This is a genomic window from Roseomonas aerilata DSM 19363, from assembly GCF_000711725.1.
GTDB lineage: Bacteria > Pseudomonadota > Alphaproteobacteria > Acetobacterales > Acetobacteraceae > Roseomonas > Roseomonas aerilata.
The window spans coordinates 113,817-224,605 of sequence record NZ_JONP01000007.1; the positions used below are offsets into that span (position 1 = coordinate 113,817).

Genomic DNA, 110,789 nt, shown 5'->3' on the forward strand with positions numbered 1-110,789 from the left:
TGCGGGCCTGGGGACCTGATTGGCTGACGGAGGCGGCGATTGCCGCAGGGGTAGCGGGCGCGACCTGGCCCGCACGGTTGCAGCGGCTTCATGGGCGGTTGGCGGCGGCGCTGCCGGCGGGCTGGGAGCTCTGGCTGGACGGCGGGCACAATCCCGGGGCGGGCCAGGCCCTGGCGGGGCAGCTCGCGGCCTGGGGAGACCGGCCGCTGCACCTGGTGGTGGGGATGAAGCGGTCGAAGGCGGTCGCGGATTTCCTGGCACCGTTGCTGCCCCGCGCGGCTTCGGTCTGGGCGGTGGCGGAGCCGGGGCAGCACCTGGCGGTAGCGCCGGAGGAGATCGTGGCGGCCTCGGGCGGGGTGGCGCGGGTGGGGCCGCGCGTGGCGGATGCCTTGGCGGCGATGCGGGGAGGGCCGGGGCGGGTGCTGGTCTGCGGCAGCCTCTATCTCGCGGGAGAGGTGCTGAAGGAGGACGGAACGCTGCCGGACTAGGAGCCGGCCGAGGCCCTGACACGTTCACTGCGTGCCGGGTCCTGCCACGGTGTATCGCGGGTGTGAGCAGGAGCAGCGCAGTGTCGCGCTTGATGGCCCCGGAGAGGGCGCTGCCCTCTCCGGACCTCACCCGCCAAGGGCCTGAGGCCCTTGGATCCCCATTGGGCTATCGCGGAACCCTCCTGAACGTGCCGTCGCCTCGGGTCAGTGACCCGAGGCGCACCGACCGCCGAGCATTCCCAACCTGAAAAAGAAGATGATGGTGAGGGGTCCGGGGAGAGGAAGAATTCCTTCTTCCTCTCCCCGGAGTCGTCAGCGCCAGCCCTAGTCCGGCTTCGCCCCGGCTGGCTCGGCCGGTGGTGGCGGGGTGGTTTCGCGTGCCGGCGGCTGGGCGGGCGGGGCGGGGAGTGGTGGGGTTGCCTCGCGCGATGGCGGTGGCTCGGCTGGCGGGGCCGGAGGCGGCGGGGTGACCTCGCGCGGTGGTGGCTCAGGCGGTGGCGCCGGGGGTGGCGGCGTAGTTTCGCGCGTTGGGGGTGGGGTGGCCGGGCGCGGCAGGGGTTCGGGGCGGACGGCGACCGCCGGCATCACGACGATGGAGACGCTGCGGGCAACGGTGTTGGCGGTGGTGCGGCTGAAGCCGGCCACGCGCGCCTCGGAACGGAGGCGGGCTTCGGGCAGGCCGGCGGCGCGGAGGGCGTCCTTCACCGCGCGGGCGCGGGTGGCGGCGAGCTGGACGCTCGTTTGCTGGCCGCCCTCGCGGTGAGCGTGGCCGAGGATACAGGCGTTGCGGTCCGGCTCGGCCTTGAGAAGGGCGATGGCGGCGTTGAGGTTGGTGCGGGCGGCCTCGGTCAGGCGGTCGCGGCCGGCGGGGAAGGGGATGTCAAAGACGTCGTCCTCCAGGGCCTCGGCGCCGACGCAGGCGAAGCCGGGCTGGTGGGCGGGCTGGGCCTGGGCGGCGCCGGGAAAGATGGGCTTGGCGAAGGTGAGGAGGAGGGCGACGGCGAGGAGGGGACTCATGCGGCGGCGAGTGCTCCGGCGTCGGTCAGGCGGGTGAGGAGGGCTTCGGCGTCCACGGCGGGGTGGGCGGCGCGGAGGCTGGCCGCGTCCACCTCGCGCCGGGCGAGGAGCCAATTGGCGGCCTCGGCTTCCGGCGGGGTGAGGGGGAGGGTGGCGGCGGGGGTTTTCAGCACCCAGTCGGCGCCACGGCGGACGGGCTTCGCGCCGGGGGCGAGGACGCGGAAGCCGGGGGTGCCGTCGGCGGGGGCGGCTTCCTCGGCAGGTGCGGGTTCGAGGCCGCGGGCGGCGAGGAGGTTGACGCCGCCGCGGTGGTAGCGGGCCTCGGCCACGTGGCGGGCGAGGACCTGGAGGACCTGCGGGTCGCGCGCGAGTTCGGCCAGGCGCTGGCCGAGCTGGGCGGCGCGGGTGGTGAGGGCGAATTGCGCGGCGGGCGTGCCGTCCTGGCGGGGCAGGGGCTGGCGGAAGGGCGGGTCCTGGATCGCGCGCTCGACGAGGAGGTTGGCGAGGTCGAGGCCGATGGGGGCGTGGACGCCGTAGGCCACGTGGACGGAGGCGGGGCCTTCGGCGAGCGCGTCGTGGTACCAGCCGCGGGGGAGGTAGAGGAGGTCCCCGGCCTTGAGCAGCACCTTCTCCCGCAGGATGCCCTTGGCGCGGTCGTGGTGGGCCTGGCCGAGGCTGCGGAAGGCGGGGTGGGGGATCGGGTGCTCGGCGCGGCCGGACCAAATGTTCCAGGTCTTCTCGCCCTCGACCTGCACGGCCCAGACGTCGTGGGTGTCGAAATGGGTGGGGAAGGCCTTATGCGCCTGGAAGGAGACGTAGACGTTCGCCTGGGCGCGGCCGAGGCCGGCATCCTCGAGCGCTTCCGAGACGGAGGCCAGGCCAGGGGTGAGGCTGTCCACGTCGTTCAGCACGAAGGAGGCGCCCTTGGCGGCCCATTCGCGGAGCTTGCGGGCGTCGGGCTGCATGGCCGGCACGTTGTCGCGGCTGGTGGCGCGGAGGCAGTAGGCCTCGGGCGGGACGGGCTGGCCGTCCATTTGCAGCTTGAGGGACTGGCTGGTCCAGATATGCGTCTGGTTCAGCAGCCGGTCGATAACGGACCAGGAGAGGACGTTTGCGAACTTCGCCGCCCCGCCGCGGATGTGGAGCGGCTGGCGGTCGTGGAACTCCGCGAAGAACCGGGCGGGTTCGATGGGCGCGAGGAGGTCTGCAAGCGTCAGGGCCATGGCGCGCGCAGGGTAGGCGGAACGCGGCGGGGCGGCCAGGGGCGAGGGGGCGGGCCGCGGAACGAAGCGGCCTTCCGTGGCGCGGGCGCACTGCTCCCAGCGGGCGCGCTTGCACCTCGCGAGCGGGCGCGCTTGCACCTCGCGGCCGGCTCGCTTGTGCCTTGCAACGGTGGCTTGCGCCGCGCGGCCGGGCGGCCGACCTTCTGGCCGCCAGGAGGAGAGAGCGCATGCCCGACGACCTGAGACCGGCAAGCCAGCCCGGACCGTCCGGCGGGAGCCCGGGCCCAGAGCGGGAGGAGGGAATGCGCGCGGCCCTTCTGGCGGAGGCGGTGGCGGCGCTCGGGCGGATGGCGCCGGGACTGCCGCCGGCGGCCGCCGAGCTGCTACGCGGCCTTGGCGCGGCGATTCCGCTGGAGGAACTGGCGGGCCTCGCGCCCGAGGATCTGGCGGCCGAGGCGGCCTCGCTGTTCGCCGTGATCGACGGGCGGCGACCGGGGGCGGCGGCGCTGCGGCTGACGCCCCCGCGGGCCGACGGGCGGGGCGGCGCCGTCGCGGAGATCGCGAGCGAGGACATGCCCTTCCTGGTGGAGAGCGCGCTGGCCGCGCTCACGCGCGGGGGGCGGGGGGTGCGGCGGCTGCTGCATCCGGTTCTCTCGGTGCGGCGGGACCCGGCGGGGCGGGTGCGGGCGATCGGGCCGGCCGAGCCGGGCGGGCCAAACGAGAGCGTCATGCGGATCGAGATCGCGCCCGCCGGCCCCGGCCGGGCGGCGCCGGCGGACTGGCCGGCGGTGGAGGCGCTGCTGCGCCAGGCGCTGGACGAGGTGCGGCTGGCGGTCGGCGATTTCGCGCCGGTACTCGAGCGGCTGGTGACGGCGGAGCTGGAGGTCTCGGCCGCGCCCGACGGCGCCGAGGCGGCCGCCTTCCTGCGCTGGCTGGCCGAGGACAACTTTGTCTTCCTCGGGCACCGGGTGCTGCGGATGCCGCCCGGCGGGCCGGTGACGGTGGAGGACGGGCTCGGACTGCTCCGGGACGAATCGGTGCCGCTGTTCGACGCGCTGCGCGACCTTTCCGCCGTGACCGGGCCCGTGCGGGCGGCGCTCACGCAGCCCGTGGCCCTGGCGGTGGCCAAGGCGAACCTGCGGCTGCTGGTGCACCGGCCGAGCCACGCGGACGTGGTGGCCACGCGCATCTTCGGCGCGGACGGCGCGGTGGTGGGGCTGCGGCTGTTCATGGGGCTCTTCGCGGCGACGGCCTATAATCGCAACCCGCGCTCCATCCCCTGGCTGGCGCCGAAGGTGCGGCGGGTGCTGGCGGCCTCGGGCGCGGCGCCGGACAGCCACGACGCGCGGGCCTTCCAGTCCATCCTCGACACCTGGCCGCGGGACGAGCTGTTCCAGGCGGAGGAGGGGGAGATCCTGGAGGGCGCGCGGCGGGCGCTGGACCTTGCGATCCGGCCGCGCCCGGCGCTGGTGCTGCGGCGCGACCCTTTCGAGCGCTTCGTCTCGGCCATCGTGTGGTTCCCGCGGGAGGTCTTCGACACGCGCACGCGAGAGCGGGTGGGGCGGCTTCTGGCCGCGGCCTTCGGCGGGCGGCTCTCGGCCTTCTATATCGCGATCGGCGACACGCCGCTGGCGCGGGTTCACTACGTGATCGGCACCGATCCCGGCACGGTCCTTTCGCCCGATCCGGCGGTGCTGGAGCGGGCGGTGGCGCAGGCCGCGCGGCGCTTCCCGGAGGCGCTGGGCGAGGCGCTGGCGGAGGCGGCCGGGGAGGCCGAGGGGGCACGTCTGGCGGCGCGCTGGGCGGAGGCCTTCCCGCCCTCCTACGCGGAGGAGATGACGGCGGCGCAGGCGGTGGCGGACCTGCGGCTGGCCGAGGCGGCGCTGGTGGCCGGGCGGCCGGTGGCGAGTGTTTCGCGCATTCCCGGCGAGGGGCCGCGGCGGCTGGCGCTGCGGCTGGCCGCGCCGGGCGGGCCGCTGCCACTGGCCGACGCGCTGCCGCTGTTCGAGAGCCTCGACCTGCGGGCGATCGAGGAGCAGCCCTGGCGGCTATGCCCGGCGGGCGCGGGGCCGGTGGTGCTGCACCTCTTCGCGCTGGAGGCGGGGACGGAGGCGGCCGAGGATCGCTTCGACGAGCTGCTGGACGCGCTCTCCGCGCTGCTGGAGGGGCGGGCCGAGGTCGATGGCTTCAACCGCCTGGCTCTGCGGGCGGGGATCACCTGGCGGGAGGCCTGGCTGCTGCGGGCGGTGTTCCGCTGGTGCAAGCAGGTGGGCTTCGCCTTCCCGCAGCCGGCGGTGGAGGGGGCGCTGGCGGCGGTGCCGGAGGCGGCGCGGATCCTCGTCGCGCTGTTCAGGGCGCGCTTCGATCCGGACGCGGCGGACCGCGCGGCGGACGAGGCGAAGGCCGCCGCGGAATGGACGGCGCTGATGGAGGGGATCGCGGACCCGGACACGGACCGCATTCTCTCGCGGCTGCGGACCGCGCTCGATGCGGTGGTGCGGACGAACTACTTCCAGGAGAAGTCCTATCTCTCGCTGAAGATCGAGAGCGCGCGTGCCGGCGAGATGCCGGACCCGCGGCCCTGGCGGGAGATCTTCGTCTCGGCGACGCATATGGAGGGCTGCCATTTGCGCGCCGGGCCCGTCGCGCGCGGCGGCATCCGCTGGTCCGACCGGCGCGAGGATTTCCGGACGGAGATCCTCGGGCTGATGAAGGCGCAGCGGCTGAAGAACGTCATCATCGTGCCGACGGGCGCGAAGGGCGGCTTCATCCTCAAGGGGAACGTGCCGCCGGCCTCGGACCGCGAGGCTTTCATGGCGGCGGGGATCGCGGCCTACAGGACGCTGATCCGCGCGATGCTGGACGTGACGGACAACTACGGGGCCGACGGAAGCGTGGTGCCGCCCGATCGCGTGGTGCGGCGGGACGGGGACGATCCCTACATCGTCGCGGCCGCGGACAAGGGGACGGCGACCTTCTCCGACATCGCGAACGGGTTGTCGGCGGAATACGGCTTCTGGCTGGGGGATGCCTTCGCCTCCGGCGGGTCGGCGGGATACGACCACAAGGAAATGGGGATCACCGCCAAGGGTGCCTGGGTGATGATCGCGCGGCATTTCGCGGAGATGGGGCGCGACATTCAGGCCGAGCCCTTCACCTGCGCGGGCGTGGGCGACATGTCCGGCGACGTCTTCGGCAACGGGCTGCTGATCTCGCGCCAGACGCGGCTGGTCGCGGCCTTCGACCACCGGCACATCTTCATCGACCCCGATCCGGATCCCGAGAGCTCCTTCGAGGAGCGGGCGCGGCTCTTCGCGCTGCCGCGTTCCTCCTGGGCGGATTACGACGTGCGGCTGGTGAGCGAGGGCGGGGGCGTGTTCCCGCGCAATGCGCGCTTCATCCCGCTTTCGCCGCAGGCGCGGGCGCTGCTGGGCATCGAGGAGGAGCGGCCGGAGCCCGCCGCCGTGATGCGCGCGATCCTGAGGGCGGAGGTGGATCTTCTCTACTTCGGGGGGATCGGGACCTATGTGAAGGCGGCGACGGAAAGCCAGGCGGAAGCCGGGGACCGCGCGAACGATGCGCTGCGCATCGATGGCGGGGAGATCCGCGCGCGCGTGGTGGGCGAGGGCGCGAACCTTGCCGTGACGCAGGCAGGAAGGATCGAGGCCGCGCGCAACGGCGTCGCGATCGACACGGACGCGCTGGACAACTCCGCGGGCGTCAGCACCTCCGACCACGAGGTGAACATCAAGATCCTGCTCGCGGAAGCCGAGCGCGGCGGGGCGCTGACGCGGCGGCAGCGGGACGACCTGCTGGAATCGATGACCGACGAGGTGGCCGCGCTGGTGCTGGCGGACAATGCCGCGCAGTTCGGCGCGCTTTCCCTGGAGCAGGCGGCGGGGGCGGAGGCGCTGCCGGCCCAGGCGGCGCTGATGGTGCGGCTGGAAGGGGCGGGGCTGCTGGATCGCGCCGTTCTCGGCCTGCCCTCGGCCGCGCGGATGGCGGAGCGGATCGGGGCGGGGGACGCGCTGACGCGGCCGGAGATCGCGGCGCTGCTGCCCGTCGCGAAGCTGTGGCTGACGGATGCGGTGGAGGAGGGCGCGCTGGCGGACGACCCGGCCTTCCTGCCATTGCTGCGCGGCTACTTCCCGCATCCCCTACAGGAGCGCTTTCCGGCGCCGATCGAGGGGCACCGGCTGCGGCGGAACCTTGTCGCGACGATGCTGGCGAATGCGGCGGCCAACCGGCTGGGGCCGGCAGGGGTGTCGCGGCTGGCGGCGGAGGCGGACGGGGCCGCGGTGGCGCGGGCGGCCTGGTTGGCGGACCGGCTCTTCGGGATCGGGGCGGCGGAGGACTCGCTCGATGCCGCGCCGGTGCCGCCCGAGACGCGGCGCGCGGCGCTGCTCGTGCTTCGCCGGCTGCACGAGGATGCGGCGCGGGCGCTTCTGGGCGACACGGCGCCGCTGGCCGAGGTGGAGGCGCTGCTGCGGCCGGGGGTGGAGGCGCTGATCGCCGCCGTGCCGGTGCCGCGCGATTCGCCCCTTCCGGAGGGAGCGGCGCGGCTGGTGGCGGGGGCGGGTCCGCTCTCGGCCGCGATCGGAATCGTGCGGCTGGCGGCGGGGGCCGGGGTGGACCCCGGGCGGGCGGCGGCGACCTGGGATGCGGCGGGGCGCGACTTCGGGTTGGAGGCGCTGCGCTCCGCGGCGCTGGCCGCCCCGGCGCCGGGGGCCTTCGGTCCGCGCGCGCGGGCGGCGCTGCTGGAGGACCTGGGCGCGTTCCAGGCACGGCTGGCGCGCGCGGCGCTGGCCGGACAGCCGGTGGCGCCGCCGGCGGAGGCGGTGCGGCTGGCGCGGGAGGCGGCGGGGCTGGGCGAGCTGTCGGCTGTCTCGGTCGCGCTGCGCGCGCTGGAACGGGCGTGAGCCCGCCGCGAGGGCTGCGCCGCCGCGGCAGGGAGGATGATGCGGGAGCCGGCTGGGGTGCCGCCTTCCCGGTCTCCTGCCGATGACGCGCCGGGAACTCGCCTGGTCGCTCTACGACTGGGCGAACAGCGCCTTTCCCACGGTGGTCACCACCTTCGTGATCGCGACCTGGTTCGCCCAGGCGGTCGCGCCCGATCCGGTTTCCGGGCAGGCGATGTGGGGGTGGATGCAGACGGTGGCGGGGCTGGGCATCGCCTTCCTCTCGCCGGTGCTGGGCGCGGTGGCAGACGCCGGGGGGCGGCGGCGGCTGATGCTGGCGCTCTGCACCGCCGCGACCGCCGTTTTCACCGGGGCGATCTGGTTCGCGCGGCCGGAGGCGGAATGGGCCTTCTACGCGCTGGCCTGCGTGGGGCTGGCGACGGTGGCCTTCGAGGTGGGCACGGTTTTCTACAACGCGATGCTGCCGGACGTGACGGTGCCCGCGCGCATCGGGCGGGTTTCCGGCCTGGCCTGGGGGCTGGGCTATGCGGGGGGGCTGTGCTGCCTCGTGCTGTGCCTGTTCGGGCTGATCCGGCCCGATCCGGCGCCCTTCGGGCTGGACAAGGCCTCGGGCGAGACGATCCGGGCGACGGCTGTCTTCGTGGCGGGCTGGCTGCTGCTGTTCGGCTGGCCGGTCATCGCCGCGACGCGGGACCCGCCTGGCACCCGGCCCGGCTGGGCCGCCGCCGCGCGGGCAGGGCTGCGGGAGCTGCGCGAGGTGCTGCGCGGACTGCCGGCGCGGCCGGACATGCTGCGCTTCCTCATCGCCCGCCTGTTCTACACGGACGGGCTGAACACCCTTTTTGCCTTCGGGGCGATCTTCGCCGCCGGCGTGCACGGAATGGCGTTCCAAGAGGTGCTCGTCTTCGGGATCGCGATGAATGTCTCGGCCGGGATCGGCGCGGCGCTGGGCGGGCTGGTGGAGGACCGCGTGGGGTCGAAGCGGATGGTGCTGCTCTCGCTCGCGGCCCTCGTGGTGATCGGCCTCGCGCTCGTGCTCGTGGAGAGCGCCTCGGCCTTCTGGGGGTTGGCGCTGGTGCTGGGGCTGTTCTTCGGGCCGGCCCAGGCGGCGTCGCGCACGCTGATGGCGCGTCTGGCGCCGGCGGAGGAGATGGCGGCGCATTTTGGGCTCTTCGCGCTGTCCGGGCGGATCACGGGGTTCCTGGGGCCGGCGGTGCTGGCGGCGGTGACGCAGGCGAGCGGGAGCCAGCGGCTGGGCATGGCAACGACGGCCGGGTTCATGGCGGTGGGGGCTGTGCTGCTGCTGGGGGTGCGGGAGCGGCGGTAGGGCGCAGGCTAGCTCGGTGCTGGTGACTCTGGAGAGGGCGCTGCCCTCTCCAGGCCTCACCCGCCAAGGGCCTGAGGCCCTTGGATCCCCGTCTGGCTGACGCGGACGCGGTGATCGGGGGCCGGCGCTTCTTGCGATGCCCTTCCTGAGCGTGTCATCGCCTCGGGTCTACGACCCGAGGCGCACCGGCCGCTGAGTGACTCCAGCCTGAAGAAAAAGATGATGGTGAGGGGTCCGGGGAGAGGAAGAATTCCTTCTTCCTCTCCCCGGGGTCATCAGCGTCGGCAGGTCAGGACAAAGGCTCCGCCCTATCAGCGGAACCCAGCCATTCCAGTGCCTCAGCGTGGGTGTCGCCGAGGGCGAGGACGCGTTCCTTCCCGCCGGGCCAGAGGGTGAGGCGCAGGCTGCCGCGCTCGCCGAAAGCGGGGTCGGCCTCGAAGCGCAGCCATGCGAAGGGCGAGCGTTCCGTCGCGCCCGCGCCGACGCGTGCTGCATGAGCCGCGAGGCGGGCCACGGTTTCCGCGGGCGCGTATTGGAGGGCGACGGCGTGCACGAGGACGCGCGCCACTCCTTCCTCGCCCCCTTGCGGGTCGAGCGTTTCCTCGGCCCATGCCGCGGCGTCGGCGCGCTCGATCCTCGGTGCTTCGGCGGCGGCGAGGTCGATCGCGGCCTCGACGCGGGCGAGCCGGTCGGCCTGGTCGGGCCAGACATAGGCTAGGAGGCGCTCGCGGTCCGCTTCCGCCGTGACGTCCAGCGGGTCCAGGTCGCAGCCCTGCCGGCGGAGGATGCGGGGCGCGGGGATGGCAGGGGGCGGGCCGCCTTGCCAAGCCGGGCGGATGGTGACGGGGGAGCCCGGGCGGCCGGCAGTGACGCCGCCGAGGTGGTGCTCGTAGCGGTCCAGCACGAGGACGAGGCCGGCGCTGGCTCCGGCTTCGTGCAGGGCGAGGGGCAGGCCGCCCGTCTCGGCGGCGATGACGAGGAGGCCGGCCATCAGCGGGGCCGAGCGCATCGGCTCGTTCGTCTGCGGCGGGTGGTCGAGCCAGGGGAGCAGGTCGCTCTCGGCATCGCTCAGGGCCTCGGAGAGGGCTCTTTCGAGCGGAGCGGCCCCGGGGAGCGGGTGGGGCGGGTAGAGCGCGGCGAGGTGCGGGAGGCGGCCGCGACGGACGAGGGCGTGCAGCCCGGCGGCGAGGCGGAGCGGCACCGAATCGCCGCGCGCATCGGGCCGCCCGGACCAGCCGAGGACCCGGCGCCCGACCTCGGTGGAGCTGTCGAGCAGGCGGCCGAGGGTCTCGCAGAGGGTGGCGGTGAAGGGGGATCCGCGTTCGGTGCAGGCGCGGGCCTGGGCGGCGAAGGCCTCGCGAACGGCGGCTTCGGTGCTGGTCATGGGCCTGCTCCGGCCCCGCCTGCGGGAGGGAGGCGCTTCAGGAGGGGGATCCCTCGTCCACGCGCAGAATCTCGACAATAGGAGGCGAGAGCAGGATGTCGCTGAAGGCCCGCATCCAGTCCTCGCCCTCCGCGCGGGAGGTCTGGGCGCCCCGGTGGCGCAGCCCTTCCAACTGGTCGAGGCTGGTCAACTCCGCCTCGAACTGGAGACCGGGGCCGCCCTGGCCGCGGGTGAGGGGCACCAGCAGGCGCGCCTTGAGGCCGGCGGCACGGGTGGCCTCCACCTCGCGGCGGATGAAGTCCATCGCCTGCTGCCGGTTGGCGGGCAGCACGTCGTAGGAAAACCGGGCGATGAACATCGCGTGCCTCCTGGGCTGGGTCGCTTCGGGCCGGGGCGGCCGAGGGGTTAGATGCGGCGGGAAGGGTCAGCGGCCGCCTGGCCCGACGCCCGGCCCGCCTGGACGGGCGCCGTTCTGGCGGCGGGCGGCCATCTGGCGGCGGATGCTCTCGGCGAGGGCGCGCATTCGCTCAAGCACCTTTCGGCCGCTTCCATCGGCAGGCGGGCGGCCCTTGCCGGCGCTGTCGGGCTTTGCCACGGCATCCCTCCGCGTGTTCCGATCGAGAGAACGCTGCGGCGGCGATAGGGGATGCCTTGCCGGTGGCCTTTATGAGGGGTGGGCATGGGGAGGCGGGCCCCTGGGGAGGAGGAATCGCCCTCGCTGCCGCGAGCCGTGGTGGGGCGGTCGGGCCTTTCGCCCGCCTGAAGCCGCGGTCTATGCTTTGCCCAGAGAGAAACGATCCAGGAGAATGGCGATGGGAAACATCCCGCGTCGGGGCTTGTTCGCGGCGGGCATGGTGCTGGCGGCGCCGCGTCTGGCGGTTGCGCAGGCGGGCCAGCAGCTGGCAATCGCCACGGGCACCACGGGGGGCGTCTACTACCCGCTGGGTGGCGCGCTCGCGAACCTCATCTCCCGCCAGATGCCAGGCATGTCCGCCACGGTGGAGGTGACGGGCGGGTCCGTCGGCAACCTGCAGCTCCTCGGCGCAAACCGGGTGGGGCTGATCTTCACGCAGGTGGACGCCGCGGTGGACGCGATCCGCGGGAATGACCGCTTCCGCGGGCGGCCGGTGCCGGCGCGGGCGATCGCGGTGATCTACACCAACCGCATGCAGGCGGTGACGGTGGCGAGCACCGGCATCAAGTCGATCCCCGACATGAAGGGCAAGCGCGTCTCGACGGGCGCGCCGGGCTCGGCGACCGAGGTGATGGCGCTGCGGCTGATCGAGGCGGCGGGGCTCGACCCCGCGAAGGACTTCCGCGCGCGCGAGCGGCTCTCGCCGGCGGAATCGACGAATGCCGTAAAGGACGGGAAGCTCGACGCCTACTTCTTCGTGTCCGGCATTCCGACGAGCGCGATCACCGATCTCGGCGCGAGCCCGGGCGTGCAGATCCAGATGATCGACCACGACAACTACACCGCGAAGATCGTCGAGAAGTACGGGCCGGTCTATTTCAACGAGGTGATCCCCGCGAACACCTATCCGGGGCAGACGACCGATAACAAGCAAATGTCGGTGGCCAATGTGCTGGCGGTGCGCGAGGACATGCCGGCCGATATGGTGACGAGCCTGCTGAAGCTGACCTGGGAAGGGCGCGAGGACCTGGCGCGCACCCATGCGGAGGCGCGTAACTTCAAGCTGGAAGGACAGAAGACGGCGGCGGCGGGCATCCCGTGGCACCCGGCGGCGGAAGCCTATTGGCGCTCGGTCGGCGCGACGCTCGCCTGATGCGCCGCGAGGAGGTGGCGGTACCCTCCGACGGGCCGGCAGGGGCGGCACCGGGGCTTGGCGCCGGGCTGCCCTTCGAGGTGGCGCCGGGATCGCTGGATGCCGCCACGACCGCCCGCGTCGAGGCGCTGATCGAGGAGGAGGAGGGCGCGCAGCACCGCTTCCGCGGCGTGCTCGCCTGGATCGGCACGGCGATGGCGCTGGCGATGAGCCTGTTCCATCTCTGGGCCGCCTGGGACATCGTGCCGACGACCACGCTGCGCTTCGTGCATGTGGGCTTCGCGCTGGCGATCGGCTTCTTCCTGTTCCCGGTCTCGAAGCGCTTCCGGCACCGCTTCATGATCTGGGACGCGGCGCTGATCGCGGCCTCGCTCTACGTCATCTGGTATCTCGTCACGGGCGGGGACGACCTGCAGGACCGGGTGATCTTCCCGGAGCCGATGGACCTCGTCGTCGGCTGGCTGCTGGTTGGCCTCGTGCTGGAGGTGACGCGGCGCACGACGGGGCCGGTGATGCCCGTCGTCGCGATCGCCTTCATGGCCTATGCCTTCTTCGGCAACCACCTGCCCGCGCCCTGGACGCATCGGGGTTATGACTCCGAGCGGCTGATCCCGCATCTGGCGGTGGGGCTCGATGGGATCTTCGGCACGGCCGTGGATGTCTCGGCGACGCTGATCATCCTTTTCACCATCTACGGCGCCATTCTTCAGTTGAGCGGCGCGGGAAAGTTCTTCGTGGACTTCTCCTTCTCCGTCATGGGCGGGAAGGCGAGTTCGGCGGGGCGGACGGTGGTGCTGTCCTCCTTCCTGCTTGGCGGGCCCTCGGGATCGGGCGTGGCGACCACCGTGACGCTCGGCACCGTGGCGTGGCCGATGATGAAGAAGGTGGGATACCGGGCGGCGGACGCGGGCGGGCTGCTGGCGGCCGGCGGGCTTGGCGCCATCATCTCGCCGCCCGTGCTGGGGGCGGCGGCCTTCCTCATCTCCGAGTACCTCAAGATCGGCTATCTCGACGTGCTGCGCATGGCGGTGGTGCCGACCTGCCTCTACTACGCCTCGCTGCTCTTCATGGTGGAGCTGGACCAGCGGCGGCTGGGGGCGGCAGGCAAGGCGGTGGAGGTGCCCGCCGCCACGCCGGCCTGGGCGCTGGTGAAGAAGTACGGGTTCCACTTCTCCTCCCTCATCGCGATCATCGTCTTCATGGTGCTGGGCTACAGCTCCACGCTTGCGGTGCTCTACGCGATGGTCGTGGCCGTGGTGCTCTCCTTCCTGCGGCGCGACACGGCGCTGGTGCCGAAGAAGCTGATCGAGGCGCTGGCGATCGGCGCGGTGCAGTCCGTCGGCATCGCGGCCACCTGCGCCTGCGCGGGCATCATCGTCGGCGTGATCACGCTGACGGGGCTGGGCCTCAAGTTCTCGGACATCGCAATCCAGGCGGCGAACGGGTCGATCCTCGGCACGGCGCTGTTCACGGCGCTGATCGTCTGGATCATCGGCCTCGCGGTGCCGGTGACGGCGAGCTACATCATCTGCGCCGTCGTCGCGGCGCCCGCGCTGATGAAGCTCGGCGTGCCCGACTACGCCGCGCACATGTTCGTCTTCTATTACGCGGTGCTGAGCGAGGTTTCTCCGCCGACCGCGCTCTCGCCCTTCGCCGCCGCCGCGATCACGGGAGCGGGGCCCTATTCGACGACGCTGCAGGCGTGGAAGTACACGCTGCCCGCCTTCGTGCTGCCGTTCGTGTTCGTGACGGACCCGGAGGGCGTGGGGCTGCTGCTGTCGCTGACGCCGAGCATGACTTGGCTGGACGTGGCGTGGCAGGTCCTGCTCGCGACCCTTGGCCTCGCGGCGCTGGCGGCGGCTTGCCAGGGCTTCTTCCTGCGGGCGCTGAACCCGCTGGAGCGGGCGGGCTTCACGCTGGCGGGGCTGCTGCTGGTCTTCCCCGCGCTGCTGGAAGGGCTGGCGCCCTGGCTGCCGGCGCCGCACTGGATCGGCATGGCGCTAGCGGCGGGGCTGCTGGTGCTGCAGGGATGGGGGCGGCGGGCCCTGTCGTGAGCGCGTCGGGCGCGCTCCGCCGGGCCGGGCTGGCCAGGGCGGGCGCGTCCGCCGGCACCGGGCGCCGCTTCCGCCGCCTTGCCCGGGACCCGGCCTCCGCTGCGTATCGCCCTCCGAAGCGGCGTCTTGTCTTTCGCCGCCATCTCGGCAATGCCGACGCCCCGATGGCCGAGGGGCAGGAAGATGAAGGTCGTCCGCGATCTGGCGGAGTTGCAGGGGATACGGACGCTTCGGCGCGCGTCAGGGCGGCGCCTCGGCTTCGTTCCCACCATGGGGGCGCTGCATCGCGGTCACCTGGAACTGGTGGCGGAGGCGCGCCGGCGGACGGACGAGGTGGCCGTCTCGATCTTCGTCAACCCGCTGCAGTTCGGCCCCGGCGAGGATCTGTCGCGCTACCCTCGCGACGAGGCCGGTGACCTCGCGAAGCTGCGCGGCGCGGGATGCGACCTTGTCTGGATGCCGCCGGTCGAGGCCATGTACCCGCCGGGCGCCGCGACGGTGATCGAGGTGGCCGGGCCCGCCGAGGGCTTCGAGGGCGCGGCGCGGCCCGGGCACTTCCGTGGCGTGGCGACCGTCTGCACGAAGCTTTTCCAGCAGACCGGCGCCGATGTGGCGGTGTTCGGGGAGAAGGACTGGCAGCAGCTTCAGGTCGTCCGCCGTGTGGTGGCGGACCTGGACATGGCCGTGGAGATCGTCGGCCATCCGACCGTGCGGGAGGCGGACGGGCTCGCCTGCTCCTCGCGCAATGTCCGGCTCTCGCCGGCGGAACGCGCCCTCGCGCCGCAGCTCGCGCAGGAGATGCGGGCGGCTGTCGAGCGCATGGCGGGTGGCGCGGCGCCCGGACCGGTTCTCGCGGCGGCCGGGGCACGGCTCGGCGCGGCCGGCTTCGCGCCCGAGTACATGGTGCTGGTGGAGCCGGAGACGCTGCGGCCCTGGCCGGTGGGCAGGGCCGGGGAGGCGAGGCTGCTTGCCGTCGCCCGGCTGGGGGACGTGCGCCTGCTCGACAACATGGCGGTCCGTTTGCCGGGCTGAGCGCCCGGCCTTGTGCATTGTCCCCCGCCCGCCGGGTGGTGCGGCGTGCCGGGGGTTTGCTCTATCGGCCCGCGGCGCCGAGGAAGTCGCCCTTGCCGATCCCCACGCCCTTGTGGCGCAGGATGTCGTAGGCGGTCGTGACGTGGAAGAAGAAGTTCGGCAGCGCGAAGCCGAGCACGTAGTCCGTGCCGCTGGCGAAGCGCCGCGCGTTGCTGCCGGAGCCGAGCACGATCTCGCGCCCCTCGGCGCCCTCGAACTGGGTGGCGGTGACGCTATCCAGGAAGTCGGTTGTCTTGCGGATGCGCAGCTGGAGTTCGTCGAAGGTGGTCTCCTCGTCGGGGAAGGCCGGCGGCGAGATGCCGGTGAGCCGGGCGGCCGTGAGCTTGGAGGTGTCGCTGGCCCGCTGCACCTGGCCGGCCAGCGTCAGCATGTCCGGCGCCAGCCGGGCCGCGACGAGGAGGGAGGGATCCTCGCCCGTGCTCCGTGCATGCGCTTCGCCCTTCGCGAGCAGGGCCGACAGCACATCCAGATGGTAGCGGAAGACGGGGACGGAGATCCCGTAAAGGGAGAGGGACATGGAGGGCCTTGTCTCTGCGGGGCGACGCGCGCCGGGTTCGGAAGTGTCAAACGGCCCCAAGCGCGAGCGCAATGCCCTGCTCCTCCGCCAAGCGGCTGCCGGCCACGATCATCGCCGCGGGCAGCGACGGAACGTTGGGAAAGCCGCGACAGCCCGACAGCGATCGAAGGCCCTGCCTCGGCTGTTTGGAGCGGGTGGCGCCCTCCCCGGGGAGCCAGCCCTAATCGACGGAGACACCGACTTCCTTGATCAGGCCGCGGTAGAGCTGGCGTTCCCCCGCGAGGAAGCGCGCGAAGTCGGCGGGCGGGCTGGCGACGACCTCGGCGCCGAAGTCGCGCAGCAGGCGTTGGCGGATGTCGGGGATTTCCAGCACGGCGCGCAGGTCGCCGGCGATGCGGTTCACCGTCTCCGCCGGCATGGCCTTCGGGCCGACCATGCCGAACCAGCCCATGGAGGAGAAACCGGGCACGGTTTCGGCGGCGGTCGGGATGTCTTCCAGCATGGGGAAGCGGTTGGGGGAGGTGACGCAGAGGGCCTTGAGGGCGCCGGCGCGCACCTGGGGCGTGATGACGGGGGTGCCGTCGATCACGAGGTCCACGCGGCCCATGATGGTGTCCTGCAGCGCGCCGGCGGTGGTGGAGTAGGGGACGTTGCCCATCTCCATGCCGAGCGCGGTCTTCAGCATCTCGATGCAGAAGCGGGGCAGGTTGGCAGGGCTGCTGGTGGCGAAGGTCATGCGGCCGCCGCGTTCCTTCGCGAGGGCGCGGAGCTCGGTGAGGTTGCTCGCGGGCAGGTCGGGGCGCGCGGCGAGGAGGAAGGGCGTGTTCATCAGCATCGAGACCGGCGCGAAGTCGCGGTCCGTGTTGAAGGGCACGTCGCGCATCAACCCCTCGTTCAGGACGAGGATGGAGGCCTGGGCGAGGAGGAGGGTGTTCCCGTCGGGCTCGGCGCGGGCGACGGTCTGGGCGGCGATGTTGCCGTTGGCGGCGGGCCGGTTCTCCACCACCACGGATTGCCGCCAGCGGACCGAGAGGGCCTCGCCCATCAGCCGGGCCGCGACGTCGGGGGCGCCGCCCGGCGGGGAGCCGACGACGAGGCGGATGGGGCGCGAGGCGAAGCCACCCCCGCCCTGGCCTTGAGCCCTGGCGATGCCCGGCAGGGCGAGGGCGGCGCTGCCCACGAGGAGGCTGCGGCGGTTCAGGCGGGGGCTCATGTGCGTTCCTCCAGGAATTCGTTGGCGCGGCTTTCTTGGACGCCCGTTTCTTGAATATTGGTCGCGAGGCCGCAGACGGTGCGGAGGAGGGCCTCCGGATCCGGGATGCGGCTGCCGCGCCAGGCGACGTACTGGTCGGGTCGGACGAGGGCGAGCGGGGCTTCGTAGAGAGCGGGCAGGCGCGCATCGCCGGGCGAGGCGACCGTCAGCGGGATGCCGAGGCGGGTGGCGGCGCGCCGCAGCGGATCGGCCGCGGCTTCGGCGGCGGGGTCGGTGACGAGGAGGGTGAAGCCGGGGCCGAACAGGTCGTAGAGGGAGCGGCCGTCGGCGAGCCAGAGATGCGGGGCGAGGCAGCCGGGGTGGGCGCTGGGCAGGTAGTCGCTCACCTGCGCCGCCGGCGGCGCGCTGCCGTCCGGCACGACCACGGGGGAGCCGGAGTAGTGGCTGCCGAGGACGACGCCGAGGGTGCGGAACTCGCGCGGCTTGTGCTCGAGGATGAGGGCCGCGGCTTCCGCGCGGGCCTCGGTGCCGCGCGCGCCCTCCTCCTCCAGCCCGTCACGCAGCAGGTCGGGCGCGAGAACGGCGTAGTTCGCGACGGCCTCCTCGATGACGCGGGCGTGGACGGGGCGGCGCTCGGCCTCGTAGCTGTCGAGCAGCGCCTCGCCGCCCCAGCCGCGGAGGCGCGCCGCGATCTTCCAGCCGAGGTCCACGCCGTCGGCGATGCCGAGATTCATGCCGTAGCCGCCGAAGGGCGGGTGCAGGTGGCAGGCGTCGCCCGCGAGGAAGACGCGGCCCGCGCGGTAGCGGTCGGCGAGCAGGCTGTGCGCGGCCCAGGTGTCGATCGTCAGGATCTCGGGCGAGACGTCGCGGCCGAAGGCGGCGGCCATCAGCGCCTGGAGTTCCGGCTCCGTCGGGGCGGGCGCGTCCTTCGGGATGGGAAAGCCGAAATACCAGGTGTCGCCCGTGTCCATCGGGCCGGCGATGGCGGCGCTCTCGGGGTTCACCAGCCAGTACATGATGGAGCGGCCCTCGGCGAAGACCTCGCGGAGGGCGGGCGCACGGATGACGAGGTTGATGTTCTGCGCGAAGGCGTGGCTGCCCTGCATGCGGATGCCGAGCGCGCCGCGCACGGTGCTGCGCGAGCCGTCGGCGCCGACGGCGTAGTCGGCGTGCACGCGCAGGCGCTCGCCGGTCTCGGTATCCGCGAGCTCGGCGGTGACGCCTTCTGTGGATTGGTCGAGGGATTCGAGCACGAGGCCGAAGCGCAGGGTGACGTCCGGCAGGGTTGCCGCGTGGTCCCGCAGCACCCCCTCCACCGTGTATTGCGGGATCCACTGCGCGTGCTCGGAGTAGAGGTCGTTCGCGCCGGGCGCGCCGTAGAAGGCGTTGCGGATCGTCGTGATCTCGCGGCCGAAGAGGCGCGTCTTGAAGATGATGTCGGTGGGGTAGTCGGGCGGCAGGGGGGAGGCGGCGCGAATGCGGCCGGCGAGGCCCCATCGGCGCATGTGCTCCATGGAACGCACGTTCGTCGTCTTGGCGCGCGGCTGCCGGGCGTGGCGCAGGTTGCGCTCGACGAGCAGCGTGCGGATGCCGCGCGTGCCGAGTTCCGTTGCCAGGGCGAGGCCGACGGGGCCGCCGCCGATCACCAGGACCTCGGTGCGGAGTGTTCTCTCCATCTCGGGCATCCCTGTTCTCCCCTTTGCTTTCTTGGTCACTCGCGCAGTGTGCTCGGACGGGCATGCCGCACCGCGCGCGTGAGGGACGCGCGGCGCGGCGCCGGGGTCACGGCGTGTCGGCCTCGTAGTTGTGCACGAAGTCCGGCGGGGGCGTCGGGCCCCACAGATAGAAGCCGTCCTCCGGCGGGTGGTCGCGGCCCTCCCAGTCCATGCTGCCGGGCACGAAGTCCATGTCGGCCGAGTACTCGCAGTAGCTGCCCCAGGGATCGCGCACGTAGTGGAAGTAGTTCGAGCCAAGCACGTGCCGCCCGAAGCCCCAGCCGCGGTCGTAGCCGCGGTCCGCCATGGCCATGGCGCCGAGGCCGATGTCGTTCAGCGTCGGCACGTCCCAGCTGAGGTGGTGCAGGCCGGGCGCGTTGGACTTGGCGAAGGCCATGACGTGGTGGTCGCTGCCGTGGATGGCGTGCATGAAGGCGACGATCCCCGCCGAGCTGTCCGACAGGCGCAGGCCGAGGATGCGGTTGTACCAGGCGACGGCCGCGTTCACGTCGGGGGTGAAGTGCAGGATGTGGCTCAGCCGGCGCGGCACGGCGCGATTGGCGTTGCGGCGATAGGGCGCGTTGCGGGTGGCGGTCTCGGTGACGGGGAGGACCATCGAGGTTTTCTCGTCCGGCTGCGTCTTCACGCCGACGCGGATCTCGATGAGCGTGCCGTCCAGGTCGCGGAACCAGAGGCCGTTGCTGTCGAAGCCCGGCGGCGGGTCGAGCAGGCGGATGGCGTTGGCCTCGAGGTGCTTGCGGAAGCGGGGCAGATCCTCCTCCCAGCAGTGGAAGGAGTGGTGGTGCACGGCCTTGCGCGCGCCCTCCACCACGCGGCCCCAGCGGTAGCCGTCCTCGGCGGTGTGGAGGGAGAGCTGGTTGCCCTCGGGCCGGACGTCGAGGCCGAAGGCGTCGTAGAAGTCCTGCGCGCGCTCGACCGCCGGCACGGTGAGCACGAACTCGCCCACCGAGTGGATGCCGAGCGCGCCGTCGCGGCGCGTGGCCGGGATGTAGCCGCCCTGTGCGGTCATGCTGCTCTCCTCAGGCGCCGCTCATGCGGCTGCCGCTTTGCTGTGGTTGTGCCGCGGGGGTCAGCCGCAGCAGGCGCTCGGCATTGCCCCGCATGACCGCCTCCTTGCGCGCGTCGTCGAGGCCGAGCGAGGCGATCGCCGCCAGCGTCTCCGCGATCGGGCCGAAGGGCGCGTCGGTGGAGAAGACGAGGTGCTCGTGGCCGAAGAAGGCGAGGGAGGCGGGCAGTCCCGTGCCGGAGCCGAACATGGCGGTGTCGGCGTAGAAGTCGCGGAAGTAGTCGAGATGGGGTCGCCTGAGGGCGGGGAGGATGCCCGAGAGGTCCTCGTCGGTGGTGCGGCTGCCGAGCACGGCCATGCCGGGGCCGACGCGGCCGTCGAAGGTCGGGATCATGCCGCCGCCGTGATGGGTGATGATCTTGAGGGCGGGGTGGCGGTCGAAGAGGCCCGACAGGACGAGGCGGGCCATGGCGACCGAGGTCTCGTAGGGCCAGCCGAAGCACCACCACATCTCGAAGCGCGACTTCGGCTCGCTCGCGTAGTCCGCCATGTCGGCGGTGCGGGCGGGGTGGAGCCAGATCGGCAGGTCGTGCCCGGCCATGGCGGCGAAGAGCGGCTGGTACTCGGGCAGGTCCAGCGGCTTGCCCGCGACGTTGGTGAAGATCTGCACGCCGCGGGCGCCGAGGGTGGTGATGGCGCGGTCCGCCTCGCGCAGCGCGTCCTCGGGGTCGAGGAGGGAGAGGGTGGCGACGAAGGCGGGGAAGCGCTCGGGGTGGCGGGCGCAGAGCTCGGCCATGGCGTCGTTGGCGATGCGCGCGAGGTCGGCGGCCTGGGGTGCCGAGACGATATCCTCGAGCGGCGGGTTGGGCAGCGAGATCACCTGGCTGTAGCCGGGCACCTCGTCCATGGCGCGGAAGCGGGCGTCGAGGTCGTGCAGCGCGCGCACGCCCTGCAGCCGGGCCGTGATGTTGCCGAGCTTGGGCGAGACCTTCCCCAACGCCTCCGAGAAGGCACGCGGCAGGATGTGCGTGTAGATGTCGATCATGCCGGTCGCTCCGCGGTTCTCATTCGGGCACGATCCCCGCGGTGCGGACGACCTCGGCCCAGCGGGCCGTGTCGGCAACGACGAGGGCGCGCAGGCGGTCCGGCGCGCCGCCGACCGGGGTGATGCCCTGGCCGGAGAGGGCGGCGGCGACCTCCGGCGAGGCGAGGACCTCGTTCGCCGCGGCGTTCAGCCGCGCGACGGTCTCGGGCGGCGTGCCGGCGGGGGCGAAGAGGCCGTACCAGCCGCTCATGTCAGTGGCCGGAAGGCCCAGCTCGGCGAGGGTGGGCACCTCGGGGAAGGTGGGCAGGCGCGTGGGGCTGGCGACGGCGACGAGGCGCACGCCGTTCTCCCCCGCGAGGCCCTGCGCGGCGCCGGCGGAGACGAACATCGCGGCCACGCGCCCGGCAAGCAGGTCCGTCACGGCGCCGGCGAGGTTGCGGTAGGGCACGTGCGCCAGCTCGATCCCCGCCTGCTGGCGGAACAGCTCCATCGCCAGGTGATGCGGCGTGCCGATGCCGGGGGAGCCGTAATCGAGGCCACCGGGGCTGGCCTTTGCCCGCGCCACGAGGTCCCCGGCGGTGCGGCCGACGGAGGCGTGGACGAGGAGGCCGAAGCCGGCCGTCGCCAGCTCCACCACAGGGGCGAAGCTGGTGACGGGGTCGTAGGGCAGGCTGCGGAAGAGGCCCGCGTTCATCGCCAGGGTGTTCGTCTGCACGAGGAGCGTCGTGCCGTCGGGCGCGGCGCGGGCGACGGCGGCCGTGCCGATGTTGCCGCTGGCGCCCGTGCGGTTGTCCACGACATGCGGCTGGCCGGTGCGGCGGGCGAGGCCATCGGCGATGAGGCGGGCCACGATATCGGGCGGGCTGCCGGCGCTGTAGGGGACGATGACCGTCACCGGGCGTGACGCGACGCCCTGGGCGAGGGCGGGCGCGGGGAGCGCGGCGCCGCCCAGCGCGACGCCCATGACGGTGCCGAGCGCGGCGCGGAGCGCGGTGCGGCGCGGTAGCCCTTGCGGCATGAACCCCTCCTCCCTTTCCGGCCGCCCCTTGCCGGGGCGTGCCGGGTTGCCGGCGCTCAGGCGGCGGCGCGCTGGCCCACCGCGGCCTCGTCCTTGATGGGGTTGCTCAGGATGCCCAGGCCCTCGACCTCGACCTCGCAGACATCGCCCGGCTTCATCCAGAGCGGCGGCTTGCGGGCGAGGCCGACGCCGGCCGGGGTGCCCGTGACGATGATGTCGCCAGCCGAGAGGGTGAAGGCCTCGCTCAGCGTCGAGATCAGCGTTGCCACGTCGAAGATGAGGCTGTCGGTGGAGGCGCTCTGCACGACCTGGCCGTTCAGCCGCGTCTCGATGCGAAGGCCGCGGGCGCCGGGCGGCACCTCGTCGGCGGTGACGAGGGTGGGGCCGAAGGCGCCGGTGCTGTCGAAGTTCTTGCCGACCGTCCACTGCGGCGCCTTCAGCTGGAAGTCGCGCACCGAGGCGTCGTTGAAGACGGAGTAGCCGATGACGTGGTCGAGCGCCGCGTCCTTGGCGATGTGGCGGCCGCCGCGGCCGATGACGGCGACGAACTCGCCCTCGAAGTCGAGTTGCTCAGAGACGACGGGGCGCAGGATGGGCGCGCCGTGGCCGATGAGGCTGGAGGTGAAGCGGGCGAAGATCGTGGGGTAGCTCGGCACCGCGAATCCGCTCTCGGCCGAGTGGTCGGCGTAGTTGAGGCCGACGCAGATGATCTTACCGGGGTTGGTCAGCGGCGGCAGCAGTTCCACGCTCTCGAGGCTGACGGCAGGGGCAGAGAGGAGGGCCTGGCCGGCGGCCTTCAGGGCTTCCGGGCCGGCCGCGACGAGGCTGTCGAGCGTGCCGGGAAAGTTCGCGTCGGTGGCCAGGAGCCCGTGGAAGCCGCCCCCGGGCGCTGCGGCGGCGAGGCCCGTGCTGTCGCCCCTGCGGAACGTCGCGAAACGCATCCTCATTTCCTCCTCTTGTCGTTGCCGGACGATGGCACCGGACGAATGGATCTTGCAAGAGAAAATAGATTATCTTCGTGAGGATGAATTTATGCTACGCCGAGGCTGGAGGTGCCGATGCCGCGCGACACACCGGGCCTGAGCCTGACCCAATCCGTCTACGAGCAGCTGCGGGCGGACCTCCTGGCCTGCCGGCTCTGGCCGGGCGACCGGCTGAAGATCAGCGATCTCTGCCAGTCCATGGGCGTGAATCTCGGCGCGGTGCGGGAGGCGCTGTCCCGCCTCTCCTCCGAGGGGCTGGTGGTGGCCGAGCCGCAGCGGGGCTTCCGGGTGGCGCCGATCTCGGCCACCGAGCTGCGCGACCTGACGGAGGTGCGGATCGACGTAGAGGCGCGCTGCCTGCGCCGCTCGATCGAGGTGGCGGACGTGAGATGGGAAACGGCGATCGTGGCCGCGCATCATGGCCTGACCCGCCTGCCCGAACGCGACCCCGACGACCCCTCCCGCGCGAACGACGCCTGGTCGGCCCAGCACGCGGCCTTCCACCGGGCACTGGTGGCGGGCTGCGGCAGCCCCTGGCTGCTGCGGCTGCGCGACAGCCTTTACGACCAGAGCGAACGCTACCGTCGCCTCTCGGTGCCGCTGGGACGGACCGAGCGCGACGTGGGACGCGAACACCGGGAGATCATGGAGGCGGCCGTTTCCCGCCAAGCCGATCGCGCCTGCGCCCTGCTGGCGGAACACTTCCGGGCGACGACCCTCATCCTGCTGGAAGTGGATGCGCTGGGGGAGGACGCGTGAGGGGCTGGTGCGGATGACTCCGGGGGAGAGAAGGAATTCTCTCCCCCGGACCCCCACTCATCTTTTTCTACCTGCTTGGGCTGGTTTTGCGGCCGGTGCGCCTCGGGTCTACGACCCGAGGCGACGGCACGCGCAGGAAGGTTCCGCGACAGCCCGATGGGGGTCCAGGAGCCTCAGGCTCCTGGCGGGTGAGGTCCGGAGAGGGCGGAGCCCTCTCTGGGGGCCGCCAGCTCTAACCCCGAGCCCGAAGACGCAGCAGGCTGACGGCCGCCCCGAGGATGGCCAGCCCGCAGCCGATGGCCAGCGCCGTCTTCGGCCCCCCGATGGGCATGCCGGGCATCCAGCCGAGGACGAGGCCGACCATGGCCGCGCCCGAGGTCTGGCCGACGAGGCGCGCGGTGGCGAGCATGCCGCTGGCCCCGCCCGCGCGTTCCGGCGGGGCGGCGCCGACGAGGGTTCGGTTGTTGGGCGTCTGGAACAGGCCGAAGCCGAAGCCGCAGAGGGCCATGCGCCAGATGATGTCGGCGGGGTGGGGGGCGTCGGGCAGCACGGCCATGGCGCCGAGGCCGCCCGAGAGCATGGCGAGGCCGATTCCGCCGAGGAGGCCGGCGGGCACGCGCTCCATCAGGCGGCTGGAGAAGGGGGCGGCGATGGCGGTGGAGATGAACCAGGGCGTGGTGAGCAGGCCCGCGAGGAAGACGCTGAAGCCGAAACCCGTTTGCAGCAGGAAGGGCAGGGAGGCGAAGGCGAGCATCTGCGCCATGAAGGAGAGGAGGGAGGTGCCGATCGAGAGCGAGAAGATCGGGATGCGCAGGAGGTCGAGCGGCAGGAGGGGGCGCGGGTTCCCGCTCTGGCGGCGGACGAGCCAGGCGCCGGCGAGGAGGCCCACCGCGACCTGCGGCAGGGCGGACCAGGCGGAGCCGCCATGGGCGAGGGCGTCCAGGCCGAGGATGAGAAGGCCGAAGGTGGTGGCGGAGAGAACGGCCGAGAGGGCGTCGAAGCGGTGCTTGCCGCGCGGGCTCTCGGGCAGGGAGCGCCAGGCGATGGCGAGGGTGAGCAGGCCGAAGGGAAGGTTGATCGCGAAGATCCAGGGCCAGGTGGCGACGCTGAGGATGAGGCCCGCCGCGGTGGGCCCGGCCGCGGCCGCGGTGGAGACGACCATCGCGTTGAAGCCGAGGCCGCGGCCGAGCAGCGCGCGGGGCTGGATGAAGCGGACGAGGGCGGAGTTGACGCTCATCAGCCCCGCCGCGCCGAAGCCCTGGATGGCGCGGGAGGCGACGAGCGCCTCGAAGCTGCCGGAGAGGGCGCAGGCGAGGGAGGCGATGGTGAAGACGACGAGGCCACTGAGATAGATGCGGCGGTAGCCCACGATTTCGCCGAGCGCCGCGAGGGGCAGAAGGGAGATGGTGACGGCGAGCTGGTAGGCGTTGGTGGCCCAGATCGCGTCGGCGGCCGAGACGCCGAAGCTGCGGGCGATGGTGGGCAGGGCGGCGCTGGCGATGGTGCCGTCGATGACCGACAGGGTGATGGCCATGGCAACCGCGGTGGAGGCGGCGCGGCGGCGGGCCGGGGGCAGGCCGTCGGGGATGTCCCCGTTCGGGAGATCCTGCTTCCGGGAGGCGGGGAGGGGCTGGTCCGGCACGTTCCCCTCTCTGCGCCCAGCGGTGGGGCTTGGCTACTCCCATCCTGGCGGGCGGGGCGGCCCTGCAGGCAGCGCATCTTTCCCCGGGCGGGCCTGCGTGACCATATCCGGGGCGTGCAGGACGCTTCCCTTATCGCCTCGGCCCCGCCGGTTCATCCGGTGGAGGAGCCGCTCGCGCTCTACATCCACTGGCCCTTCTGCGCGGCCAAGTGCCCCTATTGCGACTTCAACTCCCATGTGCGGCCCGCGGTGGACGCGGCGCGGCACGGGCGGGCGCTGCTGGCGGAGCTGGAGCACGAGGCAGAGCGGGCGGGGCGGAGGCGGCTGGGGTCGATCTTCTTCGGGGGCGGCACGCCCTCCCTCATGCCGCCCGAGGCCGTCTCGGCGCTGATCGGGCGGGCGCGGGCGCTGTTCGAGGCCGAGCCGGACCTCGAGGTGACGCTGGAGGCGAACCCGACGAGCGTGGAGGCCGGGCGGCTGCGGGAATTCCGCGCGGCGGGGGTGAACCGGCTCTCGCTGGGCGTGCAGGCGCTGGACGCGGCCTCGCTCGGCTTCCTCGGGCGCAACCACTCGGCGGGGGAGGCGGTGGCGGCGCTGGAGCACGCGCGGGCGACCTTCCCGCGGCTCTCCTTCGATCTCATCTACGCGCGCCCGGGGCAGGGGGAGGCCGCGTGGCGGGCGGAGCTGTGCCGGGCGCTGGCCCTGGCCGCGGACCACCTCTCGCTCTACCAGCTAACGGTGGAGCCGGGGACGCGCTTCGCAACGGAGCACGCGCGCGGGGCCTTCCACCTTCCGGAGGGCGACGAGGCCGCCGCCCTCTATGCCGCGACGGCGGAGGAGGCGGGGCGCTTCGGGCTCATGCCCTACGAGGTCAGCAACTACGCGAAGCGGGGGGCGGAGAGCCGGCACAACCTCGCCTACTGGCGCTACGGCGACTATCTCGGCATCGGCGCGGGCGCGCACCAGCGGCTCTCGCGCGGGGGCGAGATCCTGGCCGCTCGCCGGCACCGGGGCCCGGAGGCCTGGCTGGAGCGCGTGGAGCGCGACGGGCACGGGCGCGTGGAGGAGGAGGCACTCTCGGCCGTCGATCGAGGCCGGGAGGCGATGCTGATGGGTCTGCGCCTTTCGGAGGGCGTGGATCCCGCTCGGATCGCGGCGCGGAGCGGGCTGCCCTTCGAAAGGGTGGTGGATCCGTCGATGCTCGAGGCGCTGCGGGAGGAAGGGTACCTCGCCTGGCTGCCGGACGGGCGGCTGGCCGCGACGATGGAGGGGCGGCTGAGGCTGGACGCGCTGCTGCCGGTGCTGCTGCGGTAGAGGCGTCGCTGGTGGCCCCCCGGGGAGAGGGAGAAGGAATTCTCCCTCTCCCCGGACCCCTCACCCTCATCTTTGTTTTCAAGGCTTTGCGGAAGGTGGACTCGATAGCACGCCGCGGGTCGTGGGCCCGCGGCGAGGCGCTGGCCTGTCCGTACTCTGAGAGGCGCTTTTTGCCGCGTCACGGCGGCTGCCAGGCCATCCGAAAGCCTTGAAGAAAAAGATGAGTGGGGGTCTGGGGGAGAGAATTCATTCTCTCCCCCGGCGTCACCCGCGCCTACTTGTTCGTGCGGCCCCGGTTATCCGGGTCCACCCCGCCTTCCGGCGTGGTGTCGTTGGCGATGTCGCCCTCGTCGGTGTTGTCGGCCTGGAGGACCGCCGGGTCGGTGCCGCGGCCGAAGGTGCCCTTGGAGGAGCCGATGCCCGGGTTCCGCTCGTCGTCCGAAGGCGGGCGGGGGATGCCGTCGCCCAGCCCTTCCTCGTTCGGGCCGCCATGGGGGTGCTTCGATGACGTCATGCGTGCCTCCGTTCCTTTGGTTGGAACGGAGGTAACGGATGGCGGGTCACCGGGCTTCCCCGCGGCGGCTCAGTACATGTGCTGGCCGCCGTTGATCGAGAGGGTGGAGCCGGTGATGAAGTCGGCGTCGTCGGCCGTGAGGAAGGCGACGCCGCGGGCAATGTCGTCGGCCGTGCCGAGGCGGCCGCGGGGGATGCGGGCGATGATCTTCTCGAGCACGTCGGCCGGCACGGCGCGGACCATCTCGGTGTCCACATAGCCGGGGGCGACGGCGTTCACCGTGATGCCGACGCGCGCGCCTTCCTGGGCGAGGGCCTTGGTGAAGCCGTGGATGCCCGACTTGGCGGCGGCGTAGTTCACCTGGCCGTACTGGCCGGCCTGGCCGTTGATCGAGCCGATGTTGACGATGCGGCCGAACTTGCGCGCCGTCATGCCGTCCCAGACGAGCTTGCAGAGGTTGAAGCAGGAGCCGAGATTCGTGTCGATCACGTCGTCCCACATCTTGCGGTCCATGCGCTTCATCGTGTTGTCGCGCGTGATGCCGGCGTTGTTCACGAGCACCTCGACCGGGCCGACCTCCGACTCGATGCGCTTGAGGGCGTCGGCGCACTGGTCCCAGTCGGAGACGTCGAACTTGTAGGTCGGGATGCCCGTGCGCTCGGTGAAGGCACGGGCGGCCTCCTCGTTGCCGGCATAGGACGCGACGACCTTGCGGCCGACCTTCTGCAGATGCTCGCTGATCGCGGCGCCAATGCCGCGCTGTCCCCCGGTGACGAGTGCGATTCGTGCCATGTATGGACCTTTCTGGACGTGTGGCTCCCACCTCCAAGGCTGGGGCCTGGGACCGGGGGGGTTCAAGGGCAGGGCCGGAAAGATCGCACTGCACAAACCCGATTTCTTCCGCCGCGGCCCGATTGGGTGCCCCACGCGTGATGACGCTGGCGTTGCAACCCCGGGACAGTGTAGGACGCCGGCCGTTCGTGCGATGGCGCCGCAGCCTCCGCCGCGCCGCAGGCTCTCAAGGACCGCTCCTCCATGGATACCCCGATCGCCGCCGTGCTCTGGCCGGAAGAGGCTGGCCGCGACATGGCCGCGCTGACCCGTTTGATGCAGCACCTCGAGCGGTGCTGCCTTGAACTGGGCGCCGAAGAGGCGGCCGGACACCTGGCGGAAGCGGCCGCCTGCCTCGCCCAGGACCGCGCCCAGCGCCGCATGGCGGCCTGAGGGCGCGTTCCAGACCAACCGCGAATCGAAAGAGCCGGGGAAGGTGTTCCCCGGCCCTTTTGCCTTCCTGGAAAGGGCTCTGCCCTCTCGAGACATCCGAGGCAGTGCCTCGGATCCGCCAAGGGCCTGAGGCCCCTGGACCCCCATCTGGCTTCCGCGGATGCAGTGATTGGGGGCGGTTCTTTTTCGGTGCCCTTCCTGGGCGTGCAGTCGCCTCGGGTCCAAGACCCGAGGCGCACCGGCCGGAAGGCATTTCACACAGATAGAAAAAGATGAGTGGGGGTCCGGGGGAGAGAATTCTTTCTCTCCCCTGGAGTCACCAGAGCCGGCCGTATCAGGCCGCCAGCTTGCGCCGCGCGAGTCCGAGGCGGTCCCAGACCGCAACCAGGGCCCCCGCGAGGTGGGCGATGGCGGCGTCGTCGTGCAGCGGCGTCGGGGTGATGCGCAGGCGCTCGGTGCCGCGGGGCACGGTGGGGTGGTTGATAGGTTGGATATAGATCCCGTGCTCGGCCAGCAGCATGTCGCTGGCGGCGCGGCAGAGGGCGGCGTCGCCGACCATGACGGGCACGATGTGGCTCGGGTTCTCCATCACCGGCAGGCCCCGGGCGAGGAGGGCGGTGCGGGTGGCGCGGGCGCGTTCCTGGTGGGCCGCGCGCTCGGTGTCGGAGGCGCGGAGGTGGCGGACGCTGGCCAGCGCGCCGGCCGCGATGGCGGGGGCGAGGGTGGTGGAGAAGATGAAGCCCGGCGCGAAGGAACGGATGGCGTCCACCAGCGTCGCGCTGCCGGCGATGTAGCCGCCGCCGACGCCGTAGGCCTTGCCGAGGGTGCCCTCGACCACGTCGATCTCGACGCCGTCCCGTGCCGCGACGCCGGCGCCGCCCGGGCCATAAAGGCCGACAGCGTGGACCTCGTCGATGTAGGTGAGCGCGTTGTGGGCGCGGGCGAGCTCGGCGATGGCGCGGATGGGCGCGATGTCGCCATCCATGGAGTAGACGGATTCGAAGGCGACGATCTTGGGCGCCTCGGGCGGCAGCTCGGCCAGAAGCTCGGCCAGGTGGGCGAGGTCGTTGTGGCGGAAGATGCGCTTGGGTCCGCCGCCGTGGCGGATGCCCGCGATCATCGAGGCGTGGTTGTCGGCGTCCGACAGGATGGTGCAGCCCGGCAGCAGGCGGGCGAGGGTGGAGAGCGCGGCCTCGTTCGCGGCGTAGCCGGAGGTGAAGACGAGGGCGGCTTCCTTGCCGTGCAGGGCCGCGAGCTCCGCCTCCAGCGCCACGTGGTGGCGGCCGGTGCCGGAGATGTTGCGGGTGCCGCCGGCGCCGGCGCCGTCCTCGCGGATGGCGGCGATCATCGCCTCGCGCACGGCGGGGTGCTGGCCCATGCCGAGATAGTCGTTGCTGCACCAGACGGTGACCTGGCTGCCATCCGCGCGGAGGGCGGCGGGGAAGGCGCCGGGCTGGCGGTGCAGCGTCAGGAAGTGGCGGTAACGGCCCTCGGCGCGGAGAGCGTCGAGATGGGCGCCGAGGAGAGCGTCATAGTTCGGCATGGTGGCGGGCATATGGGGGTGTGGCCGTGCCTGATCAGGGTGTTGGACGGGATCACGGGAACGTATCCACCCCTCCCGCCCCCGATTTCCAGCGGTTTTTCCGCCTTTCACGCGGAACGCGCGCCAGGGGCGCGAAAAGCGGGGTCCTGGGGGAGGGCGCGCCTCCCCCAGGGGGCTCCGTCAGGCCGCCTCGACGCACATGGCGACACCCATGCCGCCGCCGATGCAGAGGGTGGCGAGGCCCTTCTTGGCGCCCTGCCGCCCCATCTGGAACAGCAGGGTGGTGAGCACACGCGCGCCCGAGGCGCCGATGGGGTGGCCGAGTGCGATAGCGCCGCCATTGACGTTCACCTTGGCCGGATCCCAGCCGAGGTCCTTGTTCACCGCGCAGGCCTGGGCGGCGAAGGCCTCGTTCGCCTCGATGAGGTCGAGGTCGGCGATCGACCAGCCGGCCTTCTCGAGGGCGCGGCGCGACGCCGGGATGGGGCCGGTGCCCATGATGGAGGGATCGACGCCCGCGGTGGCCCAGGAGACGATGCGGGCCATCGGCGTCACGCCCCGGCGGGAGGCCTCGGCGCCGCTCATGACGAGGATGGCGGCCGCGCCGTCGTTGATGCCGCTCGCGTTGCCGGCGGTGACGGAGCCCTCCTTCGAGAAGGCGGGGCGGAGCTTCTGGAGAACCTCCAGCGTCGTCTCGGGCTTCGGGTACTCGTCGTTCTCGTAGACAGTGTCGCCCTTGCGGCCCTTCACGGTGACGGGCGCGATCTCGTCGCGGAAGCGGCCGGCCTTCATCGCCTCGCCGGCCTTGCGCTGGGAGGCGGCGGCGAACTCGTCCTGCTGCTCGCGCGTGATCTGGAACTTCTGGGCGACGTTCTCGGCGGTGTTGCCCATGTGGTAGCCGTGGAAGGCGTCCCAGAGGCCGTCCTTGATCATGGTGTCGACCATGGCGAGGTCGCCCATCTTCTGCCCGGCGCGGAGCTGGGCGGCGTGCGGCGCCTGGGTCATGCTCTCCATCCCGCCGGCCATGACGACCTTGGCGTCGCCGGTCGCGATCTGCTGGGCGGCGAGCGCGACCGTGCGCAGGCCCGAGCCGCAGAGCTGGTTGATGCCGAAGGCGGTGCGCTCGACCGGGATGCCCGCGAGGATCGCGGCCTGGCGGGCCGGGTTCTGGCCGGCGGCGGCGCCGAGGACCTGGCCGAGGATCACCTCGTCCACCTCCTCGGCGGAGACCTTCGCGCGCTCCATCGCGGCCTTGATGGCGATGGCGCCGAGCTGGTGGGCGGGCAGGCTGGCGAAGGCGCCGTTGAAGCTGCCCACGGGCGTGCGGGCGGCGGAGGCGATGACGATGTCGTCCATGTGGCGGTCCTCTTCGGTCCCTGGCGGGTGTTCTGGTTGGCCGCGATGCTGCGCGCGGTCGGGCGGGGGCGCAATCCCGGGGCGGTCCGGCGCCGGCCCGGCGGGCTTTCAGGTGGGGCGCGGAAGGGCCGTGATCCAGTCGCGCAGCGGGCGCCAGAGGGCGGTTTCGGCGCGCAGGCCCGCGGCCATGCCGATATGGCCGGCGGGAATGTCGAGCACGGTGGGATCGGGCAGGCGGGCGGCGAGGGCGCGCGCGCTCTCCGGGGGCACGATGCGGTCGCCGCGGGGGATGGCGAGAAAGGCGGGCCCGGCCCAGGCCGCGGGGTCCACGGGGCGGCCCGCCACGTGCCAGGCGCCGGCCATGGGGGTGTTCTGGCCGTACCAGCCGGCCAGGCACTCGCGGGCGACGGGGGCGGGAAGGGGCACGCCGTCGTTCAGCCAGTCCTCCAGCGCGACGAAATGCGCGGCGCGGGGTGAGGCGGGGTCGAGCCGGCCGAAGGCGCGGAACTTCCGGGCGATGGCGAAGGGATCGAGCCCGGCGAAAAGGAGTTGCAGGGCGTCCACCGGCAGGCCGCCGGTCGCAGCCATCGCCGGCTCCAGGAGCGGCAGGAGGTTGGCCGTGGCGCGGGCGCGGTCGGCCGCGCCGCCCGCATGGAAGTCCCACGGGGTGGCGAGGAGGACGAGGGCGCGGACGAGCTCGGGGCGGCGGAGGGCCGCGGCGAGGGTCAGCAGCCCGCCCATGCAGTAGCCCGCGAGGACGACCGGGCCGCCCGCGGCGCGCGCGGCGGCGAGGGCGCGTTCCAGCCGGCCGGCGATCCAGTCCGTCAGGGTGAAGCCGTGCTCGGCCGGGCCGGGCTCGCCCCAGTCCAGCAGGAGGGGGCGCAGGCCCGCCGCCGCCAGCCAGCGGAGCATGGAGTGGCCGGGCATGAGGTCGAGCACGGCCGCGCGGTTGACGAGGGAGGGGACGAAGAGGGTCACCGGTCCCTCCCCGCCGTAATCGAGCAGGCGGGCGGGGCCTTCGGACCAGAAGGTCGGCGGCGCGGGCAGGTCGCGGCGCCAGGGGTGGTCGCGATAGGCGAGGATGCCGCGGAGCAGGGCGGCGTCCTCCGCCTGAAGGTGCCGGAGGACGGCGGCGCGGAAGCCCTCCGCCTCAGCGGCGCCGAGAGCGGAGAGGATCCGGCGGTGCTCCGCCTGCCCCTCCGGCGAGCGCGGCGCGAAGCCCGGCCAGCTCGCGTTCCAGGGCCTCGATCCGGGACTCGATGGCGGGGGCGCCGGGAAGGGCTGCGGGATCGAGGCCGTGGCCAGCCAGGCCCGGGCCAGGGCCAGCGTCAGGTGGGCCGGCAGGGGGCGCGGTCCGCGGCGTGGCGTCATGCGACGGCTCCGGCGGGGAGGGTGGGGATGGCGGCCAGGGCCAGGCAGGGGTCGGCGGCCGGGCCTCGGCCGGCCAGGGCGCCGGGGGCCATGTGGGCGGGGGGCCCGCAGGGGGCCAGGACGGGACGGGCCAGGACGGGATGGGCCAGGATGGGGCCGGCCACGAAGGGGTAGGCCAGGCCGCTCCCCAGGGACTCGGCGGGAAGGGCGGGGCGGCGAGGGCGCGCGCCCAGGCCGCCGCCGCGGACACGCAGGCCGCGAGGAGGGCCGGATCGGTGGCCATGGCCGCCATCTCGCCCTGCCAGAGGCCCACCCAATCCGCGGCGAGGCGCGCGAGGTCCGGTGCGCCGGCCGCCTCCGCGCCCTGCGCTTCCGGACCGTGCCGGGCCCGCTCTTCCGATCCTTCCATCACTCCCCCGCTCGGCCATTCCCCAACCTGCATCCCACGGCCGGCATCCTGCCCCTCCCGGTGCGGCCCTTGGCCTTTTCATCAGCGCGCCGCGATGCCCTGGGCGCGATCCGGGAAAGGCGGCTTTTGCAATGCGGCGTGGCCGGTCTAGCATCGCGATTCCCGGCCCGGGGGCAAGGCGGCACGCCGAGCCCGAGCGCAGGAGCGACCCGGCGCCACCCGGGTGAGGAAGACCGGACCCATGGCCCAGCCCGCCGCTCCGCAGGATGCGGCATCCGAGACGCCGCCGCGCCCGCCCGTGGTGGTGAAGAAATACGCCAACCGGCGCCTCTACAACACCGAGACCTCCTCCTACGTCACGCTGGAGGACCTCGCGGGGATGGTGCGGCAGAAGCGGGACTTCACGGTGAGTGACGCGAAGACGGGGGAGGACATCACCCGCTCCGTCCTCACGCAGATCATCGTGGAGGAGGAGAGCAAGGGGCAAAACCTGCTGCCGATCCCCTTCCTGCGCCAGCTCATCGGCCTCTACGGCGACAGCCTGCAATCGGTCGTGCCGCGCTACCTCGAGGCGACTATGGGCACCTTCGCGCGCCAGCAGGAAGGCATGCGCCGGGCCGCGCAGGACGCCGTGGGCTCCGCCATGGGCGGGTTCAATGCCTTCTCCCCCTTCGAGGAGATGGGAAAGCAGAACCTGGCGATGCTGGAGCGCGCGATGAGCCTCTTCACGCCCTTCCCGCGGGCCAATGGCACCACCGGCCCGGCCCAGCCGGGGGACGAGGTGCAGGCGCTGCGCGAGGAAGTGGCGCGGCTGCGGCAGGAACTGGCAGCGCTCAAGGGTGGCGGGGACTGATCGCTCCCGTGGCTGCTGGAGAGGGCTCCGCCCTCTCCAGACCTCGCCCGCTAAGGGCCTGAGGCCCTTGGATCCCCGTCTGGCTGTCGCGGATGCGGTGATCGGCGGCCGGCTCTGTTTCCTGACGCCCTTCCTGTCCGTGCAGTCGCCTCGGGGCCACGACCCGAGGCGCACCGTCCGCAGAAATTCTTCGAACCGTTAGAAAAAGGTGATGGTGAGGAGTCTGGGGAGAGGGAGAATTCTTTCTTCCTCTCCCCAGCGGCCGCGAGCGCCGTCAGCGGCGGTAGAGCACCAACCCGAGAATGAAGGCTGAGGAGGCCGCGCCCGCGGTGCGGCCTGCGCCGGTCGTGTCCCCCGAGGCCGCGAGGACGAAGGTGGCGACGACGCCGAGGGCGCCCGCGGCCATCAGGACAATGCCGAGGGAGTGCACGGGCTAGCGCGTGAGCCCCGGCCGCTCCAGCGGCAGCTCGCCGGTGCTGGCGGGCGCGCTGGCGGGCGGGGCCTCGGGGGCCACCGCGCGGGCGGGTGGGATGTAGGGGTAGGCACGGGGGTAGATGATCTCGCTCTGCGGCCCCTTGGCGCGCACGGGGCCGACGCGGCCGCAGGCGGGCAGGGCGAGGAGGGTCGCGAGGGCGACCAGGGCGCGGGCCGCGATCGTGGCGGTCATGCGAGGCGCTCCAGCCATTCCTTCGCCATGGCCGCCACGTTGCCCGGCGCCGTGCCGCCATGGGAGGTGCGGGAGCGGACGGAGGCCGCGACGGAGAGGACGCCGAAGACGCCCTCCATGATGCGGGGCTCGACGGCCTGCATCTCGGTGATGGTGAGGCCGGCGAGGTCCACGCCCATGCTCTCGGCCTTGGCGACGAGGCGGCCGGTGACGTGGTGGGCGTCGCGGAAGGGCAGCTTCAGCTCGCGCACCAGCCAGTCCGCGAGGTCGGTGGCGGTGGAGAAGCCGGCGCCGGCGGCATCGTGCAGGCGGCCGACGACGGGCTGCATGTCGCGCACCATGCCGGCGGTGGCGGCCAGCGCGAGGGCAAGGTTCTCGGCGGCGTCGAAGATGCCCTCCTTGTCCTCCTGCATGTCCTTTCCGTAGGTCAGGGGCAGGCCCTTCATGACCGTCAGCAGGCCGATCAGGGCGCCGTTGATGCGGCCGGGCTTGGCGCGGACGAGCTCGGCGGCGTCCGGGTTGCGCTTCTGCGGCATGATGGAGGAGCCGGTGGTGAAGGCATCGCTCAGCTTGACGAAGTTGAAGTAGGGGTTGGTCCAGATGACCACCTCCTCCGCGAAGCGGGAGAGGTGGGTCGCACAGATGGCGGCGGCCGCCAGGAACTCGAGGGCGAAGTCGCGGGAGGCGACGGAGTCCAGGCTGTTGCGGGTGGGGCGGTCGAAGCCCAGCGCCTGCGCCGTCATGTGGCGGTCGATCGGGAAGCCGGTGCCGCAGAGGGCGGCGGCGCCGAGCGGGCTCTCGTTCAGGCGGGCGCGGCAATCGGCCAGGCGGCCGCGGTCGCGGGAGAGCATTTCCACATAGGCGAGCAGGTGGTGGCCGAAGGTGGTGGGCTGGGCGGGCTGGAGATGGGTGAAGCCGGGCATCACCGTGCCCGCGTGCTCGGCGGCGCGCTCGGCGAGCGCCCGCATCACGTCGGCGATCTGGGCGTCGAGGCCGTCGATGGCGTCGCGGGTCCAGAGGCGGACGTCGAGCGCCACCTGGTCGTTGCGGGAACGCGCGGTGTGCAGCCGCTTGCCGGCCTCGCCGATGCGCTCGGTCAGCCGGGCCTCGATGTTCATGTGGATGTCCTCCAGCGCCTCGCTGAAGGGGAAGCTGCCCGCCTCGATCTCGGTGCCGATGGCGGCGAGGCCGTCGCGGATCGCGGCCTCGTCCTCGGCGGAGATAATGCCCACATGCGCGAGCATGGCGGCGTGGGCGAGGCTTCCGCGGATGTCCTGGCGCCACATCTTGCGGTCGAAGCCGATGGAGGCGTTGATCGCCTGCATGATGGCCGAAGGGCCGGCGGCGTAGCGGCCACCCCAGGCGGCGTTGGCGGTGTTCGGGTTGTGATCGGGCTGGGCGCGGTCGTCGGGCACGGGTGAGGAGGTCTCTCGGGTGAAGACGTATGGGCGTCGGGGCCAAATGGCCCTCGTGGCGGGAATCCTGGCGGGCGGGACACTAGGCGCGGGGCTCCTGCCCCGTCCAGCGCGGGGTCAGCCGGCGGGCACGCTGCGCGAGGACGGACCGAAGCCGCTGCCGGCCTTCGTGCTGACCGACCCCGAGGGGGCGCGGCGGGAGGTGCCATCCTTCGCGGGCAAGGGGCTGGTGCTGAACCTCTGGGCCACCTGGTGCCCGCCCTGCGTGGAGGAGATGCCGGCGCTGGACCGGCTGGCGGCCGCGCTGGCCGCAGAGGATATCCTGGTGATCCCCGCCTCCTCCGATCGCGGCGGGCGGCCGGTGGTGGAAGGGTTCTACGCGAAGGCCGGGGTGCGGAACCTCGGCGTCTGGCTCGACCCCAACTCGGCCGCGACGCGGGCGCTGGGCGCGCGGGGGCTGCCGACGACCGTGCTGATCGACCGGCTGGGCCGCGAGCGCGCCCGGCTGGAGGGCGCGGCCGCCTGGGACGGCGCGGCGCTGCTGGCGGATGTGCGGCGGCTCTGCGGGGATGGACGGGCGGCGACGGAGCCGAGCTGAAGGGGTGGCGCTGGTGGCCGCGGGGGAGAGAAAGAATTCTCTCCCCCGGACCCCCTCTCATCTTTCTTTGTCTGTTGGAGATACTGGGCGGCCGGTGCGCCTCGGGTCGATGACCCGAGGCGACTGCACGTTGGGGAAGGTTCCGCGATAGCCCGATGGGGATCCAAGGGCCTCAGGCCCTTGGCGGTGCGGGATGAACGCTGCGCGTTCACCCGGGAGGTCTGGAGAGGGCAGGGCCCTCTCCAGGGGGGCGTAGAGCGCTTCAGCGCAGGGTGAAGCGGATGGGCACGGTCAGTTCCATCGTGGCTTCCGGCCAATCGGCGGGCAGCGGGGGGAAGCTGCTCACACGGGTGGGCATGGCCTCGGCCTCGGCGTCCAGGTCGGGATCGCCGGAGGTGCGGGCAAGACGGGCCGCCGTCACCGAGCCGTCGCGGCGTATCGTGAAGCGCACCGTGACCACGCCCTCGGACCGGCGCGACCGGGCGCTGGCCGGGTAGCGTTGCACGCGCGCCAGGGCCTGCTGGATGAGGCCGGCATAGTTCGGCGAGATGGCGGCACGGGCCGGCGCCGGGGCAGCGGGGGCTGCCTGGGGCGGGGCGGCGGGGGCCTGCGGCGCGGCCTCGGCACGGGGCGGCTGCGGGGCCGCGGCCTGGACCGGGCGCGGAGGCGCGGCCGGGCGCGGGCGCGGCGGTGGGGGCGGCTGCGCGGGGGGCGGCACGGGCGGCGGTGCGGGCAGGGGCGGCGGCAGGTCCGCAGCTTCCGTGGTGGCTTCCACCGGCGCTTCAGCGGGCGGCGGCTCGACCGGAGGCGGGGCTTCCTGGACGGGCGGCGGCGGGACCATCGCCGGCTCCGGTGGGGGCGGCTCCGGCGGAGGGGGTTCGGGCGGAGGAGGCTCAGGCGGGGGCGCGGGTTCGGGCGGCGCCGGCTCCGGCGGCGGAGGTTCGGGCGGCGGTGGCTCGGGCGCCACCGGCTCGGCGGCCGGTGCGGGCGGCGTCGGTTCGGCGGCGGCGGGTTCGGGGGTCGGCTCGGGTGGCGGGGCCTCGGGGGCCGGTTCGGCCGGGGTCTCGGGCGCCATCTCCACCTCGATCAGCGTGGCGGGCGGCGGGGGCTCGTAAGAGAGGACGAGGACCAGGGCGCCGAGATGCAGCAGCGCCGAGACGCCCCAGGCGAGGGGCCGCAGCACGCGGCGCGCGCCGGGGGCGGGCGAGGCGGCCTCGGGGCCGGCAGGCAGGGGCGGCGGGAGCTCGGCCGGCGGGGCCGCGCGGGGGCGCTCGGCGAGGAGGCTGTCCATGCGCGGCGGCGCTCAGCGGCCAGGGGCGGCGGAGGCGGGTTCGGCCTCGGCGATGAGGGACACGCGGGCGATGCCGGCGCGCGAGACCCGGCCCATGACGCGGAGCACGTCGCCATAGGGCACGCTGCGGTCGCCGCGGACATGGACAGGCGCCTCGGGGTCGGCCTCGCGCCGGGCCTGGAGGCGGGTGGTCAGCTCCTCCTCGGTGACGGGTTCCTCGCCGAGGAAGAGGCGGTTGCCGGGGGCGACCGTGAGCACCAGCGGCGGCGTGGAGGAGGCGGCGCGGGCGGCGGCGCTGCGGGGCAGGTTCACGGGCACGCCGACGGTCATGAGCGGCGCCGCGACCATGAAGACGATGAGCAGGACGAGCATGACGTCCACCAGCGGCGTGACGTTCATGTCCGCCATGGGGAGGGCGTCCTCGTCGTCGTCGTCGCGGCCGCCACCGAGGGACATGGCCATCGGGCGCTACTCCGCGGCCTGGGCGGCGCCGGGACGGGAAGCGGCGGCCCGCAGCGGCGTCGGCTCGCGCGGGACCTCCCGCGGCATTTCCCGGGGGGCGGGCGCGGCCGGGCGGCGCGCCATGGCGGAGGCGAGGGTGGCGCTGGCCGCGTTGCCCGCCTGGCGGATGCGGGCGAGGGACACGGTGAAGCGGTTGTAGGCCATGACGGCCGGGATGGCGGCGACGAGGCCGATGGCGGTGGCGAAGAGGGCCTCCGCGATGCCGGGCGCCACCACGGCGAGGCTCGTGTCGCCGCTGGCCGCGATGCCGGAGAAGGAGTTCATGATGCCCCAGACCGTGCCGAAGAGGCCGACGAAGGGGCCGACGGCGCCGATGGTGGCGAGCAGCGGCAGGCCCGGCTCGGCGGCGCGGAGGGCGGCGGCGAAGGGGGCGCGCAGGGCGGCCTCGATCCGCTGGCGGTACTCGCCACGGCTCTCGGCGGGGTCGCGGCCCTCCTCCCACTCGCGGGTGCCGGCGCGGATCGCCTCGGCGGCAAGGCCGGAGTCGGGCGCGGCGCCGCCGGATGCGGCCGCGGCCAGGCGGCGGGCCTCGGCGCGCAGGCGGCGGGTGGCGGCCATCTTCTCGATGATGATCCCCCAGCAGGCGATGGAGGCCAGCAGGAGGAGGAGCATCACCCCCTTCACCACCGGGTCGGCTTGCAGGAACAGGGCGAGCGGCGAGAGGTCGTGGCCGGCGCTGGCGGGGTTCATGGGCGGTGGTCCCTCGTTTCTCGCCCCGCGCCCGGGCCGTCGCCCGGGGAGGGGGCTGCGGCCCGCGGGCCGGCGCGTCGCCGGGCAGGATAGGCCCGGGCCGGGCGGGCGTTAACCCGCGGCCGGCGGCGCCTCTTAGCCCAGCCGCCGCGTCGCCGCAATGCAGTTGAGAACAATTTGCATCTTCTTGGCGTCCCAACTCCCCGTGATGCGCGCCACCCGCCCGCATCCCCCCGCGCCCCGGTGCGTAGAAAGGCTGGGACCTGGAATGACGGTCTCGCGACGCCGCGCGAAGGGAGCCCGCCATGGCCGATATGCCGAAGATTGAGATTGATGGAGGCAGCGAGCCCGCCGTGGCCCTCGCCCTGCTGCAGATCATCATGGACGCGACGAAGGACAAGGAGAGCCACGATCGCGACTGGATCCTCTCGACCTATGCCGATTGCCTGGCGGTCGTGGGCGGCGCGGAGATCGACTACGGCGACGATGAGGAGGACGAGGGAGGGACGGAGTCGCCGCCCGAGGGCTGAGCACCGGCCGAGGCTTGCCGCGCCCCCGCGCCGGGGGCAGCTTCCCCCCGGATAAGGGCTGGATAACGGGAGGGGCGCCGGATGGTGGATGGCGGGACGGGTGCGGGCACGGCGCGGGATCTTCCCCCCGGCTTTTCCTCCCTTGCCCCGATGATGGCGCCGCGGAGCGTGGCGGTCATCGGTGCCTCGGACGAGCCGACACGGATCGGCGGGCGGCCGCTCTCCTACATGATCGCGCGCGGCTTCGCGGGGCCTGTCTGGCCGGTGAACCCGAAGCGGGAGCGCGTGCAGGGGCTGCCGGCCTTCCCGGACGTGGACGCCCTGCCGGGGGTGCCGGACGCGGCGATCGTGGCCGTGCCGGGCGCGCTGGCCGAGGCGGCGGTGGATGCGCTGGGGCGCCGGGGCTGCCCCGCGGCCATCGTGTTCACGGCCGGCTACGCGGAGGTGGACGAGGCCGGGCGGGAGGCACAGGCGCGGCTGGTTTCGATCGCGCGCGGGCACGGGATGCGGCTGCTGGGGCCGAACTGTCTTGGGCTGTTCAACGCGCCGCTCGGCTACTTCCCGATCTTCACCTCCTCCTTCGAGAATGGCTGGCCGGCGGAGGCGCTGGCCGGGCGCGGGCGGGTCGGCATCGCCAGCCAGTCCGGCGCCTATGGCACGCACCTGTTCGGGGCGGCCCGCAACCGGGGCATCGCGACGCCCGTGCTGGTGACCACCGGCAACGAGGCCGAGGTGACGCTGGGCGACGTGATCGGCTGGATGGCCGAGGACGACGGCATCGAGGTGATCGCCGCCTATTCCGAGGGCGTGCGGGAGGGGCCGCGCTTCCTGGCGGCGCTGGAGGCGGCGCGGCGGGCGCGGAAGCCCGTGGTGATGATGAAGGTCGGGCGCTCGGCGCTGGGCGCCCATGCCGCGCGTTCCCACACGGCGAGCATCGCGGGGGACGACGCGGTGACGGGGGTGGTGCTGGAGGAGTTCGGCGTCCACCGCGCCCGCAACACCGAGGAGCTGCTGGACGTCGCCTATGCCGCGACGCCGCGCATCTACCCCGTGGCGAACACGCTCGGCGTGGTGTCCATCTCGGGCGGGGCAGGGGTGATGATCTCCGACGTGGCGGAGGAGCAGGGCCTGGCCATGCCCTCCATGCCGGAGGCGGCGCAGGACCGGCTGCGGGCGCTGATCCCCTTTTGCAACCCCGCCAACCCCGTGGACTGCACGGCGCAGGTCTTCAACGACATGTCCCTCATCGGCGCCTTCGCGCGGGGGATGGTGGAGGATGGCGGTTACACGAGCCTGATCGCCTTCTTCACGCAGGTAGGGGCCTCGCCCTCTCTCGCGACGAAGCTTCGGGCGGAGCTGAACGCGGTGCGGGCGGACCATCCGGACCGGCTCTGGGTGCTGAGCGTGCTGGCGCCGCCGGAGCGGGTGCGGGAATACGAGGCGGACGGGTATCTCGTTTTCGAGGATCCCTCCCGCGCCGTGGTGGCGCTGGCGGCGCAGGGGCGGTTCGGGGCGGCCTTCGCCCGCCCGCCGCGCGCCCCGGTGCCGCTGCCCGCCGTTTTCCTGCCGGACGGTGCGCCCGACGAGGCCGGGGCGAAGCGGCTGCTGGAGGCGGCGGGTGTCCCCGCCGTGCCGGAGGTGGCGGTCGAGAGCGTGGAGGCGGCTGTGGAGGCCGCGCGTCGCATCGGCTTCCCGGTGGTGATGAAGATCCTTTCGCCGGACATCCTCCACAAGTCCGAGATCGGCGGCGTGCTGCTCGGCGTGGCGGACGAGGCGGCGGTCAGGGCCGGCTACGCCACGCTGATGGCCAATGCCGCCGAACGCGCGCCGGGGGCGCGGGTGACGGGCATCCTCGTCGCGCGGCAGGTGGGCGGGGCGGTGGAGGTGGCGCTGGGCATCGCGCGCGACCCGGTTTTCGGCCCCGTTGCGATGGTGGGGCTGGGGGGCGTGTTCATCGAGGTGCTGCGCGACGTGGCGCTGCGGCGCTGCCCGGTGGACCTGGCGGAGGCGGAGGCGATGATCCGCTCGCTGCGCGGCTTCCCGCTGCTGGACGGCGCGCGGGGGCGGCCGCGCGCGGATGTGCCGGCGCTGGCAAGGGCGCTCTCGGCGCTGTCGGCCTTTGCGGCGGCGGTGGGGGATCGGCTCGTCTCGGTGGACGTGAATCCGGTGCTGGTGCTGCCGGAGGGTGAGGGAGCCTTTGCGGCGGATGCGGTGATCGAGCTGGGGTGAAGAGGGGCGGTGCTGGTGGCCCCGGGTGAGGCTCCGCCTCCCCCAGACCCCCTCCGCCGGGGAGCCAAGTCCGGGGTGGCCGGGCCGCCCCGGCGGAGGAGGTCCAGGAGGAGGCGGCGCCTCCTCCTGTGGTCGCTACGAGCGAGACCGGGAAACCTTGCCCTCCCCCCTCCCCGGGAGCACCTTCGCCCCATGCAGGAGCCCCCTCGCCGCGTGATGCCCGGCCGCCCCGTCATCGTCTTCGACACCGAGACCACCGGCTGCACGCGGGAGGACCGGGTGGTCTCGCTCGGCGCCGTGCGGCTGGATGCGGGGCTGGAGCCGGAGGCGACGCTGCACCTGGTGTTCGCGCCGGGGATACGCTGCCATTTCGGGGCCTACCGGGTGCACGGGCTGTCCGACGCCTATCTCGCGCGCCAGGCGTCCTTTGCGGCACATGCGGAGGAGGTGGCGGATTTCTTCGGCGGCGCGGTGGGCTGCGCGCACAACCTCTCCTTCGACCGGCGGATGCTCGGCGGCGAGTTCGACCGGCTGGAGATGGCGCGGCCCTGGAGCGGGGAGTTCTGCACGATGCTGGCCTGGCGCCGGGACCGGCCGGGGCAGCGCTCGGGGCTGGCGCATGCCTCGGCGTCCTGCGGGCTGTCGCGCGAGACGGCGCTGCACGGGGCGCTGGAGGACGCCTGGCTGGCCGCGAACCTGCTGCGGGCGCTGCACGGGATGGAGCCCGCGCCGATGCGGCTGCACGGCTTCACGAACGACCGCACGGGGGAGATGGCGGCGTGATCGGGGAGCGCGCCGAGCGGTTCCGGGCGCTGCACGCGGCGGGCTGCTTCGCGCTGCCGAATGCCTGGGACGCGGGAAGCGCGCGGATCATGGCGGGGCTGGGCTTTCAGGCGGTGGCGACGACCTCCGCGGGGCTCGCCTTCATGCTCGGGCGGCGGGACGGCGAGGCGGCGGTTTCGCGCGCGGATGCGCTGGAGAACGCGCGGGTGCTGGTGGGGGCGGTGGACCTGCCGGTCTCGGCGGATCTGGAGGACGGGTTCGGACCCTCGCCGGAGGATGTGGCGGCGACGGTGACGGCCGCGGTGGAGGCCGGGCTCTGCGGCTGCACGATCGAGGACACGACGGCGGACCCAGCCGCACCCATCCACGGCTTCGAGGCAGCGGTGACGCGCGTGGCGGCGGGCGTGCGGGCGGCGCGCGCGGCGCCGCATCCCTTCGTGCTGACGGCGCGGGCGGAGAATTTCCTGCACGGACGGCCGGACCTGGACGACACGATCCGGCGGCTGGTGGCCTTCGCGGAGGCGGGGGCGGATTGCCTCTACGCGCCGGGGCTGCCGGACGAGGAGGCGATCCGCGCCGTGGTGCGGGCGGTGGCGCCGCGGCCGGTGAACGTGCTCATCGGGCCGCGCGGCGGGGCCGTGCCGCTCGCGCGGCTGGCGGCGCTCGGCGTGCGGCGGGTGAGCGTCGGCGGGGCCATCGCGCGCGCGGCTTACGGCGCGGCGCTCGAGGCCGGGCGGGCGCTGGCGCGCGGCGAGATGGGGGTTATTGCGGCGCTGACGCCTTACGCGCAGATCGCCCCCTACATGCGTTCGGGCCAGATGAGTACGGGAGAGGGACAGACGTGATCGACAAGATCGTCCGCGACATGGCGGCCGCGATGGAGGGCGTGCGCGACGGCAGCACGGTGCTGATCGGGGGTTTCGGCGCCGCGGGGCAGCCCGACGACCTGATCGACGGGCTGATCGAGCAGGGCGCGAAGGACCTGACTGTCGTCGCCAACAACGCGGGCTCGGGGCGCACGGGGCTCGCGCGGCTGATGGAGCTCGGGCGGGTGCGGAAGATCATCTGCTCCTTCCCACGTAGCGCGGGGTCGGTCGTGTTCGAGGATCTGTACAAGGCCGGGAAGCTGGAGCTGGAGATCGTGCCGCAGGGCACGCTGGCCGAGCGGATGCGGGCGGCCGGCGCGGGCGTTCCCGCCTTCTTCACGCCGACGGCCGCCGGCACGAAGCTGGCGCAGGGCAAGGAGACGCGCGAGTTCAACGGCCGCCCGCACGTGATGGAGTTGGCGCTGCCCGGCGACGTCGCGCTGGTCGAGGCCTGGGAGGCGGATCGCTGGGGCAACCTCACCTATCGCCGCAGCGGGCGGAACTTCAACCCGGTGATGGCAATGGCGGCGACGCTGACGATCGTGCAGGCGCAGAACATCGTCGAGCTCGGCGAGATCGAGGGCGAGCGCGTGGTCACGCCGGGCATCTTCGTCAACCGTGTCGTCAACGTGCGCCGCGGCGCGCCCTGGGCCTGAAGAGGAGCACCCCCATGCAACCCTGGTCCCGTACCCAGATGGCCGGCCGCGTGGCGGTCGATATCCCCGAGGGCTGGTACTGCAACCTCGGGATCGGCATGCCGACCCTGATCGCCGACTACATCCCGCAAGGCCGCGAGGTGGTGCTGCACTCCGAGAACGGCATCCTCGGCATGGGGCCGGCGCCGGAGAAGGGGAGTGAGGACGCCTGGCTGATCAACGCGGGCAAGCAGCCCGTGACGCTGCATCCGGGCGGATCGTATTTCCACCACGCCGACAGCTTCGCGATGATCCGCGGCGGGCATATCGACCTCTGCGTGCTCGGCGCCTTCGAGGTGGCCTCGAACGGCGACATCGCGAACTGGGCGACGAGCGAGAACGACAGCGCGCCGGCGGTCGGTGGCGCGATGGACCTGGCGGCGGGCGCCAAGCGCGTCTGGGTGATGATGGAGCACACGACGAAGGACGGGCGGCCGAAGCTCGTCGAGCGGTGTTCCTACCCGCTCACGGCGATGCGGGCGGTGACGCGGGTCTATACCAACCTTGCCGTGCTGGACGTGACCGAGGCGGGCTTCGCGGTGCGGGACCTCGCGCCTGAGGTGACGATGGAGCACCTGCGTTCCGTGACGGCCGCGCCGCTGGCGGACGCGCGCGAGGCGGTGGCGTGAGCATGGCCGCCCTGCCCGAGGGCATGGCGCTGCACGAGGCGCGGGAGGGCGGGGTGCTCGTCCTCACCCTCGACTACCCCGCGCGGCGCAACGCGCTGGCAACGCCGCTGCGCGACCGCATGGCGGATGTGCTGGAGGTGGCGGAGGGCGATGCCTCCGTCCGCTCCATCGTCGTGACGGGGGCGGCCGGCGTCTTCTGCTCGGGCGGCGACCTCTCCTCCATGGATGTGGCGGACGCGCTGGGCGGGCGGGAGCGGCTGCGGCGCGCGCACCGGGCCATCCGGCTGCTGGCCGCGGGCAGCAAGCCCGTGGTGGCGGCGGTGGAGGGCTGGTGCGTGGGCGCTGGCCTCTCGCTCGCCTGCGCCTGCGATCTCATCGTCGCGGCGGAGGACGCGCGCTTCATGGCGGGCTTCGGCAAGGTGGGGTTGATGGCCGATCTTGGCCTTCCCTTCACCCTGCCGGCGCGCGTCGGCGCCGGGCGTGCGCGTCGCATCCTCATGCTGCACGAGCAGATGACGGCGACCGAGGCCGAGCGGATCGGCCTCGTGGACGAGGTGGTGTCCCGTGCCCAGGCCCTGCCCGCCGCGATGGAGCGGGCACGCTTCCTGGCCGAGCAGGCACCGGCGCCGATGGCGCTGACCAAGGCGATGCTCTCGGCCGGGCTGGACGCGGCGCTGGAGGTGGAGCGGCACTACCAGACGACGCTGTTCCTCTCGGCCGATCACCGCGAGGGGCGGGCGGCCTTCCTGGAGAAGCGGGCACCGCGGTTCGGCGGGGGGTGATCCGCGTTTCGGCGGCGGCGCTGGTCGCCCCAGGGAGGCGCCGCCTCCCTGGACCCTCCGCCGGGGAGCCAACGGGCTCCCCGGACCCCGCGACCTGTTTTGCGGCGCTGAACCGGCAGGGTGCAGCGCCCTTGCGGGCTGACAGTCAGGTCGCCTGGGGTCATGGACCTCAGGCGCACGTCCAACAGACCGCGGGGGCCGGAGTGGCCGAGCCATCCCGGCTCGGGACGAACGCTCCGCGTTTGCCCGTGGGTCAGGCGACGGCGCCTTCTCCTGCGGCCACCAGCGCGATCGGCAACCCGCATTGCACAACCCCACGCCTCCGCGCTGAACTGCGCCACCCTTCCGCGGAGAGAGCATGACCGAGCACTGGCGCCTGACGGCGAGCGAGATCGCGGCGCGGGTCCGCGCGCGCGAGGTTTCGGCGGAGGAGGTGGCGCGCGACGCGCTGGCGCGGATCGAAGCCGCCAATCCCGCCATCAACGCCGTCGTGCAGTTCATGCCGGAGGAGGCGCTCGCTTCCGCCCGCGCGGTGGATGCCGCGATCGCCCGCGGGGAGGATCCCGGGCCGCTGGCCGGTGTGCCCGTCACCACCAAGGTGAACGTGGACCAGAAGGGCTTCGCCACCACCAACGGGCTGCGCATCCAGAAGGACCTGATCGCGCCCGACGACAACCCGGTGGTAGCCAACCTGCGGCGCGCGGGGGCGGTGTTCATCGGGCGGACCAACACGCCGGCCTTCTCGCTGCACTGGTTCACGCGCAATTCGCTCCACGGGCACACGCGCAACCCGCGCAACCCGGCGCTGACGCCGGGCGGCTCCTCTGGCGGGGCCGCGGCGGCGGTCGCGGCGGGGATTGGGGCGATCGGGCAAGGGACGGATATCGGCGGCTCCGTGCGCTATCCGGCCTATGCCTGCGGGGTGCACGGGCTGCGGCCGACCATCGGGCGCGTGCCGGCCTGGAACCCGGGCGGCGTGGAGCGCGCGATCGGGGCGCAGCTGATGGCGGTTTCCGGGCCGATCGCCCGCAGCATCGCCGACATCCGCCTCGCGCTGGGCGCCATGGCGGCGCCGGACGCGCGCGACCCCTGGTGGGTGCCGGCTCCGCTGGAGGGACCGGCCTTTCCCAAGCGCGCCGCGCTCTGTGTCCGGCCGGAGGGAATGGCGACGACGCCGGAGGTCGAGGCCGCGCTGCGCGATGCCGGGCGGCGGCTGCAGGACGCGGGCTGGACAGTGGCTGAGACGCCGGTGCCGCCGCTGCGCGAGCCCGGGCGGATGCAGGCCATGCTCTGGCTGGCCGAGAGCCGGCGCGGGATGAAGGAGGCGCTGCGGCGGGAGGACGATCCTGACGCGAACTTCGTCTTCGCGCAGATGGAGCGGCTCTGCCCCGAGGCGGACTTCAACGCTTTCCAGGACGCCCTGCAGGCGCGGGCCGGGTTCTGCCGGCAGTGGAACCTGTTCCTTGAGCGCTATCCCGTGGCGATCATGCCCGTCTCGGCCGAACCGCCCTTCCCGGACCTGCTGGACCTCGAATCGCCCGAAGCCTTCGACCGGGTGATCGAGGCGCTGCTGCCCCAGGTCGGGCTGCCGCTGATGAGCCTGCCGGGGCTGACGGTGACGACGGACCTCTCGGGCCCGGCGCCGCTCGGGGTGCAGCTCGTCGGCGGACGCTACAGGGAGGACATCCTGCTGGAGGCCGGCGCGATCATCGAGGCGGCGGGGCCGGCGATCACGGTGGCGGATCCGGCCGGCGGCTGACGCGGCCGGACTTCGGCCGCCCCTGTGGTGGCCGAATCGCAACGCCCCTCAACCCGTGCCCTTTCGCCACGTTTGCACCCCCGCGGGCCGCAGGGCGCCGCGGCCCCATTGGATCAAACGAGGAGAGAGAGCATGGACAGCGATCGCATCATCGGCGCCGGTAAGTCCGCTGCGGGCGACGTGCAGGAAGGCATCGGCAGCCTGATCGGTGATACCCGCACCCAGGCGCAGGGCAAGCAGAACCAGGCCAAGGGCGAAGTGCAGAACCAGATCGGCCAGCTGGAAGACTACATCCGCGATCAGCCGCTGACCGCTGCCGCCATCGCCGTTGGCTTCGGCTGGCTGCTGGGGCGCCTGCGCATCATCTGATCAGCGTTCCGCCGGGGGCCGCTGGAGAGGGCTCTGCCCTCTCCAGACCTCCCGGGTGAACGCGCAGCGTTCATCCCGCCCCGCCAAGGGCCTGAGGCCCTTGGATCCCCGTCTGGCTGTCGCGGAGCCTTCCTGAACGTGTCGTCGCCTCGGGTCGTGGACCCGCGGCGCACCGGCCGTTCAGCATTATTACTTCGAAGAAAAAGATGATGGTGAGGGGGCCGGGGAGAGGAAGAATTCCTTCTTCCTCTCCCCGGCGCGCCCGTTCAGGAACCTTCCCGCCGCTCGGCAACAACCGGCCGCAGCCTCCATCCTTCGCCGTGGCGCTCGACTTGGCCGAAGGAGGGCGGCGGGAAGTGGTAGGCCATGACGAGCGCACCTTCCGTCGAGAGTTGTTCCAGCAGGGCGCGGCGGGTGGCGACGGCCTGGGCGGGGTTGGCGCAGAAGTTGGAGGTGAGTTCGGGCCGGGCGAGTTGCAGCGTGACGTGCACCGCGTCCGCAAGCACCACGAAGGCACCCGCTGCCGTTTCCAGCCGCACCACCACCTGTCCCGGCGAGTGGCCGGGGGCGGGGTGGAGGAGGAGACCGGGCGCGATGGTGCAGGGCGGGTCGGCAGGCTCTACCAAGCCGGCCTCGATGACCGGGAGGATGCTGTCGGCATAGGCGCCGTGCAGGGCGGGCGTCGCGGGATCGGCGGCCTGTCGAGCGGCGAGGTGGTCGAGTTCAACGCGCGGGATGACGTAGCGGGCGCGCGGGAAGCTGGGCGCCCAGCGGCCGTTCTCGCGGCGCGTGTTCCAGCCGACATGGTCGGCGTGGAGGTGGGTGTTCACGACGATGTCCACCCCGTCGGGCACGACGCCAAGGGCGGCGAGGGTTTCGAGAAGGGGCGACTCCCGCCGGTGCCAGGCGGGGCGGGAGGGGCGCTCCTTGCCGGCGCCGATCCCGGCGTCGATCAGCGCCGTGAAATCCGGCGTGCGGATAAGGCAGAGGTTGAAGGAGAGGCCGATCGTGCGGGCCGCGGTGTCCAGGTGGCCCGGCGGTAGCAGGGGTGCGGCCTCGGCCAGCATGGCGTCGTCTGCGGCGGCGAAGAGGGCGGGGAGCGGCCAGGCGACGGATTCGCTGTCGGCGATGCGGGTGATCTCGGCCTCGCCCAGGCGGAGTGTCTCGGTATGCAGCAAGGGGCCGGCCATGGGTCATCCTTGCGCGGCGAGCGGCCGGGCGCCAGCCTGCCCGGCCGAGGTGGAGGGGATCTGGCGATGGTGATCGACCGGCGCGGGCTGGGAATGGCGGTGGCGGGCGCGGTACTGGCGCGGCCGGCCTTGCTGCGGGCGCAGGGGGCAGCAGGGGCGGTGCTGCCGATCGGCTTCGTCACCACGCTTTCCGGCCCGGCCGGCTATCTCGGCGAGGAGGTGCGGGCGGGCTTCGAACTGGGCATCGCCGAGGGCGGCGACGCGCTGGGCGGGACCAGGGTGCGCCTGCTGGTGGAGGACGACGCGGCCCGCCCCGGCCAGGGCCAGCAGGCGGCGGAGCGGCTGATGGGGGCGGAGCGCGCGCGGCTCTTCTCCGGCCTCGTGTTCAGCAACGTGGCGGGAACGGTGGTGCCGGCGGTGCTCGATGCCGGCGGCATCTTCGTCAGCGCCAATGCGGGCCCGGCGGATTTCGCGGGGCGGGAGTGCCACCGCAATTACTTCGTCGTCTCCTGGCTGACGGATTCGATGCAGGCGAGCGCGGGGGCGCTGGCGAGCGACCTCGGCTACCGCCGCGTGATGGTGCTGGCGCCGAACTTCATCACGGGGCGGGAGGCCATCGCGGGCTTCCGCCGGCTCTTCAAGGGCGAGGTGGTGCGCGAGATCTACACGCGGCCCGACCAGGTGGATTTCTCGGCGGAGATGGCGATCATCCGGTCCGAGCGGCCGGACGCGGTCTATCAGTTCCACCCGGGCGGCACGGGCATCGCCTTCCTGCGGCAGTACCAGGGGGCGGGGCTGCTGGGGACGGTGCCGATGGTGGTGTCCGAACCCTCCTTGGACCACCGGATCGTGGCGGCGCTGGGCGACGCGGCGCTCGGGATCGACGTCTCCGGGCACTGGAACGCGGACTTCCCGAACGACGCCAACCGCCGCTTCGTGGCTGCCTACACAGCCAAGCACGGGCGCGTGCCGACGATGTACGCGGCGCAGGGCTTCGACACCGCGAACGCCATCGGGGCGGCGCTGCGGGCGACCGGCGGCTCCATCGCCGACCAGGCGGCCTTCCGCGCGGCGATGCTGAAGGCGGACTTCGCCTCCGTGCGCGGGGAGTTCCGCTTCGGGCCGAACGGGCACCCGGTGCAGGCCTGGTGGGGTCTGAAGGTGGCGCCGGGCGCGGACGGCAAGCCGACGCTGGTGACGCAGCGGCGCATCCTCGACCCCGTGGGCGACGCCTTCGCCGACCGTTGCAAGCTCTGATCCCTCCAGAGAAGCCCGTGCTCACTGTCCATCACCTGAACAACTCCCGCTCCCAGCGCGTGCTCTGGCTGCTGGAGGAGCTGGGGGTTCCCTACGAGGTCCGGCGCTACGAGCGGGATGCCGCGACGCTGTTGGCGCCCGAGGCACTGCGGGCGGTGCATCCGCTGGGCAAGGCGCCAGTCGTGACAGAGGGCGATCTCGTCGTGGCGGAGACCGGGGCCATCGTCGAGTACATCCTCGATCGCCACGGCGCCGGTCGGCTGGAACCGGCGCGCGGCGGGGCGGACTGGTGGCGGTTCCGCCACTGGATGCACCACGCGGAGGGATCGGCCATGCCGCCGCTGGTGATGACGCTGGTGCTGGGCCGCCTACCGGACGGAATGCCGCCGGCCGCCCAGCCGATGGCGCGAGGGATGATGGAGGGTGTGCAGAAAGGCTTTGTCGGGCCGAACCTGGAGCGGCTGAAAACCTACTGGAACGAGGCACTGGCGCCGACAGGCTGGTTCGCCGGGCCGGAGATGACGGCCGCGGACATCATGATGAGCTTCCCGCTGGAGGCGGCGTCCTCGCGCTCGCCTTTCGGGGAGGGGCAGCCCAATCCGGGTGCCTTCCTGGCGCGCATCCACGCGCGGCCTGCCTATCGGCGGGCGCTGGAGCGGGGTGGGCCCTACGCCTACGCCTGAGGGACTTCGTTTTCGTCGGTTGCCGCTGGTGCGCCTCGGGTCACTGACCCGAGGCGACGGCAGGTTGGGGAAGGTGTCGCGCTAACCAGATGGGGATCCAGGGGCCTCAGGCCCTCTCCCGGGCGCCGCGCCTCACCCCGGCAAACCCCCTCCGGCCTCACGGATAAGGCACCACCCGCCGGCGCCCCCACCCGGGGCGCAGCCCTCCCAGAAGCCCTCCCGACAGGAGCGGTTCCCCCCGGTTTGCCATCGCGCCGAGGCGAGGCAGTTGCGCCAGTTGGCGGCGCTCGCGGCCGGTCCTTCGAGGTAGAGGGTTTCGAGCCAGACGAGGCCGAGCGCCTCGGCCAGCGGCAGGACTTCCGTCACCCAGGGCCATTTCGCGGGCAGGGCGGGACGCGCCACCGCGATGGCCCCGCGGGAGACGGCGCGGCGGTAGCCTTTCAGGAAGTGGGATTCGAGGCGCACGCCGAGCGCGCCGGCCCCCATTCCAGTGCCGGTGCCGATCAGCGCCTCCACCACCGTCATGTCGCAGCCGGAGGGCAGGATGAGGTCGGTGGGAAAGGCCAGGGCCGTGCCGGGGAAGGTGCCGGCGCGGGCGAAGAGGTCGATCTCGAAGAAGTAGCCGAGCACGCGCATGCGGCCCATGGTCGCCCGGATGCTCGCCGCCTCGCCGCCGGGCGGGATGGCCGCCCAGCCCCGCAGCAGCGCGGCCCAGGTGGCGGCGGCGGCCGGGTAGTCGGGGTCGGAGGCGGCCCAGTGGCGCTCGAGGTCGGCCGGCAGGCCCCGGCCGCCGTCCTCCCGAGCCTGCGCGATCATGCGCCCGATCACCTCCTCCGCCCCCGCCGCCCCCCAGGAGACGACGTGCACCAGGCGGCGCGGTCCCGGCGCGGCATCGAGCAGCGCCTGCAGCAGATAGCCCACCCCCTGCGCCACCAGCCCGCCCTGGCTCTGGCCGGTCAGCACCACTTCCCCGCCCGCCCGGGCATAGGCGGCGGCATCGGCGATCATCCGCAGCGCGGCGGTGGAGGTGAACCCCGCCCGCCCGAAGGTGAGGCCCGACGCCCAGCTCCGGAAGTCGCGGTGCTCGAAGACATGGGTGCCGGCGATGGCCAGGATGCGGTGCGGGGCCAGGCCGCTCTCCGGCCGCGCCTCGAAGACGGCGGCCGCGAAGCCGCTGAATTCGTCGCCGTAGAGCCGCAGGAGGCGGTAGGCGGAAAGCTGCGCCGCGCTCGAGGCGTCCAGCACCGGCAGGCCGCCCGGCAGCAGGCGGATGTCGTAGGCGATGTCGGCCGCCAGCACCGTCGCCTCGTCCAGCCGCCAGAGCGGGCGGATGCGGGAGCGGGGGTCCTCCAGCACCTCCGCGGCGCTGCGGCCGGGGGGGTAGATCGTGGCCGGATTGCCTTCGGGCAGGCGCAGGTTCCGCACCTCGCCGAGCAGCAGCCCGAGCCGCAGCCCGTGGTCCCGCAGCCCGCCGCGAAGGGCGTGGTGGGAGAGGATGTCGCGCGCGAAAGGCAGTAGCCCGGCGAGCGACAGCTCGATCGGGCGGGTCTCGGCGGCCGGGCCCGGCAGGGCGGCCTCGCAGCGCGCGGCATCGGACGGCGTGGCCAGGGGGGCACGAACGGGGGCCGCAGCGAGGAAGGCGATGGCCAGGAGCAGCGCGGCCGCCCGGTGCCGCAGGGGGGAGGGGGACAGCATGCAGGGGCTCCGGGCGGGCAGGGTGGCACAGGGCGCCGCCTCCCCTAGCCGTCCGCCCGCGCCATGCCCAGCCGCCCCGCCTCTCCCGCGCTTGGTCCCCGTGGGGCGGGTGCGGCATGGTGCGCTCCATGGAACGCCCCGTCCTGCCCCCAGCTCCCTCCGCCCGGCTCCAGCTCGCGGTGCGGGCGGCGCTCCTCCTCGGGCTGGTACTGCTCGGGGCGTGGATCATCCGGGGCTTCCTCCCCGCCCTCGGCTGGGCGGTGGTCCTCGCGATCGCGACCTGGCCACTCGTCCAGCGCCTGCAGGCGCGACGGGCGGCGCCCTCCGGCGTGCTGGTGCCGGCGCTCGCAACGGTGGCGCTGGCTCTCGTCTTCCTTCTCCCCCTCGGCCTCGTCGCGGTGGAGTTGGGGGAGGAGGCGCGCGTTGCCCTGCACTGGCTGGCGCAGGCGCGGACCCACGGCGCCGCCCTGCCCGCCTGGCTTCCCACCCTTCCCCTCATCGGCCCCCAGGCCGCGGAATGGTGGACGCAGGCGCTCTCGGCGCCCGGGGCCGCCGCGGGCTTCCTCCACCGGCTGAGCCAGGGGGAGCTGATCGGCCTCGGGCGCAGCTTTGGGGGCGCGCTGGCCCACCGCGCGGTGCTCTTCGGCTTCACCCTGCTCGCCCTTTTCTTCCTCTTCCGCGACGGTGAGACCCTGGCCGCCCAGGCGCAGCGCGTGGCCGACCGCCTGCTGGGCCCGGGCTACGAGCGGCTCGGGCGGCAGGCGGTGGCCTCGGTGCGCGGCACGGTCAGCGGCCTCGTGCTGGTGGGCCTGGCGGAGGGCGTGCTGCTCGGCATCGCCTATGCCGTGGCGGGCGTTCCCCACCCCGTGATGTTCGCGGCGCTGACGGCGGTCGCGGCGATGGTGCCCTTCGCCGCCCCCCTCGTCTTCGGCGCCGCGGCGCTGGTCCTTCTCTCCGCGGGCGCCCTGGCGGCGGCGGCGGGGGTCTTCGTCTTCGGCATGGTCGTGCTGTTCCTGGCCGACCACCTGGTGCGCCCGGCGCTCATCGGCGGTGCGACTCGACTGCCCTTCCTCTGGGTCCTGCTTGGGATCCTCGGCGGGGTGGAGAGCCTCGGGCTGCTCGGCCTTTTCCTTGGGCCGGCCGTCATGGCGGTGCTGGTGATGCTCTGGCGGGACGCCGCCGGCATGGAGCCTCCGTCCGCCTGAAAGTCCTTCCGCCCTGCCGGGGCAGATCCGGTGGGTCCGGCGCTGGGCGACCGCCCAAAGCGGTTCACGATGACGGACCAGGGCTGGCCAACCTCGGGCAGGGTCAGCCGTTTACGCCCGGATCTTCGAATCACCGCTGAGGATTCTTTTTCGAAGTACTCGGCGTTGATTGTCAGGCGGTCCGTGTCTCGGAAGGGGAGATTTTGCTGCGATGCGGAGAAAAAGCGTGCGGATTCTCAACGAATCGTGCTGATAACAAAACTTATCCTATGTCGTTGTGGTCCCGTATCCCGTTCCTAGCTTCCACTGGAGGCTGATCGAAACATTCGTGAAACGCCCAGCCCGGAGAAGGAAAAAGCTGTGCCTGGATGGAGGCGAGCAGGCATCGATCTACTCTCCGCGGCCGGCCGGCGCTTGCGGCACGGGGGGCGCCGCCCACCGAGCAATGGCAATGGCAACGGTGCCGATGCCGTTCCCTCCGTCGTTGTCACGCCCGTCGTGGCGGCCTCCACGGGGCCGGCCGCATCCGCTGTCTCGGACAGCACCCGGGCCGACCGCTTCGCCGCGCTGCTCTCCGGCATGACGGACGGCGTGATGATGATGGACGCCGATCTCCATCTGCTGGAGTGGAACGCGCGCTTCCCCGACTGCACGGGCGTCCCGCCGGAGCAGCTGCACGTCGGCATGTCGATGGAGGAGATCCTCCGTGCCCAAGCCATCGCCGGCGAGTTCGGCGAGGTGGACATCGAGACGGAGGTTGCCCGGCGGCTGGAGCAGATCCGCCGCGGCCTCAGCCTCGGCACTGTCGAGCGGCGGCGGCCCAACGGGCAGGTGCTGGAACTCCGGCGCAACCGCCTGGCCGATGGCGGCTATGTCACCCTCTACACCGACATCACCGCACGCCGACAGGCCGAGGACCAGCTTCACCAGACGCAGAAGATGGAGGCGGTCGGCCACCTGACGGGCGGCGTCGCGCACGACTTCAACAACCTGCTGATGGTCATCCTCGGCAACCTCGACCGGGCGGAGCGCTCGCTGAAGGAGCTCGACCTCGACCGCGCCGGGCGCAGCATCGAGCAGGCGCGCAGCGGGGCCAAGCGCGCCGCCCTCCTTACCCAGCGCCTCCTCGCCTTCTCCCGCCAGCAGCTGCGCGAGCCGCGCCCGGTGGACCCCAACGCCATCGTCCTCGGCATGGCCGACCTCATCCGCCAGTCCTCCGCCAGCGCCCTTGCGGTGGACTTCTCCCTCGTCGACTGCCCCTGGATCGTGCTCGCCGATCCCAACCAGTTCGAGATCGCGCTGCTGAACCTCGTCATCAACGCGCGCGACGCCATGGCCGATGGCGGCTCCGTCCGGATCGAGACCGCTCGGGCGACGCGCGGCGATTCCGGCCTGCCGGACCCGCTGCCGATTGCCGGGCAGGAGTTCATGCGGATCACGGTGCGCGACACCGGCAGCGGCATGTCGCCCGAGGTGGTGGCCCGCGCCTTCGAGCCCTTCTTCACCACCAAGCCCGCGGGCAAGGGAACCGGCCTCGGCCTCTACCAGGTGGTCGAGTTCGCCACCCATGCCGGCGGCTACGTGGCGATCGACAGCCATCCCGGCACCGGCACCGCCGTCACGATCATCCTGCCCCGCCTGCAGGTCAGCGAAACGGCCGGCAAGCCCGTGGCGCAGGCCTCGGACCCCTGCATCGGCCACGGCGAGACGGTCCTGGTGGTGGAGGACCAGCCGGAGATCCTCGCCTGCACGGCCGAGGGACTCCAGTCGCTCGGCTACCACGTCATCGGAGCGAAGGACGCCTCCGGTGCGCTCACCGCCCTCGAGAACAATCCTGGCGTGGCGCTGCTGTTCACGGATATGGGCCTTGCGGGCATCTCGGGCCACCAGCTGACGGAGGAGGTGGCCCGCCGCTGGCCAAGCCTGCCCATCCTCGCGACCTCCGGCGGGCCGGCCGCCCTGAGCCCGGAGGAGGGCGCGCCCTCGCGCGAGATCGCCCTCATCGAGAAACCCTATGCTGTGCCCAGGCTCGCCGAGGCGATCCGCGCCATCCTGGACGCGCGCCTGGCCGTGCCGGGCGCGGACCTGCCGGACACGCCCGCCGCCCCCGGCACCTGACCGGCCGCGCCCGCGGGCAACGGCCACGCCCCGCGGCCGTTCGTCCCCCGCGCCAGGCCTGGCGCCCGGGAGGACCGATGGAGCGACTGGACGCCTTCGCGCGCGACGGGAAGGAGCCGCTGATCGCGGCCCTCCTCGTCAAGGACGATACCCTGGTCTCGGAACTCCAGGCGCGCCTCTCGGCTGCAGGCCTGCTCGACCCGCCAGGGGACGGCTTCCTTGGACCGGCGACCCAATGGGCGCTGATGGAGTTCTGCCGCCTCTCGGGCCTCGACTACGAGGGCGCGCTCTCTCCCGAGGCGGCGCGTGCCCTCCTCGCGGCGCCCGAGGTGCTGCCGCTGCATCCTGGCCCCGACCTCGCCGGCCGCATTGCCGCCGCCCTCCTCCGCCGCGGCGACTGGATCTGCCGCCACCCGGACTGCACCAACATCGTCTACGTCGAAGGGCTCGACACCGGGGGCCGCCGTACCCCGCGCCGCCCCGACCACTTCGACGACCTGCGCCTGCTGCTGCGCGTCGCCCCCGGCGGCCGCCCGGAGATCGCCGGCGCCTGGACCGCCACCACCGCCCCCGGCCGCCCCGCCGTCGAGGAACCCGCCGAACCCGCCGGGGCCCCGCGGCTGCGCCACGGCCAGCATCGCGCCTGGGTCGTCGGCCGCACCGCCATCGGGACGCCCCAGGAACAGGAAGCCCTGGTGCAACTGACACCCCTGCCCGTAACCCGGGACGCCAACCGTGACTTTCACCGCGCGGACGACCCGGAGGGCGAGGAGTTGCTCATCATCGACCAGCACGGCGGCCTCGGCGCACCGAGGGACGAAGTGGGCGGCGCCGGCGCCGGCTGCCTCGTCGGCCGCGAACAGGACGGGCACCGCGCCTTCATGGCCGCTCTGCGCGCGGACCCACGCTGGACGGTCAACAACGCCCATGTCTTCACGACCTCGGTCCTCGGGGTGGACGAAGTCCTAGGGTAAGGGGGCGGCCCCCCTGGAGAGGGCTCCGCCCTCTCCGAACCTCACCCGCCAAGGGCCTGAGGCCCTTGGATCCCCGTCTGGCTTTCGCGGATGCGATAAGGGGGGCCGGTTCTTTTTGGGCGCCTTTCCTGGGCGTGCAGTCGCCTCGGGTCCATGACCCGAGGCGCACCGGCCGCAGAGCATTTCAGACAGATAGAAAAAGATGAGTGGGGGTCCGGGGGAGAGAATTCCTTCTCTCCCCCGGCGTCACCCGCACCGCCTGCTCAGAACAACCGCAGCAACCGGTCGATATAATCCAGTTCAGCCGTCGGCCGTTCCCGTTCCGCGTGGCGCCGCCGCAGTTCCTCCTGCAGCCGCCGGGTGCGGAGCATTTCGGCCTCTTCCGGCACGCGGGTATCGCCGCCCTCTTCGGAGGTTCCGGTTCCTTCCCGCAGGCGCCGGCCCAGCGGGTCGCGTCCTTCGCCGTTCTGGGCCATCCTGTCCTGGCCTTCGCCCCCCTGCTCGGAGCCGTCGGCCATGGCGTCGCCCTGGCCTTCCCCTTCGCCCTCGCCTTCTTCCTCGCCGGGCTGGGGGCGATCGGGGCGGCCGAACTGGCGTTGCATGCGCTGCGCCATCTGCCGCCCGCCCTCGGAGAGCTCGCGAATCGCCCGTTCCTGGTGCGGGCGCGGGTCGGCGCCGCTGCCCAGGGCCTCGGCGCTGTCGCGCATCGCCTGGTCGGCGCGGCCGAGCGGGGCCGGCACGTCCCCGGTCAGGTCGCCCTGCTGCTGCATCAGCTCGCCGAGCGCGCGGCGGAGCGCCCGCTGGACCCGGGCATCCGCCGTCGTCTCGGGCGGCGCGGGCTGCGCCTGGGGCTCGGGCGGGAGGCCGCGGTTCCAGGGATAGGACTGGCGGCGCTCCCGCTCGCGCCGCGCGGACTCGGCCTCGCCGCGGCGGTGGGCGCCGTCCAGCAGGCCGGACTCGCGGCGCACCATGTCCTGGATCACGCCCATCTGCTGCTGGCCGCGCTCGCGCCGCTGCCGGCGTTCCTCGCGCCGGTTCTCGGCCATCTGGCCGTTCTCGAGGTCCTCCAGCATCTTCTCGAGCTCGGCCAACTCGCGCTCGGCGTCCTCGGGGCGATCCTCGCGGTTCCTCTCGCGCATGCGGTCGGTGCGACGCTCGGCCTCGCGGCGCTCCTGCGGGCGCGCCTGGGGCGGGGGGCCTTCGGGCGGCGTCTCGCCGCTGTCGCGCTGGATCCGCTCCGCCAGGGCGTCCAGGTGCCGCCGCACGGCCTCGCGCAGCTCCTGGATGCGGCGGTCCGTCTCCGTCCGGGCGGCGTCGCGCTGGGCTTCGCGCTGCTGCTGCTCGGTCTGGCGCTGCTGCTGCTCGGGGTTGGCGGCGGTCTGGTTGTTCTCGCCGGGGGGCTGGGCCTGATCGGCCTCGCGCGGCGGCGGCTCCCCGTTCTGGCGAGCCTCTTGCTCGCGGCGCTGCTCGGCCTCCTGGCGGTCCGCTTCGCGCTGCCGCTCCTCGGCGCGTTCGCGCTCCTGCTGCTGCCGTTCGCGCAAGGCCTCGCGCAGGCGCTCCCGTGTCTCGGCCAGGGCGCGGGCGGTGCGGTCGGCGCGGCCCTCCTCGAGGGCGAGGGCGGTCTCCCACATCGTCTGCTGCACCTCGCCCACCGCCTCCGGGCGCGTATCGCTCTCCAGCCGCGTCCGGGCGGAGCGGAGCGCGAGCGCCGTCGCGGTGTCGTTCTCGAAGGCCTCGGGCTGGCCCGCCAGCCGCTCCAGCCCCTCCATCGCGGGCCGCCGCTGGCTGGGATCGAGCGAGAGGCCCTTGCGCAGGAGGATCAGCCCGCGCGCGATCGGGTGGTTGAAGCTCCGCTCCGGCAGGGTCAGCGCTGCCTCGTCGGAGCGTCCCTCCTGCCCCGCGCCGTCCCGCGCCAGCAAGGACACGCGCACCGGCAGGCCCGCCCAGGGATGGGCTGAAAGATCGGGCTGCGCCACCCCGCGCGGCGCCTTGGGCTGGCCGGGCGGCAGGGGCAGGTCGATGGCCAGCGGCGGCGCGTCGGGGCGCGCGGCAAGGCGGAGTTCGGCCGCCGCGCTCGCAACGCCCCAGTCATCCTCGGCGCGCCAGGGCAGGCGCGTGGCAAGCCCCCGTGCGGCCTGCGCGGGCGGCTCGGCGAAGGCAATGCGCGGCGGGGCGTCGGCCTGCACCGCGAGCGACCAGGCGGCCACGTCCCGCCCGCCCTGCCGCACGATGAGCTGCCCCCCGGCATCGAGCACCATCTCCGCGCTGTGGCTGCCGGGGCCGAGCGCCTGGAAGGCGGCCGCCGGCGAACCGTCCCGCAGCAGTTCCGGCGCGCCGCTGCCGCCCGAGAGCGCCACCCGCAGCCGGCTGCCCGCCGGTACCATCACGCTTCCGCCGGCAGGGTCGAGGAAGACCGGCGCCGCACCCGTATAGGCCGGCGGCGTCACCCAGGCCTCGAGCTGCGCGGAAAGGCCCGGCGCGGCCGGTGCCGCCGCCGGCCACAGGGCGCGGCGCAGCCGCTCCGGCGCTTCCGCTCCCGCGACGACGAGGGAGGCGACCAGCGCAACCGCCAGCCCCGCCCGCAGCGCGCGGGGGTCACGGGCCGGCAGCCCCGGCCGCGGCAGCCCCGCCCGGAGTGCACGGACCCGCGCCGCCTCCCGTGCCTGGTGCAGCCGCCACAGCGCGAGGGAGGTGGCATCGCCCCCCGCCGGCCGGTCGTGCAGCGCGGCCAGCGGCCGGTGCGGCAGGCCCGAGGCCCGCTCCAGCCGCCGGTCGGCCGCCGGCTCGTCCGGCAGCGAGAGGCCGCGGAGCCCGTGCAGCACCGCCACCACCAGCATCCCGGTGAGCACCCCCAGCAGCAGGAGGTGCGGCAGCGGGTGCAGGAGAAGGAACACCCCCGAGAGGGCGAGGACGAGAAAGACCCCGAGCACCCCCAGCACCGGCCAGAGCCGTGGCCAGAGGGCTTCCCAGAACAGCGCCGCCCGGGCCCTGGCGCGCAGCCGGCCGAGCCGGCGCAGGGCCGGCCCGCTTCCCGCCGCGCCGGGCCCGGGACCCGTCACGCAGCGGCCTCGAGCGATGCCCCGAGCCAGTCCGGCAGGATCTGGCCGGCCAGCAGCGCCTCGTGCGACTGCCGCGGCCGCGTCACCGCCCAGCGGTGCCCATCCACCATCACCTCCGCCGCCAGCGGGCGCGCGTTGTAGGTGGACGACATGGTGGCCCCGTAGGCGCCGGCATCCAGGAAGGCGACCAGCGCCCCCGGCGGCAGGTCCGGCAGGGGGCGGCCGCGCGCGAAGGTGTCGCCGGTCTCGCAGACCGGCCCCACCACGTCGGCCGGGGAGAGCGGCGCGTGAAGCGCGTCCGGCGCCAGCGGCAGGATGCCGTGCCAGGCCTCGTACATGGCCGGGCGGACAAGGTCGTTCATCGCGGCGTCCAGCACGACGAAGCGCCGGTTCTGCCCGCGCTTCTGCAGCACGACGGAGGCGAGCAGCACCCCCGCCGGCCCCGCGATCCAGCGCCCGGGCTCCAGCATCACCGGCAGGCCCAGCGGGCCGAGCGTCGCGCCGATGGCGCCGGCCAGGGCGGCGGGGGGCGGTGCGATCTCGTCGCGGTAGGGGATGCCGAGGCCACCGCCGCAGTCCAGCCGCTCGATCGGCAGCCCGCGCGCCAGCAGCGCCCGCGCGAGGTCCGCGACGCGCGCATAGGCGGCGCGATAGGCCGCCATCCCCTCGGTGATCTGGCTGCCGATATGCACGGCCAGCCCCGTGGGCCGGATGCCCGGCAGGGAGGCCATGCGGGCATAGAGCGCCGGTGCATCCCCGTAGGCGATACCGAACTTGTTCTCGGCCAGCCCTGTCGAGATCTTCGCGTGGGTGCGGGCGTCCACGTCCGGGTTGATGCGCAGCGATACCGGCGCCTCGCGCCCCGTGGCGGCCGCCACCTCGGCGATGCGCTCCACCTCCTCCGCGCTCTCGGCATTGATCTGGAGGATGCCCTCCTCCAGTGCCAGCGCGATCTCCCGGTGCGTCTTGCCGACGCCGGAGAAGACGATGCGGGAGGCCGGGATACCGGCGGCCCGCGCCGCGCGAAGCTCGCCCTCGCTCACCACATCCGCCCCGGCGCCCTCGTCGCCGAGGACGCGCAGCACGGCGAGGCTGTCATTCGCCTTTGCCGCGAAGTGGATGGAGGCCGTGAGCCCGGCATCGCGCAGCGCGTCGCGAAGGGCGGCGTGGCGGCGGCGGAGGGTGGCGGCGGAATAGACCCAGGTCGGCGTGCCGACCTCGCGGGCGATGTTCACGAGCGGCACGTCGTCCATCACCAGCCCGTCCAGCACATGGGCGCGCAGGTGGGGCCGCTGGGCAAGCAGGTCGGCGAAATCCGGGTCGGGCGTGTCGTGCGGGGAAGAGAGTGGGGAAGCCATCCCCCTATTTTGGGGACGGCAGGGCGACTCGGGAAGCGTTACTTGCCGGGCCTTTTCCACGCCCTCCACCAACCCCCTCCTCCCGACCAAGGCTGTGGACTGGCCGCAACCGGTTGCGCCCTTCTGCCCGAACGCCTCGTGAACACGCCAGATACCGCCTTGAACACAACTTTCGGTGGAGAAATGATACGGAACCGTCACCAGGAAGGTGACGGGGCGACCAGGACGGGACCAGCGCCATGTGGCTCGGCAGGATCTTCGGCGGCAAGGCCAGGCGGGCGGCCCCTCCCCCCGCCTATGCCGAGGCGCAGGTTTCCTCCCGCCGCCGGGGTTTCGCCGAGAACCTCTCCGGCCGCGCCTTCGGCCATGACCCCGCCGACGAGTTCGGCCCCGCCCCGCGCTTCCCCTTCGCGGGCGACACCGCCCCGGGCGCGACCATCGCGGCCGAGGCCCCCCGGCCCCGCGGCAGGCCCCGGCGCGAGCGGGATGCCGCCCCGCCTGCCATCGTGCCCGAGGACGCCGCGCCCTTCCCCGGCACGCCCGTCCCGGGCCCCCCTTTTCCCAGCACCGGCCCGCAGGGCCATCGCGGCCGGATGCGCGTGAAGCTCCTCGAACGCGGGCCGGACGCCCTCGCCGATTACGAGCTGCTGGAAATGCTTCTCTTCTTCGCCTTCAAGACCGGCGACACGAAGCCGCTCGCGAAGTCCCTCATCAACCACTACGGCAGCTTCGCCGCCGTCCTCGCCGCCCCGCAGGCGGAGCTGATGGCAACCCGCGGCCTCGGCGAGCACAGCGTCGCCGCCCTCAAACTCGTCCAGGCCTCCGCGCTGCGCCTGGCCAAGGCCGAGGTGATGGAGATGCCGGTGCTCAACAACTGGGACCGGCTGATCACCTACCTCAACGCCGCCCTCTCGCGCGAGAAGATCGAGCAGTTCCGCATCCTCTTCCTCGACAGCAAGAACCGCCTCATCGCAGACGAGGCGCAGGCGAAGGGCACGGTGAACCACACGCCCGTCTACCCGCGCGAGGTCATCCGCCGCGCCCTCGAGCTGCACGCGACGGCCCTCATCCTCGTGCACAACCACCCCAGCGGCGACCCGACCCCGAGCCGCGCCGACATCGACATGACGAAGGAAATCCGCACGGCCGGCGAGGTCTTCTCCGTCGTGGTCCACGACCACCTCATTATCGGCAAAGGCCGCCACCTCTCCTTCCGGCGGGAAGGGCTGCTTTAAGCGGGTTCCGCGCTGCGGCCGCCAGAGAGGGCTCCTCCCTCTCCGGCACCTCTCCCGCCAAGGGCCTGAGGCCCTTGGATCCCCATCTGGCTGGCGCGGATGCGGTGATCGGGGCCAGTCCCTTCTCGGCGCCTTTCCTGCCCGTGCAGTCGCCTCGAGTCAGTGACCCAAGGCGCACCGGCCGCAGAAACCTCCCCATTCGAGGAAAAAGATGATGGTGAGGGGTCCGGGGAGAGGAAGAATTCCTTCTTCCTCTCCCCGGCGTCACCGCCTCAGGCAGGGGTGAACACAGGAAGCGGCTGCCCGCCTTCGGTTTCGATGAAGGTCAGCCGCAGGGTTTGCCCGATGCGGAGAGCCGCGAAGTCGCAGTCCACGATGTTGGTGAGGACGCGCGGCCCTTCCTCGAGTTCGGCGTAGGCGACGACGTAGGGGGTTTTCGCGCGCGTGATGCTGAAGGTGTAGAGCGTGGCGCGGCCGCTGGCGGGGACGAGTTCGACCGCGCCCTCGTCGTCGAAGGGGCAGACGGGGCGGGGCGGGTAGTGGACCCTGCCAGTTTTCGTGTTGCGGCCGATCAGGAGTTGGCCGTTCCACGCCCCTTCCCAGAAGGCGAGGGTGGAGGGATCGGGCGTGGGGCTGGGTGGGATGCGGGCCTCGCTCATGGGGTTCACTCCCGTTCCAGGATGAGGGTGGCGCTGCCGTGGCGGGTGCCGATGGTGCCGCCGGTGCCGTGGGCGAGGGCCAGGGCGAGGTTGGGCACCTGCACGGCCGGGTGCGCCTCGCCGCGGAGCTGGCGGACGGCCTCGATCACCTTTGTCATGCCGCCGCGGTTGGCGGGGTGGTTGTTGCAGAGGCCGCCGCCGTCGGTGTTGAAGGGCAGCTTGCCGACGCCGGAGATGAGGTTGCCGTCGGCGACGAAGCGGCCGCCCTGTCCCTTCTCGCAGAAGCCGAGGTCTTCCAGCTGGAGGAGCACGGTGATGGTGAAGCTGTCGTAGATGCTGGCGTAGCCGATGTCGGCGGGGGTGACGCCGGCTTCCTCGAAGGCGCGGGGGCCGGAGAAGCGGGCGCCGGTGTAGGTGAGGTCGAGCTGGCCGCCCATCTGGTGCTTCACCGCCTCGCCCGCGCCGCGGAGGGTGACGACGGGGCGGTTAAGGGAGCGGGCGATCTCCGGGCGCGTGACGACGAGGGCGCCGCCGCCGTCGCTGATGACGCAGCAGTCCAGCCGGTGCAGCGGGTCGGCGACGAGGGGGGAGTTCACCACCTCCTCCACCGTCACGACCTTGCGGAGCATGGCGTGCTCGTTGTGCTGGGCGTGGTGGGAGGCGGCGACCTTGATCCAGGCAAGCTGCTCGGAGGTCGTTCCGAACTCGTGCATGTGTCGCCTGGCGCAGAGGGCGTAGAGGTTCGCGACGGTGATGCCGTAGGGATACTCGAACTGCACGTCGGGCTGCGCCGGGCTGCCGGCGCGGGGCGTGGTGCCGGTGGCGACGCCTTCCGAGCGCGGGCGGCCGGCGAGCGTGATGAGGGCGATGTTGCAGCGGCCCAGCGCGATGGCCTCGGCGGCATGGGCGACGTGCAGGAGGTAGGAGCTACCGCCGATGTCGGTGCTGTCCAGGTGGCGCAGGCGGTTGAGGCCGAGATAGTCGGCCATGCTCAGCGGACCCATGCCGGGGGCGTCGCCGGCGCAGAAATAGCCGTCCACGTCGGCGCGGGTGAGGCCGGCGTCCCGCAGGGCGCCGATCGCGACCTCCGCGTGGAGCTGGGCGGTGCTCTTGTCCTCGGCCTCTCGCGTCGGGTGCTCGTAGGCGCCCGCGATGCAGGCCACTCCTCTCAGGCTCAAGCGCGTTCCTCCTCTGGCGGTCCTGCGGCAGACTGGCCGTGGCATGGAGGCGGGCACAAGCCCGCGCCGGTGATTAAGGGGGAAGGGATGGGTTTCGGCGATCCGGGAGCGGGCAACCTCTTCGACCTCACGGGCCAGGTCGCGGTCGTCACGGGCGGCTCGCGCGGGATCGGGCGGGCGATCGCGCTTCGCATGGCCGGGCACGGGGCGCGCGTCGTCGTCTCCTCCCGCAAGGTCGAGGCCTGCCAGGCGGTGGTGGAGGAGATCGTGGCGGCCGGCGGCGAGGCCGTCGCGCAGGCCTGCAACATCGGCCGCAAGGAGGACCTGCGCGCGCTGGTGGAGGCGGCGCTCTCGCGCTGGGGCCGGATCGACACGGCCGTGTGCAATGCGGCGGTGAACCCGCATTTCGGCCCCTCCGCCACCCTGCCGGACGAGGCCTTCGACAAGATCATGGCCTCCAACGTGCGCTCCAACCTCTGGCTCGCGAACATGGTGGCGCCGGGGATGGCGGAGCGGGGCGGGGGGAGCATCGTCGTCGTCTCCTCCATCGCGGGGCTGCGCGGCTCGCCGGTGCTCGGGGCCTACGGGATCTCGAAGGCGGCGGACATGCAGCTCGTTCGGAACCTCGCGGTGGAGTGGGGGCCGCGGAACATCCGGGCGAACTGCATCGCGCCCGGGCTGGTGCGGACCGATTTCGCGCGGGCGCTGTGGGAGGATCCGGCGATGCTGCGCAAGCGCACGCGGGACACGCCGCTCCAGCGCATCGGCGAGCCCGATGAGATCGCAGGGGCGGCGGTGTTCCTTGCCTCGGCGGCGGGGCGGTTCATGACGGGACAGACGATGGTGATCGACGGCGGCGTGCTCGCGGGGTCGCCCTCGGTGGGGGAGGAGTAGGGGGTGCCACGGGCTTGGCCACCGCAAGCGGCCCCGCGTGGCGGCGGCCCGAATGGCCAGGTTTGGCCGGCAGCGGCAGTTCCGCTTTGGCAGCGATGATGATGAATAGCGGCCATTCGGTTTCCTTGCCGTTGAGCAGCAGCCGATCACACATCTCGAGCAGGGTCGGCGAGAGGTGGTCCCTCGCCTCCCCCCGGTGCTGATCAGCTCGCAGCGGCGAGCGACGCTCCGAGGTGATCCACGATCGCCCGGACCTTCGCCGATGGCCTTGGGCCTGCCGGAAAGACGGCATAGACCTCCGCGGGGTCCAGCCGGTACGGTTCAAGCAGCTGTGTAAGCTGGCCGGCGCGCAACTCCTCGCCCGCCATCACGCGAGTTCCTAGCGAGATTCCCAGACCCGCCACTGTGGCTGCCAGAACTCCTGGGGCTGAGTTGATCCAAAGTCTAGCGTGGACATCGACGGAGGTGATGGTCTTGTTACGCCTGAAGCGCCAACTCTCGCCGCCGAACGAGCCATGCTGAACGATACAGTCGTGATTGGCGAGGTCGGCCGGAGTAGCCGGCGCGCCATGGGCGGACAGGTAGGCTGGCGCCGCGACGACCAGTCGCTCGACCGACGCGAGCTTCCGGGCACCGAAAGACGAGTCATCCAGTGCCCCGACGTTGATGCGGATGGCGAAATCGACACCGTCAGTGACCAGATTCTGGCGCGCGTCGCTCATGGCCAGCTCGACCCTCAGGTCGGGATGTCGGGCCAGGAAGGGCGCCAGCGCAGGTATGATCGCGCGAGTGCCATACATCAGCGGCATCGCGAGACGAACCACGCCGTGCAGCGAGTCCACGCCCCGGGTTGCCTGCTCAGCCTCCTCCATCTCCGCAAGGAGGCGTCTCGCGCGCTCAAGATAGAGCGCGCCGGCGTCGGTCAGCGAGATGCTTCGGGTGGTGCGCAGCAGCAGTATCGTGCCCAACCGAGCCTCCAGCGTGCCGATGATACGCGTCACCGAAGGTTGCGAGAGTTTCAGCTCGCGCCCTGCCCGCGAAAGGCTGCCACTTTCCGCCACGCGGACGAACACGGTCATTTCCTGCCAGCGGTCGCTCATTCGAGATCCGGATAAATGTTCCTCTTATTGAATGGATACATCGCAGTCCGCTGATCACCTAATTTCCGGCTCACGGTGCCTTCGCCGCGAACATGGAGATGCGAAATGAAGCTCCAGGACAAGCTCGACGCGATGCGCGCAGATTTCGAGAACGGACGCTTTCCGCTGGTGCCCACCCGAGCCCAGCTCGACACGATGCAGCGCGCGACCCAGTCGCTGATCGATAGCCGGCAGGCCGACAGGGCTCTCAAGGCCGGGGACAAGGCGCCCGAGTTCACGCTCCGGGACGCGGAAGGCGCAACCGTGAGCTCGCGGGAGTTGCTCGCACGGGGGCCGCTGGTCGCGACCTTCTATCGCGGCGTCTGGTGCCCATACTGCAACTTCGATCTGCAGGCGCTGGAGGAGGTACGGCCCGAGATCGAGGCGCGCGGAGCCAGCCTGGTCGCGATCTCGCCGCAGACGCCGGCGAACAGCCGCAAGTCGCAGCGCGACAACAAGCTCAACTTCCCAATCCTCAGCGATGCCGGCGCGGCTGTCACCGCCGAGTTCGGCCTGCGCTTCTCGTTGCCGGAGGATCTGATCCAGGTCTACAAGCAGTTCGGCAACGACCTGGCGAAGATCAACGACAACCCGTCCTGGGTGCTGCCGATGCCGGCGCGCTACGTGATCGGGACCGAGGGCGTGATCGCCTATGCCGAGGTCAACCCCGACTACACCCGGCGCCCCGACCCGTCCGAACTGCTGCCGGTGCTCGATCGGCTGCGTGCCGGCGTCCCGGCCTGACCACTCACACCATCAACCAAGGTGGGGACTACTTACAATGGCTATCAAGATCTACGGCGACCCCGGTTCGGGCAGCCGGCGCCGCGTCACAGCAGCAGCGGCCGTCATGGGCATCGACATCGAGATCGTGAACATCGACCTCTTCAAGGGGGAGAGCCACACGCCCGAGTTCCTGGAGCTGAACCCGCACGGCCTGTCGCCCGTCATGGTCGACGGCGACTTCGTCCTCTACGAGTCCGCCGCGATCAATCTCTACCTTGCCGAGAAAGCGGGAAGCGATCTGGCGGGCCGCACGACCCGCGAGCGGTTCGAGATCCTCCAGTGGATGTTCTGGTCGGGCGAGCAGTGGCGCGTCTTCGCGACGCTCACCTTCGATGAGGTCCTTGCCAAGCGCTTCATGAACCAGCCTGCCGACGAGACCATCGTGAAGCTGGCGGCCGACAAGCTCCGGGCGGCTGCTGCCGTGCTGGACGCGCACCTCGCGAAGCACAGCTACATCGTCGGCGATCGACTGACGCTGGCTGACTTCGACATCGCCGGTCCATTCTCGCAGAACGAGCGGACGAAGATCCCGCTGAACGAGTTCCCCAACCTGGTCGCCTGGCAGCAGCGCCTGCTGGACACGGTGCCCGGTTGGGCTGCCACGAAGCGCGAGGTCGATGAACGCATCGACGGTGCGCTCGAAACGGCCGGCATCAAGCTCTGAGAACATGGTGCCGGTGTCCCCAGGGGCGACCGCCGCCTGGTCAGGAAGGCGGCCCCATGAGGATCGATTTGAGCGGCCACATGGCCATCGTGACAACTTCTGGCTAGATCGCACTCGTCCACCTTGAGCGTCACTTCCGCTTCGGAGCAGGCGATCTCATAACCCCGACGGCTGATCTGGGCGCTTTGCGGAAGGGCAGGAACTGGCCGATAGCGGAACGGCGGCTCTCGGCAGGCCGACATGCCGAAGCGGACGTGCTCGCCGCCTCACAGCATGGCTGTGCCGCTAGTGCGGGAGCACTTCGACCTCATGTGCGTGGCGACGCCGGGATGTAAGGATCCAGAGGAGAACTGCGCCGGAACTCAAGGCCGCACCCAGCGAGCAAACGCCCAGCCAGCCCGCCTGCGCGTAAGCGGCCGTCGAGGCGATCGCGCCGCTGGCGCTGCCCAGGGAGTAGAAGACCATGTACAGCCCGATGAGCCGCCCGGCCGCCTCGGGCCGCTGGGACATCAGCAGACTCTGGTTCGTGACATGCACCGCCTGGACGGCAAGGTCGAGGAGGACCACCCCACCCACCAGCCAGGCCAGCGAGATCGGCAGCATCGCGAGAAGAAGCCAGGACAGCAGCATGAGGCCGAGGGCAAGACCTGTGACCGTGGTCCCGAGCCCCCGGTCAGCCAGCCGCCCCGCTCCGCCCGCGGCCAGGGCGCCGACCACCCCCGCGAGCCCGAGAAGGCCCACCTGAGCATGCGAGAGCATGAAAGGTTCTCGGCCCAGCGGCAGGGCCACGGCAGTCCAGAGGCTGCTGAACGTCGCGAAGATCAGGAACGCGAAACCCGCCCGTAAGTGGAGATCCCTATCCTGCCACAGCACCTTCGCCATGGAACGGAGCAACCCTGCATAGGTGATCGGGGCTGTCTTCTTCGGCTGCTGCGGCAGGGAGCGGAACAGCAGCGCGGCCATGGCCACCATGGCGCCTGCGGAGGTGAAGTAAACGGCACGCCAACCCGCCACGTCAGCGATGAAGCCCGCGAGAACCCTCGCCGTAAGAATTCCTGTCACCACACCGCTGGTGACCAGCCCGAGTGCGCGACCACGCTGCTCCGGCGCCGCGAGAGATGCGGCCAAGGCGACAAGAACCTGAACGACGACGGCCAGCAGGCCGACCATTCCCGTCGCAACGAGAAACAGCGTCCGGGTGCCCGCGAAGCCCGCCACCAGGAGAGCCGCGGCCGAGAGAGTGAACTGCCAGAGAGCAAGGCTCCGTCGGCTGAGCATGTCGCCAAGTGGCACGATGAACACCAGGCCAAATCCATAGCCGACCTGTGTGATCGTTCCGATGATCCCGACATTCCCGAGCGGGATTCCGAGCCCGGTCGCGATGGTCTCCAGAAGCGGCTGCGCATTGTAGACATTGCCGACCGCTAGGCCGCAGGCGGCTGCCAGAAGGAGGGTCAATCGCGGCGACAGGCCGGGAGCGCGAGGCTCTTTCGCGGGTTTGCGCAGGTCCGTCGCGTTGGGTGCCTGCGCCGTTTTCTCGCCGTCCAAGACAACGCCTCCAATTCTGGTCTTATGATGAGACCAGATGACAGGCGGCTTATCCAGTCCTATTATGAGACCAGATGTGGCCATGGGCGGTGGAACCTGAATGGTGAAGCGGGTGAGCATGAGCGACGCGGAATGCCCGGTGGCGCGGGCCTTGGATGCCATCGGTGACTGGTGGTCGCTGCTGATCGTCCGCGATGCCTTTGATGGTGCCCGGCGGTTCAGCGAGTTCCAGAAGGGTTTGGGGATCGCCAAAGGCATCCTCAGCGGACGCCTCCGGCATTTGGTGACCATCGGTGTGCTGGAGCAGGTTCCTGCTTCGGACAGCAGCGCCTACGGGGAGTATGTACTGACCGAGAAGGGGCGCTCGCTCTTCCTGGTGATCGTAGCTCTGCGTCAGTGGGGTGAGGCGAACCTCTTCGCACCTGGCGAGCGGCATTCGACGCTTGTGGAAGCCGACGGCCTCACGCCGGTGACGCCCATCGAACTCCGTTCATCCGCCGGACAGAAGCTGGATCCGCGTAACACAAGAGTCAGAAAAGTGGGCCAGTCCCTGGAACGGCAGTGCCCGCCGTGAGCCCGCGCGGCTTTGATCAGCCCTGGACATCAGGCGCAGAGCCGCATGCCTGACCACGACATCGTCAGGTGCATAGAATCGTCAGGTGCATAGAAAGGCTTCAATCCAAAAGTTCGCGCAACCGCTGTCGATCGATGCGGCCCTTCGAACTGGGCGACACTGAGCTTCCTCTGCCGAAGCGGGGATGCAAATGGGTTTGGGAGGAACCTGCTTCGATGTCTGCATCGTCTACCTCTGTTCAGAAGTTCGACCTGGCACGGGCTAACGAGTACCAGGCCCAGAGCCGAATTGCCTTGGCGGGGTACGACGCCTGCCATGAACTGGCCGCTTGCATGCTCACGGCGATGCTCGGCGCCGGAAGCACGGCTCGCGTCCTTGTTGTCGGCGCGGGAGGAGGTGCGCAGGAGATTGTCACCGCGGGCCTGTTGGAGCCGAACTGGCGCTTTACAGCCGTGGACCCCTCAGCACCGATGATGGACATCGCGCTCGCAAATCTGGAGCAGAAGGGGCTGGTCGCGCGGACTGATATCCATCTCGGCTACGTCGATGGCCTCCCGCCGGATCAGCTTTTCGACGCGGCAACCCTGATCGGGGTGCTCCATCATCAGCCAGGCGGGGAAGCGAAGCGCCAACTCCTGCGATCCATCGCAAGCCGCCTCAAGCCGGGCGCTCCGCTGATTCTGGCAGGAAACCGCTACGCCTACGCGAGTCAGCCGCTGCTCCTGGTCGCCTGGGGTGAACGCTGGCGCATGCAGGGTGCGACAGCCGAGGAGGTGCAGGCCAAGCTCGGCAAGATCCTCGAGGGGGCCGATCCTCCTGCCTCCGAGGAAGTTGTTGCCGAACTTCTGGCTGATGCAGGTTTCGAACGGCCGACCTGGTTCTTTTCGAGCTTGTTCTGGGGAGCATGCTTGGCGAAGCGCGCCAGTGACCATCTAGCCTAGCTCCAAAGGCGGGCTCACCGCGCCTGTATTGGCTTGCTCACTCTTTGACCTGCCGTAGCCCCGCCACGGGTGCTACCGCAACAGGCGGCACGGAGCGGCCCATGTCTGCTTTCCGGGAAGCCAAAACGACGTCTGGATGACCGAGTTGGGCGCTTGGTTGCCCTCGAAGGGCTGTGCGCCCCTGTCTGCTTTCCACCTGGCGCAGTGGTGCGCGTCTTGGATCGTCAGAACCGGAAAGGAGAGCCGCAGGACCTTTGAGGGAGGCGGCCCGGTCAGGCCGGCCCGACGAAGAAGAAGCCGATGGCGAGCATGAGGTAGACGCCGACGAGGACCAGCCCCTCGAACCAGGTCGATTCCCCGTCCGCCGCGACGGCGCGCACGACGAAGGCAGCGCCGGCGATGGCGAAGAGGTCGAGCGGGCTGGTGAAGACGAGGGTCATCGGCGTGCCGAGGAACCAGGAGATGATGACGAGCAGCGGCGCGAGCACGAGCGCGACCTGGATGGCCGAGCCGATGCAGATGCTGAAGGCGAGGCTCATGCGATCCTGGCGGGCGAAGACCACCGCCGCGAAGAGATCTGCCGCCGTGCCGACGACGGCGAGCAGGATCACGCCGAGGAAGACGGTGGAGAGGCCGAGGGTCCTCGCCGTGGCCTCCAGCGCGCCCGAGACCAGCTCCGCCTCCCAGGCGATCATGGCCGTGCCCGCGACCATGACGGCGAGGGAGCGCGCCACGCTCCAAGGGGTGCCGCCCTCGCCGCCTTCCTCATCGCGCGAGAAGACGTTGCGGTGGGTGACGAGGGTGTAGACGAGGTTGGCGGCGTAGAGCACGAGCAGCACGGCCGAAATGCCGAGGCTCACCTCCTCGTCCGTGATCTGCGCTGCGCGGGGCGATACCGTCGTGCGCTCCGTCAGGTCGAAGACCGCGGGGAGGAGCAGTGCGATCATCAGCAGCGTGAGAAGGGTGGAGAGGAGGCCGGCATTGGCGCGGTTGAAGCATTGCCGGTCCCGCCCCAGCCCGCCGACGAGCATGGCGAGGCCGAGGCCGAGCAGGGTGGTCGCGAGGATCGAGCCCGTCATCTGCGCCTGCACGACGGCGACCTGGCCGCTGGTGAGCACGAAGAGGGCGAGGATGAGTTCCGCGACGCTGCCGAAGCTGACGTTCAGCAGGCCGCCGATGGCGGGGCCGGCATGGGCGGCCAGCCCCTCCGTGCCGCGCCGGACCCAGTCCGCGAGGACCGCGACCGCCGCCGCGCCGGTGAGGAAGATCCATACGGGACCGGCGCCCAGGGTTTCCATCCCGAGCGAGAGCGGCACCAGCAGGAGCGGAAGGTAGCGCAGCATCGGTCCCCGCCCTGTCCGGCCAGGGGAGGAACCGCCCGGGGCGGCGATGGTTTGGTGGGCGGGCCCTTAGAAATCCGTCGCGCGGCCCTTCTGCTCCCAGTCGCCGAAGCGCGTCGGCTCCGGTCCCTTGGGGCCGCCGATCTCGGGCGGCAGCGGGGGCGTCGCGGGCTTGGGGGGCGCCGGCGGGGCGGGCGGGGTCTTGGTATCGTCTGTCTCGGCCATGCTCCCCAGATAGGGATGACTGGCAAAGGAGGAACAGGGTCCCGTGTCCGGTTACGCGCGCACCGCCTTGCTGATGGCGGGTCTCACCGCCCTTTTCGCGGGGCTTGGGTACCTGCTGGGCGGCCAGCAGGGGATGGTGATCGCCTTCCTGATGGCGGCTGGGATGAACGTCTTCTCCTGGTGGAACTCGGACCGCATGGTGCTGCGCATGCACGACGCGCAGCCGATCGGGCCGGGAGACAACCCGCGCCTCTATCAGCTCGTCGCGGGGCTGGCGGCGCGGGCGGGGCTGCCGATGCCCGCGCTGTATCTCATCCACGAGGACCAGCCGAACGCCTTCGCCACCGGCCGCTCCCCCGAGCGCGCGGCGGTCGCGGTGACGGCGGGGCTGCTGTCGATGATGCCGGAGGAGGAGGTGGCGGGGGTGATCGCGCACGAGCTGGCGCATATCCGCAACCGCGACACGCTGATCATGACGGTGGCGGCGAGCCTGGCGGGCGCGATCGGGATGGTCGCGCAGTTCGGCGGGCTGTTCGGGCGGCGGGACCGGAACAACCCGCTGGGCGGGATCGGGGTGCTGCTGGCGATCATCGTGGCGCCGCTGGTGGCGATGATCGTGCAGATGGCCGTCAGCCGCGCGCGCGAGTACGAGGCGGACCGGCTGGGGGCGGAGATCGCGGGGCATCCGCGGGGGCTGGCGAATGCGCTCCAGCGGCTGGAGGCCGGGCGGCACGCCATTCCCAACGCGTCCGCGGAGGCGAACCCGGCGACGGCGTCGCTGTTCATCGTGAACCCGCTCTCGGGCGCGGGGGTGGACAGCCTTTTCTCCACCCATCCAAGCACGGAGAACCGGGTGCGGGCGCTGATGGAAATGGCGGGGGGGATGCCGTTGCGGGGATCCGGCGCGGCGGGCCCCGGTGCCTGGACCGGCCCCTCGTCCGGTCCCTCGTCCGGTCCCTCGTCCGGTCCCTGGGGTGGCCCGCCGCGGGGGTCGGCCGGGCGGCCCTGGCAGCGTGGCCGGCGCGGGCCCTGGGCCTGACCTTCCAACCCTGAACCCTGGAGAACCCCATGGCCCTGGACGGCGTGCGCGCCATTGTTTTCGACGTGTTCGGCACGGTGGTGGACTGGCGGAGCGGCGTCGCGCGGGAGGCGGCGCCCTTCCTCGCCCGCCACGGCGCCTCGGCCGATCCGTCGGCCTTTGCCGATGCCTGGCGCCGCCGCTACCAGCCGGCCATGGAGGCAGTGCGGAGCGGCGCCCGGCCCTTCACGCGGCTCGACACCCTGCACCGGGAGAACCTGGAGGCGGTGCTGCCCGAATTCGGCATCGACCCCGCGCGGGTGGAGCCGACCGAGCTGGACGCGCTGAACCTCTCCTGGCACCGGCTGGACCCCTGGCCGGATTCGGTGGCCGGGCTTACGCGGCTGCGAGCGCGCTACATCATTGCGCCGCTCTCGAACGGCAACATCGTGCTCATGATCGACATGGCCAAGCGCGCCGGCCTGCCCTGGGACGCGATCCTGGGGGCGGAGGTGGTGCGGGCCTACAAGCCGGCGCCGGAGGCCTATCTGCGCACCGCCGAGGTGCTGGCGATGCGGCCGGAGGAGGTCTGCCTCGTCGCCGCGCACAATGACGACCTGGCAGCGGCGCGGCGCTGCGGGCTGCGCACCGCCTTCGTGCCCCGCCCGACGGAGCACGGGCCGGGGCAGACGAAGGATCTTCTCCCCGCGCAGGAGTGGGACGTGGTGGCGGCGGATTTCGGCGATCTGGCCTCGCTGCTGGGGCTTTAAGAGGGCGCGGAGGCCGCCGCGGCCTGGCGCAGCTTCTCGAGCGATTGCAGCGCGCCTCGGGCGGACTCCACGGCCTGCGGTGCCTCGACGTGCTGCGGCCCGAGTTCGGAGAAGCGTGCGCGCATGTCGCGCATGGTCTGGTCGTAGTCGGCGTTGCCGTTGAAGCCGCGGGGCGCGCGCTGGGCGATCTGCCAGCTCTCCCGCACCTTCTGCATGAGGTGGATCATCCCGGGCGAGGTGGCACCGGGCTGGGTGGAGCGTCCGCCGCCGCTCTCGGCGCGCGAGATCTCCTCGCGGAGGTCAACGATGCCGCGGTCAAGCATGCCGAGATAGGTCGGCATGTCCGGCGCCTGGGGCGTGGGCGTCACCGGGTTCGCGTCGCGCGCCGATGGGGTGGTGGCGGCCGGCGGCGTGCCGGCGGTGCCGGCCTGGGCATGGGCGTCCGTTGCGGCGAAGGGGGCGAGGCCGAGCGCCAGGGCGGTTGCGAAAAGGCGTGGGGTGGCGCGCATCGGTGGCCTCCGTGGTCGGGTCCGTTCCGAACGCCCGGTCCGTGGCCGCAGTTTCGTTTTGCGGAACGCAGGGCGCGCCCGCCTTTCCGGAAGGGGGCATGCGGCTGGAAGGGGCGGGCAACCGTGGGATGCAGGGAATGCATCCTTCGGTATCGTGAATTTACGAAGCCTCTTCACCAATTCACGGAAACAGAACGCGCTGCCCTTTTCCGTCGCCGCGCCGGGAGACCCGCCCATGTCCGCCTCAACCTTCGTCGAAGCACCGCCGCTGCCGCGCCCGCCGGGGGTGCAGGCCACCGCCGCCATGGGGGCGGGCGCGCTGCTGCTGGCCGGGGCGGCGCTGCTGGCGCAGGGGGTCGGGCCCCGGCAGGCCGCGCTCTACCTGCTGGGCGCGATGCTCGGGCTGGTGCTCTATCACGCCTCCTTCGGCTTCACCTCCGCCTGGCGGGTCTTCATCGCGGACGGCCGGGGCGCGGGGCTGCGGGCGCAGATGGTGATGCTGGCGATCGCGGTGCTGCTGTTCTTTCCCGTGCTCGCCTCCGGCACGCTGTTCGGGCAGCCGGTGCAGGGGCTGGTGGCGCCGGTGGGCGTTTCGGTCGTGTTCGGCGCCTTCGTCTTCGGCATCGGGATGCAGCTCGGCGGCGGCTGCGCCTCGGGCACGCTCTACACGGCCGGCGGCGGCTCGGTGCGGATGGTGCTGACGCTGCTCGCCTTCGTGGTCGGCTCGACCTTCGGGGCGGCGCATCTTCACTGGTGGGCGTCGCTGCCGCACCTGCCGCCGATCTCGGTGATCACCGCCTGGGGCGTCGGGCCGGCGCTTGCGGTGAACCTAGCGCTCTTCGCGCTCATCGCCGGGATCACGGTGGTGGTGGAGCGGCGGCGGCACGGGCGGCTGGTGCCGGGCACGCCCGCCGTGCGCTCGGGCCTGCCGCGGGTGCTGCGCGGGCCCTGGCCGATGGTGGCCGGTGCCGTGGCGCTGGCCGTGCTCAACTTCGCGACGCTTGCCCTGGCGGGGCGGCCCTGGGGCATCACCTCGGCCTTCGCGCTCTGGGGTTCCAAGGCGGCGATGGCGATGGGCTTCGACGTGGCGAGCTGGGCCTTCTGGTCGAGCCCGGCCCAGGCGGCGGCGCTGCAAGGCAGCGTGCTGGCCGACGTCACCTCGGTGATGGACTTCGGCATCATCGTGGGTGCGCTGCTGGCCGCGGCGCTGGCCGGCCGCTACGCGCCGAAGTTCCGCATCCCGCTGCGCTCGGCGATCGCCGCGGTGGTGGGCGGGATCATGCTCGGCTACGGCTCGCGCCTCGCCTATGGCTGCAATATCGGGGCGTATTTCTCCGGCATCGCCTCCGGCAGCCTGCACGGCTGGGCCTGGATGGCGGCGGCCTTCGTGGGCAACGTGCTCGGGACGGGGCTGCGGCCGCTGTTCGGGATGGAAGTGGAGCGGGTGCCGCGCCAGACGGGGTGCTGATGGTTCTACCCGGTCTGACGGGTCGTGCCGTTCTGATGGGGGACTGCGTCGGTAACGCCAGAGAGGGCTCTGCCCTCTCCGGACCTCTTCCGCCAAGGGCCTGAGGCCCTTGGATCCCCTTCTGGCTGTCGCGGAACCTTCTTAAACGTGAGGTCGCCTCGGGTCATCGACCCGAGGCGCACCGGCCGCCAAGTATCTCAAACAGATAGAAAAAGATGATGGTGAGGGGTCTGGGGAGAGGAAGAATTCCTTCTTCCTCTGCCCAGGGCCACCAGCGCCGCCTGATCAGGCCGTCGCCCGTTCCTCCTTGCGTCCCTCCGCCGGGCAGTCCGCCACCACTTCCCGCGCGAGGGCGAGGAGCAGGCGGCGGAGCCAGGCGTGGCCCTGGTCCGCCTCGAAGCGGCGGTGGAAGATCATCGACAGGCGCATGTGCTTTGTCTCGACGGGCACCGGGCGCAGTTCCAGCCCGTGCACCGCCGAAAGTTGGCGGGCGAGGCGGGAGGAGAGGGTCATGATCATGTCCGTGCCGAGGAGGATTTCCGGCACGGCCGAGAGGTGCGCCACCACGGCGCCGAGCCGGCGGGCGTGGCCGGTTTCCTGGAGCACCCGGTCCATGGCGCCATCGCGCGAGCCGTTGGGCGAGTGGAGGAGGTGGGGGAAGGCGACGTAGCGCTCCACCGTCAGCGGCCCGTCCAGCAGCGGGTGGCCGGGGCGGGCGAGGATCATGAAGGCCTCCGGCAGCAGGCGCAGGCGCGTGTAGAGCGCGGTGGGCTCCGACAGCATGGCGATGGCGAGCTGCGCCTCGCCCGATTCCAGCAGGTCGTGGGCGTTGGTGCGGTCGGCGTGGCGGATGGCGACGAGGATGCCCGGCGCTTCGACCGCAAGGCGGGCGAAGAGGGGCGGGGCGAGCACGGCCTCGGCGTATTCCGAGAGGGCGATGGTGAAAACGCGGTCGCTCGTCGCGGGGTCGAAGGGGGCGGTGGCCGCGAGGGTTTCCTGCAGCCGGTCGAGCATCTCCTCCACCGGGTGCATGAGGGAGAGGGCGAGGCTGGTGGGCACCACGCCCTGCGGCGCGCGGAGGAAGAGTTCGTCGCCCAGGGCCGCGCGCAGCCGGTTGAGCGCGTTGGAGACGGCGGGCTGGGAGAGGTTCAGCCGCGCCGCCGCGCGCGTCACGTGGCGTTCCCGCGCGACGGCGTCGAAGACGCGGAGAAGGTTCAGGTCGAAGGCGGAGAGGTCCTTCACGACGCGGGCCCCTCGGGGACGCGGCGGGGATCCATCGGGCGGGCGGAGGTGTTAGCCATGGCTGGCCGCATCCTGGACGGGCCGCGCCGCCGGCGCCATGGCTTCCGTCGAGGATGCGGCCGCCAGTTCCTCGGGCGTGGCCGCGATCCGGTGCCGCACCAGCCAGGCCGAAAGGCCGGGCGAGGCGGTCAGGACGCAGAGCGGGATGGCAAGGACCGGTCCCGCCAGGAAGGGGGCGGCCAGGAGCAGCGCGGGGGCGGAGACCGCCGCGAGCGCGGCCGTGGCGGCGAGGCCGAACAGGGTATGGGGCAGAAGCAGCCGGGCCGCGTCCGCCCAGGCGACGCCGCGCTCCGCCCGGTTCTGCGGCGCCCATCCATCGCGCGCGCCGAGGGCGAGGCGGCCGAGGGCGAGGCTCTTGTTGATGAGGCTCACCGGCTCGGTGAGAAGGGAGAAGAGGATCTCCGCCGCCGCCCCGCGCAACACGGCGGCGCGGCCGCCATAGGGTGCGGCGCGGTCCGGCCGGGCGAGCAGTTCCGCGAAGCCGCAGAGCTTCGGGGCGGCGTTGCCGAGCCAGGTGGTGAGGACCAGGGCGGCGAGGGGCCCCATCGGTGTCGCCGCCCCGCCCCCGGTCAGGGCATTGCCGATCCCGGCCGGCAGCATCCCCCACCAGAGCGGCGCGCAGAGGAAGAGGAGCATCGCCTGTGCCATCTGCCATCGCCCCATGGGTCGCAGCCCCGGGCGGAGGATGAGGTGGCGGTACTGCATGTTCCCCGCGCCCCAGCGCACGTCACGCGCGAGGAATTCGGGAAGGGCAGGCGGATTGCCCTCCAGGCTGCCCTCCTCCGCGGGCAGGCAGCGGACGCGCCAGCCGGCGGCGTGCAGCCGCACCGCCTCCACCTGGTCGTGCGAGAGGATGGCGCTGCCGTCGGGCAGCGGGGCGAGCCGCGCGTGGTCGCGGAAGGGAGCGATGCGGAGGACCGCGTTGTGGCCCCAGTAGGGCCCGTCGTCGAGCTGCCACCAGCCCTGCCCGGTGGCCCAGGCGCGCATCCCCGCGCGCATGCCGAACTGGAAGAGTCGCGGGAAAGCGCGCGGCGCCGGCCGGCCGACGATGAGCTGCTGGAGGAGGGCGAGGCACGGGTCCGCCCGCATGGCGTGGACGAGGCGCAGCACGGCGGAGGCGGACATCTCCGAATCCGCGTCCAGCATGAGCGCGAGGTCGTGGTCCTCCGCGTGGTGGTCGAGGAAGTCCATGACGTTACCGGCCTTGAAGCCCGCATTGTCGGCCCGGCGGCGGTGGCGGACGGGAATGCCGCCCGGTGGGCGCGCGACGGCGAAGCCGGCGATGGCCGCATCCTCGGCCGCGGCATGGAGGGGGTCGCGCGTGTCGGAGAGGAACCAGAGGGTGAAGCGGCCGGCCTCGCCCGCGGCTTCAAGCCCGTCCAGCAGGCGGGCGAGCGGGGGAAGCACGGCCTCCATCGCCTCGTTGCGGATGCAGACGGCGATGGCGGTGCGCAGCGGCGGCCCCGGGGGCCATGCCACCTGCGGCACCACGAAGGCGGGCGGGTCCGGCCTCGCCAGCAGGATCAGCAATCCGATGAGGGCATTGGCCACGCAGATCGCCGTCCAGGGCAGGGTGCCGAGATAGAGCGCCGCGATCGCTACCTCCCACCCCGTCCAGCCGCCCGGCGACAGCACGTGCCAGAGCAGTCCGGCCAGGGGCAGGGCGACGGCGAGGCAGAGGAGAAGGAAGAGGGCGCGCCGGGGAATGGGCCGCTCGTCCGCGGGATCGAACAGATTCACGGCACCATTGTGCACCCGTGGCATGGCGGAAGCGTGGCGGGGCCGGTAGCATGGAGTCGAGGCATGCGTCCGGCCGCGTGCATCCCGACCATGCGCCGGCCAGCCGCCCCGGCTTTTGGGACCGACCGGGTTCCAAGGCACGGGCTTGTGTCAGGATGGGCGGCCGCACCGGGTTGGGGCGGTCCGGGCGCATCACTAACATAAGGGAATGAGGGCTTGCTGTCGGGAATGGGCGATGCTGGGGGCTGATCGGGCAGGACGGCCGTTCCTTTCCGCGGGTCGCGCCGGTCATCGTGCGCCGCGGCCTGCCGTCCAGGGGTGAGGTTGGCGCGTTCCACCAGGATGAGTGTTCTTTCCCGCCGTTCCCGGCCGGTCGATCTGCTGGCACAGCCTGCCATGACGCCGCCCGACGCCGCCGATTCCTATTGCGCCCAGGAACCGATCCACATCCCCGGCGCGATCCAGCCGCACGGGGTTCTGCTGGTGGCCGACCCGTCGCGGGGCCTGCGGATCGTGGCGGCGAGCGAGAACGCGGGGCGCCTCTCGGGGGACACGGCCTCGAACACGCTTCTCGGCCTCTCCGTGGAGCGGGTTCTCGGGGCGGGCTTCGCGGAGACGCTTGCAGGCCTCGCCGCCAGTGGGGAGCTGCCGGGGGAGACGCCCTGGGAGACCGGCCTGGCCCTGCCCGGCGGCGCTTTCGAGGCGGCCTGCCACACCCAGGACGGCATGGTGCTGATCGAGCTGGAGCCGGTGGCCCCGCGGGACGAGGAGGAGGCGCTGGCCGCCGCCCGCGCCCTGCAGCGTGCCATCGCCCGGCTGCGCGCGGCCGGCGACAACATGGCAAATCTTGCCCGCGTGGCGGCGGAGGGCATCCGCCAGCTCACGGGCTACGAGCGCGTGCTCATCTACCGCTTCGACCAGGACTGGCACGGCCAGACCCTCGTCGAGGACAAGGTGGCGGATTGGGAGCAGTCGCTGGACGGGCTGCACTTCCCCGCCTCCGACATTCCGGCCCAGGCGCGGGAGCTCTATCGCCGCAGCCTCATCCGCTGGGTGCCCTCGCGCGATGCCTCCCCGGTGCCGCTGCACCGCGACCCCTCCTGGGAGGCGGAGGAGGCACCGGCGCGGCCGATCGACCTCTCCTTCTCCCGGCTGCGCAGCCTCTCGCCGGTGCACCTGCAGTATCACCGCAACATGGGCGTGGACGGCTCCATGTCCCTCTCGATCCTGCATGAGGGGCAGCTCTGGGGGTTGATGGTGTGCCACCACCGGCAGCCGCACCGGCCCTCCCCGGGCCAGCGGGCGGCGGCGGCGGCGCTGACGGACGCCTTCGCCCTGCGGGTCGGCAGCGCGGAGTGGGTGGGCGCGGAGGACGCGCGCCGCGCCGACGCCGCCCGCCTGTCCGAGCTGATCGCCCATATGGCGGAGGCCGAGGATGTCAGCTCCGCCCTGACCGCCGGCTCGGTCACCATCGCCTCCCTCTTCGGCTGCACGGGCGCGGCCGTGGTGCGCGGGGCGGGCGTGGAGCTGCTCGGCGCCGCGCCGCCGGACGACGACGTGCGGCGCCTGGCCGCCTGGCTGCGGCGGCAGGACGCCGAGGAGATCTTCCACACCGACCACCTGGCCGCCGCCTATCCCGAATGGGCGCCGCACGCGGCGGTGGCGAGCGGGGTGCTCGCGGTTTTCCTCGGCGCCGACCGGGAGGACCTGATCCTCTGGTTCCGGGCCGAGGAGCCCTCTCTCGTCAGCTGGGGCGGCAACCCGCACAAGGCGATGGACGGCAGCGGTGATTCCATCCTCCCGCGCCAGTCCTTCGACCGCTGGGTGGAGGAGCGGCACGGCTATGCCCGGCCCTGGGCGCGGTGGGAGCTGGAGATCGCGGCGACGTTGCGCCACGCGATCACCGAGGTGGTCATCCGCAGCCTGACCCGCATCGCCGAGCTGAACGACCGGCTGCGCCAGAGCCAGAAGATGGAGGCGGTGGGCCAGCTCACGGGCGGGATCGCGCACGACTTCAACAACCTCCTCGCCGGCATCGTCGGCAGCCTCGAGATGCTGCGCGCGCGCGTCGCGCAGGGGCGGGTGGGGGAGCTGGACCGCTATCTCGGGGCGGCGCTGGGCTCGGCCAACCGCGCGGCGGCGCTGACGCACCGGCTGCTCGCCTTCTCGCGCCGGCAAACGCTGGACCCGCGGCCGACCGACGTGAACCGGCTGGTCGCCTCCATGGAGGAGTTGATCCGCCGCACCGTGAGCCCCGAGATCCATGTCGAGACGGTGATGGCGGGCGGGCTCTGGACCACGCTTTGCGACGCGAACCAGCTCGAGAACGCGCTGCTCAACCTCGCGATCAACGCGCGTGACGCCATGCCCGATGGCGGGCGGCTGACGATCGAGGCGGTGAACGCGCGGCTCGACGACGCCTATGCGCGGCGGCACCACGACGTGGCGCCGGGCCAGTATGTCGCGATCTCCGTGACGGATACGGGCGCGGGGATGCCGCCCGCCATCGTGGCGCGCGCCTTCGAGCCCTTCTTCACGACGAAGCCGCTCGGCCAGGGAACGGGGCTCGGGCTTTCCATGGTCTACGGCTTCGCCCAGCAGTCCAACGGCTATGTCCGTATCTACAGCGAGGCGGGGGAGGGCACGACGGTCCGCCTCTACCTGCCGCGCTGCACGCAGGAGGCGGCGGCCGATCCCGAGGCGCAGGAGGCCGCCCCCGCCGCGACGCCGGTGCAGGGCGGCACCGTGCTCGTGGTGGACGACGAGGCGGTGGTGCGGATGCTCGTCTGCGAGGTGCTGCGCGACCTCGGCTACGGCGTTGTGGAGGCGAAGGACGGCGCGCAGGCGATCCGCGCCCTGGACACCATGCCGCGCATCGACCTGATGGTGACCGATGTGGGCCTGCCCGGCGGGATGAACGGGCGGCAGCTGGCCGATGCCATGCGCGAGCGCCGGCCGGGGATGAAGGTGCTCTTCATCACCGGCTATGCCGAGAATGCGGCGGTCGGGAACGGGCTGCTGGCGCCGGGGATGCAGGTGATGACGAAGCCCTTCGCCATGGATGTCCTGGCCGCCAAGATCCGGGCGATGCTGTGAAGGCTGGGGGGTCGTTGCGCGACCTGCTGCGCGATGGGACGCGGGCGGAGCACGAGCGGCTGGATTCCGGGCTAGACCTGACCGCGCCGGGTATGACCGCCGGGCGCTACCGCTGCGTGCTGGAGCGCTTCCACGGCTTCTGGGCCGGCTGGGAGCCGCGCGTGGCGGCGGAGCTGGGGGACGAGGGGCTGCTGGCCCCGCGCCGCCGGCTGCACCTGCTGCGGGACGACCTGCGCGCCTTGGGCGCCGAGCCGGAGGGGCTTCCCGCCTGCCCGCCGCCGCCGATCCATGGCCGCGCGGAGGCGATGGGGTCGCTCTACGTCATGGAGGGATCGACGCTCGGCGGGCGCGTGATCCTCAAGCGGCTGGACGGGCTCGGCCTGCCGCCCGGGAGCTGCCGTTACTTCGCGGGCTATGGCGAGGGCACGGGCGCGATGTGGACGCTCTTCCTGCAGCGGCTGGAGGCCGAGGAGGACGCGGCGGCGGTTATTCGTGGTGCCCGGGCCACCTTCGCGACGCTAGGCGACTGGATGCTGGGCGCGGCCTGAGCGGCCGCGCCCAGCGAGGGGTGGCTCAGCCGACGCCGAGCAGCTCCACGTCGAAGACGAGGGTGGCGTTGGGCGGGATGACGCCGCCGGCGCCGCGGGCGCCGTAGCCCATCTCCGGCGGGATGGTCAGGGTGCGCTGGCCGCCGACCTTCATGCCGGCCACGCCCTCGTCCCAGCCGCGGATCACCTGGCCGGCGCCGAGGAGGAAGGCGAAGGGGTCGCCGCGGTCGCGCGAGCTGTCGAACTTGCGGCCCTTCTTGTCGGCGGCCGACGCATCGAAGAGCCAGCCGGTGTAGTGCACCGTGACCCTCTTGCCGGCCACGGCCTCGGCGCCCGTGCCCTGCTTCCGTTCCTCGATCATGCGCCCTGTTCCTTGTGTGGGAGGCGCGGTTCTAGTCGGGCGTGGCGGTCCCGCCAAATGACGAGGGCGCGGGGCGCCGCGCTCAGCCCATCCCGAGAAGGCCGTAGATGCGCTTCACATAGGTGCCGAAGCCCTCGGTCGTCTTGATGTCGAGGCCGCGCTCGGCCGGGAGGTCGATGCTGAAGTAGTCGGCCATGCGTGCGGGGCCCGCGGTCAGCACGGCGCAGCGCGCGCCGAGGAAGACGGCCTCCTGGATGGAATGGGTGACGAAGAGGATCGTCTTCCCGCTCTCTCGCCAGATGCGCAGCATCTCAAGGTTCATGCGCTCGCGTGTCAGGGCGTCGAGCGCGCCGAAGGGCTCGTCCATCAGGATCAGCTTCGGGTCGTGCACCAGGGCGCGCGCGATGGCCGCCCGCTGCTGCATGCCGCCCGAGAGCTGGTAGGGGTAATTCCCCTCGAAGCCGCGCAGCCCGACCATGTCGAGGAGGTGCTGCGCGCGCTCCCGCGCCTCGCGCCTGGGAAGGCCAAGGATTTCGGCGGGGAGGGTCACGTTCTCGAGGATGGTGCGCCACTTCAGCAGCAACGCCTGCTGGAAGACCATGCCCACGTCGCGGCCGGGCACGAAGCCCGAGGCGGCGTTGCCGATGCGTACGGTGCCGCCATCCGCCTCGTGCAGGCCGGCGAGGATCTTCAGTACCGTCGTCTTGCCGCAGCCCGAGGGGCCGACGAGCGAGACGAGGTCGCCTTCCTCCACCGCCATGGTCACGTCGGAGACGGCGACGAAATCCTGGCCGCCGGTGCGGTAGGTCTTGCGGACGTTCTCGAGGCGGATCAGCGGCTCGGTCACGACAGCCAGCGCTCCAGGTTCCTCGCGACGAAGGCGTCGTCGGAGAATTCGGGATAGAGGCGGCAGACGCGGTCGATCGCCTCCGCCTGGCCGGGGCTCAGCCCCTCCGCGGGGTTGAGGCACCAGGTGCCCTCCAGCAAGCCCTGGCGGCGGAGGATCTCGTGACAGCCGGCGATGCAGCCGTGGAAGTTGTTGGCGACATCGAAGAAGGCCGCGTTGCAGTCGGTGACGGCGGAGTCGAGCGCCAGGATCTCGGGCGGGAGGGGGCCGGCCGCGACGGCCGCCTTCAGCCGCTCCAGCAGTTGTACCGCGCCGCGCGTCCAGACCGACCAGTGGCCGAGCAGGCCGCCCCGGAAGCGGACGGTGACCGGCACGCCGTCGCGCTTCACGGTGAAGGGCGTGACGAGGTCGAGCACGATGTGGTCGTCGTTGCCGGTGTAGAGGGTCACGCGATCCTCCGCGCCGGCCTCCACCAGGCCGCGCACCACGTCGAGGGTGCGGTAGCGGTTGAAAGGGGCGACCTTCACGGCGACGACGTTGTCGATCTTGCAGAAGGCGCGCCAGAACTCGGCGTCCAGCGACACGCCGCCGACGGCGGGCTGGAGGTAGAAGCCGATGAGTGGGATTTCCTCTGCCACGCGGCGGCAGTGGTCGAGCACCGCCTCGGGGGCTGCGCCCTTCATCGCGGCGAGGCTCAGCAGGCCCGCGTGGTAGCCGGTGCCGACGGCGGTGCGCGCCTCCTCCACCGCCTGGGCGGTGGGGCCGGCGAGGCCCGCCACCATGACGAGCGGTCGGTCCGTCCAGGCGCGGGCGCTTTCCATCGCCGCTTCCAGCACGGGGCGGTAGAGGCCGGCTTCGCGGATCTCGAACTGCGTGGTGTGCACGCCGACCGCGAGGCCGCCCGCGCCCGCGTCGAGGTAGTAGCGCGTCAGCGCCCGCTGGCGGCGCGCGTCGAAGCGGCGCCCTGCGTCCAATGCCAGCGGATGGGCGGGAATGGCGACGCCCTGGCGAAGCAGCCGCAGCGTCTCGGGGGGCAGGTCGGCGCGGTGCAGGGGCATCGGGTTCCTCGTCTCAGCCCAGTTCCGGCCCGGCCACGACGAAGAGGCGGGCGGGATCGCCGAAGGGCTCGGCCCGGTCCAGGGCCATACGGTTGTAGGGACGCTCGGGCGTGAAGCCACGCGCGCGCAGATGGGCGGCGAGGCCGGTCCAGCGGTCGGCGAGGTCAAGCAGGACGGGACCCTGCGCCGCGGCGAGGGCGGCATCGAGCAGCCGCGCGGCGTCCGCTTCGCTCTCCGCGACCAGCGGGCCAATTTGCAGGGCCGCGCGGCCGGGGCGGGCGAGGACGAAGCCGTTGCCGTTATCGAGCGTGAAGGCGTTGGCCGGGGCGCGGCGCAGCAGTTCGGCCAGGAGGAAGTGGCGATCCGCGCCGAAGGCCGCAGCGTCGAGGGCTGCGGGCAGGTCCGCGCGGAGGGCGCGGGTTCCGTGCGGGGCATCGCCGCCGCTCAACCCGCGCCAGCGCGTGAGCCCGAACTGCGTGCGGAAGCCGAGCGGGCGGTAGATGCGCTCGCCCGCGGGGGTGGCGTCCAGCACCGGGCAGAGCCCGTCGCCGCGCAGTGCCTCGATGCAGCGGTGCAGGATGCGTGTGCCGAGGCCGCGCCCGCGCATGGACGCTGCGACGAGCACCATGCTGACCCAGCCGAAGCCGCCGGAGGGGTAGGGCAGCACCGCGCCGCTCGCGACCAGCCGCCCGCCCTCCTCGATGCCGAAGACGGTGCCGTGGCGGAAAAAGATGTTCCAGTCCTCGGCGGACTGGTTCCAGCCGGCCCCTTCGGAGAGCGCGAGGCAGCCGGCCATGTCGGCCGGCGTCAGCCCCGCGGTGGTGAGCGCCTCAGTAGGCACCGTCCCGCACCTCGAAATGGGTGGGCTTGCCTAGGCTCTTGCCGCCGCGCGCGACCCAGTCAGCCACCCAGTCGATCATGCGGGCGAGCGGGACGACGGGATAGCCGAAGAGCCGTGCCGCCTCGGCCGCGTTGTTCAGCCAGGCGGTCGGCGCCTCCTCGCCGGTGATCACGGGGGCTTTCCCCAGCCGCTCGCCGAAGGCCCTCGCCAGCCAGCGCACCGGGATCGTCTCGGGCCCCGTGACGTTGAGCGGCGCGGAGGGGACGGTCGCCTGGCGCAGGCAGCGCAGCGCCTGGGCGTTGGCGTCACCCTGCCAGATGACGTTCACATGCCCCATGGTGACGTCCACCGCCTCACCGTCGCGCACCTTGCAGGCGACGTCGAACAGCACGCCGTAGCGGAGGTCGATCGCGTAGTTGAGGCGGAACAGCCGGCCCGGCGTGTCGTGGACGGCGGAGAGGTGCTGCAGCAGCCGCTCCCGCCCGATGCAGGAGAAGGCGTACTCGCCGGGCGGGTTGAGCGGGCTGCTCTCGGTGGAGCCGCCCTGCGTGACGGGCACGAAGGGATAGACGCACCCCGTGGAGAAGGCGACGATCCGCGAGCCGCGGAACGCCTCGCCCACGAGGGCCGGCACGAGGGTGTTCATCGCCCAGGTCAGCGACTGGTCGCCCGAGGCGCCGAACTTCCGCCCGGCCATCAGGATGACGTTGCGGGCGCGGGGCAGGCCTTCCAGCGCGGCGCGGTCCAGCAGGTCGCAGGCGATGGTCTCGACGCCGTGCCGCTCCAGCCCCTCGCGCAGCCCCGCCTCGCTGAAGCGCGCGACGCCGATGATGCGCTTGCCGGGCGCCGCGTTGCGCGCCAGCCGCGCGAGGGTGGGGCCCATCTTGCCGCCGACGCCGAGCACCATGATGTCGCCGTCGAGCGCCGCGAGGTCCGCCGCCAGCGCACGGCTCGGGCGGGAGAGGAAGGCGTCCAGCGCCTCGGCGTCCTCGAAGCGGTCGGGGAGGTCGGCGGGGTCCAGCCAGTCGGCGGCCGCCGCGTCCTTGGGGGCTGCGGACATGGCGTCTATCCCTTTCTCGCGTCCCGCGGGACGAAGCGGTGCTCCAGCCCGAGCACGACGAGATAGAGCGCGAGGCCGAGCAGGGTGAGGAGGATGACGGCCATGAACATGGCCGCCGTGTCGAGCGAGGTCTGCACCTGGATCATGAGGTAGGCGAGGCCGCGCTCGGAGGCGACGAATTCGCCTACCACCGCGCCGGCGACGGCGAGGATGGCGGCGACCTTCATGCCCGAGAAGATGTAGGGCAGCGAACCCGGCAACTGGATGTAGCGGAAGACCTGCCAGCGCGATCCCTTCAGCGAGTGGACGAGGTCGAGCAGGTCCGGCTCCACCTCCTGCAGGCCGCGCACGGTGGTCAGCAGGATCGGGAAGAAGCAGAGGCTGAAGGTGATGAGCATGTTGGTGGCGATGCCGTAGCTCATCCACACGATCATGATGGGGCCGAGCGCCACCTTCGGGATCATGTTGAGCGTGACGAGCAGCGGAAAGACGAGCAGCGCCAGCGCGCGCGACCAGCTGAAGACGAGGGCGAGCGCGACGCCCAGGACCACCGCCAGCACGTAGCCGCCGCCGATCTCCGCCGCGGTGACGAGCGTGTTGGAGACCCAGGCGTTGGTCGGCACCGCCAGCGTGGCGAGGACGGCGCTCGGGGCCGGGAGGATGAAGGCCGGCAGCTTCGTGGCGCGGACGAGGACTTCCCAGAGCAGGACGGCCGCGACGTGGACGAGGGCGATGACCGCCCAGCGGCGCCGCGTGGCGCGGGTGGCCTCGGCGGCGCGCGGATCGGCCCCCGGCTGGGTGCCTGGGATGGCGGAGATGTCGGTGCTCGCCTCCGCGACCATTCAGGACCCTTCCGTGGGACGATCTTGCCCCGCGGACGCTAGAGGAGCGGCCTCGCGCGTGTCAACCAACCGGTTGACAAAGGATCACGGCCGCAGGGCCGAGAGGGTGAAGTCGATCACATGCCGCCGCCGCCGGCCGATCGCCGCCTTCGTGCCCAGGCGCGCGCCGAAGATCGCGGAGAGCGTGCGGTTGTTCGAGAAGTAGAAGTAGGAGAGGCCGGCAATCGAGATATAGACATCGACCGGGTCGAGGTCGCCGCGGAACACGCCCTCGGCCGCGCCGCGCGTCAGCGTCTCCCCCAGCAGGCCGATGAGGGGCGAGTGCATACGGCGCAGCCCCGGCGAGGCCCGCACGTGGCGCGCCGCGTGCTGGTTCTCGTCGTTCAGCAGCGCCACGAATTCCGGATGGGCCGCAAGGTAGTCGAAGGAGAATCCCACCAGCCGCTCCATCGCCTGGAGCGGCGCGAGGTCGGCCAGTTGCAGCGCCCGCTCCTGCGCGCGGATCTCGGCGTAGACCGCCTCCAGCGCGGCGGCGTAAAGGTCCTCCTTCGTGCCGAAGTGGTGGTAGACGAGCTGCTTGTTCACGCCCGCGCGCGCCGCGATCTCGTCCACCCGCGCGCCGGCGAGGCCCTTCTCCGCGAACTCGCCGATGGCGGCGGCGAGCAGCGCGCGCCGGGTGCTTTCCGGATCGCGCCGCCCGCGCGGGCGTTCGGCGGGGGCGGGCGGGCGGGGCATGGCGAGGGGCCTCCATACCAACCATCTGGTTGATTGTTGTTGCGGCACGTGATGGGCGCCGATAGGCTTTTCGCGACGCCGCCCGGCCGTGGTCCGGGCCGCCCCTCGATAAGCGGAGATGCCTCGCATGACCAGGGACCGTTCCGTCCTCCCTCGCCGCGGAATGCTCCTCGCGGGGCTGGCCGCGCCCTTCGTGATCCCGCGCGCCGCGCGGGCGGCCGAGCGGGTGACCTTCGTGCTCAACTGGACCGCGGCGGCCGACCACTGCCCCTATTACCTCGCGAAGGCGCAGGGCTGGTACGAGAAGGCGGGGCTCGACGTGACGATCGAGGCGGGGCGCGGCTCCGGCGCCTCGGCCCAGCGCGTGGCGGCGGGCACGGCGCAACTCGGCATCGCCGACATGCCGACCGCGCTGCTGGCGCGCAGCCGCGGCGGCAACCTCGCGGCGGTCATGACCGTCTACGCGAACTCGCCGCAGACCTTCTACTGGCTCCGCAGCAGCGGCATCTCCGGCCCGCGCGACTTTCCCGGCCGTTCCGTCGGGAACCCGCCGGGCGATGCCGCGCGCATCATGTGGCCGGTCTTCGCGCGTCGCGTCGGGATCGACCCGGCCTCCGTGCGCTTCGTCAACATCGCGCCGCCCGCGAAGATCCCCTCGCTCAAGAGCAAGGTGATCGACATCACCACCGACTTCTGGAACGAGCACGACCTGAAGGCGCGCGAGTTCGGCGCCGATCTCGGCTTCCAGCGCTGGAGCGACCTCGGGCTCAACTCCTACGGCAACTCCATCATCGCGAATGGCGACGTGCTGGCGAAGCAGCCCGACCTGGTGCGCAGCTTCGTGCGGGTTTCCCAGCGAGCCTTCGCCGCCACGGTGGCCGATCCGCAGCCGGCGCTGCGCGCGCTCTTCGCCGCCGTCTCGGGTCTCGACGACTGGACGCAGCAGCGGCAGTGGGAGCGCGTGAAGGAGTTGATGCGCGACCCGACGACGACCTCCGTCGCGCTCGGCGCCTTCGATGCCGCGCGGATGCGCGCCGACTACGACCTCATCCAGAGCCAGTTCGAGGGCGCTCAGCCCTTCGACCTGGACAAGGCCTATACGAACGCCTTCCTCGACACGGGCACCAAGATGGCGGCGGCCTGAGGGCTAGAGCCCCAGCAGGTCCAGGGTGCGCGCCACCACGCGCGCCTCGTCATAGCGGGCGAGCGCGCGGGCTCGTGCCGCCTCGCCCATGCGGCGGCGCAGCGCCGCGTCGGCGGTAAGCTGGTTGAGCGCCGCGGCCAGCGGGGCGACGGTGGCCGGCGGCACCAGCAGACCGGTCTCGCCGGGCACCACCTGCTCGCGCGGGCCGCTGATATCGGTGGCGACAACGGGCAGGCCGGTCAGCATTGCCTCGATGACGGACATCGGCAGGCCCTCGAAATGGCTGGGCAGGCAGAAGATGTCGGAGGCGGCGAGGACGCGCTCCGTGTCGTGGCGGTAGCCGAGACGGCGCAGGCGCGGGCCGAGGGTTTCGACGGCGCGGGCGAAGTCCGGCTCCACATTGCCGCCGTGGTCGGTCGTGAGGCGTTCGCCCACGACCCAGAGGCTGGCGTTGGGCACGGCCTCCATAGCGCGCAGCAGCTCGGGGTATCCCTTGTGGCGCACGAGGCGGGAAACGGCGGTGACGACCACGTCGTCCGGCGACACGCCCAGCTCAGCCCGCACTTCCGCGCGGGCAACGGGGTCGGGGCGGAAGCGGGCGGGGTCGCGGCCGTTCAGGGCGGCGGTGGCGTGGCGGTGGATGCGGAGGCGCCGGGCGTCGCCCGCCTCCTCCTCGCTGACGGTCAGGAAGGTGTCGGTCAGCCGGCCGCCGAACCATTCCATCGCGAGGGAGAGGCCGCGGCGCCAGAGCGGGCCGGGCTGGTTGAAGAGGAAGCCGTGCACCGTGTAGGCGGTGCGGGGCACCCCCTCCAGCCGCGCGGCCACGCGGGCGAGGAGGCCCGCAATGGGGAAATGGGCGTGCACGAGGTCCGGCCGGTGCTCGCGGATGACCTGCCGCAGCGAGCGCAGCGCCGCGAGGTTCGCGCGCGGCGAGAGGCTGCGCGAGAAGGGCACGGGGAGGACGGTGAAGCCCTCCGCCCGCACGATTTCCAGCAGCGGCCCCTCGGCGCAGGCGGCCAGTACCTCGTGCCCGCGCGCCCGGGCACCACGCATCAGCGGCAGGATGAAGTGGCGCAGCGAGAAATCGACATTGGCGATGAAGAGGACGCGCACGGCGCCGCCTAGCCCCGCCTGAAGCGGGCGACGAAGAAGCCGTCCATGCCGCCCCGCTCGCCCCAGAGGTCCGGGCGGGTGCGGAGGGCACCGGCGGGGGTGATGGCCTCCTCCAGGCCCGGCACCTCCTCCGCCCGCACGGGGTCGGGGGTGAGGCCGAGGGCGGCGAGGCGGGCGAGATGCGCCTCCCCCTCCTCCGGCTGGAGGGAGCAGGTGGCGACCACCAGCCGTCCGCCCGGGGCCACAAGCCCGGCCGCCGCCTCGATCAGCGCGGCCTGGGTGGCGGCGAGCTTCGGCACGTCGCGCGGGCGGCGGAGATGGGCCACCTCCGGGTGGCGGCGGATGGTGCCGGTCGCGGTGCAGGGGGCGTCGAGCAGCACGGCGCCAAAGCTGCCACGCCGCTCGGCCGCCCAGGGGATGACGTCGGCTACCGCTACCTCGGCCGTCATCTTCAGCCGGGCCAGGTTCTCGCGCAGGCGCTCGGCGCGGCGCTCCTCCTTCTCCACCGCCGTGACCGCGGCGCCGGCGGCGACGAGCTGCGCGGTCTTCCCGCCCGGCGCGGCACAGAGATCGGCTACCCGCTCCCCCGGCATTGCCGCCAGCAGGCGTGCGGGCAGGCTGGCGGCGGCGTCCTGCGCCCAGAAGCCGCCCTCGGCGAAGCCGGGGATCTCGGTGATGCGCGTGCCGGGCGCGAGGCGCGCGGTGCCGTTGGGCAGGAGTTCCGCCCCCTCCGGTGGCGCGCTGCCGGGGACGAGAGAGAGGTCGAGCGGCGCAGGACGGGTATGGGCCTCCGCGATCGCGCGCACCTTCGGGCCGTAGGCCGCGTGCCAGGCGGACCACAGCCAGGCGGGGGTGTCGAGGCGCGCCGCGTCCAATGCTTCCAGCGCGGCCGGGCCCTCGGCCGCGACCTTGCGAAGCACGGCGTTCACCAGCCCGGCGAAGGGCTTCGGCGCGAGGGAGACGGCGGTGGCGACCGCCGCGTGCGGGGGGGTGCCGAGCAGCAGCAGCTCCGCCGCACCGATCCGGAGCGCCTGAAGCGCGGGCGGCGAGGGTTCCCGCCGGAGATAGGGTTCCAGCACCGCGTCGATGCTGCCGAGGCGCCGCAGCACCGCGGCCGCGATCCGATGCGCCGCCGCCCGGTCGCGCGGCTGGATGTGGCCGGGTAGGGCATCCAGCGCCTCCTCCAGTCCCCGGCGGCGCTCGAGCACGGCGGAGAGAAGGGAGAAGGCGGCGGAACGGGTGGGATTGGCGGGCATCGCGGAGGCGATTGACGCATTTCGCGCCCGCTGTGCAGCCCCCTTTCGCGCCGCCCTGCCATGGGCGGCGGGGCGCCCTCAGCCCTCCCGCGCGCGGGCCCGGAAGAGAAGCGTGAGGCCCGTCAGGGTCATCGCCCCGCCCGCGAGGTCGGCCCAGCCGAGCACCTCGCCCAGGGCCGCCCAGCCAATCAGGGTCGCGACCGGGGGCGCCAGCAACTGCAGCGCCGCCGCGGTGGAGGGCGGGAAGCGCCGGAGGAGCACGAAGAGCAGCGCGTAGCCGCCCACGCCCACCACCGTGACGCTGTAGGCGAGGGAGAGCCAGACCGGCAGGCTGGCCGAGGTGGGCGGCGCGCCCTCCATCACCACGGCGAGCACGAGCAGCAGCGCCGCGCTGACGAGGCTCTGCCCGGCGGTGGCGGACCAGAGGTCCACCCGGCCGCGCGCGGGCGCGAAGGCCAGCAGCCCCGCGGCCTGGCTGGCGGCGCCGAGCAGCGCGAGGCCGACGCCCAGCGCTTCGCCGGGGTTGCCGAGGTGCCCGCCGATCCGCGCGCCCCCGAGCAGCGCGACCCCGCCCCAGCCGAGCGCGAGCCCAAGCCAGGCCATGGGGGAGGGGCGACGGCCGAAGAACACCACCTCTCCCAGGGCGACCATGAGCGGGGTGGCCGCCGTGATCAGCGCGACGAGGCCGGAGGGGATGAGCGACATCGCCCACCAGGAAAAGGCGAGGTAGCCGCCCGTTCCGAGCAGCCCCATGACCACCACGCGCCCGAGATCCGCCCGGCCCGGCCAGCGCGAGCGCGTGGCCCAGGCAAGGCCGAGGAGGAGGGGGGCGGTGACGATGAAGCGGAGGGCGAGGGCCCAGAAAGGCGGCCATTCCAGCACCACCACCCGCGCCGCGTTGAAGGCCGATCCCCAGATCAGCACGAAGGCGACGGCCAGCGCGGCGGAACGCCACGCCTCACCACGGCCGGTCATCTCGTCATCCTGGTCAGCGCTCCCGCATCGGTGGCCCGGAGCAGGCGGCGCAAGAGGCAGCACGCCAGGACCGGCAGCTCCCCGTGCCGCGGCAGGAGAAGCCAGGGCGGGATTTGCGTCGAAACGCCGCCGGCGGGAACCGGCATTTTCTCGGTGCGGCCATGCCCGGGCGGGGAGCCGGGATGGCCCGCGGCGCCCTTCACGGGGCCGCGGGCCAGCCGCCCCCGGGCCTCAGCCGAAGAGGAAGTCCTCGGCGCCGAGCGACTGGAGCGACAGGTTCGAGATGGTCACCGTGTCGCTCCCGGAAAGGCTGATCAGCACGTTCTCGCCGATCTGCGTGCTCGCCGCCATGACCTGCGCGAAGCTGGAGAAGATGCCGGCCTGGAACGCGATGATGTCCCTGTTCCCGGCCGCCTGGCCGAAATCATGGATCACGTCCGCACCCGAGCCCGGGGCGAAGACGAAGCGGTCGTTCCCGGCTTCCCCGTAGAAGTCGTCGCTGCCGGCACCGCCGGCGAGCACGTCATCCCCGCTTCCGCCGACGAGGATGTCGCTGCCATCACCGCCCACGAGGATGTCGTTGCCGCCGTCGCCGCGGAGGTGATCGTTCCCCGCCTCGCCCCACATGAAGTCGTCGTCATCGCCGCCGAAGGCGAGATCGCTGCCGTCGCCGCCGAACAGGGTGTCGCTGCCGGTGTCGCCCACGAGGGTGTCGTCGCCGCCGTCGCCGCGGAGGTAATCGTTCCCCGCCTCGCCCAGGAGGAGGTCGCCGTCGGCGCCGCCGAAGGCGAGGTCGTCGCCCTCGCCGCCGGCCAGGGTGTCGCTGCCCGCCTCGCCCCAGAGGATATCGCTGTCGTCGCCACCGAAGGCGAGGTCGTTGTCGTCGCCGCCCACCAGGGTATCGGCACCGGCGGCGCCGATGAGGGTGTCGTCGCCGGCATCGCCGCGAAGATGGTCGCTGCCCGCCTCGCCCCAGAGGATATCGCTGTCGTTGCCGCCGAAGGCGAGGTCGTCACCGTCGCCGCCCACGAGGATGTCGCCGCCGGCGTCGCCCACGAGGACGTCGTTGCCGGCATCGCCGCGGAGGTGGTCGTTGCCCGCCATTCCCCAGAGGACGTCGCTGTCGTCGCCACCGAAGGCGAGGTCGTTGCCGTCGCCGCCGAGGATGCCGTCGTTGCCGCCTTCGCCGACGAGTACGTCGTCGCCGTTGTCGCCGCTGAGGAAGTCGTTCCCCGCGCCGGCAAACAGCGTGTCGCTGGCGTCGCCGCCGGAGAGCAGGTTGGCCCCGGCGTCGCCCACCAGCACGTCCGCGAAGGCGGAGCCGGCGAGGTTCTCGATGCCTGTCAGCGTGTCGCCCTGCGCGTCGCCGCCGGTGCCCGTGCCGGAAGCGAGGTCCACCACCACCCCGGCCGAGGAGGCGCTGTAGTCGGCGGTGTCGGTGCCGAGGCCGCCGTCCAGCGCATCGGCGCCCGCGCCGCCGGAGAGCAGGTTGGCCCCGGCGTCGCCCGTGAGCGCGTCCGCGAAGGCGGAGCCGGTGAGGTTCTCGATGCCCGTCAGCGTGTCGCCCTGCGCGTCGCCGCCGCTGCTCGTGCCGAGCGTGAGATTCACCGTCACGCCGGCCGAGGAGCCGGTATAGGCGGCGGTGTCGATGCCCGAGCCGCCGTCCAGCGCATCGGCGCCCGCGCCGCCGAGCAGCGTGTCGTCGCCGCCATCGCCGGCCAGCGTGTCGTTGCCGCCGGCACCCGACAGGATGTTGGCCCCGGCGTCGCCCGTGAGCATGTCCGTGAAGGCGGAGCCGGTGAGGTTCTCGATGCCCGTCAGCGTGTCGCCCTGCGCGTCGCCATCGCTGACTGCGCCCAGCGCGAGGTCCACCGTCACCCCGGCCGAAGAGGCGCTGTAGTCGGCGGTGTCGGTGCCGAGGCCGCCGTCCAGCGCATCGGCGCCCACGCCGCCGGCCAGCGTGTCGTTGCCGTCGCCGCCGGAGAGCGTGTCGTTGCCCGCATAGCCGCGCAGGACGTCGTTGCCGGATCCGGCCCGCAGCTCGTCGCCCAGGGCGCCGCCGCCCATCAGCAGCGTGCCGGTTCCCGCGGAGAGATCGAAGCTGACGCTGATCAGGGAGGGCTGCGCGAAGCCAGTGGTGTCGAGCGACAGGGGCCGCGTGCTGGAGTCCGCGGGAAGGATGTAGACGAACCTATCCACGGACCGGAAGAGTTCGTTGCTGACCACATCGGCCAGGTCGCCGATCGACAGGCTGTCCGAGAGGTTGATCGTGTTGGCGATGGGGACGCCGCCATTGACCAGATCGCCGCCGCTCAGCGCGTCGTAGTCGCTGCCTACGGTGTATCGGAAGCTTCCCGCCATGGGTCGTTTTGTCCTCTCGCCGCCTGCCGGACGCGAACGGGCGCCTCTCGCGTCACCGTTCCGCCTGGGGATGGTTTAGGGTCGAAAGGTGAACGAATGGTCTCCCGCGGCGCGTTCTCTGCGGCTTCGTTCAATCGGTCGGCGCTGCCTGGGTGGGCCACGGTCCCCAAGCACATTTGCCGCGGCCGCGCTCGGGGCGCGACCGCGGGTTTCCCGCTGATCCATGGGTTCGGGCGTGGCAGAGGTGGCCTGGCTACCCCGCGCCGCCTTCTTCCTGTCCCTCCCGCTGTCAGGCCCGGCGAAGGGCCGCGGCGGTCCGCCGCCGCGAGAAGCGCGGGGCAGTCCAGCAACGCGCCGCCGGTGCGCCGGCCACCGGGGGAAGGGGCCGCCGCCGGACGTCCTTCGCACGTTCCACATGGGCGTGCCGGACCGCAGGGCTGGTCAGCGATTCCTCGGTGGCAAAAAGGTCGAAGCTGATGCTGAGGGTGGACCCGGCCTCCTCGAATCCTTCGGCCAAGCAGGCGTCGGCGCTGGTGGATGGAAAGGCATCCGCGAAGCTCATGCCGAGGCTGACGCCCTCCTGGGACCAGGAGGCGAGTGGTCTGTCCGGGATCGGTTCGGTCGTCGAGCAGGCGATGAGCGCGGTTGTTCCAGTCATGGTCGTTTTGTCCTTTGCCTGGTCGGGCCTGGGCTGGCGGGCGCTCGCGCGCCTTCGCTGCTCCACCGGAACATTAAGAGGCCAAAGGTTAACGATCTGCTTCGGTTCGGCGTGTTCCTTACGCAACATCTGGCAGCGTCGTGGCCCGGGCCGCCCCCTCGCGCTGGCGCGGGGCACGAAAGGCGGCGCGCTGTGCCCTCGCTGCTCTCTTGGCGCGCTGCCAACATGTGTTAACCAGTCGGCCGTTTCCCCGGGGCCCTTCGATGTCCGTCATCTTTCCGCCGGTCGACCTCCAGCGCCTCGCCGCGGGGGAGCCGCGCACCAGCGGCAACGTGACTGCCTTGCCGCTCGGGATCGAGGGGCCGCTGCTGCTCGGCCTCCGGCGAATCGGGGATCTGCGCGGCTACTTCATGGAGACCTATAGCGAGCGGGACTTCCGCGCGGTGGGGGTGGACGCGCGCTTCGTGCAGGACAATCAATCCCTGTCGGCCCGGGTCGGCACGCTGCGCGGCCTGCATTTCCAGACGCCGCCTCACGCCCAGGCGAAGCTCGTGCGGGTGGTGCGCGGCGCTGTGCTCGATGTCGCCGTGGATATCCGACGCGACTCCCCGGGCTTCGGGCGCCACGTCGCCTGCCACCTGACGGCGGACGGGGCCGAGCAGCTCTACATCCCCGCCGGCTTCGCCCATGGCTTCGTCACCCTCGCGCCCGATACGGAGGTCGCCTACAAGGTGAGCGACCTCTACGCGCCGGAATGCGACCGCGGCATCGCCTGGGACGATCCGGACCTTGGCCTGCCCTGGCCCGAGCTGCCGGGCGGCCCGATCCTCTCCGCCAAGGACAGGAACCACCCCCGGCTGCGTGACCTTCCGCCCCTCTTCTGACACAAGGTTCCCTGACAGAAGGCCCCTGCCTGCCTTCCGACAAGGTCCGAGACCCCCATCATGCGCGTGATCGTCACCGGCGGCGCCGGCTTCATCGGCTCGGCCCTTGTCCGTCACCTCGTGCTCGACCTCGGCCACGAGGTGCTGGTGGTGGACAAGCTCACCTATGCCGGCGACCCACGCACGGTCGCGGCCTGCGAGGGGCGGCCCGGATTCGCGCTGCTCCGCGCCGACATCCTCGACGCCGCGGCGATGCGCGCGGCCTTCGCGGACTACGCGCCCGATGCCGTCATGCATCTGGCGGCCGAGAGCCACGTGGACCGCTCCATCGCCTCCGCCGCGCCCTTCGTGCAGACGAACGTGATGGGCACCTTCGTGCTGCTGGAGGCGGCGCGGGAGCTGCTGGCGGGCTACGGCGCAGAGCGGCGCGCGGCGTTCCGCTTCCTCCATGTCTCGACCGACGAGGTCTTCGGCTCCCTCGGCCCGACCGGCGCCTTCACGGAGACGACGCCCTATGACCCGCGCTCCCCCTATTCCGCGAGCAAGGCGGGGTCGGACCACCTGGCGCGGGCCTGGCACGAGACCTACGGGCTGCCGACCATCGTCACGAACTGCTCGAACAACTACGGGCCCTACCACTTCCCGGAGAAGCTGATCCCGCTCGTCACCCTCAACGCGCTGGAGGGGCTGCCGCTCCCTGTCTATGGCGACGGCGGCAACATCCGTGACTGGCTTTTCGTCGAGGACCATGTGCGCGCCCTCGTCGCCGCCGTGACCCGCGGCGTGCCGGGCGAGACCTACAACATCGGCGGGCGGGCGGAGCGCACGAACCTGGAGGTGGTGCGCGCCATCTGCGACACGCTGGACCGGCTGCGGCCCGCGGCCAGCCCGCGGCGCGACCTCATCACCTTCGTGCCCGACCGGCCCGGACACGACCGGCGCTACGCCATCGATCCCGCCAAGGCGGAGCGCGAGCTCGGCTGGCGATCCTCCGTCACCTTCGAGGAGGGGATCGCGCGCACCGTCGCCTGGTATCTCGAGAACGAGGCCTGGTGGCGGCCGCTGCGGGAGGGTGTCTATCGCGGCGAGCGGCTCGGCCTGCTGCCGGCCTCGCCGGAAGCCGTGCCAGGGAATGGCCGGGGCGCCGCCTGATGCGCGTTCTCGTCGCCGGGCGCCGCGGGCAGCTCGCGACCGCGCTGATCGAGCGCCTGCCGCGCGACGGCCACGAGGTGGTCGCGCTCGGCCGGCCCGATCTCGACCTGACGGAGCGCGACTCGATCCTGCGGGCGATCGAGGCCAACAGTCCGGACGCCGTGGTCAACGCCGCCGCCTATACGGCGGTGGACCGCGCTGAGGAGGATCGCGACCTCGCCTTCGCGGTGAACACGATCGGCCCCGCGATGCTCGCCGCCGCCTGCGCCGGGCGCGACCTGCCCTTCCTCCACATCTCGACGGACTATGTTTTCCCAGGCGAGGGCGGCGCGCCCTACGACGAGGAGGCCGAACCCGCGCCGCTCGGTACCTATGGTGCCTCCAAGCTCGCGGGGGAGCGCGCGGCGATGGCGGCCAATCCCCGCACCGCCGTCATCCGCACCGCCTGGCTCTGCGGGCCGGAAGGGTCGAACTTCGTGAAGACGATGCTTCGCCTGGGCGAGGAGCGGGAGACGGTCTCGGTGGTGGCGGACCAGAAGGGCGCCCCGACCTTCGCCGCCGACCTCGCGGCCGCCATCGCGCTGATGCTGCCCCGGCTGGTCGCGGCGCCGGCGGGCGATGCGGGCTTCGGCGTCTTCCACCTCACCGGCGCGCCCCACACCACCTGGCACGGCTTCGCCGAGGCGATCTTCGAGGGTGCGGCCGCGCGCGGGCGGAAGGTGCCGCGGCTTTCCGCGATCACCACGGCCGAATACCCCACGCCCGCCCGACGGCCGCCCGATGGGCGCCTGAATTGCGGGCGCATCCTTCAGGTGCACGGCATCCGACCCGCCGACTGGCGCGAATCCCTCGCGCGCTGCCTCGACGAGCTGATCGGGCCCATCACGAAGGATCAGGCATGACGGCCAACCCGACCGGCCCGTCCACGGCGACGAAAGGCATCCTCCTCGCCGGTGGCAGCGGCACGCGGCTCTACCCGGCGACGATCGCCGTCTCGAAGCAGCTCCTGCCGGTCTACGACAAGCCGATGATCTACTACCCGCTCTCGGTGCTCATGCTGGCGGACATCCGGGACATCCTGGTGATCTCCACGCCGCACGACCTGCCGCTGTTCCGCCGGCTGCTCGGCAGCGGGGAGCAATGGGGGATCCGCATCACCTATGCCGAGCAGCCGCGGCCCGACGGCCTCGCCCAGGCCTTCATCCTCGGCGAGGAGTTCCTCGCCGGCTCACCCTCGGCCCTCGTGCTCGGCGACAACATCTATCACGGCTACGAGCTGGACGACCGCCTCGCGGAGGCGCGGGTAGACGACCACGGCGCCTCTGTCTTCGCCTATCGGGTGGCAGACCCGGAGCGCTACGGCGTGGTGGAGTTCGACGAGGCCTTCCGCGCGCTCTCGCTGGAGGAAAAGCCTGTCAAGCCACGCTCCAACTGGGCGGTCACGGGCCTCTACTTCTACGACGGCCGCGCGCCGGCCCTCTCGCGCACGCTCAAGCCCTCGCCGCGCGGTGAACTCGAGATTACCGACCTCAACCGCCTCTACCTGGAAGAGGGATCACTCCGCGTGATCCGTCTCGGCCGCGGCTACGCCTGGCTCGACACGGGCACCCATGACAGCCTGCTGGAAGCCGGCGAATACGTGCGTGCTATCGAGAAACGTACCGGCACGAAGGTGGCGGCGCCCGAGGAAGTCGCCTGGCGCCGCGGCTTCATCGACGACGACGCCCTCCGCGCGCTGGCTGTGAAACAGAGCAAGAGCGGGTACGGGGCCTATCTCGAAGGGCTGGTGGCGCGGGGGTGAGCGCCTGCGGCCCCGGAGAGGGCGCTGCCCTCTCCGGACCTCACCCGCCAAGGGCCTGAGGCCCCTGGACCCCCATCTGGCTGTCGCGGATGCGGTGATTGAAAGCCGGCTCTTTCCCGGTGCCTCTCCTGCGCGTGCAGTCGCCTCGGGTCCATGACCCGAGGCGCACCTGTCGTCCAGACATCCAAACTTGAAGAAAAAGATGATGGAGAGGGGGCCGGGGAGAGGAAGAATTCTTTCTTCCTCTCCCCGGAGTCACAAGCTCAGGCCAACCCCGGTCCGTGCCCGTAGGATTCCTCGGGCGTCGCATGTTCCTCAGCGACGCCGCCATTCGGTTGCAGTTCGGCCGCGCCGCGGCGGGCGAGGGCGGCTTCGAGGGTGTTTTCCAGCAGGCAGGCAATGGTCATTGGCCCGACGCCGCCGGGAACGGGGGTGATCCAGCCCGCGCGCTCCCGGGCGGCCTCGAACTCCACATCGCCGGCCAGCTTGCCGTCGGCGCGGCGGTTGATGCCGACATCGATGACCACGGCGCCGGGGGCGATCCAATCGCCGCGCACTACGGCCTCGCGGCCGACGGCGGCGACGAGGATCTCGGCCCGGCGGCATTCCTCCGCGACGTCGCGGGAGCGGGAGTGGAGGACCGTGACGGTCGCGTCGGCCGCGAGGAGCAGGGCGGCCATGGGGCGGCCGACGATGGCACTGCGGCCGAGTACCACCGCGCGGGCGCCGGAGAGGGCGATGCCCGTTTCGGCGAGGAGGTGCATGACGCCCTTGGGGGTGCAGGGCACGAGGCCGGGCAGGCCCGCGGCCAGGCGGCCGGCGTTGACGGGGTGGAAGCCGTCCACGTCCTTGGCGGGGTCCACCGCCTCCAGCACGCGCTGGGGGTCGATGTGCTTGGGAAGCGGGAGCTGGACGAGGATGCCGTCTACGGCCGGGTCCGCGTTCAGGCGGCGGATGGTGGCCAGCAGCTCGGCCTCGGCCACCGTCTCGGGCAGGAGGATGGTCTCGCTGTCGAAGCCGGCTTCCTTCGCCGCGCGGTCCTTGTTGCGGACGTAGACGACGCTGGCGGGGTCGTCGCCGACGCGGACGACGCGGAGGCCGGGGCGGAAGCCGAGCTCGGCCACGCGCTCTCCGAGGACGGCGCGGAGCCCCGCCCCGATCGCCTTGCCGTCGAGCAGCCGCGCCGTCACGTCAGGCGCCCAGCCGCCAGAGGGCGGGGAAGACGGTGACGTTGAGGAAGATGCGCAGCGCCTGGAGGAGCAGGATGAGCACGAGCGGCGAGAGGTCCACGCCGCCGAGGTCGGGCAGGAAGCGGCGGATCGGCCGGAGCGCCGGCTCCGTCACCCGCCAGAGGAAGTCGCCCACCGACCAAACGAAGCGGTTGCGAGTGTCGAGCACGTTGAAGGCGGTCAGCATGCTGAACACCGCCGCAATGATCAGCACCCAGACATAGAGGCCGATCACCTGATCGATCAGCCAGAAGATCGCTGTCATCCCGCCGTCCTCGAATCCAATCCGGCGCTGTGTATGGCCCGGCGTGGGGCCCGTCCAGCCGGGCGGTGACAGGAATGGCACGAGAGCGCTTGACGCCGCGGGGATGGCGGGGAATAAGCCCGCCTCACGCACCGGATCCCAACCCTGGTGCGGTGGGACGTGTGGGGCTGTAGCTCAGTTGGGAGAGCGCGTCGTTCGCAATGACGAGGCCAGGGGTTCGATTCCCCTCAGCTCCACCACCCCCTCCTTTCTCTCCATGACCTGAGCGGCGATCACCCTGCAGCGCGGCTGTTGCGGGCGCGATGTGCGTGGCAAGCTCCTTCCAGCACGGGAAGGAACGGGTTCATGGCAGGTCGCCTCGCGGGTAAGCGCGCCTTCGTCACCGCGGCGGGGCAGGGGATCGGCCGCGCCATCGCGCTCGCCTTCGCGCGGGAGGGCGCGCGGGTTCTCGCGACGGATCGTGACGCGGACAAGCTCGCCGGGCTCGAGGGCTGCGAGACGGCGGTGCTGGACGTGCTGGACGACGCCGCCTTCATCGGGGCGGTGCAGGGCGCCGGCCCGTTGGACGCGATGGTGAACTGCGCCGGCGTCGTGCACCAGAACACCGCCCTGACCTGCACCGACGCGGAGTGGGAGGCGGCCTTCGCCCTGAACTGCCGCGCCACCTGGAAGGGAATGGCGGCGGCGCTGCCGGGGATGGTGGAGCGGCGCCGGGGCGCGGTGGTCAACATCGCGAGCGCCGCGGGATGGGCCAAGGCGGCGCCGAACCGTTTTGTCTACGGCGCCACCAAGGCGGCCATCGTGGGCATGACCAAGGCGGCGGCGGTGGACGTGGTGGCCCAGGGCGTGCGGCTGAACTGCATCTGCCCGGGCACGATCGACACCCCCTCCCTCGGCGAGCGCATCGCGGCCAATGCCGCGGCGGCCGGCGGCGTGGAGGCGGCGCGCGCTGCCTTCGTGGCGCGGCAGGCGGTGGGGCGGCTGGGAAGCGCGGAGGAGATCGCGGCGCTGGCGGTCTACCTCGCCTCGGACGAGAGCGCCTTCGTCACGGGACAGGCCATGGTGATCGACGGGGGGTGGACGCTCTGAGGCTGCCGGTTCTGGCGGCCCCTGGGGAGAGGAAGAAGGAATTCTTCCTCTCCCCAGACCCCTCACCATCATCTTTTTCTTCGAGTTTGAGAAAACTTTGCGGCCGGTGCGCCTCGGGTCAATGACCCGAGGCGACTGCACGCGCAGGAAGGGCGCCAGGGAACAGAACTGCCCCGATCACCGCAACCGCGCCAGCCAGATGGGGATCCAAGGGCCTCAGGCCCTTGGCGGGTGAGGTGCCGAAGAGGGCGGAGCCCTCTCTGGCGGCCGCAGCGGGAGGCCGCCGTCGGCGGGCGCTATCCCCGCTCCGCCAGCAGCCGCTCGATATCGGCCGAGAGCTTTTCCGGCGCGGTAGTGGGGGCGTAACGGCCGGCTACGCGGCCGTCGCGGCCGATGAGGAACTTCGTGAAGTTCCACTTGATCGCCTCGGTCCCGAGGGCGCCGGGCGCGGCCTGCTTGAGGTGGCGGAAGATCGGGTCGGCGCCTGTGCCGTTCACCTCGATTTTCGCCAGGATGGGGAAGGTCACGTCGTAGGTCGTGCTGCAGAAGTTCGCGATCGCCGCGTCGTCGCCGGGCTCCTGGCTCGCGAACTGATTGCAGGGGAAGGCGAGGACGGTGAAGCCCCGGTCGGCGTAGCGGCGCTGGAGGGCTTCCAGCCCTGCGTACTGAGGAGTGAAGCCGCAGCGGCTGGCAGTGTTGACCACCAGCAACACCTTCCCGCGGAGATCGGCGAGGGGCAGGGCGCTGCCGTCGGAGCGGCGGGCAGAGAGGTCGAGAAGGGATTCGCTCAATTCGCGGGCTCCAGGCGGAGGATGCGGCCGCGATCCTCGTCGGTCAGGATGTAGAGGAGGCCGTCCGGGCCGGGCAGCACCTGGCGGAAGCGGGTGCGGCCCCAAAGCATGCGCTCCTCCGCCACCACGCGGTCCCCGTCCATGGTGAGGCGCACGAGGCCGGGCGGGTTGAGGGCGGCGAGGAAGAGATTGCCGCGCCAGGCGGGGAAGGCGTCCCCGGTGAGGAAGTTCCCGCCCGAGGGGCTGACGGCGGGGGTCCAGTGCCGGAGGGGTTCCTCGATGCCGGGGGCGCTGGCGCGGCCGGTGCCGATGGGGCTGCCGTCGTAGTCGGTGCCGTAGGAAACGATCGGCCAGCCGTAATTGGCGCCGGCGCGGAGGAGGTTCACCTCGTCGCCGCCCCTGGCGCCGAACTCGATCTCGATGATCGAGCCGGTGGCGGGGTTCACCGCGAGGCCCTGGGGGTTGCGGTGGCCGAGGGTGAAGATCTCGGCGCGGGCGCCGTGGCGGCCTGCGAAGGGGTTTCCGGCGGCGGGGCTCCCGTCGCGCTCGAGGCGCAGAACCTTGCCGGCGAGGTCGGCTAGGTCCTGGGCGCGGGACTTGTTGGCGTAACGATCTCCGGTGGACAGAAGGAGCTTTCCGTCGCGACCGAAGACGATGCGGCAGCCGTAGTGGTTGCGGCCGGAGGACTGGGCGGGTGTCGCGTCCAGCAGCGTGCGCGTGCCGTCCAGGCGGGAGGAGTCGGGGGAAAGGGTGGCGGTGGCGAGGCGGGTGAGCACGCCGCCCGGCGCCGCGCCGGCGAGGCAGAAGTAGAGCTGCCGGGTGGAAGCGAAGTCGGGCGCGAGGGCCACGTCGAGCAGCCCGCCCTGGCCGGCCGCCACCACTTCCGGCACGCCGGGGAGGGGGGCGGACACCGTGCCGTCTGTCTCAACGAGGCGCAGGCGGCCGGGGCGCTCCGTCACCAGCATCCGGCCGTCCGGCAGGAAGGCGGCGCCCCAGGGGCGGTCGAGGCCGGTCGCGAAGGCGGCCACGCGGAAGGCGCCGCGCTCGCTGCGGACCACCTCCTGGGCGCGGACGGGGTCGGCGGCGCAGGCCGCCAGACCCAAACCCGAGAGAAGAGCGAGGAGCCGCGCGGCGCGCCTCACGGCCGGGACCGCGTGGTCAGGCCTTGGCGCCGATCGCCTGGTCCACCCAATCGCGGAGCTGGCCGCGCGGCATGGCACCGACCTTCATGTCCACGGGCTTGCCGTCCTTGAAGAGGATCATCGTCGGGATGCCGCGCACCGCGTACTCGTTCGGCGTCATCGGGTTCTCGTCGATATTGACCTTGGCGACGGTCAGCTTGCCCGCGTAGTCGCGGCCGATCTCGTCGAGGATCGGGCCGACCGTGCGGCAGGGGCCGCACCACTCCGCCCAGAAGTCGACGAGCACGGGGCCGTCGGCCTGGAGGACGTCGGTCTTGAAGCTGTCGTCGCTGACGGCCTTGGTGTTCTCGCTCATTGCGCTGCGTTTCCGAAAGGGGCCCGCTGGGGGATCACCCCCGAAGGTCGGGATGTGCGGGGTCCGGGTCAAGGAGGGGATGCGACCCCGTCAGCCCATCGGGCGCCCGCGCGTTCATGCCGCATGGAGCACGAGCCCCCACCCATGGTCGAGCTGATCGAGGCCCGGCTGGAACGCCTGGACCTCTCGCCCGAGGAGGCTTTCCGTCAGGCGGGGCTTCCCCCCGACCTGCTGCCGCGCCTGCGGGACGGCACGGCCGCCGTGCCGCGCGGGTCGCGCCTCGTCCGGCTGGCGGAGGTTCTCGGCACCTCCGTTTCCTGGCTTGTCGGGCTGGACCCGGACGTGGCGCCGCCGCCGGAGGTGCTGGAGGAGGAACAGGGCAGCCTCGGCCTTCTGGCGGGCGACGAGGAGGCCCTGCTGCGGGCCTACCGCTCCCTCGACTTCCCGACCAAGGCGGCGCTGCTGACGGTGGTGCGGCGGATGGTGGGGCCTGAGCCGGTACCGGAGGTGCCGGCCAAAGGGCGGCGGCGCGGCGGGTAGGCGCGCTTCGCGAAGGGTTTCTCGCGCCCTCCTTGATGACGCGGCCGTCATCTCCCCATTGCGTCCGCGCGGCGCATGGCCCATGTCCCCTTCGCATTCTCAGGGGCGGTCCTGGACGGCGCGGCCGGCAGGTTTACCCCGGGGGGGCGCCGACCTAGTCTCACCCGGGAGTGGGGGACCGGGTCGTGGGCCCGCCAAACCAGGCAAGGATATCGGGGCTTAAAATGGGTTCGTTCAGCATCTGGCACTGGCTCGTCGTGCTGCTGGTCGTGCTGCTGCTCTTCGGCAGCGGCAAGATCAGCGGGCTGATGGGGGACCTCGCCACGGGCATCAAGTCCTTCAAGAAGAACATCAAGGAGGACGAGCCCGACGCCTCCATGGCCGACAGCACCGTGGTGCCGCCGAGCGGCAACCTGCCGCCGCCGACCGTGCATGGCGCGGGCGTGCACGCCGCCACCACGGATGCCGGCCGCACGGTGCGCACCCCCCCGGGGGCCTGACACCGGCCTCTCGGCCCGGAACGGCGCGCCGGTCCCGCAGGGGGCCGGCGCCTGTCGTTTGGGCCGCCTGCGCGAGGAGGGGCGATGCCTGATCCTATCCCTGATGCGGCAGTCCAGGCCGTGGTCGAGGCAGGCCGCCGCATGGCCGAGCGGAACTGGGTGCCGGCCACGGCCGGCAACATCTCGGTTCGCCTGGCCGGCGGCCGGGTGGCGATCACCCGATCCGGCTTCCACAAGGCTCATCTGACGGCCGAGGCCGTCATGGCCGTGGACCTCCAGGGCGCGCCGGAGCAGGCGGGGCTGCGGCCTTCCGCCGAGACCGGGCTGCATTGCGGCGTCTACCGCGCCTTCCCGGAGGCGCGTGCCGTGGTGCACGGCCACTCCGTCGCCAACACCGTCCTCTCCCGCCGGGCGGGCGAGACGATCCGGCTGGAGGGCTACGAGCTGCTGAAGGCCTTCCCGGGCCTCGACACCCATGCGGCCGTCGTCACCGTGCCCGTGCTGGACAACGACCAGGACATCCCGCGCCTGCAGGCGGCGGTCGAGGCCCGTTGGTCCCGCATGGCCGCCCCCGTCGTGCCCGGGTATTTGATACGCGGCCACGGTGTTTATGTATGGGGCCCCGACATGGACGCCGCCCTGGCGCGCCTGGAGGGACTCGAGTTCATGCTGGCCTGCAAGATGGCCGCCATCAGCCTGGGAGGTTCCGACCCATGAGCCGCCTCGTCATCCACGACGCCGAGACCAAGGCCATCCTGGCCGATACGCAGGACGCGGCGGAGATCGCCGCCCTTCTCGCGCCCATTGGCGTGCGCTTCGAGCGCTGGGAGGTCGCGGACCTTCCGCCGGGCGCCGAGGCGGAGGCGGTGCTGGCCGCCTACAAGCCGCGCCTCGATGCCCTGATGGGCGAGACGAAGGCGGGCACGGCGGACGTGATCCGCCTGACCGCCGACCACCCGCAGGCCGACGCCATCCGCGCCAAGTTCCTCGCCGAGCACATCCACACCGAGGACGAGGTGCGCTTCTTCCACGAGGGAGCGGGCAACTTCATCCTTAATGTCGGGGGCAAGGTCTACGACGCCCACTGCACGCGCGGCGACCTCATCTCCGTGCCCGCCGAGACGCAGCACTGGTTCGATGCCGGCCCCACGCCCAACGTCACGGCCCTGAGGATCTTCACGGACACCACCGGGTGGACGCCGCACTACACCGGCACCGACATGTCGGAGCGCTTTCCGGCCACGACCGCTTGAGCGCGACCCCTTGAGCATGGCGCCCCGCGCGGTCGTCCTCGATATCGAGGGCACGACAAGCGCCATCGCCTTCGTGAAGGATACGCTCTTCCCCTTCGCGGAGAGGGCGCTGGGCGGTTACCTGCGCGCGCATGCGGGGGAGCCGGCGGTCGCCGCCCTGCTCGACGAGGTGCGCGCCCTGGCCCCTGGCGAGGAGCCGGAGTCGGCGCTGCGCGGCTGGATGGCGCGGGACGAGAAGGTGACGCCGCTGAAGGCGCTGCAGGGGATGATCTGGCGCGAGGGCTTCGAGTCGGGGGCGCTCCGCGGCCATCTCTGGCCGGATGTCGCCCCCTGCCTGCGGGCCTGGGCGGGGGCGGGGATCGCGCTGCGGATCTACTCCTCCGGCTCGGTGGAGGCGCAGCGGCTGCTCTTCGCGCATACCGAGGCGGGCGACCTCACGCCGCTTCTCTCGGGCTTCGACGACACGCGCACCGGCCCCAAGCGGGAGGCCGCCTCCTACGCGGCCATCGCGGCCTCGGCCGGGTTCCCACCCGGGGAGATGCTCTTTCTCTCGGACGTGGCGGAAGAACTGGACGCGGCGGCCTCGGCCGGGTTGGCCGTCTGCCAGCTCGTGCGCCCCGCCGATGGCACGGTGGCCAGCGGCCGGCATCCCGCCTGCGCCACCTTCCCCGAAGTCGCCACCCGTTTCGGCCTGCCCGCCCCGGACGACCCGCCCTCGGGCTAAGGCGACGCTGTCATGTTGCCGCGCTTGCGGGCCGCCGCGCGCGGGTCCAGAGGGGTTGGCCCCAAGGCACTGACCGCCTCTTCCTTCTTCGCCCGATTCCTGCGCCCGGACGCCGGGAGACACCGCGCATGATGACCACCTATTCCCTCCGCGGCGGCGCCTGCGCCGTTCACGGGGGCCTCGATACGGCCGAGTCGATCGCCGCCTCCACCTGGATCGACCTCCTCAATCCGACTCCGGAGGAGGAGCGGGCGGTGCAGGACGCGCTTCACATCGAGGTGCCGACGCGCGAGGAGATGCAGGAGATCGAGAGCTCCTCGCGGCTCTATAAGGAGGGCGAGGTGCTCTTCCTGACCGCCGCCTTTCTCTACGGCGCGGAGGAGGGGGAGTTCGGCTCGACCCCCATCACCTTCGTCCTCGCCCCCAGCGCGCTGATCACGGTGCGCTACGCGACGCCGAAGGCCTTCTCGGTCTTCGCGGTGCGCGCCCAGCGGCAGGGGCTGCCGCTGCTGCGGACGCCGGACGGGGTGATGCTCCACATCTTTGAGCAGATCGTGGACCGGCTGGCCGACATCCTCGAGCGCACCGCGAGCGAGATGGACCGCGCGAGCCAGACGACCTTCCGCAACGCCCGCAACATGCATGTGAAGGCGAACAAGCGCGACGTGGACCTGCGACAGGCCCTCCTTACCCTCGGCCAGGTCGGCGAGGTGACGAGCCGCGCAAGCGACACGCTCCTCGGCCTCACCCGCATCCTCACCTTCGTGGGCGCCGAGAAGTCGAGCGCGATACGGAAGGAGAACCAGGCGATGATCAAGACCCTGGTGCGCGACGTGCGCTCCCTCGCCGAATACGCGAACACGATGAGCAGCAAGGCGCAGTTCCTGCTCGATGCCGTGCTGGGCATCATCAACATGGACCAGAACGGGATCATCAAGACCTTCACGGTCGCGTCCGTCGCGCTGATGCCGCCAACGCTGGTGGCCAGCATCTACGGCATGAACTTCGACAACATGCCCGAGCTGAAATGGGCGCTGGGTTATCCCTGGGCCCTGCTGCTGATGGTCGCGAGCGCGCTGCTGCCGCTGGTCTACTTCAAGCGCAAGGGCTGGCTCTAGGGCCAGCCTGGCGTCAGGCCCGGCTGCCCTCGGGCGGCGCGGGGGCCTCGGCGGCGGGACGCGGCCGGCGGCCCCCTGCCGCGGCGCGCGCCGCCTTCATCCGCCGGCGCCCGAGATAGAGGATCCAGCCGGTGATGCCGAAGAGCGGCATGGCGAGGCTCGCGACCATCATCAGCGCGGTGCCCAGCGGCCCGAAATAGGAGCCGCTGTGCAGCGCGAGCATGCTGCCAATCAGCCGGTGGCCGAGGGGCTGCCCGGCGTAGCGGCGGTGCTCCACTACCTCGCCGGCGGCGTTGATGGCGATGCTGCTGCGCGCGTCCTCATGCGCCGCCTCCGCCTCGACATAGGTGATGCGGAGGGGCTGGCCGGGGTTGGGAAGGCGGAGCTGGGCCGTGGCGTAGTCCGGCCGCTCGCGCAGGAAGACGGCCCAGGCGGCGTCGAGATCGACGGCCGGGCGGGCGGCGCGGCCCTCACCCCGCGCGCGCCCCTCGCCCTGGCCTTGCGAGCCCTCGCCGCGCGGCGGACCGGCTTCCGCATTGGGGCGGGGGGCACCGGTGAGGTCGAAGAGGGCGCTGCGGTACCAGTCGAAGGACCAGAAGAGCCCTGTCAGCCCCGCCAGCACGTAAAGCGGCAGCACCCAGGTGCCGATCACGGCGTGGAGCCGCCAGAGCAGGGCGCGGCCGCGGAGCTTCGGATCGATGCGGAACCAGGCCCGCCAGCTCAGCACCCGCCGAGGCCAGCGGAGATAGAGTCCGGTGAGGGAGAGGACGACGAGGGCGATGGTGGAGACGCCCACGACGATCCGGCCCTCTGCCCCCGCCAGCAGCCAGCGGTGCAGCTCGCGCGTGGTGCGGAAGAAGCCCTCGCCGACGGGCGTGCCGAGGAGGCTGCCGTCGCGCGGGTCGGCGAGGCGCAGCTCGCGCCGCGGGCGGGTGCCGGGCGCGGGCGCCTCGCGCGGGGTGAGGAAGGCGCGCGCCGGCCGGTCGGGCGCGGCGGCGAGGGTGAGGGAGGCGACGCGGCCGCCGCTCGCCGCCTCGATCCGGCGGATCAGCTCGGCCGGGGGCAGGGTGGGCTCGGGGCGGGCCGCCACGGTAAGGACGCCCGGGTTCAGCGCGCGCAGGATCTCGTCCTGGTAGGAGAGGAGGGCGCCGGTGACGCCGACCACCATCAGCACCATCCCGGCCGTGATGCCAATGAACCAGTGGATCTGGAACAGGACCGGGGAGAGGCCCGGCAGGCGGCGTGGGGAGGGATCGGGCAAGGGCAGGGTTCTCATCGGCCGCGCGGCGACGGCGCGCCGGCCGATGAGTTGCTAATGCGAGTTGGTATCAGTGGCAAGCAGGGCCTGCGCCCCTCAGCCGTTGAGGTGCGCGCCGAACTTCGCCATCCAGAAGTTCGACACCGAGGTTCCGGGCCCCGAGCGCAGCCGGACCGTCCAGAGCGGCTCCCGCGGGTCCGCCGTCTCGATGAGAAAGTTCCAGCCCACGCGCCGGTCCGCGCGGTTGTAGACCGGCTCGGTCCGCCATTTGCGAATGACGGCGTAGGGGATGAGCTTCGTGACGCGCCGGGAGGCGATGCCGAGCATCTCCTCGGTCCCGCTGAACAGGAGGGTGGCGTCGCGCCCCTCCAGCCGGTCCTCCAGGCTCGGGCATTCGCGAACCAGCGCCGCGACGGCCTTGCGGCGCGCCGCGATGCTCCACCAGGCCCATCCCCCGATCACGCCCAGGAGCGCGAGCGCGCCCAGCACCGCCAGCGTCACCACCTCTGCCCAGGCTCCCGATTCGTTTCCCCCGGGGGATAGGGCCAAGCCCGCGCCGGATCAACGCGCCGGGCCGTTCCCCGCCGATGCAACCCGGCCCGCCGCGCGCCATTTGTTGCCCTATGAGCACCACATCCTCCGATG

Annotated in this window: 103 protein-coding genes, 1 tRNA gene and 1 pseudogene (1 of these 105 only partly in view); 49 read left to right on the forward strand and 56 right to left on the reverse strand. The window is 72.4% G+C overall.

Annotation, left to right across the window (positions count from 1 at the left end; translation table 11 throughout):
- Nucleotides 1-488, forward strand: partial view of a bifunctional folylpolyglutamate synthase/dihydrofolate synthase gene (locus BO39_RS10145; protein WP_084698007.1) — the 3' end only. 871 nt of this gene lie to the left of the window's left edge; only the last 488 of its 1,359 coding nucleotides appear in the window; the start codon falls outside the window, past its left edge; its stop codon occupies nt 486-488.
- 324 nt (nt 489-812) lie between these two features.
- On the opposite strand, the gene BO39_RS10150 is transcribed toward BO39_RS10145, so the two are convergent.
- Nucleotides 813-1,505, reverse strand: coding sequence for an OmpA family protein (locus BO39_RS10150; protein ID WP_043832640.1), 693 nt, complete (start codon nt 1,503-1,505; stop codon nt 813-815).
- Entirely contained in the window at nt 1,502-2,866 is a 1,365-nt protein-coding gene (locus BO39_RS10155) for a cupin domain-containing protein (RefSeq protein ID WP_245615075.1), read from the reverse strand. The genes BO39_RS10150 and BO39_RS10155 overlap by 4 nt, the downstream gene beginning before the upstream one ends.
- A gap of 89 nt (nt 2,867-2,955) precedes the next feature.
- On the opposite strand from BO39_RS10155, the gene BO39_RS10160 reads away from it, so the two are divergent.
- Entirely contained in the window at nt 2,956-7,647 is a 4,692-nt protein-coding gene (locus BO39_RS10160; RefSeq protein WP_052401892.1) for an NAD-glutamate dehydrogenase, read from the forward strand.
- Nucleotides 7,648-7,729: 82 nt separating this feature from the next.
- Nucleotides 7,730-8,974, forward strand: a complete 1,245-nt coding sequence (locus tag BO39_RS10165) for an MFS transporter (protein ID WP_043832642.1) — start codon at nt 7,730-7,732, stop codon at nt 8,972-8,974.
- A gap of 289 nt (nt 8,975-9,263) precedes the next feature.
- Here BO39_RS10165 and BO39_RS10170 read toward each other — a convergent pair whose 3' ends face one another.
- From BO39_RS10170 to BO39_RS32525, 3 genes are all read right to left on the reverse strand, one after another.
- Complete coding sequence (locus BO39_RS10170; protein ID WP_043832644.1) at nt 9,264-10,358, reverse strand: DUF2332 domain-containing protein; 1,095 nt, start codon at nt 10,356-10,358, stop codon at nt 9,264-9,266.
- A 37-nt stretch (nt 10,359-10,395) separates the two neighbouring features.
- Nucleotides 10,396-10,716: a hypothetical protein gene (locus BO39_RS10175; protein WP_043832645.1), complete on the reverse strand. Its 321-nt coding sequence runs from the start codon at nt 10,714-10,716 to the stop codon at nt 10,396-10,398.
- Between the two features lie 66 nt (nt 10,717-10,782).
- Nucleotides 10,783-10,953, reverse strand: a complete 171-nt coding sequence (locus BO39_RS32525; RefSeq protein WP_156963631.1) for a hypothetical protein — start codon at nt 10,951-10,953, stop codon at nt 10,783-10,785.
- Nucleotides 10,954-11,170: 217 nt separating this feature from the next.
- On the opposite strand from BO39_RS32525, the gene BO39_RS10180 reads away from it, so the two are divergent.
- The 3 genes from BO39_RS10180 to panC all read left to right on the forward strand — a co-directional run bounded on the left by BO39_RS10180 (nt 11,171) and on the right by panC (nt 15,231).
- Nucleotides 11,171-12,145 carry a TAXI family TRAP transporter solute-binding subunit gene (locus tag BO39_RS10180; RefSeq protein ID WP_043832646.1) on the forward strand — a complete coding sequence of 325 codons (975 nt, stop codon included), beginning with the start codon at nt 11,171-11,173 and terminating at the stop codon, nt 12,143-12,145.
- Nucleotides 12,115-14,199: a TRAP transporter permease gene (locus tag BO39_RS10185; protein WP_245615077.1), complete on the forward strand. Its 2,085-nt coding sequence runs from the start codon at nt 12,115-12,117 to the stop codon at nt 14,197-14,199. The genes BO39_RS10180 and BO39_RS10185 overlap by 31 nt, the downstream gene beginning before the upstream one ends.
- Nucleotides 14,200-14,382: 183 nt before the next feature.
- Nucleotides 14,383-15,231, forward strand: a complete 849-nt coding sequence (gene panC, locus BO39_RS10190; protein WP_043832648.1) for a pantoate--beta-alanine ligase — start codon at nt 14,383-14,385, stop codon at nt 15,229-15,231.
- A 61-nt stretch (nt 15,232-15,292) separates the two neighbouring features.
- Here panC and BO39_RS10195 read toward each other — a convergent pair whose 3' ends face one another.
- From BO39_RS10195 to BO39_RS10225, 7 genes are all read right to left on the reverse strand, one after another.
- Nucleotides 15,293-15,808: a DUF1993 domain-containing protein gene (locus BO39_RS10195; RefSeq protein ID WP_043832649.1), complete on the reverse strand. Its 516-nt coding sequence runs from the start codon at nt 15,806-15,808 to the stop codon at nt 15,293-15,295.
- 220 nt (nt 15,809-16,028) lie between these two features.
- Complete coding sequence (locus BO39_RS10200; protein ID WP_043832650.1) at nt 16,029-17,021, reverse strand: Bug family tripartite tricarboxylate transporter substrate binding protein; 993 nt, start codon at nt 17,019-17,021, stop codon at nt 16,029-16,031.
- Nucleotides 17,018-18,697 (reverse strand): FAD-dependent monooxygenase, encoded by a 1,680-nt coding sequence (locus tag BO39_RS10205; protein WP_211257419.1) that lies wholly within the window; start codon nt 18,695-18,697, stop codon nt 17,018-17,020. Before BO39_RS10205 ends, BO39_RS10200 begins: the two co-directional genes overlap by 4 nt.
- Nucleotides 18,698-18,803: 106 nt before the next feature.
- Nucleotides 18,804-19,766 (reverse strand): VOC family protein, encoded by a 963-nt coding sequence (locus BO39_RS10210; RefSeq protein WP_043832652.1) that lies wholly within the window; start codon nt 19,764-19,766, stop codon nt 18,804-18,806.
- A 10-nt stretch (nt 19,767-19,776) separates the two neighbouring features.
- Complete coding sequence (locus BO39_RS10215) at nt 19,777-20,808, reverse strand: amidohydrolase family protein (RefSeq protein ID WP_052401893.1); 1,032 nt, start codon at nt 20,806-20,808, stop codon at nt 19,777-19,779.
- A 19-nt stretch (nt 20,809-20,827) separates the two neighbouring features.
- Nucleotides 20,828-21,826: a tripartite tricarboxylate transporter substrate binding protein gene (locus BO39_RS10220; protein WP_043832653.1), complete on the reverse strand. Its 999-nt coding sequence runs from the start codon at nt 21,824-21,826 to the stop codon at nt 20,828-20,830.
- A 56-nt stretch (nt 21,827-21,882) separates the two neighbouring features.
- Nucleotides 21,883-22,767, reverse strand: a complete 885-nt coding sequence (locus BO39_RS10225) for a fumarylacetoacetate hydrolase family protein (protein ID WP_043832655.1) — start codon at nt 22,765-22,767, stop codon at nt 21,883-21,885.
- A 117-nt stretch (nt 22,768-22,884) separates the two neighbouring features.
- Here BO39_RS10225 and BO39_RS10230 point away from each other — a divergent pair, with 117 nt between their 5' ends.
- Nucleotides 22,885-23,568, forward strand: coding sequence for a GntR family transcriptional regulator (locus BO39_RS10230; protein WP_043832656.1), 684 nt, complete (start codon nt 22,885-22,887; stop codon nt 23,566-23,568).
- Nucleotides 23,569-23,800: 232 nt separating this feature from the next.
- Here the strand turns inward: BO39_RS10230 and BO39_RS10235 are convergent, their stop codons facing one another.
- Entirely contained in the window at nt 23,801-25,210 is a 1,410-nt protein-coding gene (locus BO39_RS10235) for an MFS transporter (protein ID WP_245615079.1), read from the reverse strand.
- A gap of 159 nt (nt 25,211-25,369) precedes the next feature.
- Between BO39_RS10235 and hemW the strand changes: the two genes are divergently transcribed.
- Entirely contained in the window at nt 25,370-26,524 is a 1,155-nt protein-coding gene (gene hemW / locus BO39_RS10240) for a radical SAM family heme chaperone HemW (protein ID WP_043832907.1), read from the forward strand.
- Between the two features lie 274 nt (nt 26,525-26,798).
- Here hemW and BO39_RS10245 read toward each other — a convergent pair whose 3' ends face one another.
- Together BO39_RS10245 and phbB are read right to left on the reverse strand one after the other, a co-directional pair.
- Nucleotides 26,799-27,038 carry a hypothetical protein gene (locus tag BO39_RS10245; protein ID WP_211257420.1) on the reverse strand — a complete coding sequence of 80 codons (240 nt, stop codon included), beginning with the start codon at nt 27,036-27,038 and terminating at the stop codon, nt 26,799-26,801.
- A 69-nt stretch (nt 27,039-27,107) separates the two neighbouring features.
- Nucleotides 27,108-27,830: an acetoacetyl-CoA reductase gene (phbB, locus tag BO39_RS10250; protein ID WP_043832658.1), complete on the reverse strand. Its 723-nt coding sequence runs from the start codon at nt 27,828-27,830 to the stop codon at nt 27,108-27,110.
- 243 nt (nt 27,831-28,073) lie between these two features.
- Here phbB and BO39_RS10255 point away from each other — a divergent pair, with 243 nt between their 5' ends.
- Nucleotides 28,074-28,262: a hypothetical protein gene (locus tag BO39_RS10255; protein WP_043832660.1), complete on the forward strand. Its 189-nt coding sequence runs from the start codon at nt 28,074-28,076 to the stop codon at nt 28,260-28,262.
- Between the two features lie 334 nt (nt 28,263-28,596).
- On the opposite strand, the gene hemA is transcribed toward BO39_RS10255, so the two are convergent.
- The 3 genes from hemA to BO39_RS10270 form a co-directional block, all read right to left on the reverse strand.
- The gene (gene hemA, locus BO39_RS10260; protein WP_043832662.1) at nt 28,597-29,817 is read right to left on the reverse strand and encodes a 5-aminolevulinate synthase; all 1,221 of its coding nucleotides are present in this window, start codon (nt 29,815-29,817) and stop codon (nt 28,597-28,599) included.
- Between the two features lie 168 nt (nt 29,818-29,985).
- Nucleotides 29,986-31,161, reverse strand: a complete 1,176-nt coding sequence (locus BO39_RS10265; protein WP_043832664.1) for an acetyl-CoA C-acetyltransferase — start codon at nt 31,159-31,161, stop codon at nt 29,986-29,988.
- A 108-nt stretch (nt 31,162-31,269) separates the two neighbouring features.
- The gene (locus BO39_RS10270) at nt 31,270-32,532 is read right to left on the reverse strand and encodes an alpha/beta fold hydrolase (RefSeq protein WP_043832667.1); all 1,263 of its coding nucleotides are present in this window, start codon (nt 32,530-32,532) and stop codon (nt 31,270-31,272) included.
- 650 nt (nt 32,533-33,182) lie between these two features.
- Between BO39_RS10270 and phaR the strand changes: the two genes are divergently transcribed.
- On the forward strand, nt 33,183-33,794 hold the full coding sequence (gene phaR, locus BO39_RS10275; RefSeq protein WP_052401894.1) for a polyhydroxyalkanoate synthesis repressor PhaR: 612 nt from the start codon (nt 33,183-33,185) through the stop codon (nt 33,792-33,794).
- A 274-nt stretch (nt 33,795-34,068) separates the two neighbouring features.
- Here the strand turns inward: phaR and BO39_RS34940 are convergent, their stop codons facing one another.
- From BO39_RS34940 to argH, 3 genes are read right to left on the reverse strand one after another with little or no spacing between them, the layout of a single operon-like run.
- Entirely contained in the window at nt 34,069-34,200 is a 132-nt protein-coding gene (locus tag BO39_RS34940; protein ID WP_281175536.1) for a hypothetical protein, read from the reverse strand.
- 27 nt (nt 34,201-34,227) lie between these two features.
- Complete coding sequence (locus tag BO39_RS32530) at nt 34,228-34,461, reverse strand: hypothetical protein (protein ID WP_043832668.1); 234 nt, start codon at nt 34,459-34,461, stop codon at nt 34,228-34,230.
- The gene (gene argH / locus BO39_RS10285; RefSeq protein WP_052401895.1) at nt 34,458-35,876 is read right to left on the reverse strand and encodes an argininosuccinate lyase; all 1,419 of its coding nucleotides are present in this window, start codon (nt 35,874-35,876) and stop codon (nt 34,458-34,460) included. The genes BO39_RS32530 and argH overlap by 4 nt, the downstream gene beginning before the upstream one ends.
- Nucleotides 35,877-35,895: 19 nt before the next feature.
- Here argH and BO39_RS10290 point away from each other — a divergent pair, with 19 nt between their 5' ends.
- Nucleotides 35,896-36,474 (forward strand): TlpA family protein disulfide reductase, encoded by a 579-nt coding sequence (locus BO39_RS10290; RefSeq protein ID WP_245615081.1) that lies wholly within the window; start codon nt 35,896-35,898, stop codon nt 36,472-36,474.
- A gap of 262 nt (nt 36,475-36,736) precedes the next feature.
- On the opposite strand, the gene BO39_RS34945 is transcribed toward BO39_RS10290, so the two are convergent.
- The 3 genes from BO39_RS34945 to BO39_RS10305 are packed head-to-tail and all read right to left on the reverse strand — an operon-like array spanning nt 36,737 to nt 38,977.
- A complete protein-coding gene (locus tag BO39_RS34945) occupies nt 36,737-37,765 on the reverse strand; it encodes an energy transducer TonB family protein (protein WP_052401897.1) in 1,029 nt (342 codons plus the stop codon).
- 12 nt (nt 37,766-37,777) lie between these two features.
- On the reverse strand, nt 37,778-38,227 hold the full coding sequence (locus BO39_RS10300; RefSeq protein ID WP_156963633.1) for an ExbD/TolR family protein: 450 nt from the start codon (nt 38,225-38,227) through the stop codon (nt 37,778-37,780).
- 6 nt (nt 38,228-38,233) lie between these two features.
- Complete coding sequence (locus tag BO39_RS10305) at nt 38,234-38,977, reverse strand: MotA/TolQ/ExbB proton channel family protein (RefSeq protein WP_084698009.1); 744 nt, start codon at nt 38,975-38,977, stop codon at nt 38,234-38,236.
- A 305-nt stretch (nt 38,978-39,282) separates the two neighbouring features.
- Between BO39_RS10305 and BO39_RS10310 the strand changes: the two genes are divergently transcribed.
- The 9 genes from BO39_RS10310 (at nt 39,283) to BO39_RS10350 (ending at nt 47,619) form a co-directional block, all read left to right on the forward strand.
- A complete protein-coding gene (locus tag BO39_RS10310; RefSeq protein ID WP_043832670.1) occupies nt 39,283-39,507 on the forward strand; it encodes a hypothetical protein in 225 nt (74 codons plus the stop codon).
- 81 nt (nt 39,508-39,588) lie between these two features.
- The gene (locus BO39_RS10315; protein WP_043832672.1) at nt 39,589-41,736 is read left to right on the forward strand and encodes an acetate--CoA ligase family protein; all 2,148 of its coding nucleotides are present in this window, start codon (nt 39,589-39,591) and stop codon (nt 41,734-41,736) included.
- A gap of 192 nt (nt 41,737-41,928) precedes the next feature.
- Entirely contained in the window at nt 41,929-42,519 is a 591-nt protein-coding gene (locus tag BO39_RS29820; protein ID WP_084698010.1) for a 3'-5' exonuclease, read from the forward strand.
- A complete protein-coding gene (locus BO39_RS10325) occupies nt 42,516-43,364 on the forward strand; it encodes an isocitrate lyase/PEP mutase family protein (RefSeq protein ID WP_052401899.1) in 849 nt (282 codons plus the stop codon). Before BO39_RS29820 ends, BO39_RS10325 begins: the two co-directional genes overlap by 4 nt.
- Nucleotides 43,361-44,041, forward strand: a complete 681-nt coding sequence (locus BO39_RS10330; protein ID WP_043832675.1) for a 3-oxoacid CoA-transferase subunit A — start codon at nt 43,361-43,363, stop codon at nt 44,039-44,041. Before BO39_RS10325 ends, BO39_RS10330 begins: the two co-directional genes overlap by 4 nt.
- Nucleotides 44,042-44,055: 14 nt before the next feature.
- On the forward strand, nt 44,056-44,709 hold the full coding sequence (locus BO39_RS10335) for a 3-oxoacid CoA-transferase subunit B (RefSeq protein WP_156963635.1): 654 nt from the start codon (nt 44,056-44,058) through the stop codon (nt 44,707-44,709).
- 2 nt (nt 44,710-44,711) lie between these two features.
- Nucleotides 44,712-45,491, forward strand: coding sequence for an enoyl-CoA hydratase/isomerase family protein (locus tag BO39_RS10340; protein ID WP_043832680.1), 780 nt, complete (start codon nt 44,712-44,714; stop codon nt 45,489-45,491).
- A 358-nt stretch (nt 45,492-45,849) separates the two neighbouring features.
- Complete coding sequence (locus BO39_RS10345; protein ID WP_043832683.1) at nt 45,850-47,250, forward strand: amidase family protein; 1,401 nt, start codon at nt 45,850-45,852, stop codon at nt 47,248-47,250.
- 132 nt (nt 47,251-47,382) lie between these two features.
- Nucleotides 47,383-47,619, forward strand: coding sequence for a CsbD family protein (locus BO39_RS10350; protein WP_043832686.1), 237 nt, complete (start codon nt 47,383-47,385; stop codon nt 47,617-47,619).
- A 266-nt stretch (nt 47,620-47,885) separates the two neighbouring features.
- Here the strand turns inward: BO39_RS10350 and BO39_RS10355 are convergent, their stop codons facing one another.
- The gene (locus BO39_RS10355; protein WP_052401900.1) at nt 47,886-48,809 is read right to left on the reverse strand and encodes an MBL fold metallo-hydrolase; all 924 of its coding nucleotides are present in this window, start codon (nt 48,807-48,809) and stop codon (nt 47,886-47,888) included.
- Between the two features lie 66 nt (nt 48,810-48,875).
- Here BO39_RS10355 and BO39_RS10360 point away from each other — a divergent pair, with 66 nt between their 5' ends.
- Complete coding sequence (locus BO39_RS10360) at nt 48,876-50,066, forward strand: ABC transporter substrate-binding protein (protein ID WP_245615083.1); 1,191 nt, start codon at nt 48,876-48,878, stop codon at nt 50,064-50,066.
- A gap of 17 nt (nt 50,067-50,083) precedes the next feature.
- On the forward strand, nt 50,084-50,749 hold the full coding sequence (locus BO39_RS10365) for a glutathione S-transferase family protein (protein ID WP_043832688.1): 666 nt from the start codon (nt 50,084-50,086) through the stop codon (nt 50,747-50,749).
- 132 nt (nt 50,750-50,881) lie between these two features.
- Here the strand turns inward: BO39_RS10365 and BO39_RS10370 are convergent, their stop codons facing one another.
- On the reverse strand, nt 50,882-52,444 hold the full coding sequence (locus BO39_RS10370; protein ID WP_043832693.1) for a hypothetical protein: 1,563 nt from the start codon (nt 52,442-52,444) through the stop codon (nt 50,882-50,884).
- 128 nt (nt 52,445-52,572) lie between these two features.
- On the opposite strand from BO39_RS10370, the gene BO39_RS10375 reads away from it, so the two are divergent.
- The 3 genes from BO39_RS10375 to BO39_RS32535 all read left to right on the forward strand — a co-directional run bounded on the left by BO39_RS10375 (nt 52,573) and on the right by BO39_RS32535 (nt 56,741).
- Nucleotides 52,573-53,649, forward strand: a complete 1,077-nt coding sequence (locus BO39_RS10375; protein ID WP_043832934.1) for an AI-2E family transporter — start codon at nt 52,573-52,575, stop codon at nt 53,647-53,649.
- A 360-nt stretch (nt 53,650-54,009) separates the two neighbouring features.
- Nucleotides 54,010-55,767, forward strand: coding sequence for a PAS-domain containing protein (locus tag BO39_RS10380; RefSeq protein WP_052401901.1), 1,758 nt, complete (start codon nt 54,010-54,012; stop codon nt 55,765-55,767).
- Nucleotides 55,768-55,844: 77 nt separating this feature from the next.
- Nucleotides 55,845-56,741 carry a peptidoglycan-binding domain-containing protein gene (locus tag BO39_RS32535; protein WP_043832698.1) on the forward strand — a complete coding sequence of 299 codons (897 nt, stop codon included), beginning with the start codon at nt 55,845-55,847 and terminating at the stop codon, nt 56,739-56,741.
- 263 nt (nt 56,742-57,004) lie between these two features.
- On the opposite strand, the gene BO39_RS29825 is transcribed toward BO39_RS32535, so the two are convergent.
- Nucleotides 57,005-59,800, reverse strand: a complete 2,796-nt coding sequence (locus tag BO39_RS29825) for a DUF4175 domain-containing protein (protein WP_052401902.1) — start codon at nt 59,798-59,800, stop codon at nt 57,005-57,007.
- Nucleotides 59,797-61,158: a diaminopimelate decarboxylase gene (gene lysA, locus BO39_RS10395; protein WP_043832699.1), complete on the reverse strand. Its 1,362-nt coding sequence runs from the start codon at nt 61,156-61,158 to the stop codon at nt 59,797-59,799. Before lysA ends, BO39_RS29825 begins: the two co-directional genes overlap by 4 nt.
- A 239-nt stretch (nt 61,159-61,397) precedes the next feature.
- Here lysA and radC point away from each other — a divergent pair, with 239 nt between their 5' ends.
- Nucleotides 61,398-62,393: a RadC family protein gene (gene radC, locus BO39_RS10400; protein WP_342666319.1), complete on the forward strand. Its 996-nt coding sequence runs from the start codon at nt 61,398-61,400 to the stop codon at nt 62,391-62,393.
- Between the two features lie 272 nt (nt 62,394-62,665).
- Here radC and BO39_RS10405 read toward each other — a convergent pair whose 3' ends face one another.
- Together BO39_RS10405 and BO39_RS10410 are read right to left on the reverse strand one after the other, a co-directional pair.
- On the reverse strand, nt 62,666-63,052 hold the full coding sequence (locus tag BO39_RS10405; RefSeq protein WP_043832942.1) for a Zn-ribbon domain-containing OB-fold protein: 387 nt from the start codon (nt 63,050-63,052) through the stop codon (nt 62,666-62,668).
- A 5-nt stretch (nt 63,053-63,057) separates the two neighbouring features.
- Complete coding sequence (locus BO39_RS10410) at nt 63,058-64,230, reverse strand: thiolase domain-containing protein (protein WP_043832701.1); 1,173 nt, start codon at nt 64,228-64,230, stop codon at nt 63,058-63,060.
- Between the two features lie 87 nt (nt 64,231-64,317).
- Here BO39_RS10410 and BO39_RS10415 point away from each other — a divergent pair, with 87 nt between their 5' ends.
- A complete protein-coding gene (locus tag BO39_RS10415) occupies nt 64,318-65,124 on the forward strand; it encodes an SDR family NAD(P)-dependent oxidoreductase (RefSeq protein ID WP_043832702.1) in 807 nt (268 codons plus the stop codon).
- A 203-nt stretch (nt 65,125-65,327) separates the two neighbouring features.
- Here the strand turns inward: BO39_RS10415 and BO39_RS10420 are convergent, their stop codons facing one another.
- A complete protein-coding gene (locus BO39_RS10420; protein ID WP_043832705.1) occupies nt 65,328-66,224 on the reverse strand; it encodes a LysR family transcriptional regulator in 897 nt (298 codons plus the stop codon).
- 105 nt (nt 66,225-66,329) lie between these two features.
- Between BO39_RS10420 and BO39_RS10425 the strand changes: the two genes are divergently transcribed.
- Together BO39_RS10425 and BO39_RS10430 are read left to right on the forward strand one after the other, a co-directional pair.
- Entirely contained in the window at nt 66,330-67,007 is a 678-nt protein-coding gene (locus tag BO39_RS10425) for a peroxiredoxin-like family protein (RefSeq protein WP_043832707.1), read from the forward strand.
- Nucleotides 67,008-67,044: 37 nt separating this feature from the next.
- Nucleotides 67,045-67,713, forward strand: coding sequence for a glutathione S-transferase family protein (locus BO39_RS10430; RefSeq protein WP_043832709.1), 669 nt, complete (start codon nt 67,045-67,047; stop codon nt 67,711-67,713).
- A gap of 285 nt (nt 67,714-67,998) precedes the next feature.
- On the opposite strand, the gene BO39_RS10435 is transcribed toward BO39_RS10430, so the two are convergent.
- Nucleotides 67,999-69,381 carry an MFS transporter gene (locus tag BO39_RS10435; RefSeq protein WP_245615085.1) on the reverse strand — a complete coding sequence of 461 codons (1,383 nt, stop codon included), beginning with the start codon at nt 69,379-69,381 and terminating at the stop codon, nt 67,999-68,001.
- Between BO39_RS10435 and BO39_RS10440 the strand changes: the two genes are divergently transcribed.
- Entirely contained in the window at nt 69,380-69,835 is a 456-nt protein-coding gene (locus BO39_RS10440) for a winged helix-turn-helix transcriptional regulator (protein ID WP_245615087.1), read from the forward strand. The two genes, BO39_RS10435 and BO39_RS10440, sit on opposite strands and share 2 nt — an antisense overlap.
- Before the next feature lie 215 nt (nt 69,836-70,050).
- Nucleotides 70,051-70,776: a class I SAM-dependent methyltransferase gene (locus tag BO39_RS10445; protein ID WP_043832711.1), complete on the forward strand. Its 726-nt coding sequence runs from the start codon at nt 70,051-70,053 to the stop codon at nt 70,774-70,776.
- 272 nt (nt 70,777-71,048) lie between these two features.
- Here BO39_RS10445 and cax read toward each other — a convergent pair whose 3' ends face one another.
- Both cax and BO39_RS30980 read right to left on the reverse strand, forming a co-directional pair.
- On the reverse strand, nt 71,049-72,119 hold the full coding sequence (gene cax / locus BO39_RS10450; RefSeq protein ID WP_043832714.1) for a calcium/proton exchanger: 1,071 nt from the start codon (nt 72,117-72,119) through the stop codon (nt 71,049-71,051).
- A gap of 66 nt (nt 72,120-72,185) precedes the next feature.
- Nucleotides 72,186-72,341: a DUF1674 domain-containing protein gene (locus tag BO39_RS30980; RefSeq protein ID WP_084698014.1), complete on the reverse strand. Its 156-nt coding sequence runs from the start codon at nt 72,339-72,341 to the stop codon at nt 72,186-72,188.
- Between the two features lie 43 nt (nt 72,342-72,384).
- Here BO39_RS30980 and htpX point away from each other — a divergent pair, with 43 nt between their 5' ends.
- Together htpX and BO39_RS10460 are read left to right on the forward strand one after the other, a co-directional pair.
- Nucleotides 72,385-73,380: a zinc metalloprotease HtpX gene (gene htpX, locus BO39_RS10455; protein ID WP_084698015.1), complete on the forward strand. Its 996-nt coding sequence runs from the start codon at nt 72,385-72,387 to the stop codon at nt 73,378-73,380.
- A gap of 29 nt (nt 73,381-73,409) precedes the next feature.
- Nucleotides 73,410-74,129, forward strand: coding sequence for a haloacid dehalogenase type II (locus BO39_RS10460; RefSeq protein ID WP_043832716.1), 720 nt, complete (start codon nt 73,410-73,412; stop codon nt 74,127-74,129).
- On the opposite strand, the gene BO39_RS10465 is transcribed toward BO39_RS10460, so the two are convergent.
- Nucleotides 74,126-74,638, reverse strand: coding sequence for a hypothetical protein (locus BO39_RS10465; protein ID WP_043832718.1), 513 nt, complete (start codon nt 74,636-74,638; stop codon nt 74,126-74,128). The two genes, BO39_RS10460 and BO39_RS10465, sit on opposite strands and share 4 nt — an antisense overlap.
- 235 nt (nt 74,639-74,873) lie before the next feature.
- Between BO39_RS10465 and BO39_RS10470 the strand changes: the two genes are divergently transcribed.
- Nucleotides 74,874-76,106: a YeeE/YedE family protein gene (locus tag BO39_RS10470; RefSeq protein WP_043832719.1), complete on the forward strand. Its 1,233-nt coding sequence runs from the start codon at nt 74,874-74,876 to the stop codon at nt 76,104-76,106.
- Nucleotides 76,107-76,391: 285 nt separating this feature from the next.
- On the opposite strand, the gene BO39_RS10475 is transcribed toward BO39_RS10470, so the two are convergent.
- Nucleotides 76,392-77,348 (reverse strand): LysR family transcriptional regulator, encoded by a 957-nt coding sequence (locus tag BO39_RS10475; protein WP_052401903.1) that lies wholly within the window; start codon nt 77,346-77,348, stop codon nt 76,392-76,394.
- Nucleotides 77,349-77,399: 51 nt separating this feature from the next.
- Nucleotides 77,400-79,148 carry a glucans biosynthesis glucosyltransferase MdoH gene (mdoH, locus tag BO39_RS10480; RefSeq protein WP_245615089.1) on the reverse strand — a complete coding sequence of 583 codons (1,749 nt, stop codon included), beginning with the start codon at nt 79,146-79,148 and terminating at the stop codon, nt 77,400-77,402.
- 396 nt (nt 79,149-79,544) lie between these two features.
- Between mdoH and BO39_RS29830 the strand changes: the two genes are divergently transcribed.
- Both BO39_RS29830 and BO39_RS32540 read left to right on the forward strand, forming a co-directional pair.
- Nucleotides 79,545-82,244 carry a response regulator gene (locus tag BO39_RS29830; RefSeq protein WP_052401904.1) on the forward strand — a complete coding sequence of 900 codons (2,700 nt, stop codon included), beginning with the start codon at nt 79,545-79,547 and terminating at the stop codon, nt 82,242-82,244.
- 14 nt (nt 82,245-82,258) lie between these two features.
- The gene (locus BO39_RS32540; RefSeq protein WP_052401905.1) at nt 82,259-82,792 is read left to right on the forward strand and encodes a biliverdin-producing heme oxygenase; all 534 of its coding nucleotides are present in this window, start codon (nt 82,259-82,261) and stop codon (nt 82,790-82,792) included.
- Nucleotides 82,793-82,817: 25 nt separating this feature from the next.
- Here the strand turns inward: BO39_RS32540 and BO39_RS10495 are convergent, their stop codons facing one another.
- The 7 genes from BO39_RS10495 to BO39_RS10525 form a co-directional block, all read right to left on the reverse strand.
- Complete coding sequence (locus tag BO39_RS10495) at nt 82,818-83,153, reverse strand: FKBP-type peptidyl-prolyl cis-trans isomerase (RefSeq protein WP_043832725.1); 336 nt, start codon at nt 83,151-83,153, stop codon at nt 82,818-82,820.
- Nucleotides 83,154-83,235: 82 nt separating this feature from the next.
- Entirely contained in the window at nt 83,236-84,000 is a 765-nt protein-coding gene (locus tag BO39_RS10500; protein WP_245615090.1) for an ABC transporter ATP-binding protein, read from the reverse strand.
- Nucleotides 83,997-85,058: a dihydrodipicolinate synthase family protein gene (locus BO39_RS10505; protein WP_156963636.1), complete on the reverse strand. Its 1,062-nt coding sequence runs from the start codon at nt 85,056-85,058 to the stop codon at nt 83,997-83,999. Before BO39_RS10505 ends, BO39_RS10500 begins: the two co-directional genes overlap by 4 nt.
- Before the next feature lie 13 nt (nt 85,059-85,071).
- Nucleotides 85,072-85,899 carry a GNAT family N-acetyltransferase gene (locus BO39_RS10510; RefSeq protein WP_245615091.1) on the reverse strand — a complete coding sequence of 276 codons (828 nt, stop codon included), beginning with the start codon at nt 85,897-85,899 and terminating at the stop codon, nt 85,072-85,074.
- Nucleotides 85,889-86,959 carry an NAD-dependent epimerase/dehydratase family protein gene (locus BO39_RS10515; protein ID WP_043832728.1) on the reverse strand — a complete coding sequence of 357 codons (1,071 nt, stop codon included), beginning with the start codon at nt 86,957-86,959 and terminating at the stop codon, nt 85,889-85,891. Before BO39_RS10515 ends, BO39_RS10510 begins: the two co-directional genes overlap by 11 nt.
- A 5-nt stretch (nt 86,960-86,964) precedes the next feature.
- Nucleotides 86,965-87,801, reverse strand: coding sequence for an ABC transporter permease (locus BO39_RS10520; protein WP_084698019.1), 837 nt, complete (start codon nt 87,799-87,801; stop codon nt 86,965-86,967).
- Nucleotides 87,802-87,885: 84 nt separating this feature from the next.
- Nucleotides 87,886-88,536, reverse strand: coding sequence for a TetR/AcrR family transcriptional regulator (locus tag BO39_RS10525; protein ID WP_043832729.1), 651 nt, complete (start codon nt 88,534-88,536; stop codon nt 87,886-87,888).
- Between the two features lie 127 nt (nt 88,537-88,663).
- Between BO39_RS10525 and BO39_RS10530 the strand changes: the two genes are divergently transcribed.
- A complete protein-coding gene (locus tag BO39_RS10530; protein WP_043832731.1) occupies nt 88,664-89,680 on the forward strand; it encodes an ABC transporter substrate-binding protein in 1,017 nt (338 codons plus the stop codon).
- Nucleotides 89,681-89,683: 3 nt separating this feature from the next.
- Here the strand turns inward: BO39_RS10530 and BO39_RS10535 are convergent, their stop codons facing one another.
- From BO39_RS10535 to BO39_RS10555, 5 genes are all read right to left on the reverse strand, one after another.
- On the reverse strand, nt 89,684-90,793 hold the full coding sequence (locus BO39_RS10535) for a glycosyltransferase family 4 protein (protein WP_043832733.1): 1,110 nt from the start codon (nt 90,791-90,793) through the stop codon (nt 89,684-89,686).
- 8 nt (nt 90,794-90,801) lie between these two features.
- The gene (locus BO39_RS10540; RefSeq protein WP_043832736.1) at nt 90,802-92,049 is read right to left on the reverse strand and encodes an RsmB/NOP family class I SAM-dependent RNA methyltransferase; all 1,248 of its coding nucleotides are present in this window, start codon (nt 92,047-92,049) and stop codon (nt 90,802-90,804) included.
- A 78-nt stretch (nt 92,050-92,127) separates the two neighbouring features.
- A complete protein-coding gene (locus tag BO39_RS10545) occupies nt 92,128-93,024 on the reverse strand; it encodes a DMT family transporter (RefSeq protein ID WP_043832738.1) in 897 nt (298 codons plus the stop codon).
- Nucleotides 93,025-93,255: 231 nt separating this feature from the next.
- A complete protein-coding gene (locus tag BO39_RS10550; RefSeq protein WP_052401907.1) occupies nt 93,256-95,385 on the reverse strand; it encodes a calcium-binding protein in 2,130 nt (709 codons plus the stop codon).
- Between the two features lie 289 nt (nt 95,386-95,674).
- On the reverse strand, nt 95,675-96,043 hold the full coding sequence (locus BO39_RS10555; protein ID WP_043832740.1) for a hypothetical protein: 369 nt from the start codon (nt 96,041-96,043) through the stop codon (nt 95,675-95,677).
- A gap of 263 nt (nt 96,044-96,306) precedes the next feature.
- On the opposite strand from BO39_RS10555, the gene rfbC reads away from it, so the two are divergent.
- The 4 genes from rfbC to rfbA are packed head-to-tail and all read left to right on the forward strand — an operon-like array spanning nt 96,307 to nt 99,880.
- Nucleotides 96,307-96,927 carry a dTDP-4-dehydrorhamnose 3,5-epimerase gene (gene rfbC, locus BO39_RS10560; RefSeq protein WP_156963638.1) on the forward strand — a complete coding sequence of 207 codons (621 nt, stop codon included), beginning with the start codon at nt 96,307-96,309 and terminating at the stop codon, nt 96,925-96,927.
- A gap of 60 nt (nt 96,928-96,987) precedes the next feature.
- Nucleotides 96,988-98,079, forward strand: a complete 1,092-nt coding sequence (rfbB, locus tag BO39_RS10565) for a dTDP-glucose 4,6-dehydratase (protein WP_043832742.1) — start codon at nt 96,988-96,990, stop codon at nt 98,077-98,079.
- Nucleotides 98,079-98,981: a dTDP-4-dehydrorhamnose reductase gene (rfbD, locus tag BO39_RS10570; protein ID WP_043832744.1), complete on the forward strand. Its 903-nt coding sequence runs from the start codon at nt 98,079-98,081 to the stop codon at nt 98,979-98,981. The genes rfbB and rfbD overlap by 1 nt, the downstream gene beginning before the upstream one ends.
- On the forward strand, nt 98,978-99,880 hold the full coding sequence (gene rfbA, locus BO39_RS10575) for a glucose-1-phosphate thymidylyltransferase RfbA (RefSeq protein ID WP_052401908.1): 903 nt from the start codon (nt 98,978-98,980) through the stop codon (nt 99,878-99,880). Before rfbD ends, rfbA begins: the two co-directional genes overlap by 4 nt.
- Before the next feature lie 353 nt (nt 99,881-100,233).
- Here rfbA and folD read toward each other — a convergent pair.
- Nucleotides 100,234-101,070, reverse strand: a pseudogene (folD, locus tag BO39_RS10580) (bifunctional methylenetetrahydrofolate dehydrogenase/methenyltetrahydrofolate cyclohydrolase FolD); the annotation flags it as partial.
- Between the two features lies 1 nt (nt 101,071).
- Entirely contained in the window at nt 101,072-101,374 is a 303-nt protein-coding gene (locus BO39_RS10585) for a YggT family protein (RefSeq protein ID WP_043832746.1), read from the reverse strand.
- Between the two features lie 163 nt (nt 101,375-101,537).
- Here BO39_RS10585 and BO39_RS10590 point away from each other — a divergent pair.
- Nucleotides 101,538-101,613: transfer RNA gene (locus tag BO39_RS10590), tRNA-Ala, on the forward strand.
- 106 nt (nt 101,614-101,719) lie between these two features.
- Nucleotides 101,720-102,463: an SDR family oxidoreductase gene (locus BO39_RS10595; protein ID WP_043832749.1), complete on the forward strand. Its 744-nt coding sequence runs from the start codon at nt 101,720-101,722 to the stop codon at nt 102,461-102,463.
- A 296-nt stretch (nt 102,464-102,759) separates the two neighbouring features.
- On the opposite strand, the gene BO39_RS10600 is transcribed toward BO39_RS10595, so the two are convergent.
- The 3 genes from BO39_RS10600 to trxA are packed head-to-tail and all read right to left on the reverse strand — an operon-like array spanning nt 102,760 to nt 104,751.
- A complete protein-coding gene (locus tag BO39_RS10600; protein WP_043832751.1) occupies nt 102,760-103,254 on the reverse strand; it encodes a glutathione peroxidase in 495 nt (164 codons plus the stop codon).
- The gene (locus BO39_RS10605; RefSeq protein WP_043832753.1) at nt 103,251-104,396 is read right to left on the reverse strand and encodes a PQQ-dependent sugar dehydrogenase; all 1,146 of its coding nucleotides are present in this window, start codon (nt 104,394-104,396) and stop codon (nt 103,251-103,253) included. The genes BO39_RS10600 and BO39_RS10605 overlap by 4 nt, the downstream gene beginning before the upstream one ends.
- A gap of 16 nt (nt 104,397-104,412) precedes the next feature.
- A complete protein-coding gene (trxA, locus tag BO39_RS10610) occupies nt 104,413-104,751 on the reverse strand; it encodes a thioredoxin TrxA (RefSeq protein ID WP_043832756.1) in 339 nt (112 codons plus the stop codon).
- A gap of 144 nt (nt 104,752-104,895) precedes the next feature.
- On the opposite strand from trxA, the gene BO39_RS10615 reads away from it, so the two are divergent.
- From BO39_RS10615 to BO39_RS10640, 6 genes are all read left to right on the forward strand, one after another.
- On the forward strand, nt 104,896-105,291 hold the full coding sequence (locus tag BO39_RS10615; RefSeq protein WP_232480137.1) for a hypothetical protein: 396 nt from the start codon (nt 104,896-104,898) through the stop codon (nt 105,289-105,291).
- Between the two features lie 224 nt (nt 105,292-105,515).
- Entirely contained in the window at nt 105,516-105,791 is a 276-nt protein-coding gene (locus BO39_RS10620) for a twin-arginine translocase TatA/TatE family subunit (protein ID WP_043832760.1), read from the forward strand.
- 84 nt (nt 105,792-105,875) lie between these two features.
- Nucleotides 105,876-106,508 carry a methylthioribulose 1-phosphate dehydratase gene (locus tag BO39_RS10625; RefSeq protein WP_043832762.1) on the forward strand — a complete coding sequence of 211 codons (633 nt, stop codon included), beginning with the start codon at nt 105,876-105,878 and terminating at the stop codon, nt 106,506-106,508.
- Nucleotides 106,505-107,044 (forward strand): 1,2-dihydroxy-3-keto-5-methylthiopentene dioxygenase, encoded by a 540-nt coding sequence (locus BO39_RS10630; RefSeq protein ID WP_043832764.1) that lies wholly within the window; start codon nt 106,505-106,507, stop codon nt 107,042-107,044. The genes BO39_RS10625 and BO39_RS10630 overlap by 4 nt, the downstream gene beginning before the upstream one ends.
- Before the next feature lie 16 nt (nt 107,045-107,060).
- Entirely contained in the window at nt 107,061-107,768 is a 708-nt protein-coding gene (mtnC, locus tag BO39_RS10635) for an acireductone synthase (RefSeq protein WP_043832973.1), read from the forward strand.
- Nucleotides 107,769-107,896: 128 nt separating this feature from the next.
- Nucleotides 107,897-108,886: a magnesium transporter CorA family protein gene (locus BO39_RS10640; protein WP_043832766.1), complete on the forward strand. Its 990-nt coding sequence runs from the start codon at nt 107,897-107,899 to the stop codon at nt 108,884-108,886.
- Nucleotides 108,887-108,899: 13 nt separating this feature from the next.
- On the opposite strand, the gene BO39_RS10645 is transcribed toward BO39_RS10640, so the two are convergent.
- Nucleotides 108,900-110,147 carry a PepSY-associated TM helix domain-containing protein gene (locus BO39_RS10645; RefSeq protein ID WP_052401910.1) on the reverse strand — a complete coding sequence of 416 codons (1,248 nt, stop codon included), beginning with the start codon at nt 110,145-110,147 and terminating at the stop codon, nt 108,900-108,902.
- Nucleotides 110,148-110,240: 93 nt separating this feature from the next.
- A complete protein-coding gene (locus tag BO39_RS10650; RefSeq protein WP_043832768.1) occupies nt 110,241-110,648 on the reverse strand; it encodes a hypothetical protein in 408 nt (135 codons plus the stop codon).
- Between the last annotated feature and the right edge of the window lie 141 nt (nt 110,649-110,789).

What these genes read in the sequence shown, in the direction of transcription:
- BO39_RS10220 (WP_043832653.1), bottom strand. Translation starts at nt 21,826, where the DNA reads ATGCCGCAAGGGCTACCGCGCCGCACCGCGCTCCGCGCCGCGCTCGGC.
- BO39_RS10255 (WP_043832660.1), top strand. Translation starts at nt 28,074, where the DNA reads ATGGATACCCCGATCGCCGCCGTGCTCTGGCCGGAAGAGGCTGGCCGC.
- radC (WP_342666319.1), top strand. Translation starts at nt 61,398, where the DNA reads ATGTGGCTCGGCAGGATCTTCGGCGGCAAGGCCAGGCGGGCGGCCCCT.
- lysA (WP_043832699.1), bottom strand. Translation starts at nt 61,158, where the DNA reads ATGGCTTCCCCACTCTCTTCCCCGCACGACACGCCCGACCCGGATTTC.
- BO39_RS10595 (WP_043832749.1), top strand. Translation starts at nt 101,720, where the DNA reads ATGGCAGGTCGCCTCGCGGGTAAGCGCGCCTTCGTCACCGCGGCGGGG.
- BO39_RS10205 (WP_211257419.1), bottom strand. Translation starts at nt 18,697, where the DNA reads ATGGAGAGAACACTCCGCACCGAGGTCCTGGTGATCGGCGGCGGCCCC.
- mtnC (WP_043832973.1), top strand. Translation starts at nt 107,061, where the DNA reads ATGGCGCCCCGCGCGGTCGTCCTCGATATCGAGGGCACGACAAGCGCC.
- BO39_RS10160 (WP_052401892.1), top strand. Translation starts at nt 2,956, where the DNA reads ATGCCCGACGACCTGAGACCGGCAAGCCAGCCCGGACCGTCCGGCGGG.
- BO39_RS32530 (WP_043832668.1), bottom strand. Translation starts at nt 34,461, where the DNA reads ATGACCGCCACGATCGCGGCCCGCGCCCTGGTCGCCCTCGCGACCCTC.
- BO39_RS10180 (WP_043832646.1), top strand. Translation starts at nt 11,171, where the DNA reads ATGGGAAACATCCCGCGTCGGGGCTTGTTCGCGGCGGGCATGGTGCTG.
- BO39_RS10640 (WP_043832766.1), top strand. Translation starts at nt 107,897, where the DNA reads ATGATGACCACCTATTCCCTCCGCGGCGGCGCCTGCGCCGTTCACGGG.
- BO39_RS10495 (WP_043832725.1), bottom strand. Translation starts at nt 83,153, where the DNA reads ATGATCGAGGAACGGAAGCAGGGCACGGGCGCCGAGGCCGTGGCCGGC.
- BO39_RS10215 (WP_052401893.1), bottom strand. Translation starts at nt 20,808, where the DNA reads ATGATCGACATCTACACGCACATCCTGCCGCGTGCCTTCTCGGAGGCG.
- BO39_RS10625 (WP_043832762.1), top strand. Translation starts at nt 105,876, where the DNA reads ATGCCTGATCCTATCCCTGATGCGGCAGTCCAGGCCGTGGTCGAGGCA.
- BO39_RS10435 (WP_245615085.1), bottom strand. Translation starts at nt 69,381, where the DNA reads ATGCTCACCCGCTTCACCATTCAGGTTCCACCGCCCATGGCCACATCT.
- BO39_RS30980 (WP_084698014.1), bottom strand. Translation starts at nt 72,341, where the DNA reads ATGGCCGAGACAGACGATACCAAGACCCCGCCCGCCCCGCCGGCGCCC.
- BO39_RS10525 (WP_043832729.1), bottom strand. Translation starts at nt 88,536, where the DNA reads ATGCCCCGCCCGCCCGCCCCCGCCGAACGCCCGCGCGGGCGGCGCGAT.
- BO39_RS10195 (WP_043832649.1), bottom strand. Translation starts at nt 15,808, where the DNA reads ATGTCCCTCTCCCTTTACGGGATCTCCGTCCCCGTCTTCCGCTACCAT.
- BO39_RS10425 (WP_043832707.1), top strand. Translation starts at nt 66,330, where the DNA reads ATGAAGCTCCAGGACAAGCTCGACGCGATGCGCGCAGATTTCGAGAAC.
- BO39_RS10200 (WP_043832650.1), bottom strand. Translation starts at nt 17,021, where the DNA reads ATGAGCCCCCGCCTGAACCGCCGCAGCCTCCTCGTGGGCAGCGCCGCC.
- BO39_RS29830 (WP_052401904.1), top strand. Translation starts at nt 79,545, where the DNA reads ATGACGCCGCCCGACGCCGCCGATTCCTATTGCGCCCAGGAACCGATC.
- BO39_RS10265 (WP_043832664.1), bottom strand. Translation starts at nt 31,161, where the DNA reads ATGGACGACATCGTCATCGCCTCCGCCGCCCGCACGCCCGTGGGCAGC.
- BO39_RS10170 (WP_043832644.1), bottom strand. Translation starts at nt 10,358, where the DNA reads ATGACCAGCACCGAAGCCGCCGTTCGCGAGGCCTTCGCCGCCCAGGCC.
- cax (WP_043832714.1), bottom strand. Translation starts at nt 72,119, where the DNA reads ATGCTGCGCTACCTTCCGCTCCTGCTGGTGCCGCTCTCGCTCGGGATG.
- hemA (WP_043832662.1), bottom strand. Translation starts at nt 29,817, where the DNA reads ATGCCCGCCACCATGCCGAACTATGACGCTCTCCTCGGCGCCCATCTC.
- BO39_RS29820 (WP_084698010.1), top strand. Translation starts at nt 41,929, where the DNA reads ATGCAGGAGCCCCCTCGCCGCGTGATGCCCGGCCGCCCCGTCATCGTC.
- BO39_RS10460 (WP_043832716.1), top strand. Translation starts at nt 73,410, where the DNA reads ATGGCCCTGGACGGCGTGCGCGCCATTGTTTTCGACGTGTTCGGCACG.
- BO39_RS10345 (WP_043832683.1), top strand. Translation starts at nt 45,850, where the DNA reads ATGACCGAGCACTGGCGCCTGACGGCGAGCGAGATCGCGGCGCGGGTC.
- BO39_RS10375 (WP_043832934.1), top strand. Translation starts at nt 52,573, where the DNA reads ATGGAACGCCCCGTCCTGCCCCCAGCTCCCTCCGCCCGGCTCCAGCTC.
- BO39_RS10230 (WP_043832656.1), top strand. Translation starts at nt 22,885, where the DNA reads ATGCCGCGCGACACACCGGGCCTGAGCCTGACCCAATCCGTCTACGAG.
- BO39_RS10420 (WP_043832705.1), bottom strand. Translation starts at nt 66,224, where the DNA reads ATGAGCGACCGCTGGCAGGAAATGACCGTGTTCGTCCGCGTGGCGGAA.
- BO39_RS10430 (WP_043832709.1), top strand. Translation starts at nt 67,045, where the DNA reads ATGGCTATCAAGATCTACGGCGACCCCGGTTCGGGCAGCCGGCGCCGC.
- BO39_RS10300 (WP_156963633.1), bottom strand. Translation starts at nt 38,227, where the DNA reads ATGGCCATGTCCCTCGGTGGCGGCCGCGACGACGACGACGAGGACGCC.
- BO39_RS10165 (WP_043832642.1), top strand. Translation starts at nt 7,730, where the DNA reads ATGACGCGCCGGGAACTCGCCTGGTCGCTCTACGACTGGGCGAACAGC.
- BO39_RS34945 (WP_052401897.1), bottom strand. Translation starts at nt 37,765, where the DNA reads ATGGACAGCCTCCTCGCCGAGCGCCCCCGCGCGGCCCCGCCGGCCGAG.
- BO39_RS10540 (WP_043832736.1), bottom strand. Translation starts at nt 92,049, where the DNA reads ATGCCCGCCAATCCCACCCGTTCCGCCGCCTTCTCCCTTCTCTCCGCC.
- BO39_RS10440 (WP_245615087.1), top strand. Translation starts at nt 69,380, where the DNA reads ATGAGCGACGCGGAATGCCCGGTGGCGCGGGCCTTGGATGCCATCGGT.
- rfbD (WP_043832744.1), top strand. Translation starts at nt 98,079, where the DNA reads ATGCGCGTTCTCGTCGCCGGGCGCCGCGGGCAGCTCGCGACCGCGCTG.
- rfbB (WP_043832742.1), top strand. Translation starts at nt 96,988, where the DNA reads ATGCGCGTGATCGTCACCGGCGGCGCCGGCTTCATCGGCTCGGCCCTT.
- BO39_RS10415 (WP_043832702.1), top strand. Translation starts at nt 64,318, where the DNA reads ATGGGTTTCGGCGATCCGGGAGCGGGCAACCTCTTCGACCTCACGGGC.
- BO39_RS10465 (WP_043832718.1), bottom strand. Translation starts at nt 74,638, where the DNA reads ATGCGCGCCACCCCACGCCTTTTCGCAACCGCCCTGGCGCTCGGCCTC.
- BO39_RS10615 (WP_232480137.1), top strand. Translation starts at nt 104,896, where the DNA reads ATGGTCGAGCTGATCGAGGCCCGGCTGGAACGCCTGGACCTCTCGCCC.
- BO39_RS10585 (WP_043832746.1), bottom strand. Translation starts at nt 101,374, where the DNA reads ATGACAGCGATCTTCTGGCTGATCGATCAGGTGATCGGCCTCTATGTC.
- BO39_RS10360 (WP_245615083.1), top strand. Translation starts at nt 48,876, where the DNA reads ATGGTGATCGACCGGCGCGGGCTGGGAATGGCGGTGGCGGGCGCGGTA.
- BO39_RS10520 (WP_084698019.1), bottom strand. Translation starts at nt 87,801, where the DNA reads ATGGTCGCGGAGGCGAGCACCGACATCTCCGCCATCCCAGGCACCCAG.
- BO39_RS10175 (WP_043832645.1), bottom strand. Translation starts at nt 10,716, where the DNA reads ATGTTCATCGCCCGGTTTTCCTACGACGTGCTGCCCGCCAACCGGCAG.
- BO39_RS10335 (WP_156963635.1), top strand. Translation starts at nt 44,056, where the DNA reads ATGCAACCCTGGTCCCGTACCCAGATGGCCGGCCGCGTGGCGGTCGAT.
- BO39_RS10315 (WP_043832672.1), top strand. Translation starts at nt 39,589, where the DNA reads ATGGTGGATGGCGGGACGGGTGCGGGCACGGCGCGGGATCTTCCCCCC.
- BO39_RS10545 (WP_043832738.1), bottom strand. Translation starts at nt 93,024, where the DNA reads ATGACCGGCCGTGGTGAGGCGTGGCGTTCCGCCGCGCTGGCCGTCGCC.
- trxA (WP_043832756.1), bottom strand. Translation starts at nt 104,751, where the DNA reads ATGAGCGAGAACACCAAGGCCGTCAGCGACGACAGCTTCAAGACCGAC.
- rfbA (WP_052401908.1), top strand. Translation starts at nt 98,978, where the DNA reads ATGACGGCCAACCCGACCGGCCCGTCCACGGCGACGAAAGGCATCCTC.
- BO39_RS10620 (WP_043832760.1), top strand. Translation starts at nt 105,516, where the DNA reads ATGGGTTCGTTCAGCATCTGGCACTGGCTCGTCGTGCTGCTGGTCGTG.
- BO39_RS10370 (WP_043832693.1), bottom strand. Translation starts at nt 52,444, where the DNA reads ATGCTGTCCCCCTCCCCCCTGCGGCACCGGGCGGCCGCGCTGCTCCTG.
- panC (WP_043832648.1), top strand. Translation starts at nt 14,383, where the DNA reads ATGAAGGTCGTCCGCGATCTGGCGGAGTTGCAGGGGATACGGACGCTT.
- phbB (WP_043832658.1), bottom strand. Translation starts at nt 27,830, where the DNA reads ATGGCACGAATCGCACTCGTCACCGGGGGACAGCGCGGCATTGGCGCC.
- BO39_RS10630 (WP_043832764.1), top strand. Translation starts at nt 106,505, where the DNA reads ATGAGCCGCCTCGTCATCCACGACGCCGAGACCAAGGCCATCCTGGCC.
- BO39_RS10340 (WP_043832680.1), top strand. Translation starts at nt 44,712, where the DNA reads ATGGCCGCCCTGCCCGAGGGCATGGCGCTGCACGAGGCGCGGGAGGGC.
- BO39_RS10505 (WP_156963636.1), bottom strand. Translation starts at nt 85,058, where the DNA reads ATGCCCCTGCACCGCGCCGACCTGCCCCCCGAGACGCTGCGGCTGCTT.
- BO39_RS10470 (WP_043832719.1), top strand. Translation starts at nt 74,874, where the DNA reads ATGTCCGCCTCAACCTTCGTCGAAGCACCGCCGCTGCCGCGCCCGCCG.
- BO39_RS10515 (WP_043832728.1), bottom strand. Translation starts at nt 86,959, where the DNA reads ATGTCCGCAGCCCCCAAGGACGCGGCGGCCGCCGACTGGCTGGACCCC.
- rfbC (WP_156963638.1), top strand. Translation starts at nt 96,307, where the DNA reads ATGTCCGTCATCTTTCCGCCGGTCGACCTCCAGCGCCTCGCCGCGGGG.
- BO39_RS10150 (WP_043832640.1), bottom strand. Translation starts at nt 1,505, where the DNA reads ATGAGTCCCCTCCTCGCCGTCGCCCTCCTCCTCACCTTCGCCAAGCCC.
- BO39_RS10270 (WP_043832667.1), bottom strand. Translation starts at nt 32,532, where the DNA reads ATGACGCCACGCCGCGGACCGCGCCCCCTGCCGGCCCACCTGACGCTG.
- BO39_RS10210 (WP_043832652.1), bottom strand. Translation starts at nt 19,766, where the DNA reads ATGACCGCACAGGGCGGCTACATCCCGGCCACGCGCCGCGACGGCGCG.
- BO39_RS32535 (WP_043832698.1), top strand. Translation starts at nt 55,845, where the DNA reads ATGGAGCGACTGGACGCCTTCGCGCGCGACGGGAAGGAGCCGCTGATC.
- BO39_RS10350 (WP_043832686.1), top strand. Translation starts at nt 47,383, where the DNA reads ATGGACAGCGATCGCATCATCGGCGCCGGTAAGTCCGCTGCGGGCGAC.
- BO39_RS10405 (WP_043832942.1), bottom strand. Translation starts at nt 63,052, where the DNA reads ATGAGCGAGGCCCGCATCCCACCCAGCCCCACGCCCGATCCCTCCACC.
- BO39_RS10445 (WP_043832711.1), top strand. Translation starts at nt 70,051, where the DNA reads ATGTCTGCATCGTCTACCTCTGTTCAGAAGTTCGACCTGGCACGGGCT.
- BO39_RS10530 (WP_043832731.1), top strand. Translation starts at nt 88,664, where the DNA reads ATGACCAGGGACCGTTCCGTCCTCCCTCGCCGCGGAATGCTCCTCGCG.
- BO39_RS10550 (WP_052401907.1), bottom strand. Translation starts at nt 95,385, where the DNA reads ATGGCGGGAAGCTTCCGATACACCGTAGGCAGCGACTACGACGCGCTG.
- phaR (WP_052401894.1), top strand. Translation starts at nt 33,183, where the DNA reads ATGGCCCAGCCCGCCGCTCCGCAGGATGCGGCATCCGAGACGCCGCCG.
- BO39_RS10225 (WP_043832655.1), bottom strand. Translation starts at nt 22,767, where the DNA reads ATGCGTTTCGCGACGTTCCGCAGGGGCGACAGCACGGGCCTCGCCGCC.
- BO39_RS10355 (WP_052401900.1), bottom strand. Translation starts at nt 48,809, where the DNA reads ATGGCCGGCCCCTTGCTGCATACCGAGACACTCCGCCTGGGCGAGGCC.
- BO39_RS10245 (WP_211257420.1), bottom strand. Translation starts at nt 27,038, where the DNA reads ATGACGTCATCGAAGCACCCCCATGGCGGCCCGAACGAGGAAGGGCTG.
- BO39_RS34940 (WP_281175536.1), bottom strand. Translation starts at nt 34,200, where the DNA reads ATGGCCGCGGGCGCCCTCGGCGTCGTCGCCACCTTCGTCCTCGCGGCC.
- BO39_RS10310 (WP_043832670.1), top strand. Translation starts at nt 39,283, where the DNA reads ATGGCCGATATGCCGAAGATTGAGATTGATGGAGGCAGCGAGCCCGCC.
- BO39_RS10305 (WP_084698009.1), bottom strand. Translation starts at nt 38,977, where the DNA reads ATGAACCCCGCCAGCGCCGGCCACGACCTCTCGCCGCTCGCCCTGTTC.
- BO39_RS10555 (WP_043832740.1), bottom strand. Translation starts at nt 96,043, where the DNA reads ATGACTGGAACAACCGCGCTCATCGCCTGCTCGACGACCGAACCGATC.